At 75.1% G+C, this 112,121-nt stretch carries 111 protein-coding genes and 2 tRNA genes (2 of these 113 running past the window's edge); 72 read left to right on the top strand and 41 right to left on the bottom strand.

The annotated features are described in order from the left end of the window. From O2W17_RS07560 to O2W17_RS07545, 4 genes are all read left to right on the top strand, one after another. A protein-coding gene (locus O2W17_RS07560) for an ABC transporter substrate-binding protein (RefSeq protein ID WP_269191787.1) crosses the window boundary here: on the top strand, positions 1-1,597 show its 3' portion. Its footprint begins 50 nt before the window's first position; the window shows 1,597 of its 1,647 coding nt (coding positions 51-1,647); the start codon falls outside the window, past its left edge; its stop codon occupies positions 1,595-1,597. Between the two features lie 108 nt (positions 1,598-1,705). Beyond that, entirely contained in the window at positions 1,706-2,812 is a 1,107-nt protein-coding gene (locus O2W17_RS07555) for an ABC transporter permease (protein ID WP_269191786.1), read from the top strand. Position 2,813: 1 nt separating this feature from the next. Continuing rightward, positions 2,814-3,908, top strand: a complete 1,095-nt coding sequence (locus tag O2W17_RS07550; protein WP_269191785.1) for an ABC transporter permease — start codon at positions 2,814-2,816, stop codon at positions 3,906-3,908. Further along, a complete protein-coding gene (locus O2W17_RS07545) occupies positions 3,905-5,602 on the top strand; it encodes an ABC transporter ATP-binding protein (protein WP_269191784.1) in 1,698 nt (565 codons plus the stop codon). The genes O2W17_RS07550 and O2W17_RS07545 overlap by 4 nt, the downstream gene beginning before the upstream one ends. Positions 5,603-5,611: 9 nt before the next feature. On the opposite strand, the gene O2W17_RS07540 is transcribed toward O2W17_RS07545, so the two are convergent. Continuing rightward, positions 5,612-5,986, bottom strand: a complete 375-nt coding sequence (locus O2W17_RS07540) for a Rieske (2Fe-2S) protein (RefSeq protein ID WP_269191783.1) — start codon at positions 5,984-5,986, stop codon at positions 5,612-5,614. Between the two features lie 120 nt (positions 5,987-6,106). Between O2W17_RS07540 and O2W17_RS07535 the strand changes: the two genes are divergently transcribed. Beyond that, positions 6,107-8,179, top strand: coding sequence for a TPM domain-containing protein (locus O2W17_RS07535; protein ID WP_269191782.1), 2,073 nt, complete (start codon positions 6,107-6,109; stop codon positions 8,177-8,179). Between the two features lie 76 nt (positions 8,180-8,255). After that, entirely contained in the window at positions 8,256-9,014 is a 759-nt protein-coding gene (locus O2W17_RS07530; protein ID WP_269191781.1) for a VOC family protein, read from the top strand. Between the two features lie 47 nt (positions 9,015-9,061). Here O2W17_RS07530 and O2W17_RS07525 read toward each other — a convergent pair whose 3' ends face one another. Genes O2W17_RS07525 through O2W17_RS07515 form a run of 3 tightly spaced genes read right to left on the bottom strand, consistent with a single transcriptional unit; the run spans position 9,062 to position 11,518 of the window. Beyond that, entirely contained in the window at positions 9,062-9,496 is a 435-nt protein-coding gene (locus O2W17_RS07525; protein ID WP_269191780.1) for a PPOX class F420-dependent oxidoreductase, read from the bottom strand. A gap of 14 nt (positions 9,497-9,510) precedes the next feature. After that, positions 9,511-10,479: a pirin family protein gene (locus O2W17_RS07520; protein WP_269191779.1), complete on the bottom strand. Its 969-nt coding sequence runs from the start codon at positions 10,477-10,479 to the stop codon at positions 9,511-9,513. A 28-nt stretch (positions 10,480-10,507) separates the two neighbouring features. After that, a complete protein-coding gene (locus O2W17_RS07515) occupies positions 10,508-11,518 on the bottom strand; it encodes a pirin family protein (protein ID WP_269191778.1) in 1,011 nt (336 codons plus the stop codon). 140 nt (positions 11,519-11,658) lie between these two features. Between O2W17_RS07515 and O2W17_RS07510 the strand changes: the two genes are divergently transcribed. Genes O2W17_RS07510 through O2W17_RS07500 form a run of 3 tightly spaced genes read left to right on the top strand, consistent with a single transcriptional unit; the run spans position 11,659 to position 15,394 of the window. After that, positions 11,659-12,261 (top strand): winged helix-turn-helix domain-containing protein, encoded by a 603-nt coding sequence (locus O2W17_RS07510; RefSeq protein WP_269191777.1) that lies wholly within the window; start codon positions 11,659-11,661, stop codon positions 12,259-12,261. Beyond that, positions 12,258-13,547: an MFS transporter gene (locus O2W17_RS07505; RefSeq protein WP_269191776.1), complete on the top strand. Its 1,290-nt coding sequence runs from the start codon at positions 12,258-12,260 to the stop codon at positions 13,545-13,547. Before O2W17_RS07510 ends, O2W17_RS07505 begins: the two co-directional genes overlap by 4 nt. A 26-nt stretch (positions 13,548-13,573) precedes the next feature. Next, positions 13,574-15,394, top strand: coding sequence for an ABC-F family ATP-binding cassette domain-containing protein (locus tag O2W17_RS07500; RefSeq protein ID WP_269191775.1), 1,821 nt, complete (start codon positions 13,574-13,576; stop codon positions 15,392-15,394). 91 nt (positions 15,395-15,485) lie between these two features. On the opposite strand, the gene O2W17_RS07495 is transcribed toward O2W17_RS07500, so the two are convergent. Beyond that, the gene (locus O2W17_RS07495; protein WP_269191774.1) at positions 15,486-16,196 is read right to left on the bottom strand and encodes a hypothetical protein; all 711 of its coding nucleotides are present in this window, start codon (positions 16,194-16,196) and stop codon (positions 15,486-15,488) included. A gap of 144 nt (positions 16,197-16,340) precedes the next feature. Between O2W17_RS07495 and O2W17_RS07490 the strand changes: the two genes are divergently transcribed. From O2W17_RS07490 to mnhG, 8 genes are all read left to right on the top strand, one after another. Next, complete coding sequence (locus O2W17_RS07490) at positions 16,341-17,528, top strand: sensor histidine kinase (protein ID WP_269191773.1); 1,188 nt, start codon at positions 16,341-16,343, stop codon at positions 17,526-17,528. Then, on the top strand, positions 17,525-18,199 hold the full coding sequence (locus O2W17_RS07485; RefSeq protein ID WP_331254275.1) for a response regulator transcription factor: 675 nt from the start codon (positions 17,525-17,527) through the stop codon (positions 18,197-18,199). The genes O2W17_RS07490 and O2W17_RS07485 overlap by 4 nt, the downstream gene beginning before the upstream one ends. Positions 18,200-18,271: 72 nt before the next feature. Beyond that, positions 18,272-21,157 (top strand): Na+/H+ antiporter subunit A, encoded by a 2,886-nt coding sequence (locus O2W17_RS07480; protein ID WP_269191772.1) that lies wholly within the window; start codon positions 18,272-18,274, stop codon positions 21,155-21,157. Next, positions 21,154-21,681, top strand: coding sequence for a Na(+)/H(+) antiporter subunit C (locus O2W17_RS07475; protein WP_269191771.1), 528 nt, complete (start codon positions 21,154-21,156; stop codon positions 21,679-21,681). Before O2W17_RS07480 ends, O2W17_RS07475 begins: the two co-directional genes overlap by 4 nt. Further along, the gene (locus tag O2W17_RS07470) at positions 21,678-23,444 is read left to right on the top strand and encodes a Na+/H+ antiporter subunit D (RefSeq protein WP_269191770.1); all 1,767 of its coding nucleotides are present in this window, start codon (positions 21,678-21,680) and stop codon (positions 23,442-23,444) included. Before O2W17_RS07475 ends, O2W17_RS07470 begins: the two co-directional genes overlap by 4 nt. Next, entirely contained in the window at positions 23,441-24,028 is a 588-nt protein-coding gene (locus O2W17_RS07465; RefSeq protein ID WP_269191769.1) for a Na+/H+ antiporter subunit E, read from the top strand. Before O2W17_RS07470 ends, O2W17_RS07465 begins: the two co-directional genes overlap by 4 nt. Continuing rightward, on the top strand, positions 24,025-24,336 hold the full coding sequence (locus O2W17_RS07460; RefSeq protein WP_269191768.1) for a monovalent cation/H+ antiporter complex subunit F: 312 nt from the start codon (positions 24,025-24,027) through the stop codon (positions 24,334-24,336). The genes O2W17_RS07465 and O2W17_RS07460 overlap by 4 nt, the downstream gene beginning before the upstream one ends. After that, positions 24,333-24,824, top strand: a complete 492-nt coding sequence (gene mnhG / locus O2W17_RS07455; protein ID WP_269191767.1) for a monovalent cation/H(+) antiporter subunit G — start codon at positions 24,333-24,335, stop codon at positions 24,822-24,824. The genes O2W17_RS07460 and mnhG overlap by 4 nt, the downstream gene beginning before the upstream one ends. Positions 24,825-24,849: 25 nt before the next feature. Here the strand turns inward: mnhG and leuA are convergent, their stop codons facing one another. The 3 genes from leuA to O2W17_RS07440 form a co-directional block, all read right to left on the bottom strand. Beyond that, positions 24,850-26,583, bottom strand: a complete 1,734-nt coding sequence (leuA, locus tag O2W17_RS07450) for a 2-isopropylmalate synthase (RefSeq protein ID WP_269191766.1) — start codon at positions 26,581-26,583, stop codon at positions 24,850-24,852. A 172-nt stretch (positions 26,584-26,755) separates the two neighbouring features. Continuing rightward, on the bottom strand, positions 26,756-27,409 hold the full coding sequence (locus tag O2W17_RS07445) for a helix-turn-helix domain-containing protein (RefSeq protein ID WP_269191765.1): 654 nt from the start codon (positions 27,407-27,409) through the stop codon (positions 26,756-26,758). 276 nt (positions 27,410-27,685) lie between these two features. Further along, positions 27,686-29,281 (bottom strand): phospholipase D family protein, encoded by a 1,596-nt coding sequence (locus O2W17_RS07440; RefSeq protein ID WP_269191764.1) that lies wholly within the window; start codon positions 29,279-29,281, stop codon positions 27,686-27,688. A 75-nt stretch (positions 29,282-29,356) separates the two neighbouring features. Between O2W17_RS07440 and O2W17_RS07435 the strand changes: the two genes are divergently transcribed. Genes O2W17_RS07435 through O2W17_RS07425 form a run of 3 tightly spaced genes read left to right on the top strand, consistent with a single transcriptional unit; the run spans position 29,357 to position 32,171 of the window. Continuing rightward, a complete protein-coding gene (locus O2W17_RS07435; RefSeq protein ID WP_269191763.1) occupies positions 29,357-30,622 on the top strand; it encodes an aspartate kinase in 1,266 nt (421 codons plus the stop codon). Further along, on the top strand, positions 30,619-31,674 hold the full coding sequence (locus O2W17_RS07430) for an aspartate-semialdehyde dehydrogenase (protein WP_269191762.1): 1,056 nt from the start codon (positions 30,619-30,621) through the stop codon (positions 31,672-31,674). The genes O2W17_RS07435 and O2W17_RS07430 overlap by 4 nt, the downstream gene beginning before the upstream one ends. A 5-nt stretch (positions 31,675-31,679) precedes the next feature. Continuing rightward, positions 31,680-32,171, top strand: a complete 492-nt coding sequence (locus O2W17_RS07425) for a hypothetical protein (RefSeq protein WP_269191761.1) — start codon at positions 31,680-31,682, stop codon at positions 32,169-32,171. Positions 32,172-32,189: 18 nt separating this feature from the next. Here the strand turns inward: O2W17_RS07425 and O2W17_RS07420 are convergent, their stop codons facing one another. The 5 genes from O2W17_RS07420 to O2W17_RS07400 form a co-directional block, all read right to left on the bottom strand. Beyond that, positions 32,190-33,986, bottom strand: a complete 1,797-nt coding sequence (locus O2W17_RS07420) for a S9 family peptidase (protein WP_269191760.1) — start codon at positions 33,984-33,986, stop codon at positions 32,190-32,192. Positions 33,987-33,990: 4 nt separating this feature from the next. After that, positions 33,991-35,100: a hemolysin family protein gene (locus O2W17_RS07415; protein WP_269191759.1), complete on the bottom strand. Its 1,110-nt coding sequence runs from the start codon at positions 35,098-35,100 to the stop codon at positions 33,991-33,993. Next, positions 35,097-36,446, bottom strand: a complete 1,350-nt coding sequence (locus O2W17_RS07410; protein WP_269191758.1) for a hemolysin family protein — start codon at positions 36,444-36,446, stop codon at positions 35,097-35,099. The genes O2W17_RS07415 and O2W17_RS07410 overlap by 4 nt, the downstream gene beginning before the upstream one ends. A gap of 92 nt (positions 36,447-36,538) precedes the next feature. Then, positions 36,539-36,612: transfer RNA gene (locus O2W17_RS07405), tRNA-Pro, on the bottom strand. A gap of 59 nt (positions 36,613-36,671) precedes the next feature. Continuing rightward, the gene (locus O2W17_RS07400; protein WP_269191757.1) at positions 36,672-37,583 is read right to left on the bottom strand and encodes a metallophosphoesterase; all 912 of its coding nucleotides are present in this window, start codon (positions 37,581-37,583) and stop codon (positions 36,672-36,674) included. Positions 37,584-37,635: 52 nt separating this feature from the next. Here O2W17_RS07400 and O2W17_RS07395 point away from each other — a divergent pair, with 52 nt between their 5' ends. Continuing rightward, positions 37,636-38,088 carry a GatB/YqeY domain-containing protein gene (locus O2W17_RS07395; RefSeq protein WP_269191756.1) on the top strand — a complete coding sequence of 151 codons (453 nt, stop codon included), beginning with the start codon at positions 37,636-37,638 and terminating at the stop codon, positions 38,086-38,088. A gap of 21 nt (positions 38,089-38,109) precedes the next feature. Here the strand turns inward: O2W17_RS07395 and O2W17_RS07390 are convergent, their stop codons facing one another. From O2W17_RS07390 to O2W17_RS07380, 3 genes are read right to left on the bottom strand one after another with little or no spacing between them, the layout of a single operon-like run. Continuing rightward, entirely contained in the window at positions 38,110-40,371 is a 2,262-nt protein-coding gene (locus O2W17_RS07390; RefSeq protein WP_269191755.1) for a transglycosylase domain-containing protein, read from the bottom strand. A gap of 42 nt (positions 40,372-40,413) precedes the next feature. Beyond that, positions 40,414-41,631 (bottom strand): ArsA family ATPase, encoded by a 1,218-nt coding sequence (locus tag O2W17_RS07385; protein ID WP_269191754.1) that lies wholly within the window; start codon positions 41,629-41,631, stop codon positions 40,414-40,416. Further along, positions 41,631-42,623 (bottom strand): ArsA-related P-loop ATPase, encoded by a 993-nt coding sequence (locus O2W17_RS07380; protein ID WP_269191753.1) that lies wholly within the window; start codon positions 42,621-42,623, stop codon positions 41,631-41,633. Before O2W17_RS07380 ends, O2W17_RS07385 begins: the two co-directional genes overlap by 1 nt. Before the next feature lie 103 nt (positions 42,624-42,726). Here O2W17_RS07380 and O2W17_RS07375 point away from each other — a divergent pair, with 103 nt between their 5' ends. The 3 genes from O2W17_RS07375 to O2W17_RS07365 all read left to right on the top strand — a co-directional run bounded on the left by O2W17_RS07375 (position 42,727) and on the right by O2W17_RS07365 (position 44,343). Continuing rightward, entirely contained in the window at positions 42,727-42,897 is a 171-nt protein-coding gene (locus O2W17_RS07375; protein WP_236828588.1) for a DUF4177 domain-containing protein, read from the top strand. After that, entirely contained in the window at positions 42,894-43,367 is a 474-nt protein-coding gene (locus O2W17_RS07370; RefSeq protein ID WP_269191752.1) for a RidA family protein, read from the top strand. Before O2W17_RS07375 ends, O2W17_RS07370 begins: the two co-directional genes overlap by 4 nt. A gap of 187 nt (positions 43,368-43,554) precedes the next feature. Next, complete coding sequence (locus O2W17_RS07365; RefSeq protein ID WP_269191751.1) at positions 43,555-44,343, top strand: NUDIX hydrolase; 789 nt, start codon at positions 43,555-43,557, stop codon at positions 44,341-44,343. A 177-nt stretch (positions 44,344-44,520) separates the two neighbouring features. On the opposite strand, the gene O2W17_RS07360 is transcribed toward O2W17_RS07365, so the two are convergent. Next, entirely contained in the window at positions 44,521-45,195 is a 675-nt protein-coding gene (locus tag O2W17_RS07360; RefSeq protein ID WP_104526541.1) for a Crp/Fnr family transcriptional regulator, read from the bottom strand. Between the two features lie 142 nt (positions 45,196-45,337). Beyond that, on the bottom strand, positions 45,338-45,580 hold the full coding sequence (locus O2W17_RS07355) for a hypothetical protein (RefSeq protein ID WP_269191750.1): 243 nt from the start codon (positions 45,578-45,580) through the stop codon (positions 45,338-45,340). Positions 45,581-45,679: 99 nt separating this feature from the next. Here O2W17_RS07355 and nth point away from each other — a divergent pair, with 99 nt between their 5' ends. The 5 genes from nth (at position 45,680) to O2W17_RS07330 (ending at position 49,530) form a co-directional block, all read left to right on the top strand. Beyond that, positions 45,680-46,480, top strand: a complete 801-nt coding sequence (gene nth, locus O2W17_RS07350; RefSeq protein WP_269191749.1) for an endonuclease III — start codon at positions 45,680-45,682, stop codon at positions 46,478-46,480. After that, complete coding sequence (locus O2W17_RS07345) at positions 46,480-47,058, top strand: TlpA family protein disulfide reductase (protein ID WP_269191748.1); 579 nt, start codon at positions 46,480-46,482, stop codon at positions 47,056-47,058. Before nth ends, O2W17_RS07345 begins: the two co-directional genes overlap by 1 nt. After that, on the top strand, positions 47,055-47,816 hold the full coding sequence (locus O2W17_RS07340; protein WP_269191747.1) for an NUDIX hydrolase: 762 nt from the start codon (positions 47,055-47,057) through the stop codon (positions 47,814-47,816). The genes O2W17_RS07345 and O2W17_RS07340 overlap by 4 nt, the downstream gene beginning before the upstream one ends. Beyond that, positions 47,813-48,262 carry a plastocyanin/azurin family copper-binding protein gene (locus O2W17_RS07335; RefSeq protein ID WP_269191746.1) on the top strand — a complete coding sequence of 150 codons (450 nt, stop codon included), beginning with the start codon at positions 47,813-47,815 and terminating at the stop codon, positions 48,260-48,262. The genes O2W17_RS07340 and O2W17_RS07335 overlap by 4 nt, the downstream gene beginning before the upstream one ends. A gap of 86 nt (positions 48,263-48,348) precedes the next feature. Beyond that, positions 48,349-49,530 carry a MarP family serine protease gene (locus O2W17_RS07330; RefSeq protein WP_269191745.1) on the top strand — a complete coding sequence of 394 codons (1,182 nt, stop codon included), beginning with the start codon at positions 48,349-48,351 and terminating at the stop codon, positions 49,528-49,530. 38 nt (positions 49,531-49,568) lie between these two features. Here O2W17_RS07330 and O2W17_RS07325 read toward each other — a convergent pair whose 3' ends face one another. From O2W17_RS07325 to acs, 3 genes are all read right to left on the bottom strand, one after another. After that, positions 49,569-50,498: an alpha/beta fold hydrolase gene (locus O2W17_RS07325; protein WP_269191744.1), complete on the bottom strand. Its 930-nt coding sequence runs from the start codon at positions 50,496-50,498 to the stop codon at positions 49,569-49,571. A gap of 5 nt (positions 50,499-50,503) precedes the next feature. Next, entirely contained in the window at positions 50,504-51,004 is a 501-nt protein-coding gene (locus tag O2W17_RS07320; RefSeq protein WP_269191743.1) for a phage holin family protein, read from the bottom strand. Positions 51,005-51,151: 147 nt separating this feature from the next. Then, positions 51,152-53,098, bottom strand: a complete 1,947-nt coding sequence (gene acs / locus O2W17_RS07315; RefSeq protein WP_269191742.1) for an acetate--CoA ligase — start codon at positions 53,096-53,098, stop codon at positions 51,152-51,154. A 133-nt stretch (positions 53,099-53,231) separates the two neighbouring features. Here acs and O2W17_RS07310 point away from each other — a divergent pair, with 133 nt between their 5' ends. Next, positions 53,232-53,939, top strand: coding sequence for a (2Fe-2S)-binding protein (locus O2W17_RS07310; protein WP_269191741.1), 708 nt, complete (start codon positions 53,232-53,234; stop codon positions 53,937-53,939). Between the two features lie 86 nt (positions 53,940-54,025). Beyond that, on the top strand, positions 54,026-54,877 hold the full coding sequence (gene ygiD / locus O2W17_RS07305; RefSeq protein ID WP_269191740.1) for a 4,5-DOPA dioxygenase extradiol: 852 nt from the start codon (positions 54,026-54,028) through the stop codon (positions 54,875-54,877). A 12-nt stretch (positions 54,878-54,889) separates the two neighbouring features. On the opposite strand, the gene O2W17_RS07300 is transcribed toward ygiD, so the two are convergent. From O2W17_RS07300 to cobC, 5 genes are all read right to left on the bottom strand, one after another. Next, positions 54,890-55,153, bottom strand: coding sequence for a helix-turn-helix transcriptional regulator (locus O2W17_RS07300; protein WP_269191739.1), 264 nt, complete (start codon positions 55,151-55,153; stop codon positions 54,890-54,892). Continuing rightward, positions 55,150-56,004, bottom strand: a complete 855-nt coding sequence (locus O2W17_RS07295; protein WP_269191738.1) for an ABC transporter permease — start codon at positions 56,002-56,004, stop codon at positions 55,150-55,152. Before O2W17_RS07295 ends, O2W17_RS07300 begins: the two co-directional genes overlap by 4 nt. Continuing rightward, complete coding sequence (locus O2W17_RS07290; protein WP_269191737.1) at positions 56,001-56,942, bottom strand: ABC transporter ATP-binding protein; 942 nt, start codon at positions 56,940-56,942, stop codon at positions 56,001-56,003. The genes O2W17_RS07295 and O2W17_RS07290 overlap by 4 nt, the downstream gene beginning before the upstream one ends. 110 nt (positions 56,943-57,052) lie before the next feature. Next, the gene (gene cobA / locus O2W17_RS07285) at positions 57,053-58,276 is read right to left on the bottom strand and encodes a uroporphyrinogen-III C-methyltransferase (RefSeq protein ID WP_269191736.1); all 1,224 of its coding nucleotides are present in this window, start codon (positions 58,274-58,276) and stop codon (positions 57,053-57,055) included. Positions 58,277-58,287: 11 nt separating this feature from the next. After that, a complete protein-coding gene (gene cobC, locus O2W17_RS07280; RefSeq protein WP_269191735.1) occupies positions 58,288-59,406 on the bottom strand; it encodes an Rv2231c family pyridoxal phosphate-dependent protein CobC in 1,119 nt (372 codons plus the stop codon). Positions 59,407-59,469: 63 nt separating this feature from the next. Between cobC and O2W17_RS07275 the strand changes: the two genes are divergently transcribed. The 3 genes from O2W17_RS07275 (at position 59,470) to O2W17_RS07265 (ending at position 60,551) form a co-directional block, all read left to right on the top strand. Next, positions 59,470-59,934, top strand: a complete 465-nt coding sequence (locus O2W17_RS07275; protein WP_269191734.1) for a hypothetical protein — start codon at positions 59,470-59,472, stop codon at positions 59,932-59,934. After that, positions 59,931-60,224 (top strand): transcriptional regulator, encoded by a 294-nt coding sequence (locus tag O2W17_RS07270; protein ID WP_269191733.1) that lies wholly within the window; start codon positions 59,931-59,933, stop codon positions 60,222-60,224. The genes O2W17_RS07275 and O2W17_RS07270 overlap by 4 nt, the downstream gene beginning before the upstream one ends. 111 nt (positions 60,225-60,335) lie before the next feature. Then, complete coding sequence (locus O2W17_RS07265; protein WP_269191732.1) at positions 60,336-60,551, top strand: hypothetical protein; 216 nt, start codon at positions 60,336-60,338, stop codon at positions 60,549-60,551. Between the two features lie 9 nt (positions 60,552-60,560). Here O2W17_RS07265 and O2W17_RS07260 read toward each other — a convergent pair whose 3' ends face one another. Further along, a complete protein-coding gene (locus tag O2W17_RS07260) occupies positions 60,561-61,064 on the bottom strand; it encodes a type II toxin-antitoxin system PemK/MazF family toxin (RefSeq protein ID WP_269191731.1) in 504 nt (167 codons plus the stop codon). A 172-nt stretch (positions 61,065-61,236) separates the two neighbouring features. Here O2W17_RS07260 and O2W17_RS07255 point away from each other — a divergent pair, with 172 nt between their 5' ends. Then, positions 61,237-61,428, top strand: coding sequence for a hypothetical protein (locus tag O2W17_RS07255; protein WP_269191730.1), 192 nt, complete (start codon positions 61,237-61,239; stop codon positions 61,426-61,428). 29 nt (positions 61,429-61,457) lie between these two features. Here O2W17_RS07255 and O2W17_RS07250 read toward each other — a convergent pair whose 3' ends face one another. Beyond that, positions 61,458-61,883, bottom strand: a complete 426-nt coding sequence (locus O2W17_RS07250; protein WP_269191729.1) for a VOC family protein — start codon at positions 61,881-61,883, stop codon at positions 61,458-61,460. 41 nt (positions 61,884-61,924) lie between these two features. Further along, the gene (locus tag O2W17_RS07245; RefSeq protein WP_269191728.1) at positions 61,925-62,548 is read right to left on the bottom strand and encodes an MSMEG_1061 family FMN-dependent PPOX-type flavoprotein; all 624 of its coding nucleotides are present in this window, start codon (positions 62,546-62,548) and stop codon (positions 61,925-61,927) included. A gap of 40 nt (positions 62,549-62,588) precedes the next feature. Between O2W17_RS07245 and O2W17_RS07240 the strand changes: the two genes are divergently transcribed. Then, on the top strand, positions 62,589-62,978 hold the full coding sequence (locus O2W17_RS07240; protein WP_269191727.1) for an acyl-CoA thioesterase: 390 nt from the start codon (positions 62,589-62,591) through the stop codon (positions 62,976-62,978). Here O2W17_RS07240 and O2W17_RS07235 read toward each other — a convergent pair. The 5 genes from O2W17_RS07235 to O2W17_RS07215 form a co-directional block, all read right to left on the bottom strand. Further along, complete coding sequence (locus O2W17_RS07235) at positions 62,965-64,467, bottom strand: cobyric acid synthase (protein WP_269191726.1); 1,503 nt, start codon at positions 64,465-64,467, stop codon at positions 62,965-62,967. The genes O2W17_RS07240 and O2W17_RS07235 overlap by 14 nt on opposite strands. Then, positions 64,464-65,129 (bottom strand): lysophospholipid acyltransferase family protein, encoded by a 666-nt coding sequence (locus O2W17_RS07230; protein ID WP_269191725.1) that lies wholly within the window; start codon positions 65,127-65,129, stop codon positions 64,464-64,466. The genes O2W17_RS07235 and O2W17_RS07230 overlap by 4 nt, the downstream gene beginning before the upstream one ends. A 116-nt stretch (positions 65,130-65,245) precedes the next feature. After that, complete coding sequence (locus tag O2W17_RS07225) at positions 65,246-65,962, bottom strand: ANTAR domain-containing protein (protein ID WP_269191724.1); 717 nt, start codon at positions 65,960-65,962, stop codon at positions 65,246-65,248. Between the two features lie 226 nt (positions 65,963-66,188). After that, positions 66,189-67,637: a MocR-like transcription factor YczR gene (yczR, locus tag O2W17_RS07220; RefSeq protein ID WP_269191723.1), complete on the bottom strand. Its 1,449-nt coding sequence runs from the start codon at positions 67,635-67,637 to the stop codon at positions 66,189-66,191. Between the two features lie 110 nt (positions 67,638-67,747). Further along, positions 67,748-68,815 (bottom strand): cobalamin biosynthesis protein, encoded by a 1,068-nt coding sequence (locus tag O2W17_RS07215; RefSeq protein WP_269191722.1) that lies wholly within the window; start codon positions 68,813-68,815, stop codon positions 67,748-67,750. A gap of 69 nt (positions 68,816-68,884) precedes the next feature. Here O2W17_RS07215 and def point away from each other — a divergent pair, with 69 nt between their 5' ends. From def to O2W17_RS07190, 5 genes are all read left to right on the top strand, one after another. Then, positions 68,885-69,442: a peptide deformylase gene (gene def / locus O2W17_RS07210; protein WP_269191721.1), complete on the top strand. Its 558-nt coding sequence runs from the start codon at positions 68,885-68,887 to the stop codon at positions 69,440-69,442. Between the two features lie 87 nt (positions 69,443-69,529). Beyond that, positions 69,530-70,024 carry an FBP domain-containing protein gene (locus O2W17_RS07205; protein ID WP_269191720.1) on the top strand — a complete coding sequence of 165 codons (495 nt, stop codon included), beginning with the start codon at positions 69,530-69,532 and terminating at the stop codon, positions 70,022-70,024. A 42-nt stretch (positions 70,025-70,066) separates the two neighbouring features. Beyond that, on the top strand, positions 70,067-71,245 hold the full coding sequence (locus O2W17_RS07200; RefSeq protein ID WP_269191719.1) for a glucose-1-phosphate adenylyltransferase family protein: 1,179 nt from the start codon (positions 70,067-70,069) through the stop codon (positions 71,243-71,245). 38 nt (positions 71,246-71,283) lie between these two features. Beyond that, positions 71,284-71,613, top strand: a complete 330-nt coding sequence (locus O2W17_RS07195; RefSeq protein WP_269191718.1) for a tetratricopeptide repeat protein — start codon at positions 71,284-71,286, stop codon at positions 71,611-71,613. Between the two features lie 133 nt (positions 71,614-71,746). Continuing rightward, complete coding sequence (locus O2W17_RS07190; RefSeq protein WP_269191717.1) at positions 71,747-72,262, top strand: FKBP-type peptidyl-prolyl cis-trans isomerase; 516 nt, start codon at positions 71,747-71,749, stop codon at positions 72,260-72,262. A 341-nt stretch (positions 72,263-72,603) separates the two neighbouring features. On the opposite strand, the gene O2W17_RS07185 is transcribed toward O2W17_RS07190, so the two are convergent. Next, on the bottom strand, positions 72,604-73,155 hold the full coding sequence (locus O2W17_RS07185; protein ID WP_269191716.1) for a histidine phosphatase family protein: 552 nt from the start codon (positions 73,153-73,155) through the stop codon (positions 72,604-72,606). 65 nt (positions 73,156-73,220) lie between these two features. On the opposite strand from O2W17_RS07185, the gene O2W17_RS07180 reads away from it, so the two are divergent. Both O2W17_RS07180 and O2W17_RS07175 read left to right on the top strand, forming a co-directional pair. Beyond that, positions 73,221-74,009, top strand: coding sequence for an oxidoreductase (locus O2W17_RS07180; RefSeq protein ID WP_269191715.1), 789 nt, complete (start codon positions 73,221-73,223; stop codon positions 74,007-74,009). Positions 74,010-74,048: 39 nt separating this feature from the next. Beyond that, on the top strand, positions 74,049-75,017 hold the full coding sequence (locus O2W17_RS07175; protein ID WP_269191714.1) for an aldo/keto reductase: 969 nt from the start codon (positions 74,049-74,051) through the stop codon (positions 75,015-75,017). 7 nt (positions 75,018-75,024) lie between these two features. On the opposite strand, the gene O2W17_RS07170 is transcribed toward O2W17_RS07175, so the two are convergent. Continuing rightward, positions 75,025-75,873 carry an HAD family hydrolase gene (locus O2W17_RS07170; protein WP_269191713.1) on the bottom strand — a complete coding sequence of 283 codons (849 nt, stop codon included), beginning with the start codon at positions 75,871-75,873 and terminating at the stop codon, positions 75,025-75,027. A gap of 125 nt (positions 75,874-75,998) precedes the next feature. Between O2W17_RS07170 and ssd the strand changes: the two genes are divergently transcribed. From ssd to O2W17_RS07135, 7 genes are all read left to right on the top strand, one after another. Further along, the gene (gene ssd / locus O2W17_RS07165; protein ID WP_269191712.1) at positions 75,999-77,084 is read left to right on the top strand and encodes a septum site-determining protein Ssd; all 1,086 of its coding nucleotides are present in this window, start codon (positions 75,999-76,001) and stop codon (positions 77,082-77,084) included. Beyond that, positions 77,081-78,220, top strand: coding sequence for a TadA family conjugal transfer-associated ATPase (locus tag O2W17_RS07160; protein ID WP_269191711.1), 1,140 nt, complete (start codon positions 77,081-77,083; stop codon positions 78,218-78,220). The genes ssd and O2W17_RS07160 overlap by 4 nt, the downstream gene beginning before the upstream one ends. Next, positions 78,217-78,996: a type II secretion system F family protein gene (locus O2W17_RS07155; RefSeq protein WP_269191710.1), complete on the top strand. Its 780-nt coding sequence runs from the start codon at positions 78,217-78,219 to the stop codon at positions 78,994-78,996. The genes O2W17_RS07160 and O2W17_RS07155 overlap by 4 nt, the downstream gene beginning before the upstream one ends. After that, positions 78,993-79,745 carry a type II secretion system F family protein gene (locus O2W17_RS07150; protein ID WP_269191709.1) on the top strand — a complete coding sequence of 251 codons (753 nt, stop codon included), beginning with the start codon at positions 78,993-78,995 and terminating at the stop codon, positions 79,743-79,745. Before O2W17_RS07155 ends, O2W17_RS07150 begins: the two co-directional genes overlap by 4 nt. Before the next feature lie 117 nt (positions 79,746-79,862). Then, complete coding sequence (locus tag O2W17_RS07145) at positions 79,863-80,120, top strand: DUF4244 domain-containing protein (RefSeq protein ID WP_269191708.1); 258 nt, start codon at positions 79,863-79,865, stop codon at positions 80,118-80,120. A gap of 45 nt (positions 80,121-80,165) precedes the next feature. Beyond that, positions 80,166-80,504: a TadE family type IV pilus minor pilin gene (locus O2W17_RS07140; RefSeq protein ID WP_269191707.1), complete on the top strand. Its 339-nt coding sequence runs from the start codon at positions 80,166-80,168 to the stop codon at positions 80,502-80,504. Then, the gene (locus tag O2W17_RS07135; RefSeq protein WP_269191706.1) at positions 80,501-80,854 is read left to right on the top strand and encodes an Rv3654c family TadE-like protein; all 354 of its coding nucleotides are present in this window, start codon (positions 80,501-80,503) and stop codon (positions 80,852-80,854) included. The genes O2W17_RS07140 and O2W17_RS07135 overlap by 4 nt, the downstream gene beginning before the upstream one ends. A gap of 11 nt (positions 80,855-80,865) precedes the next feature. On the opposite strand, the gene O2W17_RS07130 is transcribed toward O2W17_RS07135, so the two are convergent. Further along, complete coding sequence (locus tag O2W17_RS07130) at positions 80,866-83,358, bottom strand: DEAD/DEAH box helicase (protein WP_269191705.1); 2,493 nt, start codon at positions 83,356-83,358, stop codon at positions 80,866-80,868. Positions 83,359-83,637: 279 nt separating this feature from the next. Between O2W17_RS07130 and O2W17_RS07125 the strand changes: the two genes are divergently transcribed. The 3 genes from O2W17_RS07125 to O2W17_RS07115 all read left to right on the top strand — a co-directional run bounded on the left by O2W17_RS07125 (position 83,638) and on the right by O2W17_RS07115 (position 89,807). Continuing rightward, complete coding sequence (locus O2W17_RS07125; protein ID WP_269191704.1) at positions 83,638-85,902, top strand: sodium-translocating pyrophosphatase; 2,265 nt, start codon at positions 83,638-83,640, stop codon at positions 85,900-85,902. Between the two features lie 273 nt (positions 85,903-86,175). Continuing rightward, the gene (topA, locus tag O2W17_RS07120) at positions 86,176-89,043 is read left to right on the top strand and encodes a type I DNA topoisomerase (protein WP_269191703.1); all 2,868 of its coding nucleotides are present in this window, start codon (positions 86,176-86,178) and stop codon (positions 89,041-89,043) included. A 5-nt stretch (positions 89,044-89,048) separates the two neighbouring features. Continuing rightward, the gene (locus O2W17_RS07115; RefSeq protein WP_269191702.1) at positions 89,049-89,807 is read left to right on the top strand and encodes a class I SAM-dependent methyltransferase; all 759 of its coding nucleotides are present in this window, start codon (positions 89,049-89,051) and stop codon (positions 89,805-89,807) included. Between the two features lie 13 nt (positions 89,808-89,820). Here the strand turns inward: O2W17_RS07115 and O2W17_RS07110 are convergent, their stop codons facing one another. After that, positions 89,821-90,648 (bottom strand): trans-aconitate 2-methyltransferase, encoded by an 828-nt coding sequence (locus tag O2W17_RS07110; protein ID WP_269191701.1) that lies wholly within the window; start codon positions 90,646-90,648, stop codon positions 89,821-89,823. 202 nt (positions 90,649-90,850) lie between these two features. On the opposite strand from O2W17_RS07110, the gene tmk reads away from it, so the two are divergent. From tmk to O2W17_RS07095, 3 genes are all read left to right on the top strand, one after another. Further along, positions 90,851-93,112: a dTMP kinase gene (tmk, locus tag O2W17_RS07105; RefSeq protein ID WP_269191700.1), complete on the top strand. Its 2,262-nt coding sequence runs from the start codon at positions 90,851-90,853 to the stop codon at positions 93,110-93,112. After that, a complete protein-coding gene (locus O2W17_RS07100; RefSeq protein WP_269191699.1) occupies positions 93,109-94,290 on the top strand; it encodes a DNA polymerase III subunit delta' in 1,182 nt (393 codons plus the stop codon). Before tmk ends, O2W17_RS07100 begins: the two co-directional genes overlap by 4 nt. A 56-nt stretch (positions 94,291-94,346) precedes the next feature. Next, a tRNA-Thr gene (locus O2W17_RS07095) sits at positions 94,347-94,419 on the top strand. Positions 94,420-94,588: 169 nt separating this feature from the next. Here O2W17_RS07095 and O2W17_RS07090 read toward each other — a convergent pair. Next, positions 94,589-95,083: an inorganic diphosphatase gene (locus O2W17_RS07090; protein WP_269191698.1), complete on the bottom strand. Its 495-nt coding sequence runs from the start codon at positions 95,081-95,083 to the stop codon at positions 94,589-94,591. 122 nt (positions 95,084-95,205) lie between these two features. On the opposite strand from O2W17_RS07090, the gene dacB reads away from it, so the two are divergent. The 12 genes from dacB (at position 95,206) to O2W17_RS07030 (ending at position 106,115) form a co-directional block, all read left to right on the top strand. Further along, positions 95,206-96,567, top strand: coding sequence for a D-alanyl-D-alanine carboxypeptidase/D-alanyl-D-alanine endopeptidase (gene dacB, locus O2W17_RS07085; RefSeq protein WP_269191697.1), 1,362 nt, complete (start codon positions 95,206-95,208; stop codon positions 96,565-96,567). Between the two features lie 48 nt (positions 96,568-96,615). Continuing rightward, a complete protein-coding gene (locus O2W17_RS07080; protein ID WP_269191696.1) occupies positions 96,616-97,704 on the top strand; it encodes a zinc-dependent metalloprotease in 1,089 nt (362 codons plus the stop codon). A gap of 8 nt (positions 97,705-97,712) precedes the next feature. Then, positions 97,713-98,741 carry a tRNA lysidine(34) synthetase TilS gene (gene tilS / locus O2W17_RS07075; RefSeq protein WP_269191695.1) on the top strand — a complete coding sequence of 343 codons (1,029 nt, stop codon included), beginning with the start codon at positions 97,713-97,715 and terminating at the stop codon, positions 98,739-98,741. After that, entirely contained in the window at positions 98,738-99,322 is a 585-nt protein-coding gene (gene hpt / locus O2W17_RS07070) for a hypoxanthine phosphoribosyltransferase (RefSeq protein WP_331254274.1), read from the top strand. Before tilS ends, hpt begins: the two co-directional genes overlap by 4 nt. A 405-nt stretch (positions 99,323-99,727) precedes the next feature. Beyond that, complete coding sequence (ftsH, locus tag O2W17_RS07065) at positions 99,728-101,704, top strand: ATP-dependent zinc metalloprotease FtsH (protein WP_269191694.1); 1,977 nt, start codon at positions 99,728-99,730, stop codon at positions 101,702-101,704. Beyond that, on the top strand, positions 101,701-102,318 hold the full coding sequence (gene folE / locus O2W17_RS07060) for a GTP cyclohydrolase I FolE (RefSeq protein WP_269191693.1): 618 nt from the start codon (positions 101,701-101,703) through the stop codon (positions 102,316-102,318). The genes ftsH and folE overlap by 4 nt, the downstream gene beginning before the upstream one ends. A 13-nt stretch (positions 102,319-102,331) precedes the next feature. Next, a complete protein-coding gene (folP, locus tag O2W17_RS07055) occupies positions 102,332-103,186 on the top strand; it encodes a dihydropteroate synthase (protein WP_269191692.1) in 855 nt (284 codons plus the stop codon). Then, entirely contained in the window at positions 103,179-103,556 is a 378-nt protein-coding gene (gene folB / locus O2W17_RS07050; protein ID WP_269191691.1) for a dihydroneopterin aldolase, read from the top strand. The genes folP and folB overlap by 8 nt, the downstream gene beginning before the upstream one ends. Further along, positions 103,553-104,056 (top strand): 2-amino-4-hydroxy-6-hydroxymethyldihydropteridine diphosphokinase, encoded by a 504-nt coding sequence (gene folK, locus O2W17_RS07045; protein ID WP_269191690.1) that lies wholly within the window; start codon positions 103,553-103,555, stop codon positions 104,054-104,056. Before folB ends, folK begins: the two co-directional genes overlap by 4 nt. 7 nt (positions 104,057-104,063) lie before the next feature. Further along, positions 104,064-104,579 carry a DUF3180 domain-containing protein gene (locus tag O2W17_RS07040; protein WP_269191689.1) on the top strand — a complete coding sequence of 172 codons (516 nt, stop codon included), beginning with the start codon at positions 104,064-104,066 and terminating at the stop codon, positions 104,577-104,579. 64 nt (positions 104,580-104,643) lie between these two features. Continuing rightward, on the top strand, positions 104,644-105,570 hold the full coding sequence (locus O2W17_RS07035) for a helix-turn-helix transcriptional regulator (protein ID WP_269191688.1): 927 nt from the start codon (positions 104,644-104,646) through the stop codon (positions 105,568-105,570). Next, positions 105,564-106,115: a dihydrofolate reductase family protein gene (locus O2W17_RS07030; RefSeq protein WP_269191687.1), complete on the top strand. Its 552-nt coding sequence runs from the start codon at positions 105,564-105,566 to the stop codon at positions 106,113-106,115. The genes O2W17_RS07035 and O2W17_RS07030 overlap by 7 nt, the downstream gene beginning before the upstream one ends. On the opposite strand, the gene O2W17_RS07025 is transcribed toward O2W17_RS07030, so the two are convergent. Further along, positions 106,112-107,317, bottom strand: coding sequence for an ABC transporter ATP-binding protein (locus O2W17_RS07025; protein ID WP_269191686.1), 1,206 nt, complete (start codon positions 107,315-107,317; stop codon positions 106,112-106,114). The genes O2W17_RS07030 and O2W17_RS07025 overlap by 4 nt on opposite strands. 17 nt (positions 107,318-107,334) lie before the next feature. Between O2W17_RS07025 and O2W17_RS07020 the strand changes: the two genes are divergently transcribed. The 3 genes from O2W17_RS07020 to O2W17_RS07010 all read left to right on the top strand — a co-directional run bounded on the left by O2W17_RS07020 (position 107,335) and on the right by O2W17_RS07010 (position 109,920). Continuing rightward, entirely contained in the window at positions 107,335-108,042 is a 708-nt protein-coding gene (locus O2W17_RS07020) for an ABC transporter permease (RefSeq protein WP_269191685.1), read from the top strand. Next, entirely contained in the window at positions 108,039-108,767 is a 729-nt protein-coding gene (locus tag O2W17_RS07015) for an ABC transporter permease (protein WP_269191684.1), read from the top strand. The genes O2W17_RS07020 and O2W17_RS07015 overlap by 4 nt, the downstream gene beginning before the upstream one ends. 142 nt (positions 108,768-108,909) lie before the next feature. Then, the gene (locus O2W17_RS07010) at positions 108,910-109,920 is read left to right on the top strand and encodes a glycine betaine ABC transporter substrate-binding protein (RefSeq protein WP_269191683.1); all 1,011 of its coding nucleotides are present in this window, start codon (positions 108,910-108,912) and stop codon (positions 109,918-109,920) included. Between the two features lie 83 nt (positions 109,921-110,003). Here the strand turns inward: O2W17_RS07010 and O2W17_RS07005 are convergent, their stop codons facing one another. Next, on the bottom strand, positions 110,004-110,612 hold the full coding sequence (locus O2W17_RS07005; RefSeq protein ID WP_269191682.1) for a DUF1684 domain-containing protein: 609 nt from the start codon (positions 110,610-110,612) through the stop codon (positions 110,004-110,006). Between the two features lie 82 nt (positions 110,613-110,694). Here O2W17_RS07005 and O2W17_RS07000 point away from each other — a divergent pair, with 82 nt between their 5' ends. Beyond that, on the top strand, positions 110,695-112,121 hold the 5' portion of the coding sequence (locus O2W17_RS07000) for a DUF6779 domain-containing protein (protein WP_269191681.1). 22 nt of this gene lie beyond the right edge of the window; only the first 1,427 of its 1,449 coding nucleotides appear in the window; the start codon lies at positions 110,695-110,697; its stop codon lies off the right edge, out of view.

Here is a 112,121-nt window from a genome sequence, read left to right as displayed (position 1 = left end):
CGCGGCCGCGGCCCTGGTGCTCAGCGCCTGCGGTGGCGGCGACAGCGACGGCAGCGGCGGTGGCTCCGGCGGCGGTGACGGCGGCAGCATCACCATCGGGACCAGCGACAAGATCACCACGATCGACCCGGCCGGTTCGTACGACAACGGTTCGTTCGCCGTGATGAACCAGGTCTACCCGTTCCTGATGAACACGCCCTACGGCAGCCCCGAGGTCGAGCCGGACATCGCGGAGTCGGCCGAGTTCACCTCGCCCACCGAGTACACGGTGACGCTGAAGGACGGGCTCACCTTCGCCAACGGCAACGAGCTGACCTCCTCGGACGTCAAGTTCACCTTCGACCGGCAGCTGGCGATCAACGACCCCGAGGGCCCGGCCTCGCTGCTCTACAACCTGGACAGCGTGGACACCCCCGACGAGCAGACCGTCGTGTTCAACCTGAAGTCCCCCAACGACCAGGTCTTCCCGCAGATCCTGTCGAGCCCCGCCGGCCCGATCGTCGACGAGGACGTCCTCTCGGCCACCGAGCTGACCCCCGACCAGGAGATCGTCGAGGGCGAGGCCTTTGCCGGCCCGTACACGATCACCAACTACGACCAGAACAACCTGGTCACCTACGCGGCCAACCCCGAATACCAGGGGCTGCTGGGAGAGCCGGGCACCGAGCAGGTCAACGTCAGGTACTACGCCGACGCCTCGAACCTGAAGCTGGACGTGCAGGAGGGCAACATCGACGTCGCGTGGCGGAGCCTCTCCGCGACCGACATCGAGGACCTGCGCAGCGACGACGGCGTCCAGGTCGTCGACGGCCCCGGCGGCGAGATCCGGTACATCGTCTTCAACTTCAACACCCAGCCCTACGGCGCGACGACGCCGGAGGCCGACCCGGCCAAGGCGCTCGCCGTGCGCCAGGCGGTCGCCAGCCTGATCGACCGCGAGGAGCTGGCCGAGCAGGTCTACAAGGGCACCTACACCCCGCTCTACTCCTTCGTCCCCGAGGGCCTGACCGGTGCCATCCAGCCGCTGCAGGAGAAGTACGGCGACGGCGAGGGCGGCCCCGACGTCGAGCAGGCGCGGCAGGTGCTCGAGGCGGCCGGCGTCACCACCCCGGTGCAGCTGAGCCTGCAGTACTCCAACGACCACTACGGCCCGTCCTCGGGTGACGAGTACGCGCTGATCAAGGACCAGCTGGAGTCCAGCGGCCTGTTCCAGGTCGACCTGCAGACCACCGAGTGGACGCAGTACTCCGAGCAGCGCACCAACGACGTCTACCCGGCCTACCAGCTCGGCTGGTTCCCGGACTACTCGGACGCCGACAACTACCTGACGCCGTTCTTCCTGGAGGAGAACTTCCTGGGCAACCACTACGTGGACCAGGAGGTCAACGACCTGATCCTCCAGCAGGCGACGACGGAGGACCCGGCCGAGCGCCAGGCCCTGATCGAGCAGATCCAGGAGCTCGTCGCCGACGACCTCTCCACCGTGCCCTACCTCCAGGGCGCGCAGGTCGCCGTCACCGGCACCGACGTGTCCGGCGCCGAGGACACCCTCGACGCGTCGTTCAAGTTCCGGTACGGCGCCCTGAGCAAGGGCTGACCGAGCCGGCGCGCCGAGCCAGTACCACCCGGCCCCGGGTGACCCGCCGCGCGCGGGTCACCCGGGGCCGCCCACGTACGGAACTCCCGCACCGATCTGGGTGGAGACATGACCACGACCACGACCGAGCTCACCGGGAGCACCGACGCCCCGGACGACGAGCCGGCGCCCCGCCGCCGGCGCCGCGGCGGGGGCGGCGGACTGGGCAGCTACCTGCTGGTCCGCTTCCTGCTGATCTTCCCGACCATCTTCATCCTCGTGACGACGGTCTTCGTGCTCATGCGGCTGACCGGTGACCCGATCACCGCGGCGCTCGGCGGGCGGCTGCCCGCGGCCGAGCTCCAGGAGCGGGTCCGCGAGGCCGGCTACGACCGGCCGATCCTGGTGCAGTACTGGGAGTACCTGACCGCGCTGGTGCAGGGCGACTTCGGGACGACGCAGAGCGACAACCGCCCGGTGACCGAGGTGCTCACCACCTTCGGCGCGGCGACCCTCGAGCTCGCCTGCTACGCGCTGATCGTCGCCTTCCTGGTGGGCATCCCGCTGGGCCGCCTCGCCGCCTACCTGCGCGACCGGTGGCCCGACGCGGCGCTGCGGGTGTTCGCGATCCTCTGCTACGCCACCCCGGTCTTCTTCGCGGGCCTGGTCTTCAAGCTCGTCTTCGCCGTCCAGCTGGGCTGGCTGCCGGTCGCCGGGCGGGCCACCACCGGCTCGGAGATCCAGCTGCAGACGCTGGACTCGTCCACCGGCATCTACCTCATCGACGCGTTCTCGACCGGCGACGGCGAGGTGGTCAGCGACGTCCTCCAGCACGCCGTCCTGCCGGCGCTCACCCTCGGGCTGCTCACCGCCGGGGTGTTCCTGCGGCTGGTGCGCACCAACGTCATCGGCACGCTGGGCATGGGCTACGTGGAGGCGGCCCGCTCGCGCGGGGTCAGCGAGCGGCGGCTGCTGCGCAAGCACGCCTACCGGCCGGCGCTGATCCCCATCGTCACCGTCATCGGCCTGCAGATCGCCCTGCTCCTGGGCGGCGCGGTCCTGACGGAGACGACGTTCGAGTGGAAGGGCCTGGGCTTCCAGCTGGTCCAGTACCTGGAGGCCCGCGACTTCGTCGCCGTCCAGGGCATCGTGGTGCTGGCCGCCGTGATCGTCGCCGTCATCAACTTCGTCGTCGACGTCATCGCGGCGCTGATCGACCCCCGGGTGAGGTACTGACATGGCGACCGCTGTGAACGCTCCCGAGGCCTCGTCCGGATCGCAGCCCGCGGGGCGCCGGCGCCGCGGCTGGCGCGACCTCCCCGTGCTCCGGCAGGTGCAGCAGAGCGTGGGCCTGCAGCGCGGCATGCTGGTCGCGGGCCTGGTGCTCACCGGCTTCTTCGTGCTGACGGCGATCTTCGCGCCGCTGCTCGCGCCCTACGAGTACGACCAGCTGCGCGACGCGACCGGCCCGTTCGGGGCCCAGCAGGAGCCCTCGGCCGACCACCTGCTCGGCACCACCGTCGGCGGCTACGACGTGCTGTCGCGGGTCATCTGGGGCTCGCGCACCGCGCTGTTCGTCATCGTCGCCGCGGTCATCTTCTCGCTGCTCCTGGGCGTGCTGCTGGGGCTGCTGTCCGGCTACTTCGGCGGCTGGCTGGACCGGGTGCTGGTCGTCGTCGCCGACGCCATCTACGCGTTCCCGGCGCTGCTGCTGGCGATCGTCATCGGCATCGTGGTCAACGGCGGGCAGTCGAGCCTCTTCGGCGGCATCCTCGCCGCGGCGCTGTCGATCACGGTGATCTTCGTGCCGCAGTACCTGCGGGTGGTGCGCGCGGAGGTGGTGCGGATCAAGTCGGAGGCGTTCGTCGAGTCCGCCCGCGTCATCGGCGCCGGCCACTGGCGGATCATGTCGCGGCACGTGTTCCGCAACTCCACCCGCACGCTGCCGCTGATCCTCACGCTCAACGCCTCCGAGGCGATCCTCACCCTCGCCGGGCTGGGCTTCCTCGGCTTCGGCATCGAGCCGACCGCGGCCGCCGAGTGGGGCTACGACCTCAAGCAGTCGCTGTCCGACGTCACCAGCGGCATCTGGTGGACGTCGATCTTCCCCGGCCTGGCCATCGTGCTGGTGGTGATGGGGCTGACCCTGGTCGGGGAGAGCCTCAACGACCTCGCCGACCCGCGGCTGCGCAGCCGGCGGCGCGGGAGCGCGGCGCCGTCCGACGTCGCCGAGACCTCGGTCGCGGTGGGCCCGTACACCGCCCCGGTCGAGAGCCCCGGTGGCACCGACGGGCTCGAGCGACCCACCGACCCGCAGGAGGGACAGCGATGAGCGGTCCGACGAGGGATGTCGTCGGCATCGAGGACCTGACGGTCTCCTTCGCCACCGACGCCGGTGACGTCGCCGCCGTCCAGGGCGTGACCCTGTCGGTGGCCGCCGGCGAGGTGCTGGCGATCGTGGGCGAGAGCGGCAGCGGCAAGACCGTGACCGCGCGCAGCATCCTGGGCCTGCTGCCCGAGACCGCCACCACCCGCGGTGCGGTGCTGCTCACCAGCAAGGACGGCGCCAGCACCGCCGACGTCGTCACCCTCGGCCGCGCCGACCTCGGGGAGGTCCGGGGCCGGGACGCGGCGATGGTGTTCCAGGAGCCGTCGACGGCGCTGAACCCGGTGTACCCGGTCGGCTGGCAGATCGCCGAGGGCCTGCGCGCGCACGGGAAGTTCAGCAAGAAGGAGGCGCGGGAGAAGGCGATCGACGTGATGCGGCGGGTCGGCATCCCCGACCCCGAGCACCGCGTCGACTCCTACCCGCACCAGTTCTCCGGCGGGCAGAAGCAGCGCATCGTCATCGCGCAGGCGCTGGTGCTCGACCCCGGCGTCATCATCGCCGACGAGCCGACCACCGCCCTCGACGTCACGGTGCAGGCGGAGATCCTCGACCTGCTGCGCCGCTGCCGCGACGAGTTCGGCACCGCCATCGTGCTGATCACGCACAACATGGGCGTCGTGGCCGACCTCGCCGACCGGGTGGCGGTCATGTACCAGGGGCGGATCGTCGAGCAGGCCGACGTCCGGACGCTGTTCTCCGCCCCGCAGGACCCCTACACCCGGCAGTTGCTGTCCTCGGTGCCGCGGCTGGGCGAGGGGCGGGCCCGCACCCAGGACCGGGCCGACTCCCGCACCCGGGCCTGGGAGAGCGCCACCCCGGTCGTCGAGGCGCGGGACCTGCGGATCGTCTACCCGGGGCGGCTGCGCAAGCCCGACTTCGTCGCCGTCGACGGCGTCAGCTTCGCCATCCGGCCCGGCGAGGTGCTCGGCCTGGTGGGGGAGAGCGGCAGCGGCAAGACGACGATCGGCCGCGCCATCGCCGGGCTGACCAAGGTGACCGGCGGCTCCCTGCAGGTGCTCGGCACCGAGATGAACGGGGTCCGGGAGAAGCGGTTCCGCCCGGTGCGCGAGCGGATCGGGTTCGTGTTCCAGGACCCGGCGTCGAGCTTCAACCCGCTGCTGTCCATCGCCGACGCCGTCGCCGAGCCGCTGGTCGTGCACGGCCGGGCGGAGGACCCGCAGGACGCCCGCGGCCGGGTGGACGAGCTGCTCGAGGCGGTGCAGCTGCCCAAGGCCTTCGGCGACCGGTTCCCGCACGAGCTGTCCGGCGGTCAGCGGCAGCGCGCCAGCCTGGCCCGCGCGCTGGCCCTCGACCCGGAGCTGCTGATCGCCGACGAGCCCACCTCGGCGCTGGACGTGTCGGTGCAGAAGCGGGTGCTGGAGCTGTTCGACGAGCTGCAGCGCGAGCTGGGCTTCGCCTGCCTGTTCATCAGCCACGACCTCGCCGTCGTCGACCTGCTGGCCGACCGCATCGCGGTGCTCTACCAGGGCGAGCTGGTCGAGGAGGGCACCGGGGCGGAGGTGCTGGGCAACCCGAGGCACCCCTACACGCAGCGGCTGCTGGCATCCCTGCCCGTGCCCGACCCGGACGAGCAGGCCCGGCGCCGGTCGGTGTGGGAGCAGCTCCAGGGGACCTGAGCGCGGCGGCTACTCCAGGACGACGTCGTCGCCGGTGCGGGTGGCCCGGCGCACGCGCAGCCGCGCCAGCTGCCCGATCACCCGCACCAGCTGCGTGTAGACCGGCGTCGGCCCGTGGTAGCCGAGGAACCCGCGCGGGCCCTCGACCATCTCGCCGGTGCGCACGTCGTAGCGGGCCTGGTGCCAGGGGCAGACCAGGCACCCGTCGGCGTCCACGCTGCCCTCGGCGAGGTCGGCCAGCTGGTGGCGGCAGCGCCGGGAGACGGCGAAGTACCGGTCCTCGCCGTCCGGGCCCGGGCCCCGGTTGCCCACGGCCCAGTCGCCGGCGCGGCGGACCGTCCCGGGCGGCAGCTCGGCGGCGGGGACGGCGTCGGGCTCGGGCACGTGGCTCTCCTCGGTGCGGTGGACGGCGACGGGTCCGGCCCTACCCACCGCGGCCGGGCCGGACCCCTCGCCCGTCGGTAGGGTCGTCCAGGTTCGACTTCGCCCTTCCAGGAGGTATCCGTGCGCCGGCTGTGCGTCGTCCTGGGAGTGCTCGCCGTCCTCCTGGTCACCGGGGGGCCGGCCTGGGCCGTGCCGCCGTTCCGGCTGCCGGAGCAGGTGGTCGACGAGGTCGGTGCGCTCGACGGCGGCACGGCCGAGGTCGAGGACGCGATCGACGACCTCCGCTCGGCCACCGGCACCGACCTCTACGTGGTGTTCGTGTCCAGCTTCGACGGCGCGAACGAGTCGGAGTGGGCGCAGGCGACCGCCGAGCTCAGCCAGCTCTCCGCGGAGGACGCGCTGCTCGCCGTCGCCCTGGACGACGGGCTGTACGGCTTCCTCCGGCCGGCGGACTCCCCGCTCTCCCGCGACGAGCTCGAGGCGCTGGCCGAGGAGCAGGTGGCGCCGCAGTTCGCCGCCGGCGACTTCCCCGGCGGCGTGGCCACCTTCGCCGGGCTGCTCGGGTCGGACGGCACGGCGACCACGCAGCCGGCGGAGACCGGGTCCGACGGCGGCTCCGGCGGCGCCGGGGCGCTGCTGGTGGTCGGCGGGATCGCGGTCGTCGGCGGCGGCGCCTACCTGGTGAGCCGCGCGCGCCGGAACCGCGCCGGCGGGGCGCCGCCCGCGGGCCGGCAGCGGCCGGCGCCCGACCCGTACGAGGGCGTGCCCACCGACGAGCTCCAGGGCCGCGCCAGCGAGGCGCTGCTGGAGATGGACGAGGCGGTGAAGACCTCGCAGCTGGACCTGGACTTCGCCCGGTCGCAGTACGGCGAGGACGCCGTCGCCGGCTTCGGCGCCGCGCTCGCGCAGTCCAAGGCGGACGTCGGCCGCGCCTTCGCGATCCGGCAGGAGCTCGACGACGAGGTTCCGGAGGACGATCCCACGACGCGGCGGATGCTGGCCGAGATCCTGGCGCTGACCCAGGCCGCCGACGCCCGGCTCGACGAGCAGCGCGCGGCGTTCGAGGAGCTGCGCGACCTGGAGCGGACCGCTCCGCAGGTGCTCGCCGGCCTCGAGCCGCGGATCGCGGCGCTGCGCGGGCGGCTGCCGGAGGAGGAGCAGCGGCTCGCCGGGATCCGGCAGCGGTTCTCCGGCTCGGCGGTGACCGCCGTCGCCGACAACGTGCGCGAGGCCGGGGCCCGGCTCGACGCCGCCGACCAGGAGGTGCGCGAGGCCCGCGAGGCGCTCGCCGCCGGCCGGACCGGGGACGCCGTCGGCGACATCCGCGCGGCCGAGGACGCCGTCGCGCAGACCGGCACCCTGCTCGACGCCGTGGGCCGGCTGGCCGCCGATCTCGACGCGGCCGCCGGCCGGGTGGCGGCCACGCGGGCCGAGACGGAGAAGGACCTCGCCGAGGCCCGGGCCCTGGTGGCCGGTGGCGACCGCAGCGGCCTGCAGCCGCAGATCGCCCGGGCCGAGGCGGCGCTGGCCGCGGCCGACGCCGCGCTGCGGCCGTCCGGCGGCACGCCGGGGGACCCGCTGGCCGCGCTGCGCCAGCTCGAGGACGCCGACGCCGCGCTGGAGGAGACGCTCTCGGCGGCCCGCGACGCGCAGACCCAGGCCCGCCGGGCCGCGGCCGCGCTGGACCAGGCGCTGCTCACCGCCCGCTCGGCGGTGGCCGCGGCCGCGGACTTCATCGACACGCGGCGCGGCGCGGTGGGCCCCGAGGCGCGCACCCGGCTGGCCGAGGCGCAGCGGCACTTCGAGGCCGCCGTCGAGCTGGGCCGCACCGATCCGGTGAGCGCCGTGCGCGAGGCGCACCAGGCCGGGATGCTCGCCCAGCACGCGCTGGACCTGGCGCAGGACGACGTCGACCGGTGGAACTCCGGCTACGGCGGCATGGGCGGCGGCTACGGCGGGGGGTACCGGCGCGGCGGGGTGGACCTCGGCAGCCTGGTGCTCGGCGGCATCCTGCTCGGCGGCGGCCGCCGGGGTGGGTTCGGCGGCGGCTTCTCCGGCGGTGGCTTCGGGGGCGGTTTCGGCGGAGGCGGCGGCTTCGGCGGACGGTCCGGCGGCGGCTCGTTCGGCGGCGGGGGCCGGTCCGGGGGCGGCTCCTTCGGCGGCGGGGGCCGGTCCGGCGGCGGTCGGTTCTGACCGTCGCGCAGCCGGCGCCCCGAACTGTCGTACTCCGGTGGGACGGTGACCTCCCCCACAACCGGAGGAGGCAACCATGCCCACGCGAGACACCCCCTGGCCGGCCGGAACGCCGTGCTGGGTGGACTACGGCGCAGCCGACCTGGCGGCGGCGAAGGAGTTCTACACCGCTCTGCTCGGCTGGGAGTACACCGGCGGTGACCCCGAGTTCGGCGGCTACCTGAACGCGGAGAAGGACGGCCGGCAGGTGGCCGGGCTCGGTCCGCAGATGGACCCGGACGACCCGCCCCGCTGGACGACCTACTTCGCGACGGACGACGCGGCCGCCGCGGTCGCCCGGATCCGGGAGGCCGGCGGCACGGTGCTCGTCGAGCCGATGGAGGTCGGGCCCATGGGCACGATGGTCGTCGCCCTCGACCCCCAGGGGAACCCGATCGGCCTGTGGCAGTCCGGCGAGCACACCGGCGTGCAGCGGTACAACGAGCCGGGCTCGCTGGTCTGGAACGAGGCGGCGGTCGACGACCCGGAGGCGGCCCGGGCGTTCTACACCGCCGTCTTCGGGTTCCGGTTCGAGGAGATCCCCGGCGGGGAGGGCTACACGACCTTCGCCACCGGGGGTGACCCGCTCGGCGGGCTCGGCGCGGTCGTCCCCGGGGTGCCGAAGGGCTGGTCGACCTGCTTCGCGGTGACCTCGACCGACGGCGCGGTCGCCACGGCGACGTCGTCGGGTGCGAAGGTGCTCCTCCCGGCCGAGGACACCGAGTACGGCCGGTTCGCCGTGCTCACCGACCCGTGGGGCGCGTCGTTCTCCGTCATGGAGGTCGCGGCCGGGTGAGCTCCACCCGGTAGCCGGTGCGAACGGGGCGCGCCGGCGCGCCGGGCTCAGCCGGGCAGCTGCCCGTACGCGTGCTCGGGTCGGAACCGGACGACGAGCCGGCGGTCGGCCACCATCGCCGCGCGGTAGTCCTCCCAGTTCTCGTGCTCGCCCGAGATGCCGCGGTAGTAGGCGATCAGCTCCTCGACCGCTGCGTCGTGCGGGTCCTGCGCGACCGGCGTGAGCTCAGCGGTCCCCTCGACGGCGACCCAGGTCCAGAAGTCCTTCGACGCCACGTGCAGCGTCACCCGCGGGTCGCGCTGCAGGTTGCGGGTCTTCGCGCGGTCGGCGGTCACCGAGACGCGGATCAGGCCGTCGTCCCAGGCGTAGCCGACGTTGGACAGCTGCGGCCGGCCGTCGCGCTTGACCGTCGCGAGCACGCCCCAGCGCTGCTCGGCGACGAAGGCCAGCAGCCGGGGATCGGGGCCGGGGGAGGCGGTCATGGACGCAGCCTGCCTCAGCGGACCCGGCCGCGCGGCCGGAGCGCGACCGGTGGCAGCGGCGGTGCCGCCAGCCGGTCGCCGTCGTAGCCCTCGACCGTGCCGAAGCGCCGCGACTCGGCGTTCCACTGCTCGGCGTAGTCGGCGATCTCCTCGCCCGACCGGCCGATGAAGTTCCACCACATCACCAGGCGCTCCTCGAACGGTTCCCCGCCGAGCAGCAGCAGCCGGGACCCCGTCCCGGCGCGCACCCGCAGCGTGGTGCGGCCGGTGCCCAGGTACAGCATCGCGCCGGGCTCGAGCACGACGTCGTCCACCGTGACCGACCCCGCCGACGCCAGCAGCCCGTACTCGAAGTCGGCCTCGAGCGGGAGCTCCACGTCGGCGCCGGCGGCGAGCTCCAGGTCGACCCCGACCAGCGGGGTGTAGGCCCGCCCCGGCGACGTCGCGCCGCCGAAGCCGCCCATGAGCACCGTGGCGGTGAGCCCGTCGGAGCTGAAGCCGGGCAGCACGCCGTGGTGCTCGAAGTGCGGGGCGACCTCGCGGTCGGCCTCCGGCAGTGCCACCCACAGCTGGGCCCCGTGCAGGTACCGCGGGTGGGTCGCCGGCGACTGCTCGGAGTGGGCGATCCCGTGCCCGGCCGTCATGAGTGCCAGCTCGCCGGGCCGGAACCGCACGTCGCTGCCGAGGGAGTCGCGGTGGTGCACCTCGCCGTCGAGCAGCCAGGACACGGTCTGCAGCCCGGTGTGCGGGTGCGGCGCCACCTGCATGCCCGGGCCCGCGGCGATGTCGTCGGGGCCGTAGTGGTCGACGAAGACCCAGGCGCCCACCATCCGCCGGCCGAGCGTGGGCAGCAGCCGGCGCACGTGGGTGCTCTCGCCGAGCAGCACCTCCTTGCCCGGGAGCAGGTCCAGCGCCGGCCCGGCGGTGGTGCCGGCCAGCCCGCCCAGGTCGCGGGCGGGCGGGTGGCGGTCCAGGTTGCTCATCGCGCGTCCCCTCCTCGGCGCCGCGGCGTCAGGCCGGCGTCTGCCCAGTCTCACCCCGGACGCCGGCGTGGGGAACCGGTCCCTCGACGCGCTGCGCGGGGATCGAGCCCAGCCGGCCGGCGGAGAAGTCGGTGAACGCGTCGGCCACCTCCTGCCGGGTGTTCATGACGAACGGGCCGTACATGGCGATCGGCTCGTTGATCGGCCGGCCGCCGAGGACGACGACGTCGAGCGCCGGCGTCCGCGACTCCTGGTGCACCGCACCCCGCACGGTCACCGTGTCGCCGGGGCCGAGCACCGCGAGCTGGCCCGTGCGCACCGGGGCGCCGTCGATGCCGACCGACCCGGCGCCGGAGAGCACGTAGACCAGCGCGTTGAAGTCCGGCCGCCAGGGCAGGTCGAGCGTGGCGCCGGGGGAGACGGTCGCGTGCACCATCGCCATCGGGGTGTACGTGGCGCCCGGACCGGTGTGGCCGGCGACGTCCCCGGCGATGACCCGCAGGAAGGCGCCGGCGTCCGGGCTGGCCAGCAGCACCGAGGATTCGGCGCGCAGGTCCTGGTAGCGCGGCTCCACCCACTTCTGGGCGCGGGGCAGGTTCACCCACAGCTGCAGCCCGTGGAACAGCCCGCCGCTGACGACCAGGTGCTCCGGCGGGCGCTCGATGTGCAGGACGCCGCCGCCGGCGGTCATCCACTGGGTGTCGCCGTCGCTGATCGTGCCGCCGCCGCCGTGGGAGTCGGCGTGCTCGAAGGTGCCGTCGAGGAGGTAGGTGACGGTCTCGAAGCCGCGGTGCGGGTGCCAGCTGGTGCCCTTGGGCTCGCCGGGGGCGTACTCCACCTCGCCCATCTGGTCCATGTGCAGGAACGGGTCCAGAGCGCGCAGGTCCACACCGGCGAACGCACGGCGGACCGGGAAACCCTCACCCTCGAAGCCCGACGGCGCGGTGGTGACCGACCGCGTGCGCCGGCGGACGGTCCTGGGTGCGGGCAGCGGGACGCGGGCCAGGGTGGTGGTGTCCTCGACGGTCACGGCAGGCATGCCGGCCTCCTCGGTTGAGTGTTCAACTAACAGAAGACTGTAGCGCGGGACGGGCTCGTTGTCCTCCCTCCCCGTCGCGCCGGCCGGCTCGGTGCAAAGATTGCTTTGCAAACACCTCTTTGCACAGCTAGCGTGTGAGCATGCCCACGCAGCCCGAGCCGCTGGAACCCGCCGTCGAGGTGACCGACATCCGGGCCCTGCGCGCGCTGTCCCACCCGCTGCGCAACCGTCTCCTCGGGCACCTGCGCCTGCACGGGCCGACGACGGCCAGCCGGCTGGCCCGCGCCGTGGGCGAGAGCAGCGGGTCGACCAGCTACCACCTGCGGCAGCTGGCCGGCTACGGCTTCGTCGAGGAGGTCGAGGGGCAGGGGACCGGCCGCGAGCGCTGGTGGCGGGCCCGGCACCGGATGACCAGCTGGCGGGCCGCCGACCTGCTCGCCCAGGAGGGCGGCGCCGAGGTGCAGGAGGAGATGACCCGGCTGCAGATCGACCAGCACGCGCGGGTGCTGGACGCCTGGTACGAGCAGCGGGAGCAGCTCGACCCGGCCTGGACCGACGCCGCCTCCCTCAACGACTACGCGCTCCGGCTGACGCCCGCGCAGGCTCGCGCGCTCACCGCGGAGCTGACCGCCACGCTGGCCCGCTGGCTGGCTGCCCACCCGGCGAGCGCCCGCCCCGTCGAGGGTGCTGAGCAGGTCAGCGTCCTGCTCGACGTGCTGCCGCTCCACGAGTGGCCGTCGTGACCGGCCCGGCCACCGTCCGCTCCGCCACCCGGCGGCTGGTCGGCCTCACCGCCCTGCGCTGGCTGCCGGTGGGGCTCACCACGCCGATCACGGTGCTGCTGGCGCAGGCCCGGGGGTTGTCCCTGGCCGAGATCGGGGTGCTGTTCACCGTCCACGGGGCCGTGGTGGTGGCGCTGGAGCTGCCCACCGGAGGGCTGGCCGACGTGCTCGGCCGGCGCCCCGTGGTGGTCGCCGGGACGGTGCTGCACCTGGCGTCGTGCCTGGTCTTCGCCACCGCGACGAGCTTCTCCGGCTTCCTCGCGGGCATCCTGCTGCTCGGGGTCGGCCGGGCGCTGGACTCCGGCCCCGTCGAGGCGTGGTACGTCGACACCGTCGCCCGCATCGACCCCGCCGCCGACGTCGCACCGGGCCTGGCCCGGCGGTCGGCCGCCGACGGCGGCGGCCTGGCCGTCGGCGCCGTCGCCGGCGGGCTGCTGCCCGGCCTGCTGGGTGGTGGCGCCGATGCCCTGGCCTGGCCCTACGTCGTCGCCGCAGGCCTCGACCTGCTCTTCCTCGCGGCGGTGCTCCGGCTGCTGACCGAGGACCGGCCGCCGCGGGAGGGCAGCGTCGGCGCCGCGCTCGCGGCCGGGGCGCGGGAGCTGCCCCGCACGCTCACCGGCGCGGTCCGCCTGTCGGTGACCGACGGGCCGATGCGCGTGGTCCTGCTGCTCACCGCGGTGGGCGGGGTGGGCCTGGTCGGTTGCGAGCTGCTGGGCCCGGTGCGCTTCGCCGACCTGGCCGGCGGTCGCGACGGCGGTGCCGCCGTCTACGGCAGCGTGCTCGCGATCTCGTTCGGCGCTGCCGCCGTCGGGGCGATGGCGGTCCCGGCCCTGCGCCGGCTGCTGGGGGGCTCGACCCGCGCCGCCTGCGCGGTGCTCACCGCCGTCGGCGCGCTGGCACTGGCCACGCTCGCCGGCCCCGACGTCCTGGGGATCGCGGCCGCCGGCTTCGCGCTGTACTACGTCGCCCACGGCGCCTCGTGGCCGCTGCTCAGCGCGGTGCTGCACACCCGGGTGGCCGCGGTCCACCGGGCCACCGCCGTCTCGGCGATGTCGCTGGCCATGGCGCTGGGCGGCATCGCCGGCAACCTGGCAGTGCCGCCGCTGGTCGCCGCGGCCGGGCTGGAGGCGGGCTTCCTGGCCGTCGCGGCGGTGGCCGCGCTCGGCGTGCTCGGCTGCCTGCGGCTGCCCCGGTCGACCGTCGCGGACACCGCCGTGGCCCCCGGTGGGGCGACCGTCGGATACTGAGGGCCCATGACTTCTGCGAGCAGCCGATGAGCGCACCCCTGAACCTGGTCAACCTCGAGCGGGTGCACAAGGCGCACGGCACCACCGTGATCCTCGACGACGTCTCCCTCGGCGTCGCCGCCGGCGAGCGCATCGGCGTGGTCGGCCGCAACGGCGGCGGCAAGAGCACCCTGCTGTCGCTGCTGACCGGCACCGACGAGCCCGACTCCGGCCGGGTCACCCGCCGCGGCGACCTCGCGATGGGGGTCCTCGACCAGAGCGGCACGCTCCCGCCGGGGACGACGGTGCGCGACGTCGTCCTGCCCGCCTCGACGTTCGCCGCGGAGCACGAGTGGGCCGGCGACCCCGCCGTCCGCTCCGTCCTCACCGGGCTGGAGCTCGACCGGCTGGGCCTGGACGCCCCCGTGGCCCCGATGTCCGGTGGCGAGCGCCGCCGGGTCGCCCTGGCCGCGCAGCTGATCCGGCCGCTGGACCTGCTGGTGCTCGACGAGCCCACCAACCACCTCGACGTCGAGGGTGTCGCGTGGCTGGCGGAGTACGTGAACCAGCGCGCCGGCGGCCTCGTCGTCGTCACCCACGACCGCTGGTTCCTCGACGAGGTCTGCACCACCACGTGGGAGGTCGCCGACGGCGACGTGCACGCCTACGACGGCGGTTACTCGGCCTACACGCTGGCCCGGGCCGAGCGGGCGCGGATCTCGGCGGTGACCGAGGAGCGCCGGCTGAACCTGGTGCGCAAGGAGCTGGCCTGGCTGCGCCGCGGGCCACCGGCGCGCACCAGCAAGCCGAAGTTCCGCATCGAGGCCGCACAGGCGCTGATCGCCGACGAGCCGCCCGCCCGCGACTCGATGGCGCTCAAGGGCTTCGCCGCGCGCCGGCTCGGCAAGACCGTCTACGACGTCGAGGGAATGGACTACGCCGTCCCCACCGAGGACGGCCCGCGCACGCTGTTCGAGGACCTGACCTGGCACGTCGGCCCCGGTGACCGGATCGGCATCGTCGGCGTCAACGGCGCCGGCAAGACGTCGCTGCTCAAGCTGCTCGTCGGCGAGACGCAGCCCGACTCGGGCACCGTCGCCGTGGGTCAGACCGTGGCGCCGGCCTACCTGTCGCAGCACGTCACCGAGCTGCCTCCGAAGGCCCGGGTGCTGGAGGCGGTGCAGGACGTCGCCCGCATCGCCCGGATCGGCAACCAGGAGATCTCCGCCTCGACGCTGGCCGAGCGGTTCGGCTTCGCCGCGAACCGGCAGTGGACGCCGGTCGGCGACCTCTCCGGCGGGGAGCGGCGCCGGCTGCAGCTGCTGCGGCTGCTCATGGCCGAGCCGAACGTGCTGGTGCTCGACGAGCCGACCAACGACCTCGACATCGACACCCTCACGGCGCTCGAGGACCTGCTCGACGGCTTCCCGGGCACCGTGCTCGTGGTGAGCCACGACCGGTACTTCGTCGACCGGGTCTGCGACAAGGTGGTGGCGCTGCTGGGCGACGGGACCCTCGCCGAGCTGCCCGGCGGGGTGGACGAGTACCTGCGCCGCCGCGCCGCCGGCGGAGCGCCGCTGACCACGGCCTCGGGCGACGGCGGGACGCGTCCGGTGGGCGCGCCCTCGACGTCGGCCCCCGCGGTGTCCGCGGCCGAGGCGCGGGCGGCGAAGAAGGAGGCCAGCCGGCTGGAGCGGCGGATGCTCAAGCTGGACGCCGACGAGAAGAAGCTGCACGAGCAGCTCGCCGCGGCAGCCGCCGACTACGCGAAGGCCGCCGAGCTCGACACCCAGCTCAAGGCGGTGCAGGCGGAGAAGGGCGAGGTCGAGGAGGCCTGGCTGGTCGCCTCCGAGACCGCCGAGGGCTGAGCCGGCGCGGTAGTGCTCGTGCGGACGGTCCGTCTCTGCCCAGCCGGGCTGGGCAGAGACGGACCGTCCGTGGGGAGTGGTCCCGGTCGGGTCAGGCGACGGCCGCCTCGGCGCGGTTGCGCTGGATCAGCCGCAGGCCGACCACGATGGCGGGGACGGCCCCCACGAGCGCGAAGCCGCCGTGTGCCAACGGGGAGAACGGCACGACCATCGAGCCCACGAGGCTCGCGACGGCGGGCAGGGGCAGCCACCAGCCGGTCACCCCGGCCCGCGCCAGCCCGATGTAGGCGATCACCGGGCCGAGCAGACCGAACATCGTGAGCAGACCGACCGGGACGAGTCCCGGATCGGCGGCCACGGTCTCGAACAGCTCGACGGCGGTGCCGGCCTCCAGCACCCGGCCGATGGCGCCGGTCCAGTAGTCGTAGAGCACGAAGCCGGTCACGGTGACCAGGCCGACCGCCGAGAGCAGAGCACCGGCGATGGTCCCGATCCGGCCCCTGCGCCCCCGGACGAGCGCCGGAGCGGCCAGCCAGGCCAGGGCCAGGGCCATGTTGCCGTAGTGGAGGAGCACCGCCGACAGCGTCGTCTGGCCGGGGTCGCGCGCCAGGGAGGCGATGTAGTCGGCGGGCTCGACCGAGACGGCACCGGGCGAGGTCGCCATGCCGGCGACGTAGAGAAGAGAGCCGGCGATCAGCGCGCCACCGGCGACGGGCAGCAGCAGCGAGCCGGCGGAGCGGCCGGCGCGCTCGGCGGCGGCGGGGGTGTTCGGGGTGGTCGGGTCCAGCAGGTGAGAAGTCATGGCCGGAAAGCTAGGGACGGCCGAGGGTCCGGCGCGTCCGCCGGGACGCACCGACCCGTCTCCGCCGGAAGGGGGACCGGGACGCCCGGCGGTTCGGCCGCGCGGGGGATCCCGCAGGTCCGCTCCGGCCTCTAGCGTGCCCGCATGCCCCGCTGGCCCGTCCCGTCCGCCTCCCTCGTCTGGCCGGTCGTGGGCGTGGTGTTCGGCGGCATGTCCCTCGTCGAGATCGCCATCGACACCGTCTTCGACTACGGCCCGGTCGCCGCGCTCCCCGGGGTCGCCGTCGGGCTGCTCCTCGTGCTCCTCCCCCGCTGGCCCGCGTCGGCCGCGCTCGCCGGATCGCTCACCGTGCTCGGCAACTACGCCGTGGGCACCCCGGGTCCGGGCGGCGCCCAGCTGATCGGTATGGGCATCCTCGTCGGCCACGCCGCCGCGGTCCTCCCCGCCCGGCGTGGCGCGGTCGTGGCCGCGGCGGCCACGCTGATCGTCTTCGTCTCCGGCTTCGCCTACACCCCGTCGCCCTGGGAGGGCTTCTTCTACCTGCTGGTCACCGGTGCGGCGTGGGGCGTCGGCACCCTCGTGCGGCAGATGCGGGCCCGCTCGCGCGAGCTGCAGGTCCTCGCCGCCCGCCTCGCGGAGCAGCAGGAGGCGGTCGCGGACGCGGCCGTCGTCGCCGAGCGCTCGCGGATCGCCCGCGAGGTGCACGACTCGGTGGCGCACTCGGTCAGCGTCATGGTGCTGCAGATGGGCGGCCTGCGCCGGCTGCTGCCGCACGAGCCGGCCGCGCAGGAGGTGCTGCTCGGCCTGGAGCGGCTGGGGCGCGAGGCCGTCGACGAGATGCGCCGCGTGGTCGGCATCCTCCGCGAGGGGGCGGGCGGGGAGGTCGCTGCCGACCCGGCGCCCCAGCCGTCCCTGTCCCGGCTGGACGCCGTGCTCGACGAGCTGCGCGCCGGGGGGCTGGCGATCGATCTCCGGGTGACCGGCGAGCCGGTGGAGCTGCCGCAGCTGGTCGACGTCTCCGCCGTGCGCGTCGTGCAGGAGGCGCTCTCCAACGTGCTCCGCCACGCTGGCGGCGCCGCCACCACCGTCGACGTCGGCTACGCCCCCGGCCGGGTCACCGTCACGGTCACCGACGACGGGCGCCGGCGGTTGCCCGTGGTCGACCGGTCGGGCGAGACGGCTCCCGGCGGGCACGGGCAGCTGCACATGCGGGAGCGGGTGGCCGTCGCCGGCGGATCCCTGGAGGTCGGTCCCGTCCGCGGCGGTGGCTACCGGGTCCGCGCGGCCTTCCCGGTGCCCGTGGCCCGGCCGGCCACGGTGGTGACCGCGTGAGCATCCGGGTCGTGCTGGTGGACGACCAGGCCATGGTGCGCACCGGGCTGCGCATGGTGCTGGCCGCGGAACCCGACATCGAGGTGGTCGGCGAGGCGGCCGACGGCGCCGCCGGTGTCCGCGCGGTCACCGACCTGCAGCCGGACGTCGTGCTGCTCGACGTCCGCATGCCGGGCATGGACGGCCTCGAGGCGGCCCGGCGCATCCTCGCCGCCGGCCTGCCCGGCCGCGTCGTCGTCCTCACCACCTTCGACGAGGACGAGTACGTCGTCGCGGCGCTGCGGGCGGGGGTGAGCGGCTTCCTGCTGAAGGTCGCGCCACCGGAGGACCTCGTCGCCGCCGTCCGCACGGTCGCCGCCGGGCAGGGGCTGCTCGACCCCGCCGTCACGCTCCGGGTGATCGAGTCCTTCGCCGCCGTCCCGGCGCCGGACGCCGGGCAGGTCGCGGCGCTCGGCCGGCTGACCGAGCGGGAGACCGACGTGCTGGCGCTGGTGGCCGCGGGTCTGTCCAACGCCGAGGTCGCCGCTCGGCTGTACCTCGGGGAGGCGACGGTCAAGACCCACGTCAGCCGGCTCCTGCTCAAGCTCGGGCTGCGCGATCGGGTGCAGGCCGTGGCGTCGCCTACGAGAGCGGCCTGGTCACGCCGGGCGGACGCTGACGTCCACCCGTAATCTGGGGCGACCACCGTCGGCTGTCCCCACGTCTGTGGTCGTCCCCGAGCCCCCCGAGACTCCCGGAGACCCGTGCTCGCTGTCCTGGTGCTCCACGTGCTGGCCGCCGTGCTGGCACCCGTGCTCGTGCGGTGGTGGGGCCGGACGGCGTTCCTCGTGCTCGCGCTCGTGCCGGCCACGGGCTTCGGCTGGGTCCTGACCCGCCTGCCCGTGGTGACCGGCGGCGGCGCGGTCACCGAGACCGTCCCGTGGGTGCCGGCGCTCGACCTGGCCATCGCCCTGCGGCTGGACGCGCTCGCGCTGCTGTTCGCGCTGCTGGTCACCGGGGTCGGCGCGCTCGTGCTGGTCTACTGCTCGCGCTACTTCGAGCCCGACGACGACGGGGCCGCCCGCTTCGCCGGCAACCTCACCGCCTTCGCCGGCTCCATGCTCGGCCTGGTCCTCGCCGACGACCTGCTCCTGCTCTACGTGTTCTGGGAGCTCACGACCGTCTTCTCCTTCCTGCTCATCGGGGGCACCGGGACCAAGCTGGCGGCCCGGCGGGCGGCGAGCCAGGCGCTGATCCTGACCACGGCCGGCGGTCTGGCCATGCTGGTCGGGCTGATCATGATCGGCGAGACCAGCGGCAGCTACCTGCTGTCCGAGGTCGTCGCCGCGCCCGGCAGCGGGCCGTTCCTGGTCGCCGGGACGATGCTCGTGCTCGCCGGGGCGGTCACGAAGTCGGCGATGATCCCCTTCCACTTCTGGCTGCCGGCCGCCATGGAGGCGCCGACCCCGGTCAGCGCCTACCTGCACGCCGCCGCCATGGTGAAGGCCGGCATCTACCTGGTCGCGCGGTTCGCCCCCGGCTTCGCCGAGGTGCCGGGCTGGCGGCCGGTGGTGCTCGGGCTGGGCCTGGCGACCATGCTCGTCGGCGGCTACCGGGCGCTGCGGCAGAACGACCTCAAGCTGCTGCTGGCCTTCGGCACGGTCAGCCAGCTCGGCTTCCTCATGGTCCTGGTGGGCGCGGGGACCAGGGAGCTGGCCGCCGCCGGGCTGGCCATGACGCTGGCGCACGCGCTGTTCAAGTCCACCCTGTTCCTCACCGTCGGCGTCATCGACCACGCCACGGGGGTCCGCGACCTGCGCCTGCTCTCCGGGCTCGGCCGCAGGCTCCCCGTGCTGGCGGTCATCGGCGGCCTGGCCGGGGCCTCCATGGCGGGGCTGCCGCCGCTGCTGGGTTTCGTCGGCAAGGAGGCGGCGTTCACCGCGCTGTGGGAGGGCGGGCTGCCCGACCGCACCGCCGCCGTCCTCGTGCTGACCGGTCTGGTCGTCGGTTCCGCGCTCACCGCCGGCTACACGGCCCGTTTCCTGTGGGGCGCCTTCGCCCGCAAGGGCGGCCTCCCGTCCACCGCGCCGGCCGAGCTGGTGCACCCGCCGGGGCGGTTGTTCCTCGCTGCGCCGGCGGTGCTGGCCCTCACCGGGCTGGTCGCCGGACCGGCCAGCTCGCTGCTCGAGCCGCTCGTCGCCGGCTACGCCGACCGGATGCCGCTGCTCGCCCCCGAGGCGGAGAAGCTGGCGCTCTGGCACGGCATCCAGCCCGCACTGGGGCTGTCGGCGCTCACCCTGCTCGGCGGAGCCGCGCTGTTCGCCGCCCGGCGACGGGTGTTCCGCCTGCAGCGGCGGCTGGCGGTCGGCGCCTCGGCCGACGAGGGCTACTGGAACACGATGCAGGCGCTGGACCGCCTCGCCGTCCTCGTCACCGGGACGACGCAGCGCGGCTCGTTGCCGGCCTACCTCGGGACGATCCTGGTCGTCGTGCTGGCCCTGCCGGGTTCGGTGCTGCTGTTCCTTGCCCCGTGGCCGGGGGAGTGGCGGGCGTGGGACACCCCGATCCAGGCGCTCGTGGGGGCGGTCGTGGTCATCGCCGCGCTGCTGGCCCTGCGCATCCACCAGCGGCTGTCAGCGGTGCTCGTCGTCGGTGTCTCCGGCTACGGGATCGCGGTGCTGTTCGCCCTGCAGGGCGCCCCGGACCTGGCGCTGACCCAGTTCCTCGTCGAGACGCTCACCCTGGTGGTCTTCGTCCTGGTCCTGCGCAAGCTGCCCAAGGACATCACCGAGCGGCACCGCCCCCGCGAGCGCGCCGTCCGCGGCGTCATCGCCGTCGCCGTCGGCCTGGTGATGGCCGCCGCCGGGGCGGTCGCGCTCGGGGCCCGCACCGCCGAGCCGGTCTCCCTCGCCTACCCGGACGCGGCCTACGACCTCGGCGGCGGGCAGAACGTCGTCAACGTGACCCTGGTCGACATCCGGGCGTGGGACACCCTCGGCGAGATCTCCCTGCTCGTCGTCGCGGCGACCGGCATCGCCAGCCTCGTGTTCCTGCGCCGGCGCACCGGTACCGTCGACCGGCTCGACCCCGTGCGCCTGGCCCGCCAGGAGAAGCGCTCCCGTCGTGCCCCGCGCCGGCAGTGGCTCGCCGCCTCGGCCGCGCTGGCGCCCGAGCGGCGCTCGGTGGTGCTGGAGGTGGTCACCCGGGTCCTGTTCCACTCGATCGTCGTCTTCTCCCTGTTCCTGCTCTTCAGCGGGCACAACCAGCCCGGTGGCGGCTTCGCCGGCGGCCTGGTCGCCGGCTTCGCGCTCGTCCTGAGGTACCTGGCCGGTGGTCGCTACGAGCTGGGGGAGGCCGCGCCGGTGGACCCGGGGCTGCTCCTCGGGATGGGCCTGCTGCTCGCCGGCGGGACCGGTGTCACCGGGCTCCTGCTGGGGGCGGAGGTCCTGGAGACGGCGATCCTGGAGACGGCGCTCCCCGTGCTGGGCGACGTCAAGCTGGTGACCTCGCTGTTCTTCGACGTCGGGGTGTACCTCATCGTGGTGGGCCTGGTCCTCGACATCCTCCGCAGCCTGGGCGCCGAACTGGACCGCCAGGCCGACGAGCACGACCCGATCGAGACCACCCCCGGGGAGGTGATCGCCCGATGACACCGACCGTCGTCCTGCCGGTGGTGATCGGCGCGCTCTACGCCGCGGGGGTGTACCTGCTGCTCGACCGGAGCCTGACCCGCGTACTGCTGGGCTTCCTGGTGCTGGGCAACGCGACCAACCTGCTGCTCCTGTCCAGCGGTGGCCCGGCCGGGCTCGCGCCGATCGTCGGGTACGCGGAGCCGGCGGAGATGAGCGACCCCCTTCCGCAGGCGCTGATCCTGACCGCCATCGTGATCACCTTCGGCATCGCGTCGTTCGTGCTGGCGATCATCTACCGGTCCTGGCGGCTGGTCCGGCAGGAGGTGGTCGGGGTCGACGAGGAGGACCGCCGGGTCGCCCGCCGCTCGGGCAGCGACGCCGACGAGATCGACCCCGACGACCTCGCGCCCGAGGACCGGTCGGCTGCCCACGCCGACACCGGGGTGGGCGACGAGGACGTCGTGGCCCGGCTCGAGCGGGACTACGCCGGCATCCCCTCCGACGACGTCGATCTGCCCCCGACCCGGCGGAGGCGCCGGTGACGAGCGTCCTCGCCCCGCTGCCCGTCCTGCTGCCGCTGCTCGGCGCCGCGGCCGCGCTGCTGGTCGGCGGGCGGCACCCGCACGTGCAGCGGGCGCTCAGCGCGCTGGTGCTCAGCGCGGTGCTCGCCGTCTCGGTGGCGCTCCTGGTGCTCGCCGACGCCGAAGGGGCGGTGGCGGTGTCGCTGGGCGGCTGGCCGGTGCCGCTGGGCATCGTGCTGGTCGTCGACCGGCTCTCGGCGCTGATGCTGGTGGTGGCGGCGACGGTGGCCCTCGGGGTGCTGGTCTTCGCCGTGGGGCAGGGCGCGGCCGACGGCGACGAGGAGACGCCGATCTCGATCTTCCACCCGACGTTCCTCGTCCTCATCGCCGGCGTCGCCAACGCCTTCCTGGCCGGCGACCTGTTCAACCTCTACGTCGGTTTCGAGATCCTGCTGACCGCCAGCTACGTGCTGCTGACCCTGGGCGGCTCGGCCGCGCGCATCCGCGCCGGGATCACCTACATCGTGGTCAGCCTGCTCAGCTCGCTGATCTTCCTGGCGGCGATCGCGCTGATCTATGCCTCGACCGGAACGGTCAACATGGCGCAGCTGGCCGGCCGGCTCGCGGCGCTCCCGGAGGGCACCCAGCTGCTGCTGCAGTCGATGCTGCTGATCGCCTTCGCGATCAAGGCCGCGGTCTTCCCGCTGTCGGCCTGGCTGCCCGACAGCTACCCGACGGCGCCGGCTCCGGTGACGGCGGTGTTCGCCGGCCTGCTCACCAAGGTCGGTGTGTACGCGATCATCCGCACCCAGACGCTGCTGTTTCCCGGCGGCGGGCTGGACCAGGTGCTGATGTGGGCCGCGCTGGCCACGATGCTGATCGGCATCCTGGGTGCGGTGGCGCAGACCGACATCCGGCGGATCCTGTCGTTCACGCTGGTCAGCCACATCGGCTACATGATCTTCGGGATCTCGCTGGCGTCGGAGGCGGGCCTGGCCGGTGCCACGTTCTACGTCGTCCACCACATCGCGATCCAGACCACGCTGTTCCTCGTCGCCGGGTTGGTCGAACGGCAGGGCGGTTCGACGTCCGTGGACCGCCTCGGCGGGCTGGCCACCGCCTCCCCCCTGCTCGCGGTGCTCTTCTTCGTGCCCGCGATGAACCTGGCGGGCATCCCGCCGTTCTCCGGGTTCATCGGCAAGCTGGGGCTGCTCCAGGCCGGCATCGGTGACGGCGGCGCGCTGCCGGTCGCCGTGGTCGGGGCCGGCGTGGTGGCCAGCCTGCTCACCCTCCTGGCCATCTCCCGGGTCTGGACCCGGGCCTTCTGGCGGCCCCCGGCCCAGCCGCCGGCCGCCGACACCGACGCCGCGGCCGCGGCCGACGCCGGGCCGGAGCTGGGCCCCGCTGCGGTACCCGGCCCCGCCGACGAGCACCAGCCCGCCGGCGAGAAGGAGACCGCCGACGACGACGCCGCCGCGTCCTCGTCGACGGGCACCCCCAGGCGGGTGGCGGCGCGTGCGGCCTGGGCCCGGCACACCGCCGTCGCGACCGCCGCGACGCCGTCCACCGATGGGCTCGGCGGGGACTCGGAGGAAGGATCTGCATCCGCCCGGCCGCTGCCGCGGGTGATGCTGGCGGCGACGACGGCGATGGTGGTGGTGACCGTCGGGCTCACCGCCATCGCGGGCCCCCTCTACGGCGTCGCCGAGCGTGCGGCCGAGGACCTCCGCGAGCGGAACCCGTACGTGGGCGCCGTCCTCGGCGGTGTGGAGGACGCGCCGTGACCGACGAACCCTCGGGCGTCGCCCACCAGCTGCGGCACCAGCTGCCGCTGCTGGTCTGGCTGGTGCTGGTCTGGAACTTCCTCTGGGGCACGTGGTCGTGGGCCAACCTGCTCGGCGGCATCGTGGTCGCCCTGGTGGTGACGGTGCTGCTGCCGCTGCCACCGGTCGTGGGCGGCACGCAGATCCGGCCGCTGGGCCTCCTGCGCTTCCTCGGCTACTTCCTCGTCGACCTGGTGACCTCCGGGGCGGAGGTCGCGTGGCAGACCATCCGGCCGAGCGGGATCGGCCGGAGCGCCATCATCCGGGTGCAGCTGCGCACCGACTCGGACCTGCTGCTGACCATCCTGGCCGAGTCGCTCACCCTGGTGCCGGGGTCGATGGTGATCGACATGGACCGCGAGCGGCGGACCTTGGCGGTGCACGTCCTGCACGTCGCGGACGAGGGGGACGTGGAGCGCCAGCGGGAGTCGGTCCTGGCCCAGGAGGAGCGGGTGGTGCGGGCCTTCGGGTCCGCGGGCGAGATCGCCGCGCTCGGCCTGTCGGCCGACGAGCGGGCCGAGGCCCCGGGGAGGCGGACGCCGTGACCGTCGTCTACTGGCTGGCCTACGGGTTGCTCGCCGCCGGGGCCCTGCTCTCGCTGGTGCGGCTGGCCCGGGGCCCGTCCCTGCTGGACCGGGTAGTGGCCACCGACACCCTGCTGGTCATCATCGCGGCGGGGCTGGCCGTGCACGCGGCGCTGGAGCGGGACCCGACCGTGGTCCCCGTGCTGGTCGTGGTGTCGCTGCTGGCCTTCGTGGGCTCGGTGTCGGTGGCGCGCTACATCGGCGGCATGATGCTGCGCTCGCCTAAGAACGAGCCCGCGGACCAGCCGGCCGGGGAGGTGCCGCGGTGAACGACATCAGCTCCGTGGGGGACGTCGTCGCCGTCGTCCTCCTGCTCATCGGGTCGTTCCTGTGCCTCACCGCCGGGCTGGGCGTGCTGAGGTTCCCCGACGTCCTGACCCGGATGCACGCCGGGACCAAGCCGCAGGTGCTGGGCTTCCTGCTCATCATGCTGGGGGGCGCCATCCGGCTGCAGGGCTGGTCGACGACCTGGATGCTGCTGCTGGTCGCGGCCTTCCAGATGCTCACCGCGCCGGTGAGCGCCCACATGATCAGCCGGGTGGCCTACCGGCGGCGGCACGTGCGGCGGGACCTGCTGCTGGTCGACGACCTGCGGAGCGGCGAGGCACGGGACAGCGTGTACCGCGGCGACGAGCCGGCCGACGCCCCGCCGGAGGAGCCGGGCCGGGCGCTGGTGGAGAGCCGCCGGGAGGACGAGGTCCACCGCGATGACGGGGCCCAGCGGGAGGACGGGGCCGACCGGGAGCGGCCCAGCTGACCCCGCCCTCCGCGGCGGTGTGCTCCTAGCGCTGCGCCCGGTTCACCGCGGAGACTACGGCGCGCAGCGAGGCGGTGAGGATGTTGGAGTCGATGCCCACGCCCCACAGCACCCGGTCGCCGACGGCGCACTCGACGTAGGCCGCCGCCCGGGCGTCCCCGCCGGCGGACATGGCGTGCTCGGCGTAGTCGAGGACCCGGACGTCGACGTCGACGGTCTTCAGCGCGTCCACGAACGCGGCGATCGGGCCGTTGCCGCGACCCTCCACCGACACCGGTACGCCCTGGTCGACGAGCTCCACGACCATCTCGTCGAGCTGGTCGGCGTGCGCGATGTGCCGGTGGCCGGACAGCGAGAAGCGGCCCCAGGGCGCGGCCGGGTCCGGCAGGTACTCGTTGCTGAACGCGGTCCACATCTGCGTGGCGGTGACCTCGCCGCCCTCGTCCTCGGTGTGCCGCTGGACGACCGCGCTGAACTCGATCTGCAGCCGCCGCGGCAGGTCGAGGTGGTTCTCGGTCTTCATGATGTAGGCGACGCCGCCCTTGCCGGACTGGCTGTTCACACGGATGACGGCCTCGTAGCTGCGCCCGACGTCCTTGGGGTCGATCGGCAGGTAGGGGACCGCCCACGCCTGCTGCTCGACCGGGACGCCGGCCGCCCGCGCGTCGGCCTCCAGCGCCTTGAAGCCCTTGTTGATGGCGTCCTGGTGCGAGCCGGAGAAGGCCGTGTAGACCAGGTCGCCGCCGTACGGGTGCCGCTCGTGCACGCCCAGCTGGTTGCAGTACTCGACGGTGCGGCGGATCTCGTCGATGTCGGAGAAGTCGATCTGCGGGTCGATGCCCTGGCTGAACAGGTTCAGGCCCAGGGTCACCAGGTCGACGTTGCCGGTGCGCTCGCCGTTGCCGAACAGGCAGCCCTCGATGCGGTCGGCGCCGGCGCGGTAGCCGAGCTCCGCGGCGGCGACGGCCGTGCCCCGGTCGTTGTGCGGGTGCAGGCTCAGCACGACCGAGTCGCGCCGGCCGAGGTTGCGGTGCATCCACTCGACCTGGTCGGCGTAGACGGTCGGCTCGGCCATCTCGACGGTCGCCGGCAGGTTGAGGATCGTCGGCCGCTCCGGGGTGGGCTCCCAGACGTCGGTGACGGCGTTGCAGATCTCGACGGCGAAGTCGAGCTCGGTGCCGGTGAAGGACTCGGGGGAGTACTCGAAGCGGATGTCGGTCTCGGGCATCTGCTCGGCCAGCTTGCGCACCAGCTGGGCGCCGTGGACGGCGATGTCCACGATGCCGGCCCGGTCGGAGCCGAACACGACCCGCCGCTGCAGGGTCGACGTGGAGTTGTAGAGGTGCACGATCGCCTGCCGGGCGCCGCGCAGCGACTCGAAGGTGCGCTCGATCAGCTCGTCGCGGGCCTGGGTGAGCACCTGGATCGTCACGTCGCCGGGGATCAGGTCGTCCTCGATCAGCTGGCGGACGAAGTCGTAGTCGGTCTGGCTGGCTGCGGGGAAACCGACCTCGATCTCCTTGTAGCCCATGCGGACGAGCAGGTCGAACATGCGCCGCTTGCGGTCGGGCGTCATCGGGTCGATCAGCGCCTGGTTGCCGTCGCGCAGGTCGACCGCGCACCAGCGCGGGGCCACGGTGGTGACGGTGTCGGGCCACGTGCGGTCGGGCAGCGCCACGGGGGGAAAGGGCGCGTAGCGGTGGACCGGCATGCGGGAAGGCTGCTGGGGATGGCGGGCGTGCGGGTGGCTGTCGCTCATGAGGAGGCTCCTGGGGCGGGCTGCTCGTGCGCGGAGGGCGCACGGCTCCGAAGACGGTCAGCGGGCGTCGGGAACGCCTGAACCCCGCGGCGAGGAAGCCGACCTAGGAGAGGGCCTCGCCGCGGCGGGTAAGCAGGAGGCTGCCGCGCACGCCGCCCACGGTAGCAGCGGATCAGCTCGCATCGCAGCGGCACGGGCAGTCGTCGGCGTGGACCGGGCGGCCGTCCCAGTCGTCCAGCTCGTCGCACACCGGCGGGCAGGTGCAGGTGAACGTGTCGGGCAGGCCGGCCAGCTCGCCCGCCAGGAACCGCCGGTCGAGCTCCTCGCGGTACCGGCGCCACCGCGCCGCCCGGCGCGCCTCCGCGCGCTCCGCGGGCGAGTCGCCGGGCTGCGGGCGCAGGTGGTCGTCGGGCCGGTTCTCGGTGCGGCTGCCCGGGAGGTCCCACGGGGAGCGGCGGTCGAACGTGTAGGTCGGCTGCCGCCGGTCGCGCCGGTCGACCCACCACCCGGACCGCTCGTCGCTCAGCACCGTGTCCAGATGGGCGGGGAAGCGTCGTCCGGCCGCGTCACGGACCGTGTCAGCGGCCATCCCGCAGACCTCGCGTCCATCGGCGTCGAGCAGTCCGAGCCGGAGCCCCGCCAGCCTCGCGGCGACCGCGAGCAGGCATGCGTCCATCCCCGCGCTGCCCGCCTCCACGGCGGCGACCGTGGACTTCGAGACGTGCAGCTCGGTCGCGAGCTCCCGCTGCGACAGATCGGCTCGACGGCGGATGCGTCGGAGCAGCCCGCTCAGGTCGAAGTCCGGTGCGGAGGGGGCGTCGGGCACCGGCCGAGCGTGGCTCTGGTCGCAGGCAGCCGTCGACCCCTGTTGGTGGTCTGTGGACAGTCCGTCTCTGCCCACAGCCGCTGGGCAGAGACGGACTGTCCGGGGGGTGGTGGTGCGCGCTCTTCTGTCTCTGCCCACACCGGCTGGGCAGAGACGGACTGTCCGGGGGTGGTGGTGCGCCGCTCTTCTGTCTCTGCCCACACCGGCTGGGCAGAGACGGACAGTGCGGGGACACCTGGTCAGGGGGGGGGCACCGGTGCCGAGCGGGATGCCGGCTCAGAACTGCTTGCGCAGGCGCAGTCGCAGGGGGCGGCCGTCGGGGTCGACCAGGAGCCGGTAGACCGGGGTGGCCCACAACCGGGTCCGCCAGGACAGCTTCTCGGGCCGGTGCGGCCGGAGACGTCCCGGTGGGCGGGGGCCGCGCCGGCCGGCCGCGTGCCACTCGTCCAGGGCGGCCGCCCGGGCCTCGAGGGTCTCGATGAAGCGCTCGGGGTCGACCAGCAGGTCGTCCTCGCTGCCGTCCGGGGCCAGGTCGAGGTGTTCCCGGCTCAGCTCCAGCCGCAGGTCGCGGGCGAATACCCGGGCGCAGTCGCCGGTGCCGGCCGGGTCCTCGGGTGGGCGTGGGTCGAGGGTCGTGTCGAGGACCGCGGTGGACAGCTCGCTGTCGTGGGTCCAGGAGCGGCGGTTGAAGTTGTCGCTGCCGATGCTGGCCCAGACGTCGTCGACGACGCAGACCTTCGCGTGCACGTAGACCGGCGTCCCGGCGTGGTTCTCGACGTCGAACACGTGCACCCGGTCGTCCCCGCCCGCCCGGATGCACACGTCGAGCGCCTGGCGGCGGCCGACGTACTGAGGTGTCGCGTTGAGGGCGCCCTCCTGGTCGGGGATGCGCGGGACGATCACGACGAGGTGCAGCTCCGGGTTGTCGGTCAGCGCATCGGCGAACAGCTGGGCGACCTCCGAGGACCAGAGGTACTGGTCCTCCAGGTACACCAGCCGCCGCGCCCGCTTGACCGCCTTGCTGTACCCGCGGGCGATCGAGCGCTCGCCCTCAGGAGCGAAGTCGTAGCGCGGCAGGATCTTCGGGTAGGTGCGCAGCGTCTGGACCAGGTGCGGCCCGCACGCCGGCGGTGGCGGGAGCTCCGGCGGCAGCGGCGAGGGGTCGAGCCGCGCCCGGCGGAACCGGTCGATGACGTAGGCGATCGGGTTCCCCTGCACCGGGCTGGTCGGGTCGTCCCACCGCTCGCGGAACGCCGTGTCCAGGACCGCGACGGCCGGGCCGCGGATCTCGGCCTGGACGTCGTGCCAGGGCGGCGTCGGCCCGTACGCCGACGCCATGTCCACCGCCTGCGGGTCCCCGTGGTGGTTGGCGTCGTCGCGGCGGCTGTGGCACAGGTCGATGCCGCCGGCGAAGGCGACGTCGCGCGACGGTTCGGCGGGGCAGCGGACGAGCACGATCTTCTGGTGGTGGCTGCCCACCCGGCGCACCCGCTGGTCGAGGACCACCCGGCCCCCGTCCTCCTCGATCTCCCGGTCCAGCGCCCGGTTCTGCTCCTTGCTGTAGGACAGCCAGTCGGTGTGCGAGCGCCACACCAGGCCGCGCACGTCCACCCCGCGGTGGGCGGCCGCGCTGAACAGCTCGTTCATGGTCGGCCCGTCCGGGCGCAACCGCTGGTCAGGATCGCCGCGCCAGTCGGTGAACCACAGCCGGTCTCCCTCGCCGAGCCCGTCCACGATCTCGACGAGCCGGTCGAAGTACGCGGCCCCGTGGACGATCGGCACCACGCGGTTGCCCTCGGTCCAGGCGGGCAGCGGTGTGCCAGGGTTGCCGCGCTCCTCAGCGGTCAGGAGCCAGTCCGACGGATCATCCACCCGGTGATCTCAACCTGCGGGAACGCGCGGACGCAACCACCGGTCCCGCGCACATCGTCGGTAGCCTGTGGACCCGTGGCCCTCGTCGTCCAGAAGTACGGCGGTTCCTCCGTCGCCTCCGCAGAGCACATGAAGCGTGTCGCCGAGCGGATCGTCGCCGCGAAGAAGAACGGCGACGACGTCGTCGTGGTCGTCTCCGCGATGGGCGACACCACCGACGAACTGCTCGACATGGCGAGCCAGATCACCGACGACCCGCCCGGTCGCGAGCTCGACATGCTGCTCACCGCGGGCGAGCGGATCTCCATGGCGCTGCTGGCCATCGCCATCTCCCAGCACGGGTACGAGGCGCGGTCGTTCACCGGGTCGCAGGCCGGCGTCATCACCACCGGCAGCCACGGCAAGGCCCGGATCATCGACGTCACCCCGGGCCGGCTGCGCTCGGCGCTCGACGAGGGCTCGGTCGTCATCGTCGCCGGCTTCCAGGGCGTCAGCCAGGACACCAAGGACATCACCACGCTGGGCCGCGGCGGCTCCGACACCACCGCTGTCGCCGTGGCGGCCGCGCTGAACGCCGACGTCTGCGAGATCTACACCGATGTCGACGGCGTCTTCACCGCCGACCCGCGCATCGTCCCCAACGCCAAGCGGCTCGACACCATCACCTACGAGGAGATGCTCGAGCTCGCCGCGTCGGGGGCCAAGGTGCTCATGCTGCGCTGCGTCGAGTACGCCCGGCGCTACGGCATCCCCGTGCACGTCCGCAGCTCCTACTCACAGCTCCCCGGCACGATCGTGGCCGGCTCGATGGAGGACCTCCCGGTGGAACAGGCGATCATCACGGGCGTCGCGCACGACCGCTCCGAGGGCAAGATCACCGTCTTCGGGGTGCCCGACCGGCCGGGTGAGGCCGCCCAGCTGTTCCGGGTCCTCGCCGACGCCGAGATCAACATCGACATGATCGTGCAGAACGTGTCGGCCGAGACGAGCAAGCTCGCCGACATCTCCTTCACGCTGCCCAAGAGCGACGGCCCCGCGGCCCTCGCCGCCCTGGAGCGGGTGAAGCACACCGTCGGCTACACCGACGTCAGCTTCGACCAGCACATCGGCAAGGTCAGCCTCGTCGGCGCCGGCATGCGCTCGCACCCCGGAGTCTCCGCCAAGTTCTTCGGCGCGCTCGCCGACGCCGGCGTGAACCTGGAGCTGATCAGCACCTCGGAGATCCGCATCTCCGTGGTCTGCCGCGACACCGACGTCGACATCGCCGTCCGCGCGGTGCACGACGCGTTCGACCTCGGCTCCGACGTCGAGGCCGTCGTCTACGGAGGGACGGGACGATGAGCACCTTTCCCAGCGACGGCCTGCGGGTCGGCATCGTCGGGGCGACCGGCCAGGTGGGCGCGGTCGTCCGGCGGCTGCTGGCCGAGCGGGACTTCCCGCTCGCCGAGCTGCGCTACTTCGCCTCCGCCCGCTCGGCCGGCAGCACCCTGCCGTGGGCCGACGGCGAGATCACCGTCGAGGACGCCGCTACCGCCGACCCCGCCGGCCTGGACATCGCGATCTTCTCCGCGGGCGCGACGACCTCCCGCGCGCAGGCGCCCCGGTTCGCCGCGGCCGGGGTCACGGTCATCGACAACAGCTCCGCCTGGCGGCGCGACCCCGACGTCCCGCTGATCGTGAGCGAGGTCAACCCGCACGCCCTGGCCGAGATCCGCACGGGCATCATCGCCAACCCGAACTGCACCACGATGGCCGCGATGCCGGTGCTCAAGCCCCTGCACGACGAGGCGCAGCTGGTCCGCATCGTCGCCAGCACCTACCAGGCGGTGTCGGGCAGCGGGCTGGCCGGCGTCGACGAGCTCGACGGCCAGGTCAAGGCCGTCGTCGACAAGGCCGCCGAGCTGGCCCACGACGGGTCGGCCGTCTCCTTCCCCGAGCCGCAGAAGTACGTGCGGCCGATCGCGTTCAACGTGCTGCCGATGGCCGGCTCGGTCGTCGACGACGGCACGTTCGAGACCGACGAGGAGCAGAAGCTCCGCAACGAGAGTCGCAAGATTCTCGGCATCCCGGAGCTGCGGGTCTCCGGCACCTGCGTGCGCGTGCCGGTCTTCACCGGGCACTCGCTGTCGCTCAACGTCGAGTTCGCCCGGCCGCTGACGGTCGAGCGGGCCACCGAGCTGCTGTCCGCGGCGCCCGGGGTGGAGCTCTCCGACGTGCCCAACCCGCTGCTGGCGGCCGGCCGCGACCCGAGCTACGTCGGCCGCATCCGGCAGGACCCGGGTGTCGACGACCGCCGCGGTCTCGCGCTGTTCGTCAGCAACGACAACCTGCGCAAGGGCGCCGCCCTCAACACCGTCCAGATCGCCGAGCTGATCGCCGCCCGCTGCCGCTGACGTCCGTGCCCGACGACGCCTTCGACGACGACGACGGGCCAGGCTTCCCACCGGAGCCGCGGCCGTGGCCCGGCCCCGACCGGTACACGCTGCGGGGCTGGGTCGAGGTCGAGCTGGCCCTGGAGGGCGGCGCCCGGGTCGACGCGGCGCACGCGGTGCTCGACGACGGGATCCGGCGCGCCTTCGGCCCCGGGGTGCTCGGCTGGCTGGCCGAGGCCCTGGCCGCGGAGGGCCGCGACCCGCAGGACCTCGCCGTCCTGCTGGACGACGACGGCCTCGCCGGCCGGGTGCTCGCGGCGCTGCACGAGCGGATGGGTGCGGACGAGCAGGCGCCCGAGCCGCCGGACGCCCACCTGGTGTGGTCGGCGTTCTCGCCGGACGACCCGTACGGGGGCCGCCGCGCGATCCAGCGGGCGTCGCGCCGGCGCAGGGAGAGCGCCCGCCGGGCGCTGCTGGAACCGCGTCCTCCCCGCGTGGCCGGCCGGCGCGACCGGTAGCCGCGCCGGCCGGGACGGTCAGGGCCGCACGTGCCGCAGCGCGAAGGCCAGCGCGACCTCCACCTGCCGGATGGTCTCCTCGATGACCAGCGAGCCGTGCCCGGCGTCGAACCGGTACACCTCGTGCTCCTTGCCCAGCTCCTCGAGCCGGCCCAGGTAGTTGTCGATCTGCCGGATCGGGCAGCGCGGGTCGTTCGCCCCGGCCACCACCAGCACCGGTGCGGCCACCGCGTCGACGTAGGTCAGCGGCGAGGACCGCACGTACACGTCGTGCACCTCCTCGGGTGACCCGCCGAACAGCGCGCGGTCGTAGGCCCGCAGGCCCTCCATCTCGTCCTCGTAGGCGGCCAGGTAGTCAGCCACCGGCACCTCGGCGATCCCCGCCGCCCAGCGCTCCGGCTGCGTGCCCAGGCCGAGCAGCGTGAGGAAGCCGCCCCACGAGCCACCGGTCAGCAGCACCCGCTGCGGGTCGACGACGCCCTCGGCGACCAGCGCGTCGTAGACCGCGCCGATGTCCTCGAGCTCGGTCAGCCCCGGGCGGCCGGTGAGGGCGTCGCGCCAGTTCGAGCCGTACCCGGTGGAGCCGCGGTAGTTGACGTGCACGACGGCGTACCCGGCGTCCACGTAGGCGGCCCGGCGGGCGCGGTAGGAGTCGTCGTCGGCGGCCTCGGGGCCGCCGTGCACCAGGAACGCGGTGGCGTGCGGACCCGGCCCGGCGGGGCGCACCAGCAGCGCGTGCACGTCGCCGCCCGGCCCGGGGACCCAGCGGTCCTCCACCGGGTAGGCCGCCGGGGGCTCCTCGTCGCTCACCGACAGCACGACCGGCCCGTCGGCCCGGCGGATGACCGGCGGTCGCGCCGAGTTCGACCAGGCGAGCTCCACCGTGCCGTCGGGGCGGGCGGTGGCCCCGCGGACGACGCCCGGCGGCGTCTCCAGCTTCTCCAGCGCACCGGAGCCCAGGTCGTAGCGGTACAGCTCGCTGCGGGCGGCGTGGTCGTGCCCGACCAGCAGCGCGGAGCCGTCCGGGTACCAGCCGGCCGTCACGTCACCGGGCAGGTCGAGCACGATCTCGGTCTCGGTGCCGGCGACGACGTCCCACAGCAGCAGCTCCTCGCGGCCGCGCCGCTCGTGCCCGACCAGCAGCCGCCGGTCGCCGGGCAGCGGGGCGAACTCCAGGGCGTGCAGCCCCCGGCCCTCGCCGTCCCACTTCTCCGCGACCACGGCGTCGTCAGCCGTCCGCAGCACGCGCAGCGCGGGGTAGCGCGGGTCGCCGTGCTCGGAGTGGGAGATGACCAGCAGGTCGTCGTCGCGGGTGAGCGCGTCCACCGACGCCGGGTCGGGGTGCCGGTAGACCACCCGCGGCGTGCCGCCGGTGGGCGCCACCCACAGCTCGCTGCCGTCGTCGGTGCTGCGGCCGATGGCGACCAGCGACCGCCCGATCTCCAGCCCCGCCGGGTAGGCCGGGCCCACCTCGGGGACCGCGACCGCGTCCTCGCCACCCTCGAACGGCTGGGTCATCCACACGCCGAACTCGTCGCCGTCGTCGTCGGCGAACCACCAGATCGTCCCGCCGTCGGGGCTGAGCGTGGCGATCAGCGTGCCGTTGGGCCGGTCGGTCACCTGCCGGTGGGTGCCGGTCTCCCGGTCCCAGGCGTACTGCTCGACCACGCCGCTGACGTCGGAGGAGTAGAGGTTGCGGTGCGGGGCCTCCTCGGCCCAGTCCGGGAGCGAGACGCGGGGAGCGCGGAACCGTGCCTGCCAGCGGGCGGTGACCTCGGGGGAGAGTGCAGGGACGGTGCTGGGATCGGACGTCACCGGCTCATCTTCCCCCGGCGCCCGCACCCGCCAGCGGGGCGGCCCCGTCGGGCTCCGCCGCCTGCCGCTCCTCGACCCGGCGGCGCTCGGCGGCGGCGTCGCGGACGTCGCCGATCAGCTTCTCCAGCACGTCCTCCAGCGCCACGACGCCGGTGGTGCGGCCGCCGTCGACCACCCGCCCGAGGTGCGCGCCGGCCTTACGCATGGCGGCCAGCACCTCCGGCAGCGCCTCGTCGGCCCGCAGCTCCACGAAGGGCAGCACGTCGCGGTCGGGCATCGGGTCGTCGCGGCGCTCGCCCGGCACGTCGAGCACGTCCTTCACGTGCACGAAGCCGACCAGCTCGCCGTCGGCACCGCGGACCGGGTACCGGCTGAAGCCGTGCTCGGCGACGACGTCCTCGAGCTCCCGCGGCGTGGTGCTGCGGGGGACGGTGACCAGCCGGTCCAGCGACAGCACCACCGAGGAGAGGTCGGTGTGCTCGAAGGTGAGCGCGCCGGCGGCCAGCTCGCCCATCTCCGTGCCCAGGTGCCCCTCCCGCTGGGACTGGGTGACCATCGAGCGGATCTCCGCCGAGTCGAAGCTGGCGGCGACCTCGTCGGTGGGCTGGACGCCGAAGAGCCGCACGAACGCGTTCGCGATCGTGTTGAAGAACCAGATGAACGGCTTGAGCAGCCGGACCATGACCGCCAGCGGGGGCCCCAGGACCAGCGCGGCCCGGTCGGGTCCGGCGATGGTGATGTTCTTCGGCACCATCTCGCCGATGACCATGTGCAGGACGGTCACGATCGACAGCGCGATCACCAGGGCGATCGGGTGCAGCAGCCCCTCGGGGATGCCGGCGGCCTCCAGCGGGACCTCGATCAGGTGCGCCACCGCAGGCTCCCCGACCGCGCCCAGACCCAGCGAGCACAGCGTGATGCCCAGCTGGGCGCCGGCCATCATCTGCGACACGTTGCGCATGGCGGCGAGGGTCTTCACCGCGCGGGCCGAACCGGCCGCCGCGCGCGGCTCGATCTGGTCGGCGCGGGTGGACACCAGCGCGAACTCGGCGGCGACGAAGAAGGCGTTGCCGAGCAGCAGGACGACGAGGATCAACAGGCTGACGACGGTCATGCCGGCACCTCCGCGCGGACCCGGGACGCCGTGGCGCCGCCGACGTCGGGCTCCGGTGGGTCGGCCGGCTCGGCCCGCACCCGCGCCACCCGGCGCCCCTCCAGCGTCTCCACCCGCAGCGCCACGCCGTCCACGGTCACGCAGTCGCCCTCCTCGGGCAGCCGCTGCAGCTCGTCGGTGAGGAACCCGGCCAGGGTCTCGTAGCGACCCTCGGGCACGGCGATGCCGGTCCGCTCCAGCACCTCGTCGGGGCGCAGCAGCCCCGACAGCAGCCAGGTGTCGTCGTCGACGCGGCGCAGCGTGCGCAGCGGGCGGTCGGTCTCGTCGGTGATCTCCCCGACGAGCTCCTCCACGATGTCCTCCAGCGTCACCACCCCGTGCGTGGCGCCCCACTCGTCGACGACGAGGGCCAGCTGGAGCCCCTGGTCGCGCAGCAGGTCCAGCAGCCGCTCGAGGTGCATCGAGGAGGGGACGGCGAGCACCGGGACGGCGAGCTCGCCGGCGGTGCGGTGGGCGCGCTCGGCCTCCGGCACCGCGACGGCGTGCTTGACGTGCACCACGCCGGTCACCTCGTCGAGGTCGGAGCCGTAGACCGGGAAGCGCGAGTTGCCGGAGTGCACCGCGGCCGAGATGACGTCGGCGGCGGTGGCGCTGGCCCGCAGCGTCCACAGCTGCGTCCGGGGCGTCATCACGTCGGTGGCGAACTTGCCGCCGAGCTGGAGGGACCGCTCCAGCAGCCGCGCCGCGACGGGGGAGAGGTCGCCCTCGGCCGCCGAGCGGCGGGCGACGGCGGCCAGCTCGTCGGCGTCCCGGGCGGTCTCCAGCTCCTCCCGCGGCTCGAACCCCAGCCGCCGGACGATGGCGTTCGACACCCGCTGCAGCGCGTGCAGGAGCGGCCCGGTGACGACGGTGAACGCGCGCATGCCCGGAGCGACGAAGCCGGCCACGGACAGCGGGTTGGCGATCGCCAGGTTCTTCGGTCCCAGCTCGCCCAGCAGCATCTGCAGCGTGGTCGCCAGCGCGATGGCCAGGCCGACCGACACCGCGGTGGTCGACGCGCCGGTCAGCCCGGCGGACTCCAGCGGCCCGCGGAGCAGCTGGCCGATCGCCGGCTCGGCCAGGTAGCCGACCAGCAGCGTGGTGAGCGTGATGCCCAGCTGCGCGGCCGACAGCTGGGTGGACAGCGTCCGCAGCGCGCGGACGACGCCGCGCCCGCGGCGGTCACCGGCGGCGGCCTCCTCGGCGCGCCCGCGGTCCACGGTGGTGAGGGAGAACTCGGCTGCGACGAAGAAGCCGGTGAGCGCCGTCAGGAGCACGGCGGCGAGGAGGAGCAGCCATTCGATCATCGCGGCTCCCGGTGCCCGCGGGGGCGACCGTCCAACCGGAACGTGGCGGGAACGACTCAGGGGCCGCCTTCCGGCGGCCCCTGAGCTGAGGGTCGGGGTGACAGGATTTGAACCTGCGGCCTCGTCGTCCCGAACGACGCGCGCTACCAAGCTGCGCCACACCCCGAGGTGCGTCGTCGAGTCTAGCGCTAGACGCCGGACCGCTCGGCGGCGGGGGACCGGCGCTCAGGCCGGGCGCGCGGTGAGGGTCAGCAGCGTGGCCTCGGGCGGGCAGGCGAAGCGCACGGGGGCGTAGGGGCTGGTGCCGAGGCCGGCCGACACGTGCAGCCAGGTGCCGGCCGGGTGCGCCGGCGTCGGCTCCGCCCAGCGGTGCAGCCAGCGCACCCGGTCGCGGTCGATCCCGCAGTTGGTGACCAGCGCCCCGTAGAAGGGCACCCGCAGCTGCCCGCCGTGGGTGTGGCCGCACAGCAGCAGGTCGTAGCCGTCGGCGGCGAACCGGTCGAGCACCCGCGGCTCGGGGGAGTGCGCCAGCCCGATCCGGACGTCGGCCGCGGGGTCCGCCGGGCCGGCGACCAGGTCGTAGCGGTCCCGCTTCAGGTGCGAGTCGTCGACGCCGGCGAAGACGATCCGCCGTCCGCCGAGCGTCAGCTCGCCCGTGCCGTTGGTGAGGTCCAGCCAGCCCCGGTCGCGCATGCCGTCGCGCAGGTCGCGCCAGGGCAGCTCGTTCCCGTGCACCCGCTTGTGGTCCCGCTTGAAGTACTTGAGCGGGTTCTTCGGCCGGGGCGCGAAGTAGTCGTTGCTGGCCAGCACGAAGGCGCCGGGCCGGTCCATCAGCGGGTCGAGGGCGCGCAGGGTGGGCGGCACGGCGTCGAAGCCGGCGAGGTTGTCCCCGGTGTTGATGACCAGGTCGGGTTCGAGCGCGGCCAGGCCGGCGACCCACTCCTGCTTGCTCCGCTGCCCGGCGGTCATGTGCAGGTCCGACAGCTGGAGGATCGTCAGCGGCGCGGAGCCGGGTGCCAGGACCGGGACGTCGAACCGGCGCAGCGTCCAGCGGGTGCGTTCGTAGAGGCTCGCGTAGGCGGTTCCCGCCGCAGCGGAGGCCGTGGCGGCGGTGGGGAGGGCGGTGTACCAGCGCACCCGCCGAGCCTACGGGCGCGGGCCGGGACGGCGTCATGCCAGGCTGGACACCGTGCCCGACCTCAAGGAACAGCTGCGCGCCGACCTGACCACCGCCATGAAGGCCCGTGACGAGCTGCGCACCGCCACGCTGCGCATGGTGCTCGCCGCCGTCAGCGCGGAGGAGGTGTCCGGCAAGGAGGCCCGCGAGCTCGGCGACGACGAGGTGCAGGCGGTGCTGCGCCGGGAGGCCAAGAAGCGCCGCGAGGCCGCCGAGGCGTTCGGCTCGGCCGGCCGCGCCGAGCAGGCCGCGCGCGAGCGGGCCGAGGGCGAGGTGCTGGCCGGCTACCTGCCGGCGCAGCTGGCGGACGCCGACCTGACCGCGATCGTCGCCGACGTCATCACCCGCACCGGCGCCTCCGGCATGAAGGACATGGGCAGGGTCATGGGCGCGGCCAACGGGATCGTGGCCGGCCGGGCCGAGGGCTCCCGCGTCGCCGCCGAGGTGCGCCGCCAGCTCGGCTGACGGCGCACCGCCGCTGGTCCGCTAGTTCGCGGGCGGGGGAGTTGCCGGGGCGACCGGCGGCTCCACGGCCGGCGGCTCGGCGGGCGGCGGCTCCACCGCGGGCGGCGGCTCCGGGGCCGGCGCCTCCGGAGCCGGGGGAGCCGGCGCGGCCGGCGGCGGGGTGGCGCGCTGCGTCGTCGTCCCGGTCCGGTTGCGGCGGTTCCAGTCGTTCCGGACGACGGGGCCGGAGGGCGCGGCGTCGACGCCGCGGCCGGCGTACTGCGGGTCCGCCGGGGGGAACGGGGCCGTCGGCTGGTTGGTGAGGATCGGCTCCATCGCGTCGTGCCAGATGCCGGCCGGCTTGCCGCCACCGAAGCCGCCGACGCTCTGCGTGTCCCGCGGGCGGAACACCATGACGCTGGCGGTGTACTCGGGGGTGGAGCCCACGAAGGCGACCGAGTCGTTCCGGTTCACCGTGCCGGTCTTGCCGGCGATCTCGTGCCCCGGGATGTGGGCCCGCGCGCCGGTCTGCAGCCGGTTGCCCGGCTGGACGTCCTTGATCATCATCTGGTTCAACGTGTCCGCGATGCCCGGCTCGAGCACCTGCTCGCAGGTGTTCTCCTTGACCACCGGCTCGCCGTCCTCGCCGGTGAACGGCTCCCCGGTCGGCGTGGTGATCGACAGGATGGGCGTCGGGGTGCACCGCACACCGCCCGCGGCGATCGTCGCGTAGGCGTTCGCCAGGTCCAGCGGGCTGACGCCGTCGGTGCCGTAGGCGAAGGACGGGCGGTTCTCGTCGATGATCGTCTGGGCCGGGGTCTGGGTGACCGGGTTGTCGAAGGTCATGCCCAGCCGCTGCGCCATCTCGACGGCCGGCTCGATGGCGCCGAGCGCGTCCTCCAGCGCCAGGAAGTAGGTGTTGGAGGACATGTACAGCGCCTGCGTCATGGTCAGCGTGGCCGGGTACGAGTTGCCCACGTTCGGGATCGAGTACGGCTCGATGCGCTGGGTCTCGGGGTCGTAGCTCTTGTAGAGCCGCGAGGTGTAGGGGTTGCTCGTCGTGATCGTGTGGCTCGCCGGCAGGCCCTTCTCCATGGCGGCGGCGGCGACGAAGGTCTTGAACGTCGAGCCGGAGCCCTTGGTCGCGACGGTCGCGAAGTTGACCGACTCGCACTCGGGCTCGCCGCAGCCGTAGCGGCGGTTGACGCTCATCGCGAACACGTGCCCGGTGCCGGGCTCGATCACGTCGTAGACCCCGACGGTGTCGGCGCCCATGGGGACGGTGTTCAGCACGGACTGGTCCCCGGCGCGCTGCATCTCCGGGCGCAGGGTGGTCTGGATGGTGAGCCCGCCCTTGGTCAGGTCCGCCTGGGTCAGGCCCAGCGTGCCGATCAGGTAGTCCTGGGCGAAGGCGCAGAAGAACCCGCCGATGGACGCGTCGATGCAGCCGTTGGCCGGCGCCTGCCCGGGCGCCACCTGCACCGGCTGGGGCGAGATGTCGGCCAGCTCCTGCTCGGTGATGTGGCCCAGGTCGAACATGCGCTGCAGCACCTGGTTGCGCCGGATCTGGGCGTTCTCCGGGTTGTTGATCGGCTCGTCGTAGAACGGGCTCTGCACCAGCCCGGCGAGCATGGCCGCCTGCGGGAGCGTGAGGTCGGCGGCGTTCACGCTGAAGTAGCGCTGCGCGGCGGCCTGGATGCCGTAGGCGCCCTGGCCGAAGTAGACCAGGTTCAGGTACCGGGTCAGGATCTCGTCCTTGGAGTAGGTGTCCTCCAGGGCGAGCGCCAGGCGGGCCTCGCGCAGCTTGCGGCCCACGGTCTCCGCGTCAGCGGCCTCCCGGTCCTCCGGGGTGGTGGCCGTCTGCAGCAGGGTCTGCTTGACCAGCTGCTGGGTGAGCGTCGAGCCGCCCTCCTGCACGGACCCGGCGGCGAGGTTCTTCATGAGCGCGCGCACGGTGCCCTGGACGTCGAGGCCGTTGTGGTCGTAGAAGCGGGAGTCCTCGATGTCGACCAGCGCCTGCTTCATGACCTCGGAGATCTGGTCCGACGTCACCGGGGTGCGGTTGTTCTCGTAGAAGTTCGTGATCAGCGAGCCGTCGGCGGCCAGCACCCGGGTGACGCCGGCGGGCGTCTTGTCGGTCAGCTCCACCGGGAGCGCGTCGAGCAGCGACACGGAGTTGCGTGCCGCCAGGCCCGGTCCCCCGATCCAGGGCAGCATGAGACCTGCCACGAGCGCGCCGGCGACGACGATCGTCGCGGCGAGCTTGGCGAGCAGACGGGTCCGGACGCGCGCGTTCTCCGACATCGCGGCCAGGGTACGTCGGCCGGTGCCGTCCCGGAGTGGCGCTCAGCCGCGGCGCGCGGGGAGGACGCGTGTCCTCGGCGTGCCCGTCGGCGTGTCGCCGTCGGCGCCGGTGAGCGCCTCGGCCATCACCTGCAGTCCCTCCAGGTCGTGGACGTCCCCGGCCGCAGCCGGGACGGTCCGCACCGCGACGTCGGGGTGGGCGCTGCTGAACCGGTCCGCCAGGTGCTGCTCCCGGCCCGCCTGCTGCATGCGCTCGGCGTGCACCCGCAGCGCCGCCGCAGCGAGCGCGGCCGTCTCCCCGCCGCTCTCGGCGACGGTCTCCGCGGCGCCCTCCGCGCGGGTGGCCGAGAGCGACGTCGTCGCCGGCGGGTGGGTGCGGTTGAGCACCAGCCCGGCCAGCGGCATGCCCTCGGCGGAGAGCCGGTCGACGAAGTAGGACGCCTCCCGCAGCGCGTCCGGCTCGGGGGCGGCGACCACCACGAACCAGGTGCCCGGCCGGCGGAGCAGCTCGTAGGTCGCGGTCGCCCGCTCGCGGAAGCCGCCGAACATGGTGTCCAGCGCGGCGACGAACGCGGAGATGTCGCGGAGCAGCTGGCCGCCCAGGATCTTGCTGACGATCCGGCTGAACAGCAGGAAGCCGGCGCTGGCGAACTTGAAGCCGGCCCGGCTCGGCGCCATGAGCAGCCGGATCATCGTGCCGTCGAGGAAGCGGCCCATGCGGTTGGGGGCGTCGAGGAAGTCCAGCGCGGAGCGCGACGGCGGGGTGTCGACGATGACCAGGTCCCACTGCTCGCTGGCGCGCAGCTGGCCCAGCTTCTCCATCGCCATGTACTCCTGCGTGCCGGCGAAGGAGGAGGAGAGCGCCTGGTAGAAGGGGTTGTCCAGGATCGCCTGGGCCCGTTCGGGGGTGGAGTGGGCGGCGACGATGTCGTCGAACGTCCGCTTCATGTCCAGCATCATGGCGTGCAGCTCGCCCGGTGCCCCCGGGACCTCGACCCGCCGGGGCTCGTTGTCCAGCTCGACCAGACCGAGCGACTGCGCGAGCCGCCGGGCCGGGTCGATCGTGAGCACGACGACGGTGCGCCCGGCCTCGGCCGCGGCCAGCGCGAGCGCCGCGGACGTCGTCGTCTTGCCCACCCCGCCGGCGCCGCAGCAGACGATGATGCGGGTCTGCCGGTCGGCGATGAGGGCGTCGAGGTCCATCGCCGGCGCCGGCCGCGCGCCGCGGGTGCGCGGCTCCGTGCTCGTGTCGGCGGCCATCAGAGGGTCACCTCCGCGCCCAGGTGCTCCTCGAGCCGGCCGGCCAGCTCGAACAGGCAGCCGAGGTCCACCGGGCCGGGCAGCAGCGGCAGCTCCACGGTGGGGCGATCCAGCGCGGTGACCTGGTGGCGCAGCGCGTCCTGCGAGACCCAGCGGCGGGCGTGCTCCACCACCTCGGCGGCCAGGGCGTCGGCGACCTCCGGCCCGCCCGGGAGCTGCGCGGTGGCGAGGGCGGGGGAGAGGTCCGCGCCGGTCAGCTCGCCGGCGGCCGCCCGGGCGAGGGCCTCGGGTGGCAGCACCGGCTCGGCGGCCATGTTGACCACGACCGAGCCGATCGGCAGCCCGGCGGCCTGCAGCTCGGCGATGGCGTCGGCGGTCTCCTGCACGGGCATGTCCTCCAGGATGGTGACCACGTGGACCGCCGTCTGCGGGGAGCGCAGCACCGCCATGACGCCGTCGCTCTGGGTCTTGATCGGGCCCGACCGGGCCAGCTGGGACATCTCCCCGGTGACGCCGAGGAACCGGGTGATCCGCCCGGTGGGCGGCGCGTCGACGACCACCGCGTCGTACACGTGCCGGCCGTCCTTGCGCCGGGTCACCGCCTCCTTGATCTTGCCGGTGATCAGCACGTCGCGGAGGCCGGGGGCGATCGCGGTGGCGAAGTCGATGGCGCCCATCTTGCGCAGCGCCCGGCCGGCGCGACGGAGGTTGTAGAACATGTCGAGGTAGTCGAGGAGGGCCTCCTCGACGTCGATGGCCAGCGCCTTGAGCTCGCCGCCGCCGCGCGCGACGGCGATCCGGCGCTCCTCGTAGGGCAGCGGTGCGGTGTCGAACAGCTGGGCGATGCCCTGCCGGCCCTCGGTCTCCACCAGCAGCACGGAGTGCCCGTCGGCGGCCAGGGCCAGTGCCAGGGCGGCGGCGACGGTGGTCTTGCCCGTCCCTCCCTTGCCGGTGACCACGTGCAGGCGCGCGGGTGACAGTTCGGGGGGCACGGCCCCAGCGTAGGAGCTGGGCACCAGGTCGGCCCGGTGCGGAGCCGCCGGGGCCGACGGCGCTGGTGCCCACCGCACCCCCGGCTGCAGTAGCGTCGCGCCCATGAGCGAAACCGCCCGCCAGAAGTGGGAGTACGCGACCATCCCCCTGCTGGTCCACAACACCAAGGCGATCCTCGACTCCTGGGGCGTCGACGGGTGGGAGCTGGTGACGGTGCTCCCGGGTCCCGGCGGGGCCGAGCAGCTGGTCGCCTACCTCAAGCGCCCGGTATGACCGCCCCCGCGGCCCCGAGCTGGCACGCCCGGCTCGCCGAGCTCGGCATCCGGCTGCCGCCGGTGGCCGCGCCGGTCGCCGCCTACGTCCCGGCGGTGCGCACCGGCTCGCTGGTGTTCACCTCGGGGCAGCTGCCCTTCGTCGACGGCGGGCTGCGCCGCACCGGCAAGGTGGGCGGCTCCGTGGACGCCGAGGCGGCCGCGGCCGACGCCAAGCTCTGCGCCCTCAACGCGCTGGCCGCCATCGACGACCTCGTGGGGCTGGACTCGGTCGCCCGCGTCGTGCGCGTCGTGGGCTACGTGGCCAGCGTCGAGGGCTTCACCGGGCAGCCGCGGGTGGTCAACGGCGCCAGCGAGCTGCTGGGCCGGATCTTCGGCGAGGCGGGCACGCACGCCCGCAGCGCCGTGGGGGTGGCCGAGCTGCCGCTGGGCGCCCCCGTGGAGGTCGAGCTCACCGTCGAGCTGCTGTGACCACGACACTGCTGCCCTCCGGGCAGCACCGCCACCACGTGCCCGGTCCCGCTGCGCTGAGCGACCCCTCGTGATCCCGTCGGAAGGCCTCCGGCCCCCGCGCCGGGACCACGACCTCGCAGGGCGACCGTGACTGCGCAGCTTCGTCAGACGGCGACGGTGCTGCTGCACTACTGCGGCGTGCGGCATGGCTGAGCCGAAGCAGGCGGCGACGGTCCTGCTGCTGCGGGACGGGGCACCCGGGCTCGAGGTCTACCTGCTCCGCCGCACCAGGGGCATGCCGTTCGCCGGCGGGATGACCGCCTACCCCGGCGGCGGCGTCGACCCCCGGGACGGCGACACCGAGATCGGCTGGGCCGGGCCGCCGCCCGAGCAGTGGGCGACCGCCTTCGGCTGCGACGAGCGCACGGCCCGCGAGCTGGTCTGCGCCGCGGTGCGCGAGACGTTCGAGGAGGCCGGCGTCCTGCTGGCCGGGCTGCCCGACGGCTCCGTCGTCCCGGACGTCTCCGGCGACGACTGGGAGGAGCAGCGTCAGGCGCTGCTCAGCCGCCAGCTCTCCCTGGCCGGGTTGCTGGCCGACCGCGGACTGGTGCTCCGGTCGGACCTGCTGCGGCCCTTCGCGCACTGGATCACCCCGCCGGTGGAGCCCCGCCGCTACGACACCAAGTTCTTCGCCGCGGCGCTGCCGGTCGGCCAGGAGGCGCGGGACGTCTCCGGCGAGGCCGACGAGGCCGACTGGCTGACCCCGGCCGCGGCGCTCGTCGAGCTGGACGCCGGTACCCGGCCGATGCTGCCGCCGACGTCGCACACCCTCGGCCAGCTGGTCGCCTTCCCGGACGTGGCCGCCGCACTGGCCGGGTCCCCGCCGGACCCGATGCACCCGATCAGCCCCCGGTTCGAGGAGACCCCCGAAGGCCGCTGGGCCGTCCTCCCCGACGGCACCCGCATCCGCCTGGCGGTGCCGCTTCCTTCGTGACGCTCCGCGTCACACCGCGGCCAGGCGTTGGCTCTGGGGGTTCTTTTCGTGCTGCAGGGGTTCTGCAGGACTCGGTGAGCGCGAGATCGACCCCCGGAGCGGCGCGGGCGCAGGCATGAACGAGCGAGGCCCGGAACCTGAGCGGTTCCGGGCCTCGCTGGTTCGACGCTCGGGGGGTCAGCGCGCGCGGCGGCGCAGGCGCTCCTCGTCGAGGACGACGACGGACTTGCCCTGCAGCTGGATCCAGCCGCGGTGCACGAAGTCGGCCAGCGCCTTGTTCACCGTCTCGCGCGAGGCGCCGACCAGCTGGGCCAGCTCCTCCTGGGTGAGGTCGTGCTTGACCCGCAGCCCGTCGGAGTCGCGGCTGCCGAAGCGGTCGGCCATCTGCAGCAGCGCCTTGGCCACGCGGCCGGGGACGTCGGTGAAGATCAGGTCGGCGACGGAGTCGTTGGTGCGGCGCAGGCGGCGGGCCAGCACGCGCAGCAGCTGCTCACCGATCTCCGGGTGCGCCTCGATCCACGGCAGCAGCACCGACTGCGGCATGCGGGCCAGCTTGACGTCGGTGACCGCGGTGGCGGTGGCGGTGCGCGGACCCGGGTCGAAGACCGACAGCTCGCCGAACTGGTCCGAGGGGCCCATGACCGCGAGCACGTTCTCCCGGCCGTCGGGCGAGCGGCGGGAGAGCTTGATCTTGCCGGTCATGACGATGTAGAGGCTGTCGCCCGGCTCGCCCTCGTTGAAGACCACCCGGCCCCGGGGGAGGGTGATCGTCTCGAGCCGGCTGATGACGGGGTCCACCGCGTCCTCGGAGAGCCCCTGGAAGAGCCCCGACTGAGCCAGCACCTCGTCCACTGCACGTCCTCTCACACTGTCTGCGACGCAGGGATGCCCGCGCCCGGAGCGAGTCTAGGCGTCTGTGCGGTCGGTCACCCGTTCGGTGGGCGGGCGGCTCGCCCGTCGGAGCGAGGGAGGGCCGTTCCGGCGCAGCGCCGGATCAGACCATCGGGGGGTTCTCCGACCGCCGCCGGCCACCGCTGCGGCGCCGCCGCCAGCGGGACAGCGCCCGCCGGAGGCCGGACGTGGCGAGGGTGTCCACCTCACCGGGCGTGGCCGTGTTGAGGAACTCGCTGACCTCGCGGGGGGACGCCGGGCGGCGGAGGGGTTCCTCGACCCGCTCCATGACCAGCAGGAACGCGATCAGCAGCGGCGGGAACAGGATGACACTGAGGGCGACCATCCCGACCTCCTCTGCGTCGTCGACGGAACCGGGGGGAGCGGTCCGGCCCCATGGTGGCACGGCACGAGACGGTCGGCAGGGCCGCATACCCTCGACCGCGTGTCCGCACCCGCGTCCCCACCGGCCTACGCGCGCCCCACCCGAGCCCGGCGCCCCACCCGCGCGGCGCTGACCGGAGCCTCCCCGTTCGACCCGGGCGAGACGCCGCTGAGCCGGACCCGCCGGGCCCGGCGGATGGCCCGCGAGCTGGCGGTCATCCACCCCGACGCCCACTGCGAGCTGGACTTCACGAACGCCTTCGAACTGCTGGTGGCCACCGTCCTCTCGGCGCAGACCACGGACAAGACGGTCAACAAGGTGACGCCCGCGCTCTTCGCGAGGTACCCGGACGCGGTCGCCCTCGCCGGTGCCGACCGGGAGGACCTGGAGGCCGTCCTCAAGCCCACCGGCTTCTTCCGGGCGAAGGCGAACTCCGTGCTGGGCCTGAGCCAGGCGCTGGTCGAGCGCTTCGACGGCGAGGTGCCGGCGCGGATGGCCGACCTGGTCACCCTGCCGGGGGTGGGCCGCAAGACGGCGAACGTCGTCCTGGGCAACGCCTTCGGTGTCCCGGGCCTGACGGTCGACACCCACTTCGGCCGGCTCGTGCGCCGGTTCGGCTGGACCGCGGAGGAGGACCCGGTCAAGGTCGAGGCCGAGATCGCGCAGCTGGTCCCGAAGAAGGACTGGACCGACTTCAGCCACCGGGTGATCTTCCACGGGCGGCGGGTCTGCCACGCCAAGAAGGCCGCCTGCGGCGCGTGCGGGCTGGCGCAGTGGTGCCCGTCGTTCGGCATCGGCCCGGTCGACCCGGAGGTCGCGCTGGCGCTCGTGAAGACCCCGACCGCCTCGGACACCGAGTGATGCGCCGGGTCCTGCCGGTGCTCGGCCTGGTCGGCGCCGTGCTGCTCGGTGGCTGCACCGCCGACGACGAGAGCACCGCCGCGGCGCCGTCCCCCACCTCCGCGCCGGTCGCCGCGCTGACGGCCTGCCCCGAGCAGCCCGACGCCGAGGCGGTGGGCGCCGAGCGGCTGCCCGCCCTCTCCTTCGACTGCCCCGGCGGCGGTTCCCTCGACCTCGCCCGGGCGCCGGGCACGCCGATGGTCGTCAACCTGTGGGGGAGCTGGTGCGCGCCGTGCCGGGAGGAGATGCCGATCCTGCAGGAGTTCGCCGCGGCCGCCGGTGACCAGGTGCGGGTGGTCGGTCTGATCAGCAAGGACGGGCTGCCGCAGGCCGCCTCCTTCGCCGAGGACGCCGGGGTCACGTTCCCCAGCGCGTTCGACGGCCAGGGGGAGTTGATGGCGGAGCTGGGCCTCAACGTGCTGCCGTTCACCTACTTCGTCGACGCCGACGGTGCCCTGGTGCACACCGAGGCCGGACCGGTCTCCTCGGTCGACGAGCTCCGGAGCCTGGTCGCCGAGCACCTCGGGGTGCAGCCGTGAGCGCCGGGCCGGACGTCGACGGGCTCCCGGCCTACCTCCACCGGCTGCTGGACGCCGCCGCCGACCTGCCGCTGCGCCACCGCATGCCGAAGGCGACCGCCACCGCGCGCCGGTCGGCGGTGCTGATCCTCTTCGGCGAGAGCGCGGCGGGCCCCGACGTGCTGCTCATCGAGAAGTCCGCGCACCTGCGCAGCCACGCCGGCCAGCCGGCCTTTCCGGGCGGCGGGGTCGATCCCGGTGACGACTACCCGGTGGGGACGGCGCTGCGCGAGGCGCACGAGGAGGCCGGGATCGACCCCGACGGCGTGCGGGTGCTCGCCACGCTGCAGGAGCTCTACCTGCCGCCGTCGGACCGGCTGGTCGTACCGGTGGTGGGCTGGTGGGACGACCCGCGCGACGTCAGCGTCGGCGATCCGCACGAGGTCGCCCGCGTGGCGCGGGTGCCGCTCGCCGAGCTGGCGGACCCGGGCAACCGGTTCCGGCTGCGGCACCCGTCGGGCTACGTCGGGCCGGCCTTCGCGGTGGCCGACATGCTGGTCTGGGGCTTCACCGCCGGGCTGCTGGAGGCGATCCTGGAGGCGGCCGGCCTCGCCCGGCCCTGGGACGAGCGCGACGTCCGCCCGATCCCCGAGGCGATGCTGCGGCCCTACACCCTCCCGGGCTCGGGGGACGACGACGAGGCAGGGGATGCCGCCGCGCCGACGGTGGCCGATCCCCCGCCCGACGGCGCTCCGACGCGTACGGTTCGGCCCCGATGAGCGCGTGGAGGTGGCGGCGACGGGCCGCTTCGGTGGGCGCCGGGGCGGCCCTGGTCGCGGGCGTGCTGACCGGCTGCGGGGGCGGCGAGGAGCCGGCGCCGGCCGCGCCGTCCACCGAGGGCCTCGGGGAGGTGACCGTCGCTGCCGACGGCGTCCAGGAGGTCACCGTCGAGACCAGGGACGACTACGAGTTCTACCCCGACACGTTCACCGTCGACCCCGGCCGCGTGCGGCTGACGGTGGTCAACGCGGCCGACGAGATGACCCACAACCTCGAGTACACCGACGACGAGCTGCCGGCCCCGATCGACGCCGGCGTCGCCTTCCTCGCCCCCGGGCAGGAGGAGACCGTCGAGTTCGAGGTGACGACGCCGGGCGAGTACCCGTTCGCCTGCACCTTCCACGTGCAGCTCGGGCAGGTGGGCACGATGACGGTCAGCGGGTGACCGCGATCGCGACGGGCGCAGCAGCACCGCAGGGGGCGCCGGCGATCGGGGAGCGGACCGCGTCCGGCGCCGAGCGGGAGCACTGAGTGTCCCTCGTCGACCTGGTCCTGATCGTCCTCGCCCTGCTGTTCGCGCTCTCCGGTTTCCGCCAGGGCCTGCTCGTCTCCGCCACCTCGATCCTCGGCTTCCTGGGCGGCGCGGTGCTCGGTGCGCAGCTGGCCGGACCGGTGGCCGACCGCATCGACGGCTCCAGCGTCTCGCGGGTGTTCGCCGCGCTGGTCGTGGTGCTGGCCGGGGCGCTCCTGGGCCAGATCCTGGCCGGCGCGGTGGGCCGGGCGGTGCGCTCCCGGGTCACCTGGGAGCCGGCCGAGATGGTCGACTCGGTCGCCGGTGCGGTGGTGTCGGCGGCCTCGGTGCTCCTGGTCGCCTGGATGGTCGCCTCACCTCTGGCCAGCTCGCCGTTCCCGCAGGTGGCCAGCCAGGTCCGGCAGTCGGCGCTGGTGCAGGCCGTCGACCGGGCGGTGCCCGACGGCGTCCGCGCCGTCTACGAGGATCTCCGCGAGGCCATCGACCGGCGCGGGCTGCCCGACGTCCTCGATCCGCTCACCCCGACCGATGCGCGCGCCGTCCCGGCGCCGGACCCGGCGCTGCGGAGCAGCGAGGTCGTCACCTCGGTGCAGGGGTCGGTGGTGAAGATCCAGGGCGTCGCGCCGTCCTGCTCCCGGCAGATCGACGGGTCGGGCTTCGTCTACGCGCCCGAGCGGGTCATGACCAACGCCCACGTGCTGGCCGGCGTCACCGATCCGGTCGTCCTCGCGGAGGGCCAGGAGTACGACGCCGTCCCCGTCCTGGTCGACGAGGAGATCGACGTGGCGGTGCTCGCGGTGCCGGGGCTGCCGCAGGTGCCGCTGCGCTTCACGCCGGAGTCCGCGGACTCCGGCGACGACGCGATCATCATGGGCTACCCCGGCGGCGGGCCCCTCTACGTCGGCGCGGCCCGCGTCCGGGACCGCGGCGACATCAGCGGCCCCGACTTCCGCAACACGCAGACCGTGGTCCGCGACGTCTACGCCCTCTACGGCCAGGTGCGCGCCGGCAACTCCGGGGGGCCGCTGTTCGCACCCGACGGCAGCGTCCTCGGGGTCGTGTTCGCCTCGGCGATCGACGACCCGGAGACCGGCTACGCGCTCACCGGCCCGCAGGTGGCCGGGGCGGCCGCGCAGGGCAGCCGGTCCCTGGCCGAGGTCGGCACCGGAGCCTGCGAGTAGCGGGCCCTGCTCCGCTCGCGGGAGGGCCGGCCGGTCAGCTAGCCGCGGGCCCAGTCGACGACGGCCCGGCTGACGGTGTCCGGGACCTCCTCCTGCGGGAAGTGGCCGACACCGGGCAGCGTGCGCCACTCGTAGGCGCCCGCGACGTACCGGCCGGACCCCCGGGCGGTCTCCGGCAGGACGTAGGGGTCCACCGCGCCGTGCAGCTGCAGCGTCGGCGCGGTGATCGGCGCCGCCATCCGGCGGGCGTAGCGGAGGCCGTCGGGCCGCACCTGCGACCGGCCGGCCCAGCGGTAGTACTCCATCGCGCCGTAGGCGGCCTGCGGGATCCGCGCCGCCGAGCGGTACCGGTCCACGGCGGCGGCGAAATCGGCGGTGCGGGCCCAGTCAGGGCCGGCCCAGCGCTGCATCAGGTCCGCGACCGGGTCGTCGTCGAGGCGGGTCAGCCGGCGCTCGGGCAGCCGCGGCACCTGGAAGCCGAGCGCGTGCCGCAACGCCTTGCGCTGCCGGCGGTGGGTCATCCCGGCCCGCAGCAGCCGCGGGTGGGCCATCGAGACGACGACGAGCCGCTGCACCACCCGGGGGTGCAGGGCGGCCATGGTCCAGCCCAGCAGGCCGCCCCAGTCGTGGCCGACCACCACGGCGTCGCGCTCCCCGAGCGCCCGCACCAGCGCCGCGACGTCGGCCGAGAGGGTGGGCAGGTCGTACCCGCGGGGCGGCTTGTCGCTGGCTCCGTAGCCGCGCAGGTCCGGGGCCACCGCGCGGAAGCCCGCGTCGGCCAGAGCGGTCAGCTGCGACCGCCAGGTCCACCAGAACTGCGGGAAGCCGTGGAGCAGCAGGACCAGCGGCCCCTCACCGGCCTCCGCCGCGTGCAGGCGCACGCCGTTGGCGGAGATGTCGCGGTGGGTCCAGGGTCCGGGGAGCAGGACGCTCGTGGCGTCGGGACGGCCGTCCGGGGGGACGGTCACCGGCCTCAGACCCGGTAGGGCTCGTTGGTGCGCAGCTCGACCTTGCCGCCGCTGACGACCGGGACCTCGCGGTGCCGGGCGCCGGGGGCCTCGCGGTGCATGACCTCCGGCAGCTCGCGCAGCGACTCCATCGTCCGCTCGGGCTTCTCGATCTTCTTGATCATCTTCCGGCCGACGAGCGCGGCGACGCCGGCCAGCGCGAGCAGCAGCACGAAGACGATGAGGTAGGAGATCCACCGCGCGAGGCCGAGCCAGGTGAGGAACTCGGCCAGGGCGATGAAGAAGAAGATGCCGGCGAAGGCGGCGAACACGCCGGCCGCGGCGAACGCCGCGGCGCCGATGCCGCCCTTCTTCGCCGAGGCGCCGATCTCGGCCTTGGCCAGCTCGATCTCGTTGCGCACCAGCGTCGAGACGTCGGCCATCGCGCTCTGCACGAGCGTGCCGATGGAGGGCTCGACGGCCGGGCTGGCCCCGTCGGTGCGGGTCGACGACACACTGTGGGCCACGGGTGGCTCCTCCTCTGGTGGAACTGCTGGTCGGGACGATCGTGCCCCATGACCACCGGGACCGCGTCCCGGTGGTCGTGGACGGGGCCGTGGACGCCCGCCCGCCCGGCTCCCCGGGCGGTCGGGGAGCCGGGCCGGGGTTGCCGGCTACTCGGCCGGAGCGGCGGGCAGCTTGTCCTTGATCATGTTCATCACCGAGGAGTCGGTGAGCGTGGTGACGTCGCCCAGCTCGCGGTTCTCGGCGATGTCGCGCAGCAGCCGGCGCATGATCTTCCCGGACCGGGTCTTGGGCAGCTCCTGCACCACCATGATCTGCCGCGGCTTGGCGATCGGGCCGATGTCGCGGGCGACGTGGTTGCGCAGCGTCTGCACCAGCTCGTCGCCGGAGTCCTCGGCGTTCCCGCGGAGGATGACGAAGGCGACGATGCCCTGGCCGGTGGTCGGGTCGCTGGCGCCGACGACGGCCGCCTCGGCCACCGTCGGGTGGCCGACCAGCGAGGACTCGACCTCGGTGGTGGAGATGCGGTGGCCGGACACGTTCATCACGTCGTCGACCCGGCCGAGCAGCCAGATGTTGCCCTCGGCGTCCTTCTTGGCGCCGTCCCCGGCGAAGTACACGTTCTTCCCGAACCGCGACCAGTAGGTGTCGACGTACCGGTCGTCGTCGCCCCAGATCGTGCGCAGCATCGCCGGCCAGGGCTCGGTGAGCACCAGCAGGCCGGTGGAGTCGTCGGTCAGCTCGTTGCCCTCGTCGTCGACGACCTTCGCCGAGATGCCCGGGAACGGGTGCTGGGCCGAGCCGGGGGTGAGGTTCGTGACGCCGGGCAGCGGCGTGAGCATGTGCGCCCCGGTCTCGGTCTGCCACCAGGTGTCCATGATCGGGCAGCGGCCGCCGCCGATGTGCTCGTGGTACCAGAGCCAGGCCTCGGGGTTGATCGGCTCGCCGACCGAGCCGAGCAGCCGCAGCGAGGAGAGGTCGAACCCGGCCGGGACGTCCTCGCCCCACTTCATGAACGTGCGGATGACCGTCGGCGCGGTGTAGAGGATCGTGACGCCGTACTTCTGGACGAGCTCGAACCAGCGGCCGCGGTGCGGGGTCTCCGGGGTGCCCTCGTACATGACCGAGGTGGCCCGGTTGGCCAGCGGCCCGTAGACGATGTAGCTGTGGCCGGTGACCCAGCCGACGTCGGCGGCGGTCCAGAAGACGTCGGTGTCCGGCTTGAGGTCGAAGGTCGCCCAGTGGGTGTAGGCGACCTGGGTGAGGTAGCCGCCGCTGGTGTGCAGGATGCCCTTCGGCTTCGCCGTCGTGCCCGACGTGTACATGATGTAGAGCGGGTGCTCGGCGTCGAAGAACTCGCACTCGTGCTCGGCGGACTGCCGGCCGACGACGTCGTCCCACCACAGGTCGCGGCCCTCGGTCCAGTCCACGTCCTGCTCGGTCCGCTTGACCACGACGACGTTGCGGACGCCGGGGCTGCGGCCCACCGCGTCGTCGACGGCGGGCTTGAGGGCGCTGGGTGCGCCGCGGCGGTAGCCGCCGTCGGCGGTGATGACCAGGACGGCGCCGGCGTCGTCGAGCCGGCTGGCCAGCGCGTCGGCCGAGAAGCCGCCGAAGACCACCATGTGGACGGCGCCGATGCGCGCGCAGGCGAGCATCGAGATGACCGCCTCGGGGATCATCGGCAGGTAGATGGCCACCCGGTCGCCGGCCCGGACGCCGAGCTCGGTGAGCGCGTTGGCGGCCTTGGAGACCTCGTCCTTGAGCTGGGCGTAGGTGAGGCTGCGGGTGTCGCCCGGCTCGCCCTCCCAGTGGTAGGCCACCTGCTCGCCGTGGCCGGCCTCGACGTGCCGGTCGAGGCAGTTGTAGGCCACGTTGAGCTTGCCGCCGACGAACCACTTGGCGAAGGGCGGGTTGCTCCAGTCGAGCACCTCGTCCCACTCCTGCTCCCAGGTCAGCCGGCGTGCCGCGGACGCCCAGAACGCCAGCCGGTCGCGAGCGGCCTCGTCGTAGACGTCGGGTCCGACGTTCGCCTGGGCCGCGAGGGCCTCGGGCGGCGCGAAGGTCCGGCCGTCCGCCTGGGTCGTCTCGCTCATGGGGTTCCTCCCGGGTCCGGCGCCGCGTGCCGTCCGCGGCGGTGCAGCGTGTGCCACGACACACCGTATGGCCGTGGCGCCCGGTCGTCTGCCCCACGCGACGTGCGGAGCGACGACCGGCCAGACTGGCCCGGTGAGCGGTCCGCAGGCGGAGGTGGCGGCGCGCATCCCCGGTGCGGCCACGCTCGGCCTGGTGCCGCCGCCGGGCGCCGTGCCGGTGCCGGTGCCCCAGCTCGCGGACCCCCGTCGGCTGGCCGAGCTGCTGGCCGCCCGGGCCGCCCGCCAGCGGGCCGGGGACCTTCGGGTGCACGCGACGGTGTGGTGGTACTCGGCCTCGGCGGTGCTCCTGGCCCCGCTGCTGGCGGGGCTGGCCGTGGGGCACCCGCTGTCGGCCCGGCCGGCCGACACGACCGCGTACCTCGGCCCCGGTGGCCTGCCGGTGGCGGCGGTGTCCGCGGTGGCGGGCGGGGATCCGGCCGCGGGCCTGCGCGAGAGCCTGACGACGGTCGTCCCCGCGCTCGCCGCGGCGGCGCGGATGCGCCCGCGGCCGCTGTGGGGCATCGCGACGGACTCGCTGGCCAACGGGCTGCTGGCGGTCGGCCGGGCGGTGGGGGACGTCCCGGCGGTGACCGCGCTGGCCGCGCCGCTGGCCGCCGCCGTCGGCTTCCCCCTGCCGCCGCCCCGCTACGTCGACGTCGCCGGTGCGCGGTTCGCCGCCCGGGTGTCCTGCTGCCTGGTGGACCGGCTGCCCCACGGCCCCACGTGCGTGTCCTGCCCGCGCCGGCCGGCGGCGGAGCGCCAGGTGCTGCTCGAGGACGCCGCCTCCCGCCTGCCGCGCTGAGCGGACGGGCGGGCGCACCGCGTCTCGCCGCGCGGGAGCGCGCAGGAGATGATCGACGGACCCGGCGACCCAGAGGGAGGTCAGCGATGCCCGTGATGCCTGCCGCGTTCCTCGGCCACGGCAACCCGATGAACGCGCTGGAGAGCAACCGGTACACCGAGGCCTGGCGGGCGTTCGGCCGGTCGGTGCCCCGGCCCCGGGCCATCCTGGTCGTCTCGGCGCACTGGTACGTGCAGGCGACGGCGGTCACCGCGATGCCCCGGCCGCGCACCATCCACGACTTCTTCGGGTTCCCGCGCGAGCTCTTCGACGTCCGGTACGAGCCGCCGGGGCTGCCGGAGCTGTACGAGGAGGTGGCCGACATCGTGCACCCCACCTGGGTGGGGGCCGACCGCGACAGCTGGGGCATCGACCACGGCGCCTGGTCGGTGCTGGCCCACGCGTTCCCGGACGCCGACATCCCGGTCGTGCAGCTGTCGATCAACGCGCTCAAGTCCTTCGACTACCACCTGCAGCTGGGCGCCGCCCTGGCCCCGCTGCGCGCGGACGGCGTGCTGGTGATCGGCAGCGGGAACGTGGTGCACAACCTCGGCGGGGTGAGCCGCGCGCTGCCCGACGCCGGGTTCGACTGGGCGCAGCGGTTCGACGAGGCGGCCAAGGAGGTCATGCTCACCGACCCGACCGACGCCGGCCGCCTCGACGGGCACCGCGACTTCGACCTCGCCGTCCCGACGCCGGACCACTTCCTGCCGCTGCTCTACGTCGCCGGCATGGCGGGGGCCACCGACTCCCCTGTCGACGTGCTCGTCGACGGCTACGCCTACGGCTCGCTGTCGATGACGGCCTACACCGTCGGCATGGCGGCCCCGGAGCTGTCTGGCTCCGGCGTCGCGGCGGCGCTGCCGGACGGGCCGCCGCCGGACGGCGCCAACATCTGAGCGGGGGCGTCCTCAGCCGGTGGCGGCCGGGCGGCGGGCGTCGCTGATGCGCGGGAAGGGGCGGGTGGAGAAGATCGTCTCCACCGGCAGGTCGAAGAACTCGGCGATGCGCAGCGCGAGGTGCAGGCTGGGGTTGTACTCGCCGCGCTCCAGGTAGCCCACCGTCTGGTAGTGGACCCCGAGCGCGTCGGCCAGCTGCCGCCGGGACACCCCGTGCTCGGCGCGCAGGAGGGCGATCCGGTTGTAGACGGCGTCCCCGGGTCGCTCGCCGCTCATCTGACCCACTGGAGCGCGGCCTCCTTGGCCTGCTGGACCTGGGAGCCCGACTGCCGCCGGGCCATCCGCCGCAGCACCCGCGGCGTGACCAGCATGCCGAACACCGCCCAGGCCGCGAGCACGAGCACGGTCGTGCCGGTGCGCCAGGAGTCCCCGAGCTCGACGGTGACGGCGGCGTCGGGCAGGAACGCCGAGCGCATGCCGAGGCCGATCCAGTAGATCGGGAAGACCTGGGCCACGGCCTGCAGCCAGCCCCACATCGCCTGGATGGGGAAGAAGATCCCCGAGATCGCGCTCAGCGTGATGATCGGCAGCATCCCCCACGTGCCGACCTTCTGGACGCTCGGGACGACCGAGCCGATGATCATGCCGAGCGGCAGGGTGGCCAGCAGGCCGAGCACGAGCACCCAGGCGACGGTCGCCCAGCCGGCGGCGCCGTTGCTCATGACGTCGTCGAAGAGCAGGAAGCTCGGCACCAGGATGACGAGCAGCAGGGGGAGCAGCCCGAGCGAGTGGTAGAGGAGCTGCCCGGTCACGTAGCCCTGCATCCCGTGCGGCAGGGCCTTGTGCCGCAGCAGCGTGCCGTCCTCCCGCTCCATGGCGAGCGCGTAGGCCGGTCCGATGACCACGCCGAACGCGATCAGCGCGCCGAGGATGCTGGGCAGGGCGAACGTGGGCAGCAGCAGCCCCGTGCCCTCGAGCTCGGTGTCGCGGTTGAACCACAGGTAGGCCAGGGTGCCGACCCCCATGAAGAGGTAGAAGCCCTGGTCCTGCGGGCTGCGCAGGCTGAGCACGAACTCCGTCCAGCCGCGACGCAGGCCGAGGGAGACGGCGTGCCGGGTGGGGTTCACCGGGAGACCTCCGCGAGCTGCGGTGCGGTTCGGTCGCCGGACTCGAACCGCTGGACCATGGCGATGTAGGTGTCCTCGAGGTTGGCCCGGCGGACCTCCAGGTCGGTGACCCGGTCCCCGTGCTGCCGGAACAGCTCGCGGACGAACGGCGTCGGGTCGGCGGTGGCGTGCACGAACCGTTCGCCGTCGCAGGCCCAGCGGACCTCTGCGCTCCCGGCCACCTGCCGGGTCAGGGCATCGGCGCTGCCGTCGGCGACGATCCGGCCGTTGACCAGGATCAGGATCCGGTCGGCCAGCCGCTCGGCTTCCGCCAGGTCGTGGGTGGTGAGCAGGATGCTGGTGCCCTCGAGGTCGGCCAGCCGGTGCACGAGGTCGTGGAAGTCGCGGCGCGCCTGCGGGTCCAGGCCGGCGGTCGGCTCGTCGAGGAAGAGCATCTCCGGCCGGCCGATGATGCCGACCGCGACGTCGAGCCGCCGTCGCTGCCCCCCGGAGAGCGTGCCGATCTTCCGGTCGGCGTTCTCGGTGAGGCCCACCGTGCGCAGCAGCCAGTCCACCTCGTAGGGCCGCGGCCGGTCGGCGGTGGCGTAGGGGGTGAAGTAGCCACCGAGCTGCTCCAGGAGCCGGCGCGGCGTCCAGCGCGCGTGGTCGCGCCACGACTGGAGCACCACGCCGACGCGGGCGCGCCAGGCGTCCCCGCCCTCGGCCGGGTTCTCGCCGAGCACCCGCACCTCTCCCGCGGAGGGCAGGCGGAAGCCCTCGAGGATCTCGATGGTCGTCGTCTTCCCGGCACCGTTGGGACCGAGCAGGCAGACGACCTCCCCGGCGTGCACGTCGAGGTCCACGCCGGTGAGCACGGCGTGCTCGCCGTAGGTCATCTGCAACCCGCGGACGGAGATCGCCGGCTCGCCGGCCGCGCTGTGCTCGGGGTCTGGACCCATCGCGAACTCCCGGTGCGGGGATCCGTGCTCGGACGCGGTGATAGTAGGAGTGCTATATCCGCAGTACAAGTACTTCCCTCGCGGCCGTCCGTCGCGGCCGGCCGGGTGGGTCAGCCGTCGCCGGCGAGGCCGACCACCTCGCCCACCACCCAGACCGCCGGCGGGCGGACGTGCTCCGCGGCGATGGTGCGCGGCAGCTCCGCCAGCGTGGTGCGGACCGTGCGCTGGGTGGCCGTCGAGCCGTCGCTGACGACCGCCACCGGCGTCCCCGGTGCCCGGCCGTGCTCGACCAGCGCGGCCGCGATAGCGGGGGCCGTGTCGACGCCCATGAGGACGACGAGGGTGCCGCGCAGCCGGCCGAGTGCGGCCCAGTCGACCAGCGACTGGGGGTGCCCCGGCGGCAGGTGGCCGGAGACGACGACGAACTCGTGCGTCAGGCCCCGGTGGGTGACCGGGATGCCGGCCAGCGCGGGCACGGCGACGGCGCTGGTGATGCCGGGGACCACCTCGACCGGGATGCCGGCCGCGGTGCAGGCCTGCAGCTCCTCGAAGCCGCGCCCGAAGACGAACGGGTCGCCGCCCTTGAGCCGCACCACCCGCTTGCCGGCCCGCGCGTGCTCCACCAGCAGCGCGTTGATCCGCTCCTGGGCCATCGACCGGCCGCGGGGCAGCTTCGAGGCGTCGACGACCTCCACCTCGGGGGGCAGCGAGGCCAGCAGCGACTGGGGGCCCAGGTGGTCGGCGACGACGACGTCGGCGTGCGCCAGCGCCTGCCGGCCGCGCACCGTGATCAGCCCCGGATCGCCGGGGCCGCCGCCGACCAGGACCACGCTGCCGCCGGCGGCGGGACGGGCCACCCGGTCGCCCACGCTGCCGTCGGTCAGCCCGGCGACGATCGCGTCCCGCACGCCGATGGCCCGCTGGGGGTCGCCGCCGCCGTGCACGCCGATGACCAGGTCGCCCTGCCGCCCGACGGCCGGAGTCCAGACGCTGGACGCCGCGCGGTCGTCGGCCCGGGCGCAGAAGATGTGCGCCTGCTCGGCCTCCTCGGCCACGGCCGCGTTGACCGCGGGGTCGTCGGTCGCGGCGACGGCGTACCAGGCGCCGTCGAGGTCGCCGGGCCGGTAGGTCCGCCGGTGCCAGGTCGCGCCTCCGGCGGTGGCGAGCGACTCGAGCGCCGGCGTCACCTCCGGGCTGACGACGCGCACGCGGGCGCGCGCCTCCAGCAGGCCGGCGACGCGCCGGTGGGCCACCCGGCCGCCACCCACGACCACGACGAGCCGGTCGCGCAGGCGCAGCCCGACCGGGTAGACCGTGCCCGATCCGGGGGGCACCGGGGTGGCGTTCAGCGGATCTCCTCGGGGATGCCGGGGGCGGTCTCCCGTGCGGAGCCGGGCCCGTGCGTCCCCGACAGGATCCCAGCGAGGGTCCGGGCGAACGCACGCGAGGTGCCGAGATCGCGCACCGCGACCCGCAGGTGGTCGGTCGTGAGGCCGGGGAAGGAGTCGCCGCGGCGCACCGCCCAGCCCGCGTCCCGCAGCGCGGCGCGCACCCGCGCGCCGTCGGGCACGCGGAGCAGCACGAACGAGGAGCGCGGTTCGCCGAGCACCGCCACGCCCGGTGGGAGGGCGGCGAGCAGGGCCGCCCGGTCCCCGGTCAGCGCGACGGCCGCCCCGTGCGCCTCGGCTCGGGCGGCGGGGGTGCTGCAAGCCACCAGTGCGGCCAGGGCCGGCGTGCTGAGCGGCCACGGCGGCTGCTGGTCGGCCATGGCCGCGACGAGCTCCGGCGGGCCGAGGGCGTAGCCGACCCGCAGCCCCGCCAGGCCCCACGTCTTGGTCAGGCTGCGCACCACGAGCAGCCCCGGCAGGTCGGTCCGGCCGGCGAGGGATGCGGGCTCGCCGGGGACGGTGTCGGCGAACGCCTCGTCCACCAGGACGACCCGGCCCGGGCGGGTCAGCCCGGCCACCCCGGCAGCGGGGTGCAGCACCGAGGTGGGGTTGGTCGGGTTGCCCAGGACGACGAGGTCGGCGTCGTCGGGGACGGCGGCGGGGTCGAGCCGGTAGCCGTCGGCGGGGGAGAGGAGCAGCCGGGTGACCGGGTGCCCGGCGGCCCGCAGCGCGGCCTCCGGCTCGGTGAAGGACGGGTGGACGACGACGGCCCGCCGCGGGCGCAAGGCCCGGGCGAGCAGCACGAACGCCTCGGCGGCGCCCGCGGTGAGCAGCACCTGGGCCGGGTCGCGCCCGTGCGCCGCGGCGACGGCTGCCCGGGCGGGGGCGGCGTCGGGGTAGCCGGCGCTGCGGTCCACCGCGTCGTGCAGGACCGCCCGCAGCCACGGCGGCGGCGTGCCGGCCCGCACGTTGACGGCGAGGTCGATCAGGCCGGGTGCCAGCTCGGCGTCCCCGTGGTGCCGCAGATCCGTCACGTCTCCTCTTCGCGGTCGGCGCTCCTGCGGCCATTCGACCACGGACGTGTAACAGGCGTGTGGCGTCACTTGACGATCCGGAAAGCCAGGGTCACTCTTTCCGACATGGAAAGCGACGAGGACGACGCCCGCTCCCAGCTGGCCGCCCTGCGGGCCGACCGGGCGGCGCTCGCCGACCGGATCGTCCAGCCGTGGTGGTGGGACGTCGCGCTCGGGTTGCTGCTGGCCGGCTTCATCGGCAGCTACTCGTCCCACAGCATCTGGGTGATCGCGGCGGCCCTGGTGCTCTTCCTGGCCGGCGTCCGCGGCCTGGTGGCCGTCTACCGGCGGATCACCGGGGTCTGGTGGGACGCCAGCAGGGTGGGTCCGGTCCAGGGGCGTGTCCAGCGGGCGCTGCGCTGGTGGTCGGTCGGCTACCTCGCCCTGCTGGCCCTCGGCGGCGCGGCGGAGTTCCTGCTCGACGTGCGGGGCGCGATGGTCGTGGTCGGCGCCGTGCTGGGGATCGCGGTCGCGCTGAGCTCGCGATGGGTGACCCGCATCTACGTCGCCGGGTTGCGGGCCGGGCGGTGACCGCCGTCGAACCCCGGTTCGACCCGGTGGTGCACGCCCCGCCCCGGCTCCAGGTGTGCGGGCTGCTCGCCGTCGTCGACACGATGGACTTCGCGACGGTGCGCGACCAGGTCGGCGTGAGCGACTCGGTGCTCTCCAAGCACGTGCGCCAGCTGGAGGAGGCCGGCTACGTGCAGGTCCGCAAGGCGACCCGGGCCTCTCGGGTGCGCACCAGCCTGGCGCTCACCGCCGAGGGCAGGCGGGCGTTCGACGCGCACGTCGCCGAGTTGCGCCGGATCACCGGGGGCTGACCCTGACGGGGGCCCGCTCCGCGCCTACTCTCGTGGACCGGCGCACGAGGGGAGGAGATCCAGCTGTTCGAGCAGAAGCCAGCCGCTGCGGAGGCCGGCACCGACGACGCGGTGCTGCTGTACGTCGGCGGCCCCCTCGACGGGCGGGTCGAGATCCGCCAGGCGCGGCACGGCGATCCGCTGCCGACGGTGACCCACGTGCACCTGCACGGCGGGCCCAAGGTCGTGCACCGCTACGACCTCGAGCCGCTCAGCGAGGGCGTCGGCGTCTACAACCTGCGCCCGCAGGTCCGCCGGCCCGCCCGGGACGAGTCGGCCGCGGACTGACCGCGGCGCTCACCAGCCCTGCGCGCGGCGCGCCTCGTCGACCACGCGGTCGAACCGGGCGCGGTCCAGCGCCGCCCCCTCCCGGCGGACGGTCGCCGGGTCCAGCACCAGCAGCCGGTCCAGGCGCACCTCGCTGGGTCGCCCGCGCGGATCCCAGGCGCCGGTGCCCACGTCGGTCCACCGCCGGCCGTAGCGGGCCTCGTCGGCGGCGTCCCGGTCGTGGTCCCGGCTGCTGAGCATCAGCCCCAGCAGCTCGTCGCCGCGCCGGCCGATGACCAGCACGGGGCGGTCCTTGCCCCGGCCGTCGTCCTCCTCGAACGGCACCCAGGCCCACACCACCTCGCCGGGGTCGGGGCGGCCGTCGTCGCGCGGCCGGTAGCCGACGTCGGGTGCCGGCGGGGCGGACGACGACCGGCGCCCGGCGGCACGGGGGCGGGAGGTCCGCCGCAACGCCCCCAGCACGCGGCCGACCGCCCGCACCGCCGCCAGGACCGGTCGCCGCTGAGCTGTCATGGGCAGCACCGTACGGAGCGCCGACGGACGGGTCAGGGCACGGAAGCATCACGAGGTGTCACACGTGACACATCGGCACCAATCGGTGACGTTCGGGGTTGGCTCGGCGGGCACGGGGGCACCATGGGCGAACGGGGCACGGCGTGGCGGGCCCTCGGAGAAGGGGGTCTCCATGACTTCGGCCGAGCCGGCCCGGCCCGCGGTCCCGCGGGGACGCGAGGTGCAGGCGAGCGTCCTCGCCGCCTTCCAGCTGGTGGAGGACGCGCGGTACCTCGGCTCCGGCCGCAGCCGCCGCCGCCTGCGCGTGCTCGCCGAGCGCGCGGTGGCCGACCGCAAGCTCGCCCGCGACCTGCGCGCCGGCTGAGGACCGCCTCCACCGCAGCGCGGTCCGCGTCAGGTCAGGCAGAACTCGTTACCCTCGGGATCGGCCAGCGTCACCCAGTCGAACGGACCCTGGGACGCGCGCCAGAGCTCGGTGGCGCCCAGCCCCAGCAGCCGGGCGAGTTCCGCCTCCCGCCGCTCGGGGCCGACGCGCACGTCGAGGTGCAGCCGGTTCTTCCCCGCCTTCCGCTCCGGCACCAGCTGGAAGAGCAGCCGCGGGCGGCCGGGGTCGGGTGAGCCGACGGCCGCCCCCACCCGCCACACCAGGGCGCCGCGGTGCCGGGTGGTGTCCTCCTCCGCCGCGGCCCCGGACGCGACCATCCGGCGGAGAAAGGCCTCGTCCTGCGGTTCCACCTGCCAGCCGAGCACCTCGGCCCACCAGTCGGCGAGCTCGTGCGGCGCGGAGCAGTCGATCGTGATCTGGACGTCGAACGCCATGGCCGGAGGCTAGGCCCGGCTGCCGACACCGAGAAAGGCTGCTACAGCTCCTCGGCCAGGCTCGCCCGGATCGTGGCGTCGTCGGGCAGGTCGTCCTCCAGCGCGCAGTGGTCGCGGATGACCCGGCCGAACGGCGTCAGCGCCGTGGGGGCCACCTGCCGCGCCGGGTCCCACAGGCCCGAGCGCATGACCGACTTCGGGCACTGGAAGTAGGCCCGCCGCACGTCCAGCACGAGCACCGACAGCGGTGCCCGGCCGAACTCGGTGAGGTCCACCGGCAGCTCTTCGGGCGCGACCAGCGTCGCGGTGCCGTACACCCGCAGGGTCTGCTCGACGCCGGGGACCAGGAACATCAGCGCCGCGCGGGGGTTGACGGCCACGTTCCGCAGGCTGTCGACCCGGTTGTTGCCGGGACGGTCGGGCAGCAGGAGCCGGCGCTCGTCGAGCACGTGGACGAAGCCCGGGTCACCGCCGCGCGGGGAGACGTCCGGCCAGCCCTCGGCGTCCGCGGTGGACAGCGTCGCGAACGGCGAGTGCGCGATGAACTCCCGGCAGTGCGCGTCCAGGTGGTCGATCACCTTGTCGAGCACCAGGCCACCCGGCGTCCGGTAGCCGGCGAGCACCGGGTCGGCGGTGGGCAGCGGAGGCAGCGGGGCGGCAGGCACGCGACGACCGTAGACGGTCGCCGGGCTAGCGTGGCGCCTCGTGCCGCAGGTGTGGAGTTCCCCCGTCCGATACGTCGAGTGCGACCAGCAGGGCGTCGCCTTCAACGCCCACTACCTGACGTGGGCCGACGAGGCGTCCAACGGGTGGTGGGCCGCGCACGGGCTCACCTGGGAGGAGCTGGTCACCCGCGGCATCGACCCGGTGGTCAAGGCCAGCGCGCTGGAGTGGACGTCGTCCGCCCGCTGGGGCGACACCGTCACCGTGGACGCCGAGACGGAGAAGGTGGGCCGCACCAGCGTGGCGGTGCGCTTCACCGTGCGCGTGGGCGACCGGGTGTGCTGCGTCGTCCGCACCACCTACGTCTCCGTCGCCGACGGCCGCCCCACCCCCTGGCCGGACGACGTGCGGGCGCGGCTCACCGAGGGCTGACGCCCGCGCCCGGCGGCAGGAGCGGCAGCCCGGGCGGCGGCCCGGACTCGACCAGCCGCCACAGGGCGTCGGTGTCGGCGTGCTCGGCGACCAGGTCGCCGAGCCGGTCCAGCCGGGCCTCCCGCACGGCCGCGAAGTCGGTGTCCGGGGCGGGCACGAACCGGCGGCCGGTGATCCTGGCGACCTCGGTGAGGAAGGCCCGGCGGAAGCCGTCGTTCTCCAGCGCGCCGTGCCACGTCGTCCCGAAGACGGCGCCGGACCGGGCGCCGTCGAGGAACGGCTCGGCACCGAGGTCCACGGTGACGACGCCGTGGTGGATCTCGTAGCCGTGCACCGGCTCGCCGAGCGCCGAGCCCACCGGCCGGGCGAGCGTCTTCGCCGGCGCGAACCGGACGTCGGCCGGGAGCAGCCCCAGCCCGGCCACCGTCCCCGCCCGCGACTCCACCTCGTCGGTGATCGTCCGGGCGAGCATCTGGTGACCCCCGCAGATGCCGAGCACCGGCGCCCCCTCCGCGGCGCGGCGCAGCACGGCGTCGGCGAGGCCGGTGCTGCGCAGCCACGCCAGGTCGGCCACCGTCGCACGGCTGCCGGGGAGCACCACGAGGTCGGCGTCGGCGAGCTCCTCGGGTCGGGTGGCGTACCGCACCAGCACCCCCGGCTCGGCGGCCAGCGCGTCCAGGTCGGTGAAGTTCGACAGCCGGGGCACCCGCGCCACCGAGACGCGCAGCACGTCGTCCCCGACCGGGGGTGCTCCCGACGACGCCGAGGGCACGTTCAGCGAGTCCTCGACGTCCAGCTCCAGACCGCCGAGCCACGGCAGCACCCCCAGCGTCGGCCGCCCGGTGAGCGCGGCCAGCTGGTCCAGCCCGGGGCGCAGCAGCCGCACGTCGCCGCGGAACTTGTTGACCAGGAAGCCGGCGACCAGCCGCTGGTCCTCCGGCGGCATGAGCGCCACCGTGCCGTGGAAGGCGGCGAAGACGCCGCCCCGGTCGATGTCGCCGACGACCACCACGGGCAGGCCGGCGGCGGTGGCCAGCCCCATGTTGGCGATGTCGTCGGCCCGCAGGTTGATCTCGGTGGGGGAGCCCGCGCCCTCGCAGACGACGACGTCGAAGCGCGATCGCAGGTCCGCCAGCGACTCGAGCACCTGCGCCAGCAGGGCCGCCTTCATCGGCCGGTAGGAGAGCGCGGTGACGTCGGCGACCGGCCGGCCGAGGACGACGACCTGGCTGGAGTTCTCGCCGCCGGGCTTGAGCAGCACCGGGTTCATGGCGGCCTCCGGCTCGACCCGCGCCGCGGCCGCCTGCATTCCCTGCGCCCGGCCGATCTCGGCGCCGTCGGCGGTGACCACGGAGTTGTTGCTCATGTTCTGCGCCTTGAACGGCGCCACCGACACGCCCTGGCGCACCAGCCACCGGCAGATCCCCGCCGTCACCACCGACTTCCCGGCGTCCGAGGTGGTGCCGGCGACGAGCAGCGCCCCGGTCACGCGGCGTCGCGGGGGACGTCCCAGCCGGCCGTCTCCTGACCGGAGAGCTCCGCGATCGCCAGCATGATCCGGTCGGTCACCTCGCGGCGGGCCCGGTTGCGGCCGGCCCCACCCCGCTGCTCGGGGAAGGTCAGCGGCTCGCCGAAGGTGATCCGGACGCGGTGCGGGCGCGGCCAGCGGGCGCCCACCGGCTGCACCCGGTCGGTGCCGTGGACCGCGACCGGGACGACGGGGCAGTCGGCGGTCAGCGCCAGCCAGGCGACGCCGGTCTTGCCGCGCGCCAGCCGGCCGTCCTTCGACCGGGTGCCCTCCGGGTAGAGGCCGAAGGCGGTGCCCTCCCGGAGGATCTGCAGGGCGGTGTCGAGCGCGGCCTGAGCGGCCCGGTGGGTGTCCCGCTCGACCGGGTACGCGCCCAGCGCGGTGAACAGCGTCCGGGTGAGCCACCCGCCGACCCCCCGGCCGGTGAAGTACTCCGCCTTCGCCAGGTAGGCCACCCGGCGCGGGGCGGCCAGCGGGATCACGATGCTGTCGATGAAGGACAGGTGATTGCTGGCGAGGATGACCGGGCGGTCCAGCGGGACGTTCTCGCGCCCGACGATCTGCGGCCGGCACAGGACGTGGAACAGCGGTCGCAGCACGAACGTGGCCAGGACGTAGAACATCGGGGCTCCCCTCGGCGGCTCCGGGCCGCGGCTGCGGGCACCACGGGCCGCTCCGGATCCTGCCGGAAGCCACCCGGCGGCCGGGCGGCGGCTCCGGCGGCGGGCCCGGCGGGTGGTCAGGCCGGCGGGCAGGCGTCCCGGAGGATGGCGCGGACGTCGTCGGGCAGCCCGCCCTGCCCCGCCGCCGAGCCGGTGAGCACCTGGGCGACCTCGCGCACCTTGCGGTGGGTGTGGCTGGAGATGTGGGCCAGCAGGTCGAACGCGACCTGCTCCGCGCAGCCGGTGAGCACCATGAGGACGCCCTTGGCCTGCTCGATGACCGCCCGGCTGGCCATGGCCGTGCGCAGCTGCTCGATCTCGGCGTGCAGCCTGGCCACGCCGTCCGGCGCCGGGGCCGGCGGGCGGCAGCCGGTGATGTCGACGCAGAGGCCCTCCACCGCGCGCACGTCGCCGGCGTCGTCACGGGCCGGCTCGCCGACCAGCACCACCGATCGCTGGGGCCGCGTCGGGTGGACGATCCGGGTCTCGAGGACGAACGGGCGTCCCGTTCCGCAGGCGGTGAGGGCGGCGAGGACGCGGCCCCCGTCGTCCGGGTGCTGGGCGCGCAGCAGCGCCTCGGTGCAGGGCGTGGTCCCGGCGGCGTCGAGACCGAGGACCTCGTGCATCTCCGGCGACCACCACCAGCTGCCGGCGTGCCGGTCGTAGCGGTACCGGCCGGCCGCGGCGGACGGGACGGGCGGGTGCCGGGTGATGGTGCGCGAGGACTCCGGCCCCCGGCCGGGCGTCGCGCCGGAGGCGGTCGTGCGGGCCCGGGGGAGCGCGGGTGACGACATTCGCCGACCTCCTCGGGAGAGGGCGTACCGGGTTCCGGCAGGCTCCCGGACGCCGGCTGCTCGACACCCCGGTGCTCCGGCCCAGCGGGACCGGCCCTGCCGGATGCCTGGACGGTACGTCTCCGTCGGCGGAGTCGCACCGGCGCGCGGAGGACCCGCGAGCGGGCTCCCGGGCGGTGCCCGACAGGCCGGGGTGTCGCGACCCGGCGTGGTGGGGCTCCGACGCTCAGACGACGGTGAGCGGCTGCGCCGGGACGGCGGAGCCGGCCCGTGCCCGCAGCCGTGGGTCCAGCTCGGCCAGCAGCCCCACCGCGGCCCGCAGCTGCGCCGGCGGCAGGGTGAACGGCAGCCGCAGGTGGTCGTCGAAGGCGTGCCCGGTCCCGAAGGCCCGGCCCTCGGCCAGCAGCAGCCCGGCCTCGGCGGCCGCCGCCGTCACCGCGGCCGAACCGACGCCCGCGGGGAGACGGCACCACGCGGAGAGCCCTCCGGCGGGCACGGCGACCGACCAGTCGGGGAGCCGGCGGGCGAGCTCGGCCAGGAGGACGTCGCGGCGCTCCCGCAGCTGCGCCCGCCGGGAGTCCAGCACCTCGTCGAGCTGCCGGACCAGGATCGTGGCGGCCAGCTGGTCGAGCACGCCCACCGACAGCTGCCGCCGGACCAGCGCGGCACCGAGCCGGCCGGCCAGACCCACCTCGGTGCGGAGCCAGCCGATCCGCAGCCCGCCCCAGACCGCCTTGGACAGCCCGCCCACGGTCACGGTCGCGCCGTCGGGCACGCCGGCCGCGAACGGCGGCGGTGCCGCGCCGTCCAGGTGCAGGCCGGTGGCGACCTCGTCGACGACGGTGATGATCCCGTGCTGCCAGAGCGTCGCGGCCAGCCGCCGCCGTCCGGCCGGCGACAGCACGATCCCGGTGGGGTTGGAGCAGTCGGGCATCAGGTAGGCCAGCCGGGGGCTGCTCTGCCGGGCCACCAGCTGGGCGCTACCGACCAGTGCGTCGGGATCGGCCGGGTCCACCGCCGCCGGCGCGCACCGGCCGCCGGCGGCGGTGACCAGCTGCACGGCGCCGGGGTAGGTCGGGTGCTCGACGAGCACCCGGTCCCCGGGCTCCAGCAGCGTCTCCAGGACCAGGGCGGCGGCGTCACCGACGCCGGCGGTGATCACCACCTGGTCGGGGTCGGTGGGCAGGCCGCGGGACCCGAACCAGCCGGCGACGGCGGCGCGCAGCTGCGGGAGCCCGCTCGGGGCGTAGCCGTGGGAGGGCAGCTGCGCGGGCAGCGCGGCCAGCGCCTGCTCGTACGCGGGCAGCAGCTCGGGCGCCGCCTCGGGGGCGGCGTGCGCGAGGTCGAGCAGCCCCGGCTCGGTGCTCGGCGGCGACCAGCCCGACGTCGCCTCCGGGAGGGCGGTGACGGTGCCCGAGCCGTGCCGGGTGTGCGCGAAGCCGTCCTCGCGGAGCACCCGGTACGCGGCGGCCACGGTCACCCGGCTCACGTCGAGCTCGGCGGCGAGCTCGCGCTCGGCCGGCAGGCGGGCACCCGCGGGCAGGGCGCCGGTGGTGAGCAGGTCCCGCACCCGCCGGGCCAGGCCCGAGTAGCGCGGCGGAGGCAGCTCTCCGCCCGCCCGGACGAGGGTGGCGAGCTCGCGCGCGACGGTGGACCGGTCGGAGCCGAGTGGCATGCGGCCACCATGCCGGATTGGCCTGCAACATGCCAGTGCGAACGATGCCACTCTGACGGCATGGACGCAGGTGGAGTGATCGCGATGGTTCTGGTGCTGCTCGGGCTGGGTTACCTCTCGGGGGCCACGCTGCTGGTCACGCTGCGGGGCGGCCGCGGCCCGGCCGACCCGCCGGCCAGCCACCTGCGGGTGGATCCGGCCGGCTTCCCGGTGAGCCCGCAGCCGCGCGGGGCGCTCCACCGGCGCCGGCCGAGGACCGCGGCGATCGCCGCCGCCGTCCACACCGCGCGGGAGAGCGCGACGGCGCGGGGGATGTCGCCGGTCCCCGGGGGGCGGCCGTCGCCCAGCGCCGGCCGGTCCTCCACCCGGCTGCCGTAGACGTTGCGGCCGCCCAGCCGGAGCCCGAGCGCACCGGCGAGCGAGGCCTCGCACCGCCCGGAGTTGGGGCTGGGGTGGGCGGCGCCGTCCCGGTGCCACACCCGCCACGCCCCGGCGGCGGAGCCGCCCACCAGCGGCGCGCACACCACGGTCAGGGCGGCGGTCAGCCGGGCGGGCACCCAGTTGGCGACGTCATCGGCGCGGGCCGACGCCCAGCCGAAGCGCCGGTACCGGGCGGAGCGGTGGCCCACCATCGCGTCCAGCGTGTTGACGGCCCGGTAGCCGAGCAGCCCGGGCAGGCCGGCCACGGCTCCCCAGAACAGCGGGGCGACCGCGGCGTCGGAGGTGTTCTCCGCGACGGACTCCACCGTCGCGCGGGCCAGGCCGCGCTCGTCCAGGGTGCTCGGATCGCGACCGGCCAGGCTCGGCAGCGCGGCCCGGGCGGCCGCGACGTCGCCGGCGGCCAGGGCCTCGTGCATGTCCCCGGCCGCCCGGCCGAGCGACGTGCCGCCCAGCACCGCCCAGGTCGCGGCCGCGGTCGCCGCCGTGCGCAGCACCGGGCGCCGCCGGGTGGCGCGGTCGGCCGCCGCGCCGAGGGCGGTCGTGCCCGCGACCAGCACGGCCCAGTGCGCCGTTCCCGCGGCCCGCGAGTCCCGCCAGGTCCGGCGCTCCAGGGCGGCGGCGAGGGTGCCGAACCCGGCCACCGGGTGTCCCCGTCGGGGGTCGGCCAGGGCCAGGTCGGCGAGCGCGCCCAGGGCCAGGCCGAGCGTGGTCGCGGGGTCGGGGGCGGGGCGGGGCACGGCGTCATGGTGGCAAGCGCCCCGTGGCCCTCCGCCGAGCGGGACGCGGCGTACCTAGGATCGGTCGCCATGCGCCTGTTCGGCCGTTACGACGGCGTCGCCCGGCCGATCGTCACCTACGGCAGCAACCCGGTCCTGCACCGGCGCTGCGCCGAGGTGACCACCTTCGACGACGCGCTGCGGCGGCTGGTGCTCGACATGTTCGCCAGCATGGAGGCCGCGGACGGCGTGGGGCTGGCGGCCAACCAGATCGGCGTGGACGCCCGGGTCTTCGTCATCGACTGCCCGGACGCCGACGGGGAGGACGTCGTCGGCTACGTCGTCAACCCGTCGCTGACCCTGCTCCCGCCGGCCGGGGAGGAGCCTGCCGAGGAGGTCACCGAGGAGGGCTGCCTGTCGGTACCCGGGCCCTACGCCGAGCTGCCCCGCACCTTCCGGGCCCGCGTCGACGGCGTCGATCTGCACGGCGACCCGGTGACCATCGAGGCGACCGGGATGGCCGCCCGCTGCCTGCAGCACGAGGTCGACCACCTGGACGGGACGGTGTACGTCGACCTGCTGCCCGAGGACCACCGCGAGCGGCTGCTCGCCGAGGCCGCGGGACCCGGCGGCGAGCTGCCCGCCTGAGGCACGGCCCGGAAATCGGGTGGGCCCGGCGGCACCGATCACCGATGATCGTCGCCGGCCGTACGCACCCTCAGGAAGGCACTCCCGGTGAGACCCCTGTCCGAGACCCAGGTCCGGCGCTCGTTCGTCAACTGTTCCCGGGGCGAGGCCTCGACCCTGACGCTGCCCGAGGGGTTCGGCTCCCTGGAGTGGGCCGAGCAGGAGATGCTCGGCTGGCGCGACCCGAAGGCGCCCCTGCGGGGCTACCTCGTCGCCGACGTCGACGGCGAGGCCGTCGGGATCGCGGTGCGGGCGGCGGACACGAGCATGTCCAGCCGGACGGCGGCGATGTGCCTGCTCTGCCAGACCGCGCAGTCCGGCGACGGCGTCTCGCTGTTCACCGCCCGGCGCACCGGTGCGGCCGGCCGCAACGGCAACACCGTGGGCACCTACGTCTGCGCCGACCTGCGGTGCTCCCGGCGCGTGCGGACCGAGATCCCGCCGTGGCTGCGGGAGCGCGACCCGGCCGAGGTGGTCGCCGAGCGGGCCGCGGAGCTGCACGAGCGGATCGCCGGGTTCGTCGGCTCCGTACGGCGGCGCTGACAGCCGCGGGTGCGTGGCCCGGCGACGGGGTAGCGAGGGCCCATGGCGCTCCCCAGGGTCCTCGTGCTCGTGCTGGCCGGTGGCAAGGGCAACCGGCTGGAACTGCTCACCGAGCAGCGGGCCAAGCCCGCCGTCCCGTTCGCCGGGGTCTACCGGCTGATCGACTTCCCGCTGTCGAACTGCGAGCACTCGTCGATCGCCGACGTGTGGGTGTCGGTGCAGTACCAGCCGCAGTCGGTGAACGAGCACCTGGGCGGCGGCCGCCCCTGGGACCTGGACCGCACGAACGGCGGCCTCATGATGCTGCCGCCGTTCCAGGGCAGCGAGCGGGGCGGTTTCACCGAGGGCACCGCGGACGGCTTGTGGCGGCAGTCCGAGCTCGTCCGGCAGTTCGCCCCCGACGCGCTCGTGGTCGTGAGCTCCGACGCCGTCTACAAGCTCGACTACCGTGACGTCGTCGACAGCCACCTGGGCTCCGGTGCCGAGGTGACGATGGTGACCACCGAGGTCGAGGCGGACGACGCCTCCCGCTACGGCATCGTCGAGGTCGGGAAGGGGGGCCGGGTGACCGGCTACGCCTACAAGCCCGACGACCCGGCGACGACGACGGCGACCAACGAGGTGTTCGTCTTCTCCCCGGAGCCCACGCTGGACCGGCTGGAGGCGCTGAGCCGCGATGTCGGCGAGGACGGCCTGGAGGACCTCGGCGACCACCTGCTGCCGGCGCAGACGAAGGACGGGCTCGCCCGCACCTACCCGCTGAACGGCTACTGGCGCGACGTCGGCACCATCGAGTCCTACTGGCGGACGAACCGCGAGTTCCTCGACGAGGAGCCACCGCTGGACCTCGACGACCCGCGCTGGCCCGTGCACACCCGGGGCGGGCGGCACAGCGCCGCCCGGGTGCTCGACGACGGGAGGATCGAGAACAGCCTGCTGTCCGGCGGCACCCGGATCGCCGGCAACGTGCGCGGCTCAGCCCTCTCCCCGGGCGTGGTGGTCGAGCGGGGCGCCACCGTCGTCGACTCGGTGCTGCTGCCCGGCGCCCGGGTCCGGGCCGGGGCGACCGTGACCCGCGCGGTGCTCGACGACGGGGTCGACGTCGGGAGCGGTGCGTCGGTCGGTGGGGACGGCGACATCACGCTGGTCGGGCGCCGGGCCCGGGTGGCCGACGGCACCGAGCTGGCCGCGGGCGCCCGCTACCCCGAACCGGAGGAGTGAGCGGGAAGCGGCCGGGCCCGGGCTGCGTTGCGCGGGGCATGACCCGAACCCACGAGTTCGACCTGCACTCGGAGTTCCTCCGGGCGGACCTCTTCCTCGCCATGGGTCAGCCCGCCGAGGCCGCGCGCATCCTGCAGCCGGTCGTCGACGCCGAGCCGCGCAACGAGGCGGCCCTGGAGCTGCTGGCCCGCGCCTACTACGGCTCGGCGCAGCTTGGTCCGGCCGAGGAGGCGCTCGGCCGGCTGGTCGAGCTGGCGCCCAGCAACGGCTGGGCCCGCCGGGCGCTGGCCCGCACGCTCGAGCGGCAGAGCCGGGCGGGCGAGGCCACCGTCCACCACCGGGTGGCCGACGCCCTCGGCGCCGCCTGACCGCGGGGCCAGGGCGGCCGGACGGTTCTGGGACGATGGGCCGGCGGGGGCTGTCGGCCCCTCCTCTTCCGCACGGGCCGCGCCGCGCGCCGTCCCGGTCCCGATCCGAGCTCGCGCTCGTCCAGGAGTTCCCATGACCCGCCGCACCGTCCCCGGCGCGCTGCTCGCCCTGCTCGTCTCCGTCGTCCTGACCGCCTGCGGCGGCGGGGACGAGGCGGGGTCGTCGGGCGGGGAGTGGTCGACGGCCGTGGCGGAGGAGGTCTCCGCCGACCTCTCGGTCGCCCCGGAGGCGCCCGCGACCGACGCCGAGCCGCCGACGGAGCTCGTCGTCGAGGACGTCGTCGTCGGGGACGGCGCCGAGGCCGTCGACGGGAGCACCGTCGCGGTGAAGTACGTCGGCGCGTTCTACGAGACCGGCGAGGAGTTCGACTCCTCGTGGAGCCGCTCGGACGACGAGACCCTGCCGGTCACCCTCGGCGCCGGCCAGGTGATCCCCGGTTTCGAGCAGGGCATCACCGGCATGCAGGTCGGCGGGCGCCGCGCGATCGCCATCCCCAGCGAACTCGGCTACGGCGACCAGGCGCGCGGGCCCATCCCGGCCGACGCCACGCTGGTCTTCGTCGTCGACCTGGTGGAGGTCGCGGGCTGACCAGCGGAGCGCTCGGGTCCGTCTGCGCGGCGTGACGACACGCCGCGCCACGCCGGGTCGACCTGCCGTCGCTGCGTCGGCCGGAGGACCGGTGGGCATCCGCTCGTCCATGAGCATCCTCAACAAGTTGATGGGCACGGCACAGAGCGCTACCCGGGGCGGCCGGGGCGCCGCGCGGCCGGGGCGGGGCATGGGTCGCGCCACCTCGCGCGGCGGCGTCGGCCGGGGCACGGGTCGCGGGCGCACCCCCGCGAGCTCCGGCGGCGGCATCGGACGCATGGTGCAGAGCTTCCTGCGGCGTCGCTGAGCACCGGGACGACCCGGGGCGGCCGGGTCGTCCGCTACTCGCAGATCTCGAGCCGGGTCACCGAGCCGTTGTGCGGGGTGATCACAGGTAGCGCATCGGGCCCGAGCCCGGCCGCCACGGCCTGGACGGCCCGGATGGTGTCCCCGTGCGTCACGAGCGCGACCACGTCGGCCGGCGGCTCGGCGCACAGGTGCCGCAGGAACGCCGACACCCGCGCGTGCAGCTCGGTCAGGCTCTCCCCGCCTTCGGCCGACCAGTGCGGGTCGGACCAGTCGACGACGTCCCACAGCTCGCGCGAGGGCCGGCCCTCGAGCACCCCGTAGCCCTGCTCGCGCAGAGCGGGCGTCGTGCGGAACGGCAGCCCCGTGCTCCGGGCGCAGTGCTCGGCGGTCTGCACCGCGCGGAGCAGGTCGCTGGACAGCATGACCCCGGGCCGAAGCGCGGCCAGCTCCGCGGCGGCCGCCTCCGCCTGCGCGTGCCCCAGCGGCGTCAGCGGCACGTGCGCGGTCTGGCCCTGCATGAGCCCGACGGCGTTCCACTCGCTCTGCCCGTGCCGCACGAGCAGGAGGGTGATGGGGGAGGCCATGGCAAGGAGGCAGCGTAGGGCAGGGGGTCGGCGCAGGTGGCGGCCCGCCTCGTACCGTCGTGGCCGTGACCATCCCCGTCCGCCCCGGTGCCGCCCGCCCGGCCGCCCGCCCGGGTGCCCCCGACCCGCTGGCTCCCCTGCTCGACCTGCCGGGGGTGCGGGAGGCCGCGGACACCGCCCGCGCGGCCGTCGACCGGCTGCTGGGCCACCGCGTGCTGCGCCGGGAGTCGGCCGGGGTCAGCACCGAGTCGGCCCTGCGCGGGGCGCGTGCCTCGGCCGCCCTGGCCGGCGTGGACGTGCCGCTGGCGGAGCTGCGGGCCGGCTCGGTCGCGGACCCGGTGGTGCAGGGGTCGCTGCGGGTGTCCGCGGCGATCGGCTCCATGGTGGAGACCTGGCCCAAGGCGCCCGGGCAGGTGCTCGCCCGCCTGCACGTGCTCGCCGCCGCCGACCTGGCCGACCGCGCCGACCTCGGCCGCCCCGCCCCCCACGCCGGCGCCCGGCTGTCCGGGCTGTTCTCGATCGTCACCGCCACCACCACGGTGCCCGCCGTCGTCGTCGCCGGCCTGGTGCACGGCGAGCTCGCCGCGCTTGCCCCGTTCGGCACCGCCGACGGCGTCGTCGCCCGTGGTGCCGCCCGGCTGACCGGCATCACCCGGGGCCTGGACGTCAAGGCCGTGTCGGTGCCCGAGGTGGGGTTCAGCGAGTTCGGCCGCGCGGCCTACGACGAGGCGCTGGCCGGCTACGCCGCCGGCACCCCGGAGGGGGTCGCCGGGTGGCTGGTGCACTGCTGCCGGGCCACGGAGCACGGCGCGCTGGAGGGCCTGGCCATCTGCGAGAGCCTGCTCCGGGGGTAGCCCGGCGCCGGAGGTCCCGGGGCGGGGAGGATGGGTGCCATGCGCACCCTCGACGTCCCCGGCCTCGGCCCCGTCAGCCGCATCGGCCTGGGCACCTGGCAGTTCGGCTCCCGCGAGTGGGGCTACGGCGACGCCTACGCCGACCGCGCGGCGCAGGACATCGTGCGCCGGGCCCGCGAGCTCGGCATCACCCTGTTCGACACCGCCGAGGTCTACGGCTTCGGCCGCAGCGAGACGATCCTGGGCGCGGCGCTGGGCGAGGATCGCGACCGGGTCGTCGTCGCCAGCAAGATCTTCCCGGTGGCCCCGTTCCCGCGCGTGGTGCGCCAGCGCTGGGCCGGCAGCGCCCGCCGGCTGCAGCTGGACCGGATCCCGCTCTACCAGGTGCACCAGCCCAACCCGGTCGTGCCCGACACCGTGACGATGCCGGGGATGCGCGCCCTCCTCGACGAGGGGCTGATCGGCGCGGCCGGCGTCTCCAACTACTCGCTGGACCGCTGGCGCGCCGCCGACGACGCGCTCGGCGCCCCGGTGCTGGCCAACCAGGTGCAGTTCTCCCTGGCGCACGCCGGGCCGCTGGCGGACCTGGTGCCCTTTGCCGAGCGCGAGGACCGGCTGGTCATCGCCTACAGCCCGCTCGCCCAGGGCCTGCTGGGCGGGCGGTACTCGGTGGAGAACCGGCCGGGCGGGGTGCGCGCGGTCAACCCGCTGTTCGGCACGGAGAACCTCCGGCGGGTGGCGCCGCTGCTCGCCCTCCTGCGGGAGGTCTCCGACGCGCACGACGCCACGCCCGCGCAGGTGGCGCTGGCCTGGTTGGTCGCCCAGCCGCGGGTGGTGGTCATCCCCGGCGCGTCCAGCGTGGAGCAGCTGGAGTTCAACGCGGCGGCCGACGAGCTGCGGCTGGCCGACGACGAGGTGACGGCGCTGACGGCGGCGGCCCGGGCGTTCAGCCCGGTCTCCGGCGTCCGCACGCTCCTCGACGGGGTGCGGGAGCGCCTCGGGCGCTGACCTGCGGTCAGGCCCCGCGGCGGCGCCGGCGGCCGGGCACCGGCGCGGGCCCCTCGGCGGGCAGGAGCCCCGCCCGGACGGCCCGGTGCCGGGCGTACCAGGCCAGCCCGACGACGGCGGCGCCGACGCCCATCGCCGCACCGGTGACGACCGGGGCCGGCGGCACGGAGAAGCGGGACCGCATGCTGACCGGGCGCTCGAAGCGCCGCATCGGCCAGCCGCGCTGCAGGGCGGCCTTGCGCAGCCCGCGGTCGGGGTTGACCGCGGTGGGGTGGCCGACCGCCTCCAGCATGGGCAGGTCGGTGATCGAGTCGCTGTAGGCGTAGCAGTCGGCCAGGTCGTAGCCGCCCTCGGCGGCCACGGCGCGGATGGCGTCGGCCTTGTGCTCGCCGTAGGCGTAGAACTCGATCTCGCCGGTGTAGCGGCCGTCGACGGTGACCATCCGGGTGGCGACGACGCGGTCGACGCCGAGCATCTCGCCGATCGGCTCGACCATCTCCGCCCCGCTGCTGGAGACGATGACGATCTCCCGGCCGGCGGCGCGGTGCTCCTCGATCAGGTCGGCCGCCTCGGCGTAGACCAGCGGGTCGACGATCTCGTGCAGGGTCTCGCGGACGATCTCGTGGACGGTCCCGGCGTCCCACCCGGTGACCATCGCGGTGAGCTGGGCGCGCAGCCGCTCCATCTGCTGGGCGTCGGCGCCCGCGACGGAGAAGGCGAACTGGGCGTAGGCCGTCTTGAGGACGGCACGCCGGTTGATCAGCCCGCCGTTGAAGAACGGCCGGCCGAAGGCCAGGGTGCTGGACTTGGCGATGACGGTCTTGTCGAGGTCGAAGAACGCCGCGGCGCTGGACACGGAAGTCACTGTAGGTCGATCGGCACCCTGGAACGGAGCCCGCACACCGTCCACACCCGATGGGGTCATCCACAGTTCCGCTCCCGTTCTGGCACTGTGTGCCCACTGTCCGGTGGAGTCGCCCCGTGCCCGTCCTGCCGCCGGTGTCCCGGCCTCTCCGCCCCCTGGTCGTCAGCACCGACGAGGAGCTGGTCGACGAGCTGCTCCGGCTGCTCGCGGCCGCCGGGGCCGAGCCGGAGCTGGCCACCGGCGGCCCGGCGCTGCGGCGGGCGCACCGCGAGGCGCCGCTGGTGCTGCTGGGCGCCGACGTCCTGACCGGCGGCGCGGTCCGCGCCCTGCCCCGCCGCGCCGGCGTCGTCGTCGTGGCCGCGGGGGAGCTGCCCCCGGCGGAGTGGGCGGCGGCGGTGGAGGTCGGCGCTGAGCGGGTCGCGGTGCTGCCGGCCGACGAGGCGTGGCTGCTCACCCGCTGCGCGGCCGCGGTCCGCGCCCCGGCCGAGCGGGGCGCGCTGGTCGCCGTCGGCGGTGCCTGCGGCGGCGCGGGAGCCAGCACGGTGGCGGCGGCGGTCGCGGTCGGCGCCCCCGGGGGTGCGGTGCTGCTCGACGCCGATCCCTGGGGCGGCGGGCTGGACCTGGTGCTGGGCGCCGAGCTCGCCGAGGGGCTGCGCTGGCCGGGGCTCACCGGGCTGCGCGGGGGAGTGGCCGGCGATGCCCTGCTCGCCGCGCTGCCCGAGGTCGACGGGGTGCACCTGCTCTCGGCCGACCGGGGCTGCGCGACGCCGATCCCCGACCAGGCGCTGACGGCGGTGGTGGACGCCGCGCGGGCGACCGGCCGCCCGGTCGTCGTGGACCTGCCGCGGCCCGGGCCGGACGGCGTGGGGCGCGGGCCGCAGGACGTGCTCGCCGACGCCGACCTGGCGGTGCTGGTGGTGCCCGCCCGCCTGCGCGCGGCCACGGCCGCCCGGCAGCTGGTCGACACGGAGGGGTCCCCCTGGTCGTCGGCCCGGCTGGTGGTGCGCGCCCTGCCCGGCGGGCTGGCCGCCGACGACGTGGCGGAGGTCGTCGGCCGCCCCGTGCTGGCCGGGTTGCCGCACGACCGCAGCGCGGTGGCCCGGGGGGAGCGGGGCCAACCCCCCGGGGCCGCACCCCGGTCGCCGCTGGCCGGGCTGGCCCGCCGGGTCCTCGCGGCGCTCGACGGGGCGGGCGGCCGGTGAGCGATCCCTCGCTGCTGGACCGGGTGCGGGCGCGGCTGGCCGTCGAGGACCAGGCGCCGTCGCGGGCCGGCGTGGCCGCGCTGGTGCGCCAGGAGGCCGGCGCCCTGATGGGCGACGGGGAGGTCCTGCGCGCGGTGCGCGGCGCCGTGGACGAGCTGGCCGGGGCGGGGCCGCTGGAGCCGCTGCTCCGCCTGCCCGGCGTCACCGACGTGCTGGTGAACGGGCCCGGCGAGGTGTGGCTGGACCGCGGCGCCGGGCTGGAGCGGGCCGCCGGCGTCCGGTTCGCCGACGAGGACGCCGTGCGCCGGCTGGCCGTCCGGCTGGCCGCCTCGGGCGGGCGCCGGCTCGACGACGCGGCGCCCTGGGTGGACGTCGGCCTGGCCGACGGCACCCGGTTGCACGCCGTGCTGCCGCCGGTGTCCGGCGGGGGCACGTGCCTGTCCCTGCGGGTGCTGCGGCGGTGCGCGCAGACGCTGGCCGACCTGGAGGACCGCGGTGCGCTGCCCGGGGAGAGCGGGGCGCTGGTGCGGGCGGTGGTCGCGCGGCGGTCGGCCTTCCTGGTCACCGGCGGCACCGGCTCGGGCAAGACCACCCTGCTCTCCGCCCTGCTGGGCGAGGTCGACCCCGCCGAGCGGCTGGTGCTGTGCGAGGACGCCGCCGAGCTGACCCCGCCGCACCCGCACGTGGTGCGCCTGCTGACCCGCCCACCGAACGTGGAGGGGGCGGGTGCGGTGGGCCTGCGGGACCTGGTGCGGCAGGCGCTGCGCATGCGCCCCGACCGGCTGGTCGTGGGTGAGGTGCGCGGCCCCGAGGTGGTCGACCTGCTGGCCGCGCTCAACACCGGGCACGAGGGCGGCTGCGGCACCCTGCACGCCAACCGCCCCACCGAGGTGCCGGCCCGGCTGGAGGCGCTCGGGGTCGCGGCGGGCCTGGGACGCGCGGCGGTGCACAGCCAGGCCGCGGCCGGGCTCGAGGTCGTGGTGCACCTGCGGCGGACCGCCGGGGGACGGCGGGTGGACGAGATCGGGCTGCTGCGCCGGGCCGGGGAGCTGGTCGTGGTGGAGCCCGGCTGGCGGGCCGACGGCGGGCCCTGCCCGGCCGGTGACGCGCTGCGCGCCCGGCTGGCCGGCCGGTGACCGCGGCGCTGCTGGCCGCGGCCGGCGCCGTCCTGCTCTGGCCGGACGGGCGGGCCGGGCTGCGGGCCCGGCGCCGCGCGGTCGCCGGCAGCGCGGCACGTGCCGCCCGCCCGCCGCTGCCCCTGGTGGCGGGCATCGGGGCCGGCGCCCTCGCCGCCGTCCTGAGCACCCCGCTGGTGGCCGTGCTCGCCGGCGGCTGCGCGGCCCTGGCCGCCCGCGCGTGGACGTCCCGCCGCGCCGCCGCCGCGGGCGAGGCGCGGCTGGCCGCCCTGGCCGAGGCGCTCGGCGCGCTCTCCGGGGAGCTGCGCGCCGGCCGGACCATCGACGACGCGGTGCGCACGGCGGCGGCCGCGTGCCCCGACCGGCGATCGGGTGCCGCGCTCGCCCGGGCGGTCCGCGCTCCCGGCGCCCCGGTGGCGCCGGACGGCGCCGACGGCCTGTCCGCGGAGCTCGCCCGGCTGTCGGCGGCCGTGGCGCTCAGCGGCCGCACCGGGTGCTCGCTGGCCGCGGTGGTGGCGGCGGTCGAGGACGACCTGCGGGCCCGGCTCCGGCAGCGGCGGGCGCTGCTGGTCGCCACCGCCGGCCCCCGGTCCAGCGCCCGGCTGCTGGCCGGACTGCCGGTGCTGGGGCTGGCCATGGGCAGCGGTGTCGGCGCCGATCCGTGGCACGTGCTCACCGCGACCGGCCCGGGACAGCTGCTGCTGGTCGCGGGGGTGCTGCTGGAGATCGCCGGGATCGCGTGGACCGGCCGGCTGCTCCGCCGGATCGCGCGATGACCGCCGGCGGCTGGCTCCCGGTGCTCCTGCTCGCGCTGGCGTGTGCCCTGTGGGCGCCCGGGTCGGCGGTCGCCGGCGCGCGGCTGCGCCGGCTCGCCCGCCAGGCCGCGCCCGACCCGGCCGGCGCCGGGGAGGCGGTCACCGGGGAGGTGGCCGCCCGGGCGCGGCGGCGCCGGTGGGCGCTGGCCGGGGGCGCCGGGGTCGCCGCCGGCCTGCTGGTCGGGGGGATCGCCGGGGTGCTCACCGCTATCGGGGTGGCCGTGGCCGGCGAGCGCCTGCTCCGGCGCGGCCCCGATCCGGACGAGGAGACCCGGGCGGCCCTGGCGCGGGACCTGTCGGCGGCCTGCGACCTGCTCGCCGCCTGCCTGGCCGCCGGCCTGCCGGTCGCCGGTGCGCTGGCCGCGGTCGGCGGTGCGGTGCCCGCACCGCTCGGGCCGTGCCTGCGCACGGTCGCCGCCGTCCAGCGGATGGGCGCGGCACCCCGGCAGGCCTGGGCGGAGGTTCCCGCGGAGCTCGCCGCGCTGGGCCGGGCACTGGTGCGGGCGGGGGAGTCGGGGGCGGCCGCGGTGCCCGCGCTGTCGGCGCTGGCGGCGGAGACCCGGGCGGCGGACCGGGCCGGCGCGGAGGCGGCGGTGCAGCGGGCCGGGGTGTGGGTGCTGGCGCCGCTCGGCGTCTGCTTCCTGCCGGCCTTCGTCTGCCTCGGCGTGGTCCCGCTCGTGCTCGGCATCGCCGGCGACGTCTTCGGCTGACGCCGTCCACAGCCGCCGCCGCTCTCCACAGATGCCGCGCGGCCCTCGTCGGGGGCCGGCGCAGCTCAGAGGCTCGGTCCTACGGCCCCGCCGGGGCCCCGACCGAGGAGGACTCCCATGACCGCACCGCTGCCCGCCCCGACGCCCGCCGACCTCGCCCCGCCCGCGGGAGCCGGCCGCCGTCCGACGGTTCTCCGGCGCCGCTGGGCGCGGCTGCAGGCGGCCGCCGAGGCCGGCATGAGCACCGCCGAGTACGCCGTCGGGACCGTCGCGGCGTGCGCCTTCGCGGCCGTCCTCTACCGGGTGGTCACCGGCGACTCGGTCGTCTCCGGGCTGACCGATCTCGTCGACGCCGCCCTGGCGACGCTCTCCTGAGCCGTGCGCGGTCGTTCCCGGCGGGGCCGGCGCGCGGAGGCCGGCATGGTCACCGCGGAGACCGCCGTCGTCCTGCCGGTGCTCCTGCTGGTGCTGGTGGGCGCCCTCGCCGCGGTGACCGTGGTGGGCGCCCAGCTGCGCTGCGTCGACGCGGCCCGGGAGGGCGCGCGGGCGGCGTCCCGGGGCGAGGAGCTGGCCACGGTGACCGGGTGGGCGGCCCGGGCGGCACCGGACGGCGCACGCACCACCGTCACCGCCGCGGCGGACGGTGTCCGGGTCCGGGTGAGCGCGGAGGTCGCCCCGCTGGGGCCGCTGCCGTGGTGGGTGACCGTGACCGCCGAGGCGGCCGCCCGGTGGGAGCCGGGTGCGGGGCCGGCCGGATGAGCGGCGAGCGGGGATCGGCGACGGTCTGGGTGCTGGCCCTGTCGGCGGTGCTGGCGCTGCTCGCCTCGGCCGCCGTCCTGGTCGGGGTGGCGGCGGTGGCCCGGCACCGGGCCGGGGGAGCCGCCGACCTCGCCGCGCTCGCCGCGGCCGGGCGCGCGGTCCTCGGCGACCCGGCGGCGTGCACCGCGGCCGCCGACGTGGCTGCCGCCAACGGTGCCGAGCTGACCGGTTGCCGGGTCGAGGCGGGCGGGATCGTCGAGGTCGCGGTGGTGGTGCCGGTGCGGCTGGGCCGGCTCGGGCTCTCCGCGGCGCACGGCCGCGCCCGCGCGGGGCCGGAGGCGCCGGCGTGAACGGCACGGGGTCAGAAGACCAGGTCGTCCTCGGCCGCCGCCTCGGCCACCGTCCCTGCGGGATCGTCGGCCGCGTCCTGCACGCCGTCGTCGGGCCCGGCGTCGCCGCGCTCGTCGGCGGCGGCCAGCTCGTCCAGGACGACGTCGAGCACCCGCACCGCCCCGGCCTTGTCCAGCGGGTCGTTGCCGTTGCCGCACTTGGGCGACTGCACGCACGACGGGCAGCCGCTCTCGCACTCGCAGCTGGCCACCGTGGCCCGCGTCGCCTGCAGCCAGCGCCGCAGGGCGGCGTAGCCGCGCTCGGCGAAACCCGCCCCGCCCGGGTGGCCGTCGTAGACGAAGATCGCGGCGGTCCCGGTGTCGGGGTGCAGCGCGGTGGACAGGCCGCCGAGGTCCCAGCGGTCGCAGGTGGCCAGCAGCGGCAGGATGCCGATCGCCGCGTGCTCGGCCGCGTGCAGCGAGCCGGGCAGGGCGGTGTCGTCGACCTCGGCCCGCTGCACGGCGCGGGAGTCCAGCGTCAGCCACACCGCCTTGGTGCGCAGCTGGCGGGCGGGGAGGTCGAGCGGGAACTCGGCGAGCACCTCGCCGGTGCCCAGCCGCCGCCGCTGGTAGGCGACCACCTGGTTGGTCACGTCGACGACGCCGGTGTGCGCGGTGACGGTGCCCAGCGGCCGGGTCTGCTCGATCGAGACGATCGCCAGGTCGGTGACGTCGCGCGCCACGGTGGTCCAGTCCGGGCTCTCCGGGTGCACGACGGCGCAGGCGTCGTCGACGTCGAACTCGTCGACGACGAAGGTGTCACCCCGGTGCACGTAGAGCGCGCCCTCGTGCACGGTCGAGTGCGCGGCACCCCCGTCGACGGTGCCCAGCAGCCGCCCGGTGCCGCCCTCGATGATCGCGACCGGCTGGTCCCCGCTGCCGCGGATGTCCACGTCCGGCCGCCCGCGCCCGGCCCAGTACCAGCCGGCGGGCCGGCGCCGGAGCTGCCCGGCCGCCACCAGCTCGTCGAGCTGCGCCTCGGCCACCGGACCGCCGAAGTCGGCGAGGTCCGCGGGCACCAGCGGGAGCTCGGCGGCGGCGGCGCACAGCTGCGGCCCGAGCACGTAGGGGTTGGCCGGGTCGGTGACCGTGGCCTCGATCGGCCGGCCGAACACCGCCCGCGGGTGGTGGGCCAGGTAGTGGTCCAGCGGGTCGTCGCGGGCGACGAACACGACCAGCGACTCGCGCTGCGCCCGGCCGGCCCGGCCGGCCTGCTGCCAGAGCGAGGCCAGCGTGCCCGGGTACCCGGCGAGCACCACGGCGTCCAGGCCCGCGATGTCGATGCCGAGCTCGAGGGCGTTGGTGGTGGCGACGCCGAGCAGGTCGCCGGCCGACAGCGCGCGCTCGAGCTCGCGGCGCTCCTCGGGCAGGTACCCGCCGCGGTAGGAGTCGACCCGGCGCACCAGGTCGCCGCGGCCGCGGTCGGCCAGGAGCCGGCGGGCCTGCTCGGCGACCGACTCGGCGCTGCGCCGCGACCGCACGAACGCCAGCGTCCGCGCGCCCCGCTCGACCAGGTCGGCGAGCAGCCCGGCGGCGTCGGCGGCGGCCGAGCGGCGCAGCGGCGCCCCGTGCTCGCCGGTGCGCTCGGTGAGCGGCGGCTCCCACAGGGCGAAGGTGGCCCCCGGCCGCGGGGAGCCGTCGTCGGTCACCGCCACTACCTCCTCGCCGACCAGCCGGGTGGCGGCGGCCGCGGGGTCGGCGACCGTGGCCGAGGCCAGCACGAACACCGGCTCCGCGCCGTAGCGCCGGCAGATCCGCCGCAGCCGGCGCAGCACGTGGCCGACGTGCGAGCCGAAGACCCCGCGGTAGGCGTGGCACTCGTCGATGACCACGTAGGCCACCCGCCGCAGCGTGCTCGACCAGCGCTGGTGGGCGGGCAGGATCCCGCGGTGCAGCATGTCGGGGTTGGTGACGATCCAGCGGGAGTGCCGCCGGACCCAGTCGCGCTCCTCCGCGGGGGTGTCGCCGTCGTAGGCCGCCGGCCGCACCGAGGGGTCGGCCAGCGCGGCCACCGATGACAGCTGGTCGCGGGCCAGCGCCTTGGTCGGCGCCAGGTACAGGACGCAGGCCCGCGGGTCCTCGGCCAGCCGGGTCAGCGCCGGAAGCTGGTAGGCCAGCGACTTCCCCGACGCGGTGCCGGTCGCGACGACGACGTGCCGCCCCTCCCGCGCCAGCTGCGCGGCCGCCACCTGGTGCTGCCACGGCGCCCGCACGCCCCGCGCCTGCAGCCGCTCGCGGAGCCCCGGCTCGGTCCACGCCGGCCACTCGAGGGTGCGGCTCTCCCGCACCGGGACGTGGTGCACGTGGGTGACCGGCTGCTCCTCCTCGGCCGTCGCGGCGAGGAGGTCGGCCAGCAGCTCGCCGCCGGGCGGCACCGGTCCGCCCGCCCCACCGGCCCGGCCCTCGCGCGCGAGGTCGTCGTCCGTGCCGGGGGGAGCCGACCGGACCGGGTGGAGCGTGGTCACGCATCCTCCTCGCTGGCGCTCGTCGTCCGCGTGCCCACGGGTGCTGTCTCCATGGCTGACCTCGCAAGCTCGGTCACCCCTCAACTGTCACACCTCGCTGCAACCCGCGGCGGGGCCCGTCGAGGAAGCAGCGAGCGAGAAGGGTTGACCAAGTGTGATTTCCCTTACACTTCCCGCGTTCTCGCCCCGGCCGGTCCCGGTCGGAGCGCAGGACGCCGACCTCCGCCGATCCCGGGGAGCACGGCGCCTCCCGGGCGGCCGCCGATGCTTGGAGGACCCATGCCCGACGGTTCGCTGTCCGGCGGGGAGACGGCGCTGGTCGCCGTCATCCTCGCCATCTCCCTGGCCGCCCTCGCCTTCGCCGCCTACCTGGTCCGCGCGGTCCTCGCCGCGGACATGGGCACCGAGAAGATGCAGGAGATCGCGCGGGCGGTGCAGGAGGGGGCGGCGGCCTACCTGCGCCGGCAGTTCCGCACGCTCGCCGTCTTCGCCGTCATCGTCTTCGCGGTGCTGCTGGTCCTCCCGGTGGCCGAGGGCGGGATGGGCACCCGGCTGGGCCGGGCGGTGTTCTTCCTCGTCGGGGCCGTGTTCTCCGCGCTGGTGGGCTTCATCGGGATGACGCTGGCCACCCGCGGCAACGTCCGGATGGCCGCGGCGGCGCAGGGTGGCGGCTACCGCCCCGCCTTCCGCATCGCGTACCGCACCGGCGGCGTCTGCGGGATGATCACCATCGGGCTGGGGCTCTTCGGCGCCGCTCTGGTCCTGCTGCTCTTCGACGAGACCGCACCGGTGGTCCTGGAGGGCTTCGGCTTCGGCGGAGCGCTGCTGGCGATGTTCATGCGCGTGGGCGGCGGCATCTTCACCAAGGCCGCCGACGTCGGCGCCGACCTGGTCGGCAAGGTGGAGGCCGGCATCCCGGAGGACGATCCGCGCAACGCCGCCACGATCGCCGACAACGTGGGCGACAACGTCGGTGACTGCGCCGGCATGGCCGCCGACCTCTTCGAGTCCTACGCCGTCACCCTGGTCGCCGCCCTCATCCTGGGCCAGGTCTTCTTCGGCTCGATCGGCATGGTCTTCCCGCTGGTGGTCGCCGCGATCGGCGTCATCGCCTCGGTCGTCGGCATCCTGGCGACCAACCCGGGTAAGAACGACCGCAACGGCCTGGCGCCCATCAACCGCGGCTTCTTCGTCTCCGCCGCGGTCTCATTGCTGCTCGTCGCCGTCGCCTCGTTCACCCTGCTCCCCGACACCGGCGGCGCCGCCGACCTGCCGGTGAGCCCGCAGGTGCTCGGCTTCGTCGCCGTGCTCGTCGGCGTCGTCCTGGCCGCGGCCATCCAGCAGCTCACCGGCTACTTCACCGAGACCAGCCGCAAGCCCGTCCAGGACGTCGGTCGCAGCTCCCTGACCGGTCCGGCCACCGTCATCCTCTCCGGCATCTCGCTCGGGCTGGAGTCGGCGGTCTACGCCGCGCTGCTCATCGGCGGAGCGGTCTACGGCGCCTTCCTCATCGGCGGCGGAGCGGCGCTCTACGCGGTCGCGCTCGCCGGGTGCGGCCTGCTCACCACGGCCGGCGTCATCGTCTCCATGGACACCTTCGGCCCGGTCAGCGACAACGCGCAGGGCATCGCCGAGATGTCCGGCGACATCGACGCCGACGGCGCCCGCGTGCTCACCGACCTCGACGCCATCGGCAACACCACCAAGGCGATCACCAAGGGGATCGCCATCGCCACCGCCGTCCTCGCGGCCACGGCGCTCTTCGGCTCCTACAACGCCCAGATCGCCGTCGCGCTCGACGAGGCCGGCACCACGCTCGGCGACGCCTTCAGCCTGGTGAACCCGAACAACGTCGTCGGCGCGGTCCTGGGCGCCGCGGTGGTCTTCTTCTTCTCCGGGCTGGCCATCAGCGCGGTGTCCCGGGCGGCCGGGCGGGTGGTGTTCGAGGTGCGCGAGCAGTTCCGCACGCACCCCGGGATCATGACCTACGCCGAGCGCCCCGACTACGGCGCCGTCGTGGACATCTGCACCAAGGACTCGCTGCGCGAGCTGGCCACGCCGGGCCTGCTGGCGGTGCTCGCGCCGGTCGCCGTCGGCTTCGGCCTCGGCATCGGCCCGCTGGCCGCCTACCTGGTCGGCGCCATCGCGGCCGGCACGCTCATGGCCGTGTTCCTCTCCAACTCCGGCGGCGCCTGGGACAACGCCAAGAAGATGGTCGAGGACGGCAGCTACGGCGGGAAGGGCAGCGAGGCCCACGCCGCCACGGTCATCGGGGACACGGTGGGCGACCCGTTCAAGGACACCGCCGGGCCGGCGATCAACCCGCTCATCAAGGTGATGAACCTCGTGGCGCTGCTCATCGCGCCCGCGGTGGTCGCCCTGTCGGTGGGGGAGGACGCCAACACCCCGGCCCGGGTGGCGATCGCGCTCGGCGCGGTGGTCGTCGTGGTGGCCGCGGTGGTGGTCTCCAAGCGCCGCTCGGTCGTCGTCGGCGAGGCGACGTCGGCGCCCGACGGCACCCGGCTCACCACCACCGCCCCCTGACCGCCCGTCCGGGAGTGCCTGACCCCTTGGCGGGACGGGCCCTTCCCCGGGCCGGGAACTCGACCGCAGCATCCTCGTTGGTGCGGGTGGCGGCACGCCCACGGAGGGTCGCGCCCGGCGGCCCGGCCGCGGGGTGGCTTACCGTGGCCCGCCGAGGGGCGTTGCGCGGTGGCGCCCGTCCGGTCCCGGACCCCGGGGCCGGTGCACCAGGGCCACCTGGTGCGGACCGGCAGGCCGCGCCCGCACCACCTCAGCACCACCGACAGGAGTCCCGTGCCCACGAAGACCACGAAGCCCGCGGCCGAGAGCGACCCGACGACCGACGGGGCGGCCAAGACGCCTGCCCGCCGGGGGTCGGCCGCGCCCGGCGGCAGGCCGCTGGTCATCGTGGAGTCGCCGACCAAGGCCAACAAGATCGCCGGCTACCTCGGCAGCGGCTACGTGGTCGAGGCGAGCGTCGGGCACATCCGCGACCTCCCGCGCAACGCCGCCGACGTGCCCGCCGAGCACAAGGGCGCGGCGTGGGCCCGGCTCGGGGTCGACGTCGACAACTCCTTCGAGCCGCTCTACGTGGTCAGCCCCGACCGCAAGCAGCAGGTCACCCGGCTCAAGCAGCTGGTCAAGAACGCCAGCGAGGTCTACCTCGCGACAGACGAGGACCGCGAGGGCGAGGCCATCGCCTGGCACCTGGTCGACACCCTCAAGCCGCGCGTGCCGGTGCGCCGGATGGTCTTCCACGAGATCACCCCCGAGGCGATCGCCCGCGCCGTCGCCAACCCCCGCGAGCTCGACACCGACCTGGTCGACGCCCAGGAGACCCGCCGCATCCTCGACCGCCTCTACGGCTACGAGGTCAGCCCAGTCCTCTGGAAGAAGGTGCTGCCCAAGCTGTCGGCCGGCCGCGTCCAGTCGGTCGCCACCCGCATCGTCGTGGAGCGCGAGCGGGAGCGGATGGGCTTCCACGCCGCCGACTACTGGTCGCTGGAGGGCACCTTCGCCGTCCCGGGCCGCGCCGCCGGCGCCGACGAGGGCGAGCCGACCACGGTGCGGGCGAAGCTGGTCAGCGTCGACGACAGCCGGGTGGCCACGGGCCGGGACTTCGACGCCTCCACCGGCCGCACCACCGGCGACGTCGTGCACCTCGACGAGGCCGGCGCCCGCGGTCTGGCCGCCCGGCTCGAGGGTCGCCAGGTGGGCGTCAGCCGGGTGGACGAGAAGCCCTACCGCCGTCGTCCGTACGCGCCGTTCACCACCTCCACGCTGCAGATGGAGGCCGGCCGCAAGCTCGGCTGGTCCTCGGCGCAGACGATGCGGGTGGCCCAGCGGCTGTACGAGAACGGCCACATCACCTACATGCGCACCGACTCGACCAACCTGTCCGACGAGGCGATCAACGCCGCCCGTCAGCAGGCGCGCGAGCTGTACGGCGACGCCTACGTGCCCGCCGAGGCGCGGCGCTACAAGAGCAAGGCCAAGGGCGCGCAGGAGGCGCACGAGGCCATCCGCCCGGCCGGTGACAGCTTCCGGACGCCCGGCCAGCTCGCGGCCGGGCTGGCCCGGGACGAGTTCCGGCTCTACGAGCTGATCTGGCAGCGCACCGTCGCCTCGCAGATGGCCGACGCCGTCGGCCAGACCGTCAGCGTCCGGCTGGCCGGCCGCAGCAGCACCGACGAGGCGGTCGAGTTCACCGCCAGCGGCCGCACGATCACCTTCCCCGGCTTCCTGCGCGCCTACGTGGAGTCCCGCGACGAGGGCGCCGCCGCCACCGGCGACGACGACCACGGCAGCGACGACGCCGAGCGCCGGCTGCCCCGGCTCGAGCGCGGCCAGCAGCTGGACACCCAGGCGCTGGACCCCAAGGGGCACACCACCCAGCCGCCGTCCCGCTACACCGAGCCGAGCCTCGTCGCCCGGCTGGAGGAGCTGGGCATCGGCCGGCCGTCGACCTTCGCCTCGATCATGCAGACGATCCAGGACCGCGGGTACGTCTGGAAGAAGGGCAACGCGATGGTGCCCTCCTTCGTGGCCTTCGCGGTGGTCAACCTCCTGGAGCAGTACTTCACCCAGCTCGTCGACTACGACTTCACCGCCTCGCTGGAGGAGGAGCTCGACGAGATCGCCGGCGGGAACCTGCAGCGGGTCACCTGGCTGACCGAGTTCTACTTCGGCGGTGAGGGCGGCCACGCCGGCGCCATCGCGCAGTCCGGTGGCCTCAAACACGTGATCGGCCAGCGGCTGGAGGAGATCGACGCCCGCGGCATCAACTCCATCCCGCTGCGCGCCACCGACCCCGAGGGCCGTCCGGTCGTCGCCCGGGTCGGCCGCTACGGCCCCTACCTGCAGGCCGGGGAGGACGGCGGGCGGGTCAGCATCCCCGAGGACATCGCCCCCGACGAGCTGACCGAGGAGCGGGTGCGCGAGCTGCTCGCGGCGCCGTCGGGCGACCGCGAGCTGGGCACCGACCCGGAGTCCGGGCACCCGGTCGTGGTCAAGGCCGGCCGGTACGGCCCCTACGTCACCACCGTCGTCCCGGAGGGCAGCAAGGACACCCCCCGGACGGCGAGCCTGTTCTCGTCCATGTCGCCGGAGACGGTCACCATCGACGACGCGCTGAAGCTGCTGACGCTGCCGCGCGCCGTCGGTACCGCGCCCGACGGCGAGGAGATCCAGGCGCTCAACGGCCGGTACGGGCCGTACCTGAAGAAGGGCACCGACTCCCGGTCGCTGGAGAGCGAGGACCGGCTGTTCACCGTGACCCTCGACGAGGCGCTGGCGATCTTCGCCCAGCCCAAGCAGCGCGGCCGCGCCGCGGCGAAGGCGCCGCTCAAGGAGCTCGGCCCGGACCCGGTCACCGAGGGGCAGGTCACCGTGCGCGAGGGCCGCTTCGGCCCCTACGTGACCGACGGCGAGACCAACGCCAGCCTGCGCAAGGGGGACGAGGTCGAGTCGATCACCATCGAGCGGGCGGCCGAGCTGCTGGCCGACCGCCGGGCGCGCGGGCCGGCGACCAAGAAGAAGGCCGCGAAGAAGACCACCGCCAAGAAGGCGCCGGCCAAGAAGGCCACCGCGAAGAAGGCGGCGGCGAAGAAGACGACCACCACGAAGACGGCGGACACGGCCGCACCGGTCACCGCGGGCTGATCGGCGTGCCCGGTCCGGACGACGCGCTGCGGGCCCGGGCGCGCTCGTTCGGCGGGGTCGCGGCCGGTTATGCCGCGCTGCGGCCGACCTACCCGGCCGACGCCGTCGCCTTCCTCGTCGGCCGGGACCGGCCCCTGGACGTGCTCGACGTCGGCGCGGGGACCGGGCTGCTGACGGCGGTCGTGCTCGACCTGGGGCACCGGGCGCGGGCGGTCGACCCGTCGCCGGAGATGCTCGCCCAGCTCGGCGCGCGGCTGCCCGGTGTCGGCACGGCCGTGGGGTCGGCGGAGTCGCTGCCGGCCGGCGACGGCTCGGTGGACGCCGTGGTCGCCGGGCAGGCCGCGCACTGGTTCGACCCGGCGCCGGCCGCCCGGGAGATCCGCCGCGTGCTCCGTCCCGGTGGGGTCCTCGGCCTGATCTGGAACACCCGCGACGACCGGGTGCCCTGGGTCGCCGCGCTGGAGGAGCTGCTCGCCGACGAGTCGCGCGGCCACGAGGCCGACCAGCGCGTCGTCGACCGGCTCGCCGAGGAGCTCGGGGCCGACGTGGCGGTCCTCGAGTCGCAGGTCGTGCAGCGGGTCCCGCCCGAGGACGTCGTCGGCGGCATCGCGACCCGCAGCTACGTGGCGGTCATGGACGACGCCCGGCGCGAGGCGTTCCTGGCGGGGATCCGGCAGCTGCTGGCCGACCACCCCGGTACCCGCGGGCGCCCGGTGCTCGACCTGCCCCACCGCACCCACGCCTACCGGCTCACCCCTCGCTGAACGGCTCCGGCGGTCAGGCGGGACGGGAGCCGACGGCGAAGACCCGCCGGAAGGGCAGCAGGGTCGTGCCGTCGGGGCGGGGCGGGTACGCGGCCCGCAGCGCGGCGGCGTACGCGTCGGTGAACCGGCCGGCGGCGTCGTCGTCGAGGCGGGCCAGCACCGGCCGCAGCACGGTCGACCGCACCCACGTCAGCACCGGGTCGGACCCGGACAGCGCGTGCAGGTAGGTCGTCTCCCAGACGTCGGCCGACAGCCCGGCCGTCCCGAGCACCTCCGCGTAGCCGGCCGGGTCGAGCACGGTGTCCGCCCGGGGGGCGACCTCGGCCAGCCGACCGGCCCATTCCGGGGACCGGCAGAGCTCGGCCAGCAGGGCGTGGGTGGGGGCCCGGAAGTTGCCCGGCACCTGGACGGCGAGCCAGCCGCCGGGTGCCAGCTGCCCGGCCCACCGGGCCATCAGGCCGGGGTGCCCGTCCACCCAGTGCAGGACGGCGTTGCTGACGACGACGTCGACCGGCCCGGCCGGTGCCCAGTCGCGCACGTCGCCGAGCGCGAAGTCGACCCGGCCCGGCAGCGCCCGGGCGGCCGCGGCGGCGAGCATCTCGGGGGAGGAGTCGACGCCGGTGACGCGGGCAGCCGGCCAGCGACGGGCCAGGGAGGCGGTGAGGGCGCCCTCTCCGCAGCCGAGGTCGACGACGCGGGCCGGCGACTCCGCGCCCACCCGGGCGAGCAGGTCGGCGAACGGCCGGGCGCGTTCCCCGGCGAAGCGCAGGTAGGTGTCCGGCTGCCAACGGGCGGGTGAAGAGTCGCCGACCGGGGGCGTCGGATCCCCGGTCGTGGTCATCGTCCCCGACCCTAGCGAGGCCGGGACGCTGCCGGGGGTCGGCGGCTGACCGCATCCCTTCCGGGCGGTGAGTCGGCGAAATCGTCTCGACAGCCCGGTACCGTGACCCCGCCGGGGCCTGCTCCGCCCCGCCGACCACCGATCCTGGGAGCTCACGATTCCGGCCGACCCGACCTCACCGGTACCGCCCCGCGACGAGGCGGTGACCGGCGCGCCGGTCGAGCGGGTCGACACGGCGGGCGACGGGCTGCCCCCGGCCGGCACCCCGGTGCCGCCGGACGCGCCGCCGCCGCTGCCGGAGGACGCACCCGGGGCGGAGGACGCGCACGACGGCGGCAGCGGGGTCGGGCAGGTCGCCAAGATCCGCGCCGTCCTGCGCATCGACGACTTCCGCAAGCTGTGGCTGTCGACGTTGCTGTCCAGCTTCGGCGACTGGCTGGGCCTGCTCGCCATCACCGTGACCGCCACGCTGACCTTCGACGACTACGCCGCGCAGAACTTCGCGCTGGCCGGCGTCCTGCTGTTCCGGCTGCTGCCGGCCATCCTGCTCGGCCCGGTGGCCGGAGCCTTCGCCGACCGGTTCGACCGGCGCAAGACGATGGTGGTCACCGACGTCTTCCGGTTCGCCCTGTTCGCCTCGATCCCGATCGTCGACAACCTGATCTGGCTCTTCATCGCCCAGTTCGTCATCGAGGCGTTCAGCCTGTTCTGGATCCCGGCCAAGGACGCCGCCGTCCCGAACATGCTGCGCAGGGACCAGCTGGAGGCGGCCAACCAGCTCTCCCTGGTCACCACCTACGGGCTGACGCCGGTGTTCGCGGCGATCGTTTTCGCGGTGCTCACCAGCGTGGGCAGCGGGGTCAGCGAGGCGCTCCCCGGCGTGAACGAGGTGGACCTCGCCCTCTACCTCAACGCGATCACCTTCCTGGTCGCCGCCGTGGTCATCTGGAACCTGCCCTCGATCAGCGGCCGCCGCGCCGCCGGGGCGGTCGTCGGCCAGCAGGAGAGCTTCCTGGGCTCGCTGGTGAAGGGCTTCTCCTTCGCCGGCCACACCCGGCTCATCCGGGGTCTGGTCGTGGGCATCACCGGGGCCTTCGTCGCGGCGGGCGCGATCATCGCGACCGGTCAGGCCTACGTCAACGTGCTCGGCGGCGGTCAGGCCGCCTACGGGCTGCTCTTCGGTGCCGTCTTCGTCGGCCTCGGCCTCGGCATCGGGATCGGCCCGAGCGTCGCCCGCGACCTGGCCCGCGAACGCGTCTTCGGCGTGGCGATCGTCGGCGCCGGGATCGTGGTGGTGCTGCTGTCCTGGTCCTTCGCACTGTGGATCTCGCTGCTGCTCGTGGTCTTCATGGGGTTCTTCGCCGGCATGGCCTTCCTGGCCGGCATCACGCTGATCGGCACGGAGGTGGCCGACGAGATCCGGGGTCGCACCTTCGCGATCGTGCAGTCGCTGGTCCGGGCGGCACTGATCATCTCGCTCGCCCTCGTGCCGATCGGGGTGGGCCTGATCGGGCGGCACGAGGTCGATCTGGGTGCGCTCGCGGTGCAGCTCTCCGGCGAGCGGATCATGCTTTTCGCGGCCGGCCTGCTGGCGATCGGTGTGGGCGTGGTCGCCTACCGGCAGATGGACGACGGCCGCCCCGTGCCGCTGCTCGCCGACGTCGTGACGGCGCTGCGCCGGGACACCACGGCCCGCCGGCGGCTGGCCGGGGGCGGGGTCCTCATCGCCTTCGAGGGCGGCGAGGGTGCCGGCAAGTCCACCCAGGTGCGCCGGCTGCAGGAGTGGCTCACCGACGAGGGGCTGGTGTGCCGCGCCTCGTTCGAGCCCGGCGCGACCCCGTCAGGGGCCGGCATCCGGTCCATCGTCCTCGACAAGGCGAACGCCGGCATCGCGCCGCGGTCGGAGGCCCTCCTCTACGCCGCCGACCGCGCCCAGCACGTGCAGGACGTGCTGCGGCCGGCGCTGGACGCCGGCGAGGTCGTCCTCACCGACCGGTTCACCGACAGCTCGCTGGCCTACCAGGGCGCCGGGCGCACCATCCCGCTCGACGACGTCCGCATGCTCTCCCGCTGGGCGACGCAGGGCCTGCGGCCGGACCTGACGGTGCTGCTCGACCTGCCCCCGGAGGTGGGTCTGGCGCGGGCCCGCGGCCGGGCGGCCGCCGACCGGCTGGAGTCGGAGTCGCTGGACTTCCACCTGCGGGTGCGCCAGACGTTCTGCGCGCTGGCCGAGTCCGACCCCGACCGCTACCTGGTGCTCGACGCCCGGAAGTCGCCCGACGAGATCGCCGCCGCCATCCGCGTCCGGGTCGCCGAGCTGCTGTCCGGGCTCCCGCTGCAGACGCTCGCCCAGCCGGTCGCGGAGGCCCGGGCCGATCCCGCCACCCGGCACGACGGGGACGCGGTGCCGGCGCACCACCGCCCGCACGCGCAGACCGGTTCGACCACCCGGCTGCACCCGTGACCGCCGTGGACACCGCGCCGGGCGGCGTGTGGGACCAGGTGGTCGGGCAGCCGGGGGTGGTGGCCGAGCTGCGCGCCGCCGTCACCCATCCTGCGGCGATGACCCACGCCTGGCTGTTCACCGGCCCGCCCGGCTCGGGCCGGTCGGTCGCGGCGCGGGCGTTCGCCGCCGCGCTGCAGTGCCCCGCGGGCGGGGACGGCACCTGCCACGCCTGCCGCACCGCGCTGGCCGGCACCCACGCGGACGTGAAGCTCATCGTCCCGGACGGCCTGTCGATCGGTGCCAAGGAGGCGCGGGAGATCGTGACCGGCGCCAGCCGGGCGCCGTCGCAGGGCCGCTGGCAGATCATCGTGGTGGAGGACGCCGACCGGATGACCGAGCACGCGGCGAACGCGGTGCTCAAGATGATCGAGGAGCCGCCACCGCGCACCGTGGTGATGCTCTGCGTCCCGAGCCTGCACCCGGACGACGTCATGGTGACCATCCGGTCGCGCTGCCGGCTGGTCAGCCTGCGCACGCCCCCCGCCGACGCCATCGCCGACGTCCTCGTCCGGCGGGACGGCGTCGACCCGGCCATGGCGGCCTGGTCGGCCGCCGCCTCCGGTGGGCACGTCGGCCGCGCCCGCCGGCTGGCGCGCGACGAGGAGGCCCGGATGTCCCGCAAGGCGGTGCTGGACGTGCCCCTGCGGCTGGTCTCGCTGGCCGCCTGCCTCGACGCCGCCGACGACCTGGTGGGCGCGGCGAAGGAGGAGGCCGACGAGGCCTCCGCAGCGCTGGACGGGGCGGAGACCGAGGCGGTCAAGGCCAGCCTCGGCGTCGGTGCCCGCGGCCCTGGCGTGGCCGCCGCGAGCCGGGGCGCCGGGCAGCTCAAGGAGCTGGAGAAGCGGCAGAAGTCGCGGGCCACCCGCCTGGGACGCGACTCGCTGGACCGGGCGCTGGTCGACCTCGCCGGCCTCTACCGCGACGCGCTCGTGCTCGACGCCGCGCCCGGGGCCGCGCTGCAGCTCAACCACCCCGACCGCCGGGCCGACGCCGAGGAGCTGGGCCGCCGGATCGGCGCCGACGGCGCGCTGCGCCGCATCGACGCGATACTGGCCTGCCGGGTCGCGCTGGAGCAGAACGTGAAGCCGCAGGTGGCGCTGGAGGCGCTGACCGTCGCCCTGCGCCTGCCCGCCTGACACCCCGCCCCTGCGCGGAGCCGGGGGAGCGGTGTCGTAGGCTGTGCGGGCAGTTCGCCGCCTTAGCTCAGTCGGTAGAGCATCTCACTCGTAATGAGAAGGTCGTCGGTTCGATTCCGACAGGCGGCTCAGCGCGACGCAGCGGGCCCGTCCACCAGGACGGGCCCGCTGCGTCGTTCCGGGGGCAGGCGGAGCGCAGCTGCCGGGCCCCACGCGGGCACGGCTGACGGCGGCACGTCCCGTGGGTCGTGCCGCCGTCGGTGCGCTCGCCGCCCGGTCCCGGAGGCCGGGCAGGAGGTCAGTGGTGCGTTGAGTTGTCCTTGGCGCGCTGGATCGAGGCCAGGATCTCGGCCTCGGCGGCCTCGCGGCCGACCCACTCGGCGCCCTCGACCGACTTGCCCGGCTCGAGGTCCTTGTAGGTCTCGAAGAAGTGCTGGATCTCGAGGCGGTCGAACTCCGACACGTCCTCGATCTCCTTGAGGTGCGCCACCCGCGGGTCCGTCGCCGGCACGCAGAGGACCTTGTCGTCCCCTCCGGCCTCGTCGGTCATGCGGAACATGCCGATGGCCCGGCACGTGACCAGGCACCCGGGGAACGTCGGCTCCTCGAGGATCACCAGGGCGTCGAGCGGATCGCTGTCCATGCCCAGGGTGTTCTCGATGTAGCCGTAGTCCGCCGGGTAGCGGGTGGAGGTGAACAGCATCCGGTCCAAGCGGATGCGTCCGGTCTCATGGTCCAGCTCGTACTTGTTCCGCTGGCCCTTGGGGATTTCTACCGTCACGTCGAACTGCACGACCGTAGTGTGGCCCACGGGGGCGGATCCGGTCGTCGCAGGCCCCCTCCTGGGGGGTGGACACCATTTCGTCGAGCGGGTCGACGGTCGTCACGGCGAACTACGGGCGCTTCCGCCGACGCATGGCGACGGGCATCGTGGCGCTCGTCCTGGTGCTCGCCGGCGGCGGCATCGGGCTCGGTGTCCTGCTGGGCACCGACGCCGGACCCGAGGGCGACGCCGTCGCCGTGCCGGACGCGCAGCTGCCCGACCTGGGTGCCGCCGACCCCGTCCTCGCCGCGCTGTCCGCCGACGCCCCCGTCCCCGACGCCGGCGTCCTCTCGGCGACGCTCGGGCCGCTGACCACCGGGCCGGCGCTCGGTCCCGGCACCACCGCCCAGGTGGTCGACGTCGCCACCGGCGAGGTGCTGTTCGACCAGGACGCCGCCGCGCCCCTCACGCCGGCGTCCACCGCGAAGCTGCTCACCGCCGCGGCGGTGCTCACCACCGTCGATCCCGCCGAGACCCTGGAGACCCGGGTCGTCAGCGGCGCCGCGCCCGGCGAGGTGGTGCTCGTCGGCGGGGGCGACCCGACGCTCTCCCGCACCGAGCCGTCCCAGACCTACCCGGGCGCGGCCACCATGGCCGACCTCGCCACCCAGGTGGTCGGCGCGCTGCCCGCCGGCACCCCCGTGACCCGCGTGGTCGTGGACAGCTCGCTGTTCACCGGCCCGCTCACCGCCAGCGGCTGGGGAGCCGGCGACGCCCCGTCCAGCTACGCCGCCCCGGTCACCGCGACCGCGGTCGACGGCGCCCGCGTCGGCCCCGGGGCGACGGCCCGCAGCGGTCAGCCCGGCATCGACGCCGGTGCCGCGCTCGCCGACGCGCTCGGCGCTCCCGGCGCGGCGGTCGTCCTCGGCCAGGCGCCGGCCGGTGCCACGACGCTGGGCACCGTGCAGTCGGCACCGGTGTCCCGGCTGGTGGAGCAGGCGCTGTCCATGTCCGACAACGTGCTCGCCGAGGCGCTCGCCCGGCAGGTGGCGCTGGCCCGGAACCAGCCGGCCTCCTTCGAGGGTGCCGCGCGGGCCGTCGTCGACGCCCTCGAGGAGGCCGGGCTCGACGTCTCGGGCGTCACCCTCGCCGACGGCAGCGGCCTCTCGCGGGAGGACAGCGTGACCGCCGAGGTGCTCACCGCCCTGATGCGCGGCGTGGCCGACGGCAGCCTGGACCAGGCCTCCGGGCTGCTCGCCGGCCTGCCGGTCGCCGGGTACGACGGCACGCTCGCCGACCGCGGGGACGACGACCCGGCCACCGCGCCCGGCACCGTGCGCGCCAAGACCGGCACCCTGCTGGGCGTGCACGCCCTCGCCGGCACCGTGGTGACCGCCGAGGGGCGGCTGCTGGCCTTCGCCGTCGTCGCCGACGAGGCCACCGGCAGCGAGGCGGCGGCGGAGGCGGCGCTGGACGCGTTCGCCGCCACGCTCGCCGCCTGCGGCTGCCGCTGACCTGCTCCGCGGCCGTCCCGGTGCTCGGCCGCCGCGTACGGTGAGGCGATGAGCAGCGCTTCCTCCATGGTCGACTGGGAGCTCGCCGGACGCACGGCCCGCCGCCTGGTGAACTCGGGCCCGCAGACGACGCGCGAGGAGGCCGCCGCCGTCGTCGCCGAGCTGCACCGGGCCGCCGCCACCGCAGTGGCGCACGTCGAGGCCCTCACCGGCCTGCGGCCGGTCCCCGGCGGAGCGGTTCCCGAGGTGGCGGTCGTCGACCGGCCCGGCTGGGCCGACGCCAACGCCCGCGGCATGGCCGCCCTGCTGGACCCGCTGGTCGACAAGCTCGCCGAGCGCCAGGGGGCCCGGCCGGGCGCCCTGGCCACGGCCATCGGCTCCCGCGCCACCGGCATGCAGGCCGGCGGGCTGCTCGCCTTCCTGTCCTCCCGGGTGCTCGGGCAGTACGAGGTCTTCGGCACCGGCGGCCGGCTGCTCCTGGTGGCCCCGAACATCGTGGCGGCCGAGCGGAAGCTCGGCGTCGACCCGTCGGACTTCCGGCTCTGGGTCTGCCTGCACGAGGTGACCCACCAGCTCCAGTTCACCGGGGTGCCGTGGCTGGGCGGCTACCTCGAGGAGCAGGTCGCGGAGTTCGTGGCCGCCACCGACCTCGCGCCCGACGTGCTGCGCGAGCGCCTGCAGGACGTGCTGCGCAGCGTCGCCGACGCGGTGCGCGGCGGCAGCGGCGACGGCCGGCCCGAGGGGCTGATGGCGCTGGTGCGCGACCCCCGCCAGCGGGCGGTGCTCGACCGGGTCACCGCGGTGATGAGCCTCGTCGAGGGGCACGCCGAGTACGTCATGGACGGCGTCGGGCCGGACGTGGTGCCGTCGGTGCGGACGCTGCGCAAGCGGTTCGCCCAGCGGCGCAAGGGACGCGGCCCGCTCGACCGCGTGATGCGCCGGCTGCTCGGCCTGGAGCAGAAGATGAAGCAGTACGCCGACGGCCGGCACTTCGTCGGTGGCGTGATCGAGCTCGCCGGCATGGAGGGCTTCAACCGGGTCTGGGAGGGGCCGGCGAACCTGCCGCTGGTCGAGGAGCTGACCGCACCGCGGCTCTGGGTCGAGCGGGTGCTCGGCCGCCCGGCCCTGCCCGCCTGACCGACGGCGTGAGCGGGCCCCCCCGCGCGGTCGCGGTCCTGCGGCACGCCGTGCGGGCCGGGCTGCGCGGCAGCGACCGTCCGGTGCTCGCCGCCTGCAGCGGGGGAGCGGACTCGGTGGCGCTGGCCGCCGCGCTGGCCTTCGAGGCGCGGGCCGCGGGCGTGCGGGTCGGCGGGGTGACCGTCGACCACGGCCTGCAGCCGGGCTCCGACCAGCGCGCCCGCCGGACCGCCGCGGTGCTGCGCGACCTCGGCCTCGACCCGGTCCTCGTGCTGACCGTCCGGGTGGGCGAGGACGGCGGCCCCGAGGCCGCCGCCCGCACCGCCCGCTACGCGGCGCTCGCCGCCGCGGCAACCGGGCACGGCGCCCGCGTCGCCCTCGGGCACACCCTCGACGACCAGGCGGAGACGGTGCTCCTCGGGCTGGGCCGCGGCTCCGGGCCGCGCTCGGTCGCCGGCATGGTGCCCGAGCGGGACGACGGGGCCGGCTCCTGGTGGCGGCCGCTGCTGGGCGTCCGTCGCGCGACGACCCGCCAGGCGTGCGCCGACCAGGGGCTGCCCGTGTGGGACGACCCGTGGAACACCGACCCGGCCTACACCCGGGTGCGGCTGCGCACCGGGGTCCTGCCGCTGCTGGAGGAGGTCCTCGGGGGTGGCGTGGCACCCGCCCTCGCCCGCACCGCCGAGCTGCTGCGCGAGGACCTCGACGCCCTCGACGCCCTCGCCGCGGCCGAGCTGACCCGGCTGGCGGCGGAGTCCGGCGACGGCGGCCTGCCCGCCCGGCGGTTGGAGCCGCTGCCCGCCGCGCTGCGCCGCCGGGTGCTGCGGGGCTGGCTGCGCGCGGCCGGCGTCCCCGACCTGCAGGCGGTCCACCTGCGCGCGGTCGAGAGCCTCGTCACGCGGTGGCGGGGGCAGGGCGTCGTCGACCTACCCGGCGGCGCAGGGGTCCGCCGGTCGTCTGGCAGTCTGGTGGTGCTGCCGCCGGGCGCCCGAGGCAGCACCCCCGGACCCGCACCCGATGAGGAGCCCCTTCCGTGACGGAGCCTGCCAGCACTCCCGGGGCGCTCGGTCCCGACCACGGTTACGGACCGGACATCGACCACGTCCTGCTCAGCGAGGAGCAGATCCGGGAGAAGATCGCCGAGCTCGCCGCCCAGGTCGCCGCCGACTACGCGGGCAAGGAGGTCCTGCTCGTCGGCGTGCTCAAGGGCGCGGTGCTGTTCATGAGCGACTTCGCCCGCGCGCTGCAGCTGCCCACCCAGATGGAGTTCATGGCGGTGTCGTCCTACGGGTCGTCCACCAGCTCCTCGGGTGTCGTGCGCATCCTCAAGGACCTCGACCGGGACATCACGGACAAGCACGTGCTCGTGCTCGAGGACATCATCGACTCCGGGCTGACGCTGTCCTGGCTGCTGAAGAACCTCGGCGGCCGCGCGCCCGCGTCCCTCGAGGTCTGCGCCCTGCTGCGCAAGCCCGACGCCGTCAAGGTCCAGGTGCCGGTCAAGTACATCGGCTTCGACATCCCGAACGAGTTCGTCATCGGCTACGGCCTCGACTACGCCGAGCGCTACCGCGACCTGCCCTACATCGGGACGCTCAAGCCCGAGGTGTACCAGTGACACTGTCGTCCTCCGGACGACGACCGCGGCCAGGTGCCGTCCCCGGCGTGCGCTGAGCCGTTTCCCGTACGCCTCGGGGAGCCTCCGGCCCCCGCTCGGCGCACCGGTCTCGCGGAGCGGCTCGCTCCAGGTGTCGCGACCACGTGCCGTGCCCCCGTGGCGTCCGGCGTGTCCTCGGTGCGCCTCGGGGCAGCCTCCGGCCGCCCGCTCGGCGCACCGACCCCCTAGCTCGGCCGGGTGGGGTTCCCAGGTCGTACGCCGGAGTCGGGCAGGTTCGCCGGTGTACCGTCGATGCCGACGACGCTGCACCGAGCGCCGGGGTCCGTACCCGGGCCGTTGGTGGTGTCCTGGGACGATCAGGAGGGTCGACGGGCAGGCCGGTACGCCGGTGCCCGGCATCGGTGTATGGAACGCAAGAAGATCTTCCGCTCCGTCTGGTTCTGGGTCGTCCTGGTCATCCTGCTGGCCCTGACCGTCTCGTCGCTGTTCAGCGGTGAGGACGGCCGCCAGGAGATCACCACCTCGACGGCCCTCGAGCAGATCGAGAACGGCAACGTCGAGTCGGCGACGCTCAACACGCGGGAGCAGACGCTCGAGCTGGACCTGGCCGACGAGGTCGAGGGCAGCACCGAGGTCGTGACGTCCTACCCCGTGGCGGTCGAGGACCAGATCGTCGGCCTGCTGCGCGACGAGGGCGGCGACTCCACCGAGTTCGACACCAACGTCACCCAGGACAGCCTGCTGACCAGCCTGCTGATCAGCTTCCTGCCGTTCCTCATCCTCCTGCTCCTGCTCTTCTGGCTGTTCAACTCCATGCAGGGTGGCGGCCGCGGCGTCATGGCCTTCGGCAAGTCCAAGGCCAAGCAGCTGACCAAGGACATGCCGAAGACGACGTTCGGCGACGTCGCCGGCGCCGACGAGGCGATCGAGGAACTGCACGAGATCAAGGACTTCCTGCAGAACCCGGTCAAGTTCCAGGCCGTCGGCGCCAAGATCCCCAAGGGCGTCCTGCTGTTCGGCCCGCCCGGGACCGGCAAGACGCTGCTCGCCCGCGCCGTCGCCGGTGAGGCCGGCGTCCCGTTCTTCTCCATCTCCGGCTCGGACTTCGTCGAGATGTTCGTCGGTGTGGGTGCCAGCCGGGTCCGCGACCTGTTCACGCAGGCGAAGGAGAACGCCCCCGCGATCATCTTCGTCGACGAGATCGACGCCGTCGGCCGGCAGCGCGGCGCCGGCATGGGCGGCGGCCACGACGAGCGCGAGCAGACGCTCAACCAGATGCTCGTCGAGATGGACGGCTTCGACGTCAAGGGCGGGGTCATCCTGATCGCCGCGACCAACCGGCCGGACGTCCTCGACCCGGCGCTGCTGCGCCCGGGCCGCTTCGACCGCCAGATCGCCGTCGACCGGCCCGACCTCCTGGGCCGCAAGCGGATCCTGGAGGTGCACGCCAAGGGCAAGCCGCTCGCGCCCGACGTCGACCTCGAGACCGTGGCCCGCCGCACCCCGGGCTTCACCGGCGCCGACCTCGCCAACGTGCTCAACGAGGGCGCGCTGCTGACCGCCCGCAACAACGGCTCGCTGATCACCGACAGCACCCTCGAGGAGGCGATCGACCGGGTCATCGCCGGCCCCGAGCGCAAGACCCGGGCGATGAGCGAGAAGGAGAAGAAGGTCACCGCCTACCACGAGGGCGGCCACGCCCTGGTGGCGCACGCGTTGCCCAACCTGGACCCGGTGCACAAGGTGACGATCCTCCCGCGCGGCCGCTCGCTGGGGCACACGCTGGTCCTCCCCACCGAGGACAAGTACACCCAGACGCGCTCGGAGATGATCGACACGCTCGCCTACGCCCTCGGCGGGCGCGCGGCCGAGGAGCTGGTCTTCCACGAGCCGACCACCGGCGCGGGCAACGACATCGAGAAGGCCACCTCCATGGCCCGGGCGATGGTCACCCAGTACGGCATGAGCGCCAAGCTGGGCGCGGTGAAGTACGGCAGCACCGACTCCGAGCCGTTCATGGGCCGGGACATGGGCTCCCGCCCGGACTACTCCGAGGCCGTGGCCGGCGACATCGACGCCGAGATCCGGGCGCTGATCGAGGCCGCGCACGACGAAGCCTGGGAGATCCTGGTCGAGTACCGCGACGTCCTCGACCAGCTGGTGCTCGAGCTGATGGAGAAGGAGACGCTGTCCAAGGAGGACATGGCGCGCATCTGCGCGCCGGTCGTCAAGCGGCCCTCCCTCGCCCCGTACAACGGCTTCGGCAAGCGCACCCCGTCCACCCAGCCGCCGGTGCTCACGCCGGCCGAGCGGGCCGGGTACAACGGGTCCGTGCCCGACACCACGCCCGTCGGGGACGTCGGGGCCCCCGCCCAGCGATGAGTGAGATCCCGGCGGAGCCGGAGGACCAGCTGCTGGGGCCGGCCCCCGGGGTCGACCAGGAGCGGGTCGCGGCGGCGGTCCGCGAGCTGCTGATCGCCGTCGGGGAGGACCCGGACCGGCCCGGCCTGCAGGACACCCCGGCGCGGGTCGCCCGCTCCTACGCGGAGACCTTCGCCGGCCTGTGGCAGGACCCGTACGACATCCTCGCGACGACGTTCGACGAGGACCACGACGAGCTGGTGCTGGTCAAGGACATCCCGATGTACTCGACCTGCGAGCACCACCTCGTGCCCTTCCACGGGGTCGCGCACGTCGCCTACATCCCGGGGGAGGACGGCCGGGTCACCGGGCTGTCCAAGCTCGCCCGCCTGGTGGAGGTCTACGCCCGCCGCCCGCAGGTGCAGGAGCGGCTGACGCGGCAGATCGCCGACGCGCTCGCCGACGCCCTCAAGCCGCGCGGCGTGCTGGTCGTGGTCCAGGCGGAGCACCTGTGCATGGCGATGCGCGGCGTTCGCAAGCCCGGCTCCTCCACCGTCACGTCGGCGGTGCGGGGCATCTTCCGGGACAACGCGGCCACGCGCGCCGAGGCGATGAGCCTCGTGCTCGGCCGGTAGGAGGCCCGCGGCGATGAGCACCGGCCTCCTGCCGCGACCGGGCCGCTGCCTGGTCATGGGCGTCCTGAACGTCACCCCCGACTCGTTCTCCGACGGCGGCTGCTTCGCCGATCCCGCGACCGCGATCGCGCACGGGCTGGCGATGCACGCGGCCGGCGCCGACTACGTGGACGTCGGCGGGGAGTCCACCCGGCCCGGTGCCGAGCGCGTCGACGCCACCGAGGAGTGCCGCCGGGTGCTGCCGGTGATCGGCGAGCTGTCGGCCGCCGGGGTGCGCACCAGCGTGGACACCACCCGCGCCGAGGTCGCCGAGGCCGCGCTGGACGCCGGCGCCGTCCTGGTCAACGACGTCAGCGGCGGCCTGGCCGACGAGGGCATGGCCAAGCTGGTGGCCGACGCCGGCACGCCCTGGGTGCTCATGCACTGGCGGGGGCACAGCCGGGAGATGTACGCGGCGGCGCAGTACGGGGACGTCGTCACCGAGGTGTGCGCCGAGCTCACCGCACGGGTGGAGGACGTCGTCGCCGCGGGGGTGCGGCCCGAGCAGCTCGTGCTCGACCCCGGGCTCGGCTTCGCCAAGCGCGCCGAGCACAACTGGGCGCTGCTGGCCGGGCTCGACCGGCTCGTGGCCCTGGGGCTGCCGGTGCTCGTCGGCGCCTCCCGCAAGACGTTCCTGGGCCGGCTGCTCGCCGGACCCGACGGTACGGTCCGGCCCGCGGAGGACCGCGACGCCGCGACACTTGCCACCACGGTGCTTGCCGCCGAGGCTGGGGCCTGGGGCGTGCGGGTGCACGACGCCGCGGCGTCGGTCGACGCGCTGCGCACCCTCGAGGCCGTCCGAGCCGTGAAGGGAGCCGGCCGTGGTTGACCACCGCACCCCCGACCGGATCGCCGTCCGCGGCATCCGGGCCCACGCCCACCACGGGGTGTACGCCTTCGAGCGCGATCGCGGCCAGATGTTCCGCGCCGACGCCGTCCTGGAACTCGACACCTCCGCCGCGGCCGCCGGCGACGACCTCGACCGCACCGTGGACTACGCCGACCTCGCCCAGCAGCTGCACGCGGTGCTTAACGGGGACCCGGTCAACCTGATCGAGACCCTGGCCCAGCGGCTGGCCGACGTCTGCCTGGCCAACGAGCTCGTCGACGCGGTCGAGATCACGGTGCACAAGCCGGAGGCAGAGCTGGGCGTCCCGTTCGACGACGTCACGGTCACCATCCGGCGAGAGCGCCGGTGACCCGCGCCGTCCTGTCGCTGGGGGCCAACCTCGGCGACCGGGCCGGCACGCTCCGCGGGGCGCTGACGGCGCTCAAGGAGCACGGGCTGGTCGCCCGCACCACGCTGTACGAGACGCCGCCGTGGGGGCCGGTCGAGCAGCCGCCGTACCTCAACGCGGTCGTCGTCGTCCGCGGCGACCGGGACGCGCGCGGCTGGCTGACCCTGGCGCACGAGCTGGAGCAGGCGGCCGGCCGCACCCGCGAGGTGCGGTGGGGCGCCCGCACCCTCGACGTCGACGTGGTCACCGTGACCGGGGACGACGGCGCTCCCGTGCTCTCCGACGACCCCGAGCTCACCCTGCCGCACCCGCGGGCGCACGAGCGGGCGTTCGTGCTGGTCCCCTGGCTGACCCTCGACCCGGCCGCCGTCCTCCCCGGGCGCGGGAGGGTCACCAACCTGCTGGCAGCCCTCGACCCCGCGGACGTCGCGGCGGTCGTGCGCTGGGACCACCTCCACTGAGCCGGCCGTGACCCCCGTCCGCCGCCGCGACCTCGCCGTGCTCGTCCTCGGGCTCACCGTGGCCGCGTGGCTGCTGGTGCGTGCCTGGTACGGCGATCTGCCGCCGCTGCGCTGGTGGCTGCCGGCGCCGCTGGCCGTCCTGGCCCTCGGCGAGGCGCTGGGGGCGCGGGTGCTGCGCACCCGGCTGCGGGCGCTGCGCGAGGCCCGGGCCGGGCGCGGCCCCGCCGGGCGCGACGCCGCCGGCGTCCGCCCGGTCGAGCCGATGCTGGTCGCGCGGCTCGCGGTGCTGGCCCAGGCCAGCGCCTACGTGGGCGCCGTGTTCACCGGGGTGTGGCTCGGCGTGCTGGCCTACACCGGCCCCGCGGTGGACCGGCTGCAGGCGGCCGGGAGCGACACGGTGACCGCGCTGCTGGGCCTGCTGGCCTCGCTCGCCCTGATCGCCGCGGCGCTATGGCTCGAGTCGGCCTGCCGCGTCCCGCCCGGCTCGACCGACGACGAGCCGGCTCCCGGGGTCCGCGCCTAGCCCGGACCGGAGCCGCGCAAGAACGGTCAAGCACCGCCGCCGGCCGAGCCATCACCCTGTACGCATGACCGGACGTGACCGGCTCCGCGAACTGCTCGACGCGGTGCTGGACGAGGAGAACCACACCCTCGCCGAGATGGCCGGTGACGCGTACGCCTCGCCGTTCCACTTCAGCCGCACGCTGTCGCGGGACGCCGGCGAGGCGCCCGTGGCGATGCGGCGGCGGGTGATGCTGGAGCGCGCGGCCTGGCAGCTGCAGCAGGGCAGCAGCGTCACCGACGCCGCCTGGGCCGCCGGGTACGAGTCGGTCGAGGGGTTCAGCCGCGCCTTCGCCCGTGCCTACGGCCGGCCACCGAGCGCGGTGGACGCCGGCGCCGGCCACTGGTTGCCGGCGCCCAACGGCATCCACTTCCACCCGCCCACCTCGCTGTGGGTGCAGAGCACGGAGCACGCCATGAACCCGCTCACCGAGCAGCTGGTGGCGCACGGGCTCGACGACACCCGGTATTTGATCGAGGTCGCGAAGGGCCTGCCCGACGAGGAGTTCCGCGCCCCGCGGCTGCCCGGGCTCGTCCTCCTGTCGTGGGACGGGCCGGAGGAGTCGGTGCTGGCGCTGCTGGACCACCAGGTGCACACCCTGGAGATCTGGCTGGCCTCCATCGAGGGGCGCGACCTGCCCGCGCGGGCCGCGGACCCGGACCCCGCCGCGCTGCTGGACCGGCACGACGCGGTGGCCCCGCGGTGGCTGGCCACGGTCCGCGACGTCGACCGGCGGGGCGGCTGGGACGACCGGCTGGTCGACGCGCTCTGCGAGCCGCCCGAGAGCTTCGTCCTGAGCAGCGTCGTCGCCCACGTGCTCACCTACTCCGCCTCCCGGCGCCAGCTGCTCCGGCACCTGCTGCGGACGGCGGGCCACCCCGTCGACGACGGCGACCCCATCGAATGGCTCCGCGCCCGCCGCGGCGAGACCCCAGGAGGAACCCCGTGCTGACCTACTACACCGCCACCACCCTCGACGGCTTCATCGCCGACCCCGACGACTCCCTGGAGTGGCTCTTCCGGCAGAAGCAGGGCGACGTCCCGGGCTTCGGGTACGACGAGTTCATGGCCGGCGTCGGCGCTCTCGTCATGGGCCGCACGACCTACCAGTGGGTGCTCGACCACGAGGCCGCCGCGGGGAACGGGTGGCCCTTCACGCTGCCGACCTGGGTGATGACCAGCCGGGAGCTCCCCGCCGCCGAGGGCGACGTCCGGTTCGCCTCCGGCGACGTCCGCGCGGTGCACGAGGCGATGACCGCGGCGGCGGGGACCAAGGGTCTCTGGCTGGTCGGCGGAGGTGACCTGGCCGGCCAGTTCGCCGAGGCGGGGCTGCTCGACGAGGTCGTCGTCTCCGTCGCGCCGGTGACGCTCGGCGCGGGGCGGCCGCTGCTCCCGCGGCGGTTGGACCTGGAGCTCGTCGAGGCCGCCGCCAACGGGTCGTTCGTCAGCGCCCGCTACCGCGTGGCCGGCCCGCTGCTGGAGGACCGGGTCCGCTAGGCGGAGGCGGTGCCGGCGGTCTCCGGGATCCGGCCCTCCACCGATCGGCGCAGGGCCGAGTGCAACGACTCCGGGGTGAGGACGCCGAGGAACCGGTCGCCGTCGAGCACGGCGACCCAGCCGGCCTCCTGCTGGAGCATCGTGGCGAACGCCGTCTTCAGCGAGGCATCCCGCGGCACCCACGCGTCCATGCGCCGGGCCGCCGAGCCGACCGTGCCGGCCCCCTCGGCCCGCTCCAGGGGCAGCCAGCCGTGCAGGTTCCCGGCGTCGTCGAGGACGACGGCCCAGCGGGCACCGGAGTCGCGCAGCGCCGACCGCGCGTCCGCCAGCCCGTCGGCCACGTGCACCACCGGTGGCTGCTCGAGGTCGGCGGCGTCGATGCCGGTCACCGCCAGCCGCTTGAGCCCGCGGTCGGCGCCCACGAAGTCGGCCACGAAGTCGTTCGCCGGCCGGCCCAGGATCTCGGCGGGGGAGGCGTACTGCTCCACCCGGCCGCCCTCGCTCATGACGGCGATCCGGTCACCGATCCGGACCGCCTCCTCGATGTCGTGGGTGACGAAGACGATCGTCTTGCGGACGGTCTCCTGCAGCCGGAGGAACTCCGACTGCAGCCGCTCGCGCACGATGGGGTCCACCGCCGAGAACGGCTCGTCCATGAGCAGCACGCCGGGGTCGGCGGCCAGCGCGCGGGCCACACCGGCCCGCTGCCGCTGGCCGCCGGAGAGCTGGTGGGGATAGCGGTCGCCGTGGACGGCGGGATCGAGCCCCACGACGTCGAGCAGCTCGTCGACGCGGGCGCGGATGCGCCGCTTGTCCCAGCCCAGCAGCCGCGGCACGGTCCCCACGTTGACCCGCACGGTCTGGTGCGGGAAGAGGCCGACGTTCTGGATGACGTAGCCGATGCGCCGGCGCAGCTGCACCGGGTCGGCGCCCGTGACGTCCTCCCCGCCGAGCAGGATGCGTCCGGTCGACGGCTCGATGATCCGGTTGATCATCTTCATCGTGGTGGTCTTGCCGCAGCCCGAGGGGCCGACCAGGACGGTGAGCTCGCCGGCGGCGAAGGTCAGGTCCAGCTCCTGCACGCCGACGGTCCCGTCGGCGTAGACCTTGCTCACCCCCTCGAGGCGGATCTCCTCGGCGCTGCCGGCTCCCGCCGGGGCGGCGGCAGGAGACGGCGGGCTGGTCGACGAAGTAGCGTCCACGGGGTGACCCTCCTGGGATGCGCACGGTGCTGAGCGCGGCGAGCGCCGAAGTGCTCGCGGTCGATGCGGCGCCGAATCCCTGGTTCGACCCGTCCTACGTGACGTCCAACTGGGACACCATTGTGGGCTACCTGGGCGAGCACGTGCGGCTCACCGTCGCCGCGGTCGTGCTCGGCGCGCTGATCGCGCTGCCGCTGGCGCTGCTGGCCCGTCGCAGCGGGTGGCTGGCCGGGCCGGTGCTCGGCCTGTCCACGCTGATCTACACGATCCCGTCGCTGGCGATGTTCGCCTTCGTCGCGCCGATCACCGGCATCACCGCGACCACCGTGCTCATCGGCCTGGTCCTGTACTCGCTGGTGATCCTGGTCCGCAACTTCCTCGCCGGCCTGCAGGCGGTGCCCGCCGACGTGCGGGAGGCAGCGCGGGGCATGGGCTACGGGCCGGTCCGGCTCTTCTGGCAGGTCGAGCTGCCCCTGGCGCTGCCGGCGTTCATGGCCGGCATCCGGGTCGCCACCGTGTCGACGGTCGCGCTGGTCACCGTGGGTGTCATCGTCGGCCACGGTGGGCTCGGCCAGCTGATCACCGGCGGGTTCGCGGCGAACTTCTACCGCGCGCAGATCGTGACCGGCGCCGTGGGCTGCGTCCTGCTCGCCCTGCTCGCCGACCTGCTCCTGGCGGGCGCGGAGCGCCTGCTCACCCCCTGGGCCCGGGGGACGCGGGCGTGAACCGGATCGGCGACGCGCTCGTCTACCTCAACGACCCGTTCAACTGGAGCCGGGCCGGGGGCATCCTCGACCTGCTCGCCGAGCACCTCCGGATCTCGGTCCTCGCCGTGCTGGCCGCGATGCTCGTGGCCCTCCCGGCGGGGGTCCTGCTGGGGCACACCGGCCGCGGGGGCGCGTTCACCGTGGCGCTGTCCAACGTCTCCCGCGCCGTCCCGACGCTGGCGCTGCTCACCATCTTCGCGGTCACCCCGATCGGCTTCGGGCCGACGGCGACGACCATCGCCCTGGGCGTCTTCGCCGTCCCCCCGATCCTCACGAACACCTACGTCGGCTTCCGGGGGGTGGACCGGGACGTCGTCGAGGCCGCGCGGGGCATGGGCCTCTCGGGGCCACAGGTGGCGATGCGGGTGGAGCTGCCGCTGGCCGCTCCGCTCCTGATGACCGGCGTGCGCACCGCCGCCGTCCAGGTCGTGGCCACCGCGACGCTCGCCGCCCTGGTGGCCGGCGGCGGGCTCGGCAGCATCATCACGCTGGGCTTCCGCCAGCAGGACTACGGCGCCGTCGTCGCCGGCGCGATCCTGGTCGCCGTCCTCGCGGTGCTCACCGAGCTGCTGCTGGTGGCCGTGTCGTGGGTGCTCACCCCGGGGGAGAAGCGGCTGCCCTTCCTCCGCGCCCGGCGGGCCACCGCGGTGCCCGAGCCGACCTCCGCGGGTGTCCCGCTCTGATCACGCGTCGGTAACGGAATCCCGCAGGCGGTCATCTCGATTGCGTTGCGTGCAACAGAGCGGTTCGATGGTGCCGCGGGAGTCCTCCCGCCAGACACGCGTGGCTGCAACACGGCGGCCACGGGACACAGAAGGCGGGCTCATGCGCGCACGTACCCGGTATTTCGTCCCCCTCGCCATGGCCGCGGCCCTCACCGCTGCCTGCGGCGAGTCCGGCTCCTCCGGCACCGGCGGTGCCGCCGACGGCAGCGCCGCCGGTGGTGACGCCCAGGCGTCGGGTGAGGCCTGCGCCCCCGTCGCCGGTGACCAGCTGGTCGTGCTCGAGGACGACCAGCAGCTGCAGAACGCCGACAACATCATCCCAGCGGTCAACGCCGCGGCGGCCGAGGCCAACCCGGCGCTGCTCGAGACGCTGAACAGCATCTCCGCGGTGCTGACCACCGACGACCTGATCGAGATGAACGCCGCCGTCGACGTCCAGCGGCAGGCCGTGGACGAGGTGGCGGCCGCCTACGTCACCGAGCAGGGGCTGGACTCCGGGGTCAGCGGCGGGAGCGGCTCGATCGTCGTCGGCGCCGCCGACTTCACCGAGTCGCAGGTCCTGGCCACCGTGTACGCCGACGTGCTCACCGCGGCCGGCTTCGACGCGAGCGTCCAGACGGTGGGCAACCGCGAGCTGTACCTGCCCGCCCTGCAGCGCGGCGAGATCCAGGCATTCCCCGAGTACCTCGCCACCGTCACCGAGTTCATCGAGGGCGACGACGCCACCGAGGTCGCCTCCGGCGACGTGGAGGCCACGGTGGAGGCGCTGACGCCGCTGGCCGAGGGCTACGGCCTGGTGTTCGGCGAGCCGGCCGAGGCGGCCGACCAGAACGCCTTCGCCGTCACCCAGGAGTTCGCCGACCAGGTCGGCGTGACCACCCTCTCCGAGCTGGCCGACGCGTGCGGCGACGGGTCCCTGGTGCTCGGCGGGCCGGGCGAGTGCCCGACGCGCCCGGCCTGCCAGCCGGGGCTGGAGGAGACCTACGGCCTCGACTTCGCGAGCTTCGAGGAGTACGACGCCGGTGGCCCGCTGACCAAGGCCGCCATCCAGCAGGGCGAGGTCTCCATCGGCCTGGTCTTCAGCTCCGACGGCGCCCTCGCCCAGCAGTAGGGGACGTCCGTCCTGGCTCACCGTTCGGGGTCCTGGCTCACCGTCGATGCTGAGCCAGGACCCGGAATGATCAGGTCACCTGATCATTCCGGGTGCCAGCCGCCGGGGGGCAGCAGCTCCCCGGCGGCCACGGGCGTCGCGATCCGGTTGCCCTCCGGGGCCAGCGGGCAGGACCAGCGCGGGTCGTAGGCGCAGGACGGGTGGTAGGCGAAGTTGAGGTCGACCACCAGCCGGTCGCCGTCGCCACCGAGGTCGGCCCCCTTGACGGTGTCGAGCAGGTAGCGCCCGCCGCCGTAGGTCGTGTCACCGGCGCTGCCGTCGCGCAGCGGCAGGAACACGCCGCCGCCGTAGAGCGCCACCCACCAGACGTCGAGCCGGCCCACGCCGGGCAGCGTCACCGCGCCGATCCGGTCCAGCGGGACCACCCCGTCGGCGGCCGTGGGCACCTCCAGCCGCAGCGGCGCGGCGGGCTCCAGCGCCGGCTCGAACCGCAGTGCCGGGTCGTACGGGGCCACCGGCAGGCCGGTGAACGCCGCCCGGGCGGCCGCGTCGAGCGGCGACTGGGGGTGGCCGGCGAACAGCTCGTCCCGCCCGGCGCGCCACCGCTGCCAGCCGTCCTCCGGATCGGTGGTCCGGACGGCGGCGTGCAGCGCGGCCACCCGGCGGCGCCAGTCCAGCAGTGAGAGGGTCACCGCAGCACTCTGGCACTTCCGACCACGGTCGGCACGGGAGCGGCTCCTCCCCGTGAACGCCGCACGTCGCTACGCTGAGCGCATGCCTGCTCGCGAGGACGACGACGTCGCCCGCGGCCCCGCGCAGCCCGGTTCCCGGACGCTGCTCCAGGCCGGCGGCTTCGTGCTCGCCGCGGGGGCCACGCTGGCGGTCTTCCTGACCGACGACGCCCAGCTGCTGCGGATCGCCGTCGTGGCCGTGGCCTGGGCGTTCGTGCTCGCGACGTTCGCCGCGGGGCGGCGCGGTGCCGACCAGGTGCGCGCCGCGGCCCGCGAGGCCGACCTGCGCCGCGCCTACGAGCTGGAGCTGGAGCGCGAGGTCGCCGCCCGCCGGGAGTACGAGCTGGAGCTCGAGAACGAGTTGCGCCGCGAGACCGAGGAGTCGATGCGCGAGGAGCTCGACGCGCTGCGCGGGGACATCGCGGCCCTGAGCGGCCTGCGCGACGAGGTGGCGCGGGTGGCCGGCATGCGGGGCGACCTCGCCGCGCTCGGCGGGCTGCGCGACGAGGTGGCCCGGGTGGCCGCGCTCCGCGACGAGGTGGCCCGGGTGGCCGGGCTCCGCGACGACGTCGCCGCCCTGACCGGTCTGCGGGGCGAGCTGGGCCAGCTGGCCGCGCTGCGCGAGGACATGGGCCGGCTGCGCGTGGAGCTGAGCGAGCAGCTGTCCAGCGAGATGCTGGTCGAGCGGATCGTCATGCGCACGCAGGCCGGCCGGCTGCCGGGGGAGGCCACCCGGCTCGACGGACCGGCCCGCACCCTCGACGGCGGGGCGACGTGGAGCGACGAGGCGCCGCCCCGCGAGCTGACCGGTGGCTGGCCGGCGATCCGGCTGGACGAGCCGCGCCCCACCCAGCAGTTCGAGCAGGTCCGCACCAGCACGTGGTCCGCGGCGCCGTCGCCGGCGACCACGTCCTTCCCGGCGCCGACCCCGCCCGCCCGGGTGCCGGCCGCCGCGCCACCGCCGTCCGTGCCGCGCCCCCCGGTGCCGGCCGCCACCCGCCGTCCGGCGCCCCCGGCCACCGCCGTCCCCCCGGCCACCGCCTCGGCACCGCCGGTGCCGGCACCGGAGTTCGGCCGGCACGACCGCTCCGCGGCGCACGAGGACGACCCGCACCTCGGCTCCCGCCGGTCGCGGCACGCGGCCGGGGGCCCGCCGCCGGCCGACCCCCCGCCGTCCCCGCTGGAGTGGCTGGCCGCCCGATCGCTGATCGACGTCCCGGCCGACGACGCCCCCCGCCGCCGGCGCACCGACGACTCCGCGCCCCCGCTGCCCGGTGCGGCGGCGGCCACGACCCAGCACCCGGCGGTGACGCCGCACTGGGCGGCGCCGCAGCCGCAGGCGGACGGCGTGCCCGGTCCGGACGCGCCGGACCGGCTCGCGCAGATCCTCGCGGAGAACGGCGTCAGCGCCGCCTCGGGCGGTCGCCGCCGGCGGCGCTACCGCGACGACGACGAGTCCGACGACGTCCT

This window comes from Blastococcus sp. VKM Ac-2987, assembly GCF_026967805.1.
Classification (GTDB): Bacteria; Actinomycetota; Actinomycetes; order Mycobacteriales; family Geodermatophilaceae; genus Blastococcus.
The sequence above is the reverse complement of the archived record's forward strand: the minus strand, read 5'-3'. Positions and strand labels throughout refer to the sequence as shown.

Bases quoted from the DNA above. Each gene is read 5' to 3' on its own strand.
- O2W17_RS07555 (WP_269191786.1), top strand. From the start codon at position 1,706: ATGACCACGACCACGACCGAGCTCACCGGGAGCACCGACGCCCCGGAC.
- O2W17_RS07550 (WP_269191785.1), top strand. From the start codon at position 2,814: ATGGCGACCGCTGTGAACGCTCCCGAGGCCTCGTCCGGATCGCAGCCC.
- O2W17_RS07545 (WP_269191784.1), top strand. From the start codon at position 3,905: ATGAGCGGTCCGACGAGGGATGTCGTCGGCATCGAGGACCTGACGGTC.
- O2W17_RS07530 (WP_269191781.1), top strand. From the start codon at position 8,256: ATGCCCACGCGAGACACCCCCTGGCCGGCCGGAACGCCGTGCTGGGTG.
- O2W17_RS07525 (WP_269191780.1), bottom strand. From the start codon at position 9,496: ATGACCGCCTCCCCCGGCCCCGATCCCCGGCTGCTGGCCTTCGTCGCC.
- O2W17_RS07520 (WP_269191779.1), bottom strand. From the start codon at position 10,479: ATGAGCAACCTGGACCGCCACCCGCCCGCCCGCGACCTGGGCGGGCTG.
- O2W17_RS07515 (WP_269191778.1), bottom strand. From the start codon at position 11,518: ATGCCTGCCGTGACCGTCGAGGACACCACCACCCTGGCCCGCGTCCCG.
- O2W17_RS07510 (WP_269191777.1), top strand. From the start codon at position 11,659: ATGCCCACGCAGCCCGAGCCGCTGGAACCCGCCGTCGAGGTGACCGAC.
- O2W17_RS07500 (WP_269191775.1), top strand. From the start codon at position 13,574: ATGAGCGCACCCCTGAACCTGGTCAACCTCGAGCGGGTGCACAAGGCG.
- O2W17_RS07495 (WP_269191774.1), bottom strand. From the start codon at position 16,196: ATGACTTCTCACCTGCTGGACCCGACCACCCCGAACACCCCCGCCGCC.
- O2W17_RS07490 (WP_269191773.1), top strand. From the start codon at position 16,341: ATGCCCCGCTGGCCCGTCCCGTCCGCCTCCCTCGTCTGGCCGGTCGTG.
- O2W17_RS07475 (WP_269191771.1), top strand. From the start codon at position 21,154: ATGACACCGACCGTCGTCCTGCCGGTGGTGATCGGCGCGCTCTACGCC.
- leuA (WP_269191766.1), bottom strand. From the start codon at position 26,583: ATGAGCGACAGCCACCCGCACGCCCGCCATCCCCAGCAGCCTTCCCGC.
- O2W17_RS07430 (WP_269191762.1), top strand. From the start codon at position 30,619: ATGAGCACCTTTCCCAGCGACGGCCTGCGGGTCGGCATCGTCGGGGCG.
- O2W17_RS07415 (WP_269191759.1), bottom strand. From the start codon at position 35,100: ATGACCGTCGTCAGCCTGTTGATCCTCGTCGTCCTGCTGCTCGGCAAC.
- O2W17_RS07410 (WP_269191758.1), bottom strand. From the start codon at position 36,446: ATGATCGAATGGCTGCTCCTCCTCGCCGCCGTGCTCCTGACGGCGCTC.
- O2W17_RS07390 (WP_269191755.1), bottom strand. From the start codon at position 40,371: ATGTCGGAGAACGCGCGCGTCCGGACCCGTCTGCTCGCCAAGCTCGCC.
- O2W17_RS07385 (WP_269191754.1), bottom strand. From the start codon at position 41,631: ATGGCCGCCGACACGAGCACGGAGCCGCGCACCCGCGGCGCGCGGCCG.
- O2W17_RS07375 (WP_236828588.1), top strand. From the start codon at position 42,727: ATGAGCGAAACCGCCCGCCAGAAGTGGGAGTACGCGACCATCCCCCTG.
- O2W17_RS07370 (WP_269191752.1), top strand. From the start codon at position 42,894: ATGACCGCCCCCGCGGCCCCGAGCTGGCACGCCCGGCTCGCCGAGCTC.
- O2W17_RS07365 (WP_269191751.1), top strand. From the start codon at position 43,555: ATGGCTGAGCCGAAGCAGGCGGCGACGGTCCTGCTGCTGCGGGACGGG.
- O2W17_RS07355 (WP_269191750.1), bottom strand. From the start codon at position 45,580: ATGGTCGCCCTCAGTGTCATCCTGTTCCCGCCGCTGCTGATCGCGTTC.
- O2W17_RS07345 (WP_269191748.1), top strand. From the start codon at position 46,480: ATGCGCCGGGTCCTGCCGGTGCTCGGCCTGGTCGGCGCCGTGCTGCTC.
- O2W17_RS07335 (WP_269191746.1), top strand. From the start codon at position 47,813: ATGAGCGCGTGGAGGTGGCGGCGACGGGCCGCTTCGGTGGGCGCCGGG.
- acs (WP_269191742.1), bottom strand. From the start codon at position 53,098: ATGAGCGAGACGACCCAGGCGGACGGCCGGACCTTCGCGCCGCCCGAG.
- ygiD (WP_269191740.1), top strand. From the start codon at position 54,026: ATGCCCGTGATGCCTGCCGCGTTCCTCGGCCACGGCAACCCGATGAAC.
- O2W17_RS07300 (WP_269191739.1), bottom strand. From the start codon at position 55,153: ATGAGCGGCGAGCGACCCGGGGACGCCGTCTACAACCGGATCGCCCTC.
- O2W17_RS07290 (WP_269191737.1), bottom strand. From the start codon at position 56,942: ATGGGTCCAGACCCCGAGCACAGCGCGGCCGGCGAGCCGGCGATCTCC.
- O2W17_RS07275 (WP_269191734.1), top strand. From the start codon at position 59,470: ATGGAAAGCGACGAGGACGACGCCCGCTCCCAGCTGGCCGCCCTGCGG.
- O2W17_RS07260 (WP_269191731.1), bottom strand. From the start codon at position 61,064: ATGACAGCTCAGCGGCGACCGGTCCTGGCGGCGGTGCGGGCGGTCGGC.
- O2W17_RS07255 (WP_269191730.1), top strand. From the start codon at position 61,237: ATGACTTCGGCCGAGCCGGCCCGGCCCGCGGTCCCGCGGGGACGCGAG.
- O2W17_RS07250 (WP_269191729.1), bottom strand. From the start codon at position 61,883: ATGGCGTTCGACGTCCAGATCACGATCGACTGCTCCGCGCCGCACGAG.
- O2W17_RS07230 (WP_269191725.1), bottom strand. From the start codon at position 65,129: ATGTTCTACGTCCTGGCCACGTTCGTGCTGCGACCGCTGTTCCACGTC.
- O2W17_RS07225 (WP_269191724.1), bottom strand. From the start codon at position 65,962: ATGTCGTCACCCGCGCTCCCCCGGGCCCGCACGACCGCCTCCGGCGCG.
- yczR (WP_269191723.1), bottom strand. From the start codon at position 67,637: ATGCCACTCGGCTCCGACCGGTCCACCGTCGCGCGCGAGCTCGCCACC.
- def (WP_269191721.1), top strand. From the start codon at position 68,885: ATGCGCCTGTTCGGCCGTTACGACGGCGTCGCCCGGCCGATCGTCACC.
- O2W17_RS07200 (WP_269191719.1), top strand. From the start codon at position 70,067: ATGGCGCTCCCCAGGGTCCTCGTGCTCGTGCTGGCCGGTGGCAAGGGC.
- O2W17_RS07195 (WP_269191718.1), top strand. From the start codon at position 71,284: ATGACCCGAACCCACGAGTTCGACCTGCACTCGGAGTTCCTCCGGGCG.
- O2W17_RS07190 (WP_269191717.1), top strand. From the start codon at position 71,747: ATGACCCGCCGCACCGTCCCCGGCGCGCTGCTCGCCCTGCTCGTCTCC.
- O2W17_RS07185 (WP_269191716.1), bottom strand. From the start codon at position 73,155: ATGGCCTCCCCCATCACCCTCCTGCTCGTGCGGCACGGGCAGAGCGAG.
- O2W17_RS07175 (WP_269191714.1), top strand. From the start codon at position 74,049: ATGCGCACCCTCGACGTCCCCGGCCTCGGCCCCGTCAGCCGCATCGGC.
- O2W17_RS07150 (WP_269191709.1), top strand. From the start codon at position 78,993: ATGACCGCCGGCGGCTGGCTCCCGGTGCTCCTGCTCGCGCTGGCGTGT.
- O2W17_RS07145 (WP_269191708.1), top strand. From the start codon at position 79,863: ATGACCGCACCGCTGCCCGCCCCGACGCCCGCCGACCTCGCCCCGCCC.
- O2W17_RS07140 (WP_269191707.1), top strand. From the start codon at position 80,166: ATGGTCACCGCGGAGACCGCCGTCGTCCTGCCGGTGCTCCTGCTGGTG.
- O2W17_RS07135 (WP_269191706.1), top strand. From the start codon at position 80,501: ATGAGCGGCGAGCGGGGATCGGCGACGGTCTGGGTGCTGGCCCTGTCG.
- O2W17_RS07125 (WP_269191704.1), top strand. From the start codon at position 83,638: ATGCCCGACGGTTCGCTGTCCGGCGGGGAGACGGCGCTGGTCGCCGTC.
- O2W17_RS07110 (WP_269191701.1), bottom strand. From the start codon at position 90,648: ATGACCACGACCGGGGATCCGACGCCCCCGGTCGGCGACTCTTCACCC.
- dacB (WP_269191697.1), top strand. From the start codon at position 95,206: ATGGCGACGGGCATCGTGGCGCTCGTCCTGGTGCTCGCCGGCGGCGGC.
- O2W17_RS07080 (WP_269191696.1), top strand. From the start codon at position 96,616: ATGAGCAGCGCTTCCTCCATGGTCGACTGGGAGCTCGCCGGACGCACG.
- ftsH (WP_269191694.1), top strand. From the start codon at position 99,728: ATGGAACGCAAGAAGATCTTCCGCTCCGTCTGGTTCTGGGTCGTCCTG.
- folE (WP_269191693.1), top strand. From the start codon at position 101,701: ATGAGTGAGATCCCGGCGGAGCCGGAGGACCAGCTGCTGGGGCCGGCC.
- folP (WP_269191692.1), top strand. From the start codon at position 102,332: ATGAGCACCGGCCTCCTGCCGCGACCGGGCCGCTGCCTGGTCATGGGC.
- O2W17_RS07035 (WP_269191688.1), top strand. From the start codon at position 104,644: ATGACCGGACGTGACCGGCTCCGCGAACTGCTCGACGCGGTGCTGGAC.
- O2W17_RS07020 (WP_269191685.1), top strand. From the start codon at position 107,335: ATGCGCACGGTGCTGAGCGCGGCGAGCGCCGAAGTGCTCGCGGTCGAT.
- O2W17_RS07010 (WP_269191683.1), top strand. From the start codon at position 108,910: ATGCGCGCACGTACCCGGTATTTCGTCCCCCTCGCCATGGCCGCGGCC.